99 protein-coding genes and 3 pseudogenes (1 of these 102 only partly in view) are annotated in these 115,343 nt (G+C 64.4%); 48 read left to right on the top strand and 54 right to left on the bottom strand.

Features of this window, described 5'->3' with window-relative positions; all coding sequences use genetic code 11:
• A protein-coding gene (locus HZZ16_RS12520) for an FAD-dependent monooxygenase (protein ID WP_197948753.1) crosses the window boundary here: on the bottom strand, positions 1–226 show its 5' end (the start). Its footprint begins 1,295 nt before the window's first position; the window shows 226 of its 1,521 coding nt (coding positions 1–226); it begins with the start codon at positions 224–226; its stop codon lies off the left edge, out of view.
• A 194-nt stretch (positions 227–420) separates the two neighbouring features.
• Positions 421–636, bottom strand: coding sequence for a hypothetical protein (locus HZZ16_RS12515; RefSeq protein WP_197948752.1), 216 nt, complete (start codon positions 634–636; stop codon positions 421–423).
• A gap of 594 nt (positions 637–1,230) precedes the next feature.
• Between HZZ16_RS12515 and HZZ16_RS12510 the strand changes: the two genes are divergently transcribed.
• The 6 genes and pseudogenes from HZZ16_RS12510 to HZZ16_RS12490 all read left to right on the top strand — a co-directional run bounded on the left by HZZ16_RS12510 (position 1,231) and on the right by HZZ16_RS12490 (position 5,754).
• The gene (locus HZZ16_RS12510; RefSeq protein ID WP_376707566.1) at positions 1,231–1,617 is read left to right on the top strand and encodes a hypothetical protein; all 387 of its coding nucleotides are present in this window, start codon (positions 1,231–1,233) and stop codon (positions 1,615–1,617) included.
• Positions 1,618–1,731: 114 nt separating this feature from the next.
• Positions 1,732–2,187, top strand: a pseudogene (locus tag HZZ16_RS12505) (phage terminase large subunit); the annotation flags it as partial.
• A pseudogene (locus HZZ16_RS38275) lies at positions 2,188–2,379 on the top strand (GNAT family N-acetyltransferase); the annotation flags it as partial.
• Positions 2,380–2,557: 178 nt separating this feature from the next.
• On the top strand, positions 2,558–3,826 hold the full coding sequence (locus HZZ16_RS12500; protein ID WP_197948750.1) for a CaiB/BaiF CoA transferase family protein: 1,269 nt from the start codon (positions 2,558–2,560) through the stop codon (positions 3,824–3,826).
• A gap of 149 nt (positions 3,827–3,975) precedes the next feature.
• Positions 3,976–5,181 (top strand): acyl-CoA dehydrogenase family protein, encoded by a 1,206-nt coding sequence (locus HZZ16_RS12495; RefSeq protein WP_376707565.1) that lies wholly within the window; start codon positions 3,976–3,978, stop codon positions 5,179–5,181.
• A gap of 9 nt (positions 5,182–5,190) precedes the next feature.
• The gene (locus HZZ16_RS12490; protein WP_197948748.1) at positions 5,191–5,754 is read left to right on the top strand and encodes a flavin reductase family protein; all 564 of its coding nucleotides are present in this window, start codon (positions 5,191–5,193) and stop codon (positions 5,752–5,754) included.
• Between the two features lie 7 nt (positions 5,755–5,761).
• Here HZZ16_RS12490 and HZZ16_RS12485 read toward each other — a convergent pair whose 3' ends face one another.
• The gene (locus HZZ16_RS12485) at positions 5,762–6,613 is read right to left on the bottom strand and encodes an NAD(P)-dependent oxidoreductase (RefSeq protein WP_311974128.1); all 852 of its coding nucleotides are present in this window, start codon (positions 6,611–6,613) and stop codon (positions 5,762–5,764) included.
• Positions 6,614–6,838: 225 nt separating this feature from the next.
• On the opposite strand from HZZ16_RS12485, the gene HZZ16_RS12480 reads away from it, so the two are divergent.
• The 6 genes from HZZ16_RS12480 (at position 6,839) to HZZ16_RS12455 (ending at position 13,157) form a co-directional block, all read left to right on the top strand.
• A complete protein-coding gene (locus tag HZZ16_RS12480; RefSeq protein ID WP_197948747.1) occupies positions 6,839–7,822 on the top strand; it encodes an ABC transporter substrate-binding protein in 984 nt (327 codons plus the stop codon).
• Positions 7,823–7,897: 75 nt separating this feature from the next.
• Positions 7,898–9,592, top strand: a complete 1,695-nt coding sequence (gene ilvD / locus HZZ16_RS12475; RefSeq protein ID WP_197948746.1) for a dihydroxy-acid dehydratase — start codon at positions 7,898–7,900, stop codon at positions 9,590–9,592.
• Positions 9,593–9,686: 94 nt separating this feature from the next.
• A complete protein-coding gene (locus HZZ16_RS12470) occupies positions 9,687–10,532 on the top strand; it encodes an ABC transporter ATP-binding protein (protein ID WP_197948745.1) in 846 nt (281 codons plus the stop codon).
• A complete protein-coding gene (locus HZZ16_RS12465; RefSeq protein ID WP_197948744.1) occupies positions 10,529–11,314 on the top strand; it encodes an ABC transporter permease in 786 nt (261 codons plus the stop codon). Before HZZ16_RS12470 ends, HZZ16_RS12465 begins: the two co-directional genes overlap by 4 nt.
• Positions 11,311–12,078 carry an ABC transporter permease gene (locus tag HZZ16_RS12460; protein ID WP_376707564.1) on the top strand — a complete coding sequence of 256 codons (768 nt, stop codon included), beginning with the start codon at positions 11,311–11,313 and terminating at the stop codon, positions 12,076–12,078. The genes HZZ16_RS12465 and HZZ16_RS12460 overlap by 4 nt, the downstream gene beginning before the upstream one ends.
• A 32-nt stretch (positions 12,079–12,110) precedes the next feature.
• Positions 12,111–13,157, top strand: coding sequence for a 2,5-dihydroxypyridine 5,6-dioxygenase NicX family protein (locus HZZ16_RS12455; protein ID WP_197948743.1), 1,047 nt, complete (start codon positions 12,111–12,113; stop codon positions 13,155–13,157).
• On the opposite strand, the gene HZZ16_RS12450 is transcribed toward HZZ16_RS12455, so the two are convergent.
• The 5 genes from HZZ16_RS12450 to HZZ16_RS12430 are packed head-to-tail and all read right to left on the bottom strand — an operon-like array spanning position 13,154 to position 18,890.
• A complete protein-coding gene (locus HZZ16_RS12450) occupies positions 13,154–14,146 on the bottom strand; it encodes a 3-hydroxybutyryl-CoA dehydrogenase (protein WP_197948742.1) in 993 nt (330 codons plus the stop codon). The genes HZZ16_RS12455 and HZZ16_RS12450 overlap by 4 nt on opposite strands.
• Positions 14,147–14,149: 3 nt before the next feature.
• On the bottom strand, positions 14,150–15,238 hold the full coding sequence (locus HZZ16_RS12445) for an NAD/NADP-dependent octopine/nopaline dehydrogenase family protein (RefSeq protein ID WP_197948741.1): 1,089 nt from the start codon (positions 15,236–15,238) through the stop codon (positions 14,150–14,152).
• Complete coding sequence (locus tag HZZ16_RS12440) at positions 15,235–16,770, bottom strand: class I adenylate-forming enzyme family protein (RefSeq protein WP_197948740.1); 1,536 nt, start codon at positions 16,768–16,770, stop codon at positions 15,235–15,237. The genes HZZ16_RS12445 and HZZ16_RS12440 overlap by 4 nt, the downstream gene beginning before the upstream one ends.
• 2 nt (positions 16,771–16,772) lie before the next feature.
• On the bottom strand, positions 16,773–18,062 hold the full coding sequence (locus tag HZZ16_RS12435) for an acyl-CoA dehydrogenase family protein (RefSeq protein ID WP_197948739.1): 1,290 nt from the start codon (positions 18,060–18,062) through the stop codon (positions 16,773–16,775).
• 12 nt (positions 18,063–18,074) lie between these two features.
• The gene (locus tag HZZ16_RS12430) at positions 18,075–18,890 is read right to left on the bottom strand and encodes an alpha/beta fold hydrolase (protein ID WP_197948738.1); all 816 of its coding nucleotides are present in this window, start codon (positions 18,888–18,890) and stop codon (positions 18,075–18,077) included.
• Between the two features lie 193 nt (positions 18,891–19,083).
• Between HZZ16_RS12430 and HZZ16_RS12425 the strand changes: the two genes are divergently transcribed.
• The 4 genes from HZZ16_RS12425 to HZZ16_RS12410 all read left to right on the top strand — a co-directional run bounded on the left by HZZ16_RS12425 (position 19,084) and on the right by HZZ16_RS12410 (position 24,479).
• On the top strand, positions 19,084–19,845 hold the full coding sequence (locus HZZ16_RS12425; protein ID WP_197948737.1) for an SDR family NAD(P)-dependent oxidoreductase: 762 nt from the start codon (positions 19,084–19,086) through the stop codon (positions 19,843–19,845).
• Positions 19,846–19,887: 42 nt separating this feature from the next.
• Positions 19,888–20,724, top strand: coding sequence for an enoyl-CoA hydratase family protein (locus HZZ16_RS12420; RefSeq protein ID WP_197948736.1), 837 nt, complete (start codon positions 19,888–19,890; stop codon positions 20,722–20,724).
• Between the two features lie 101 nt (positions 20,725–20,825).
• Positions 20,826–23,177 (top strand): bifunctional salicylyl-CoA 5-hydroxylase/oxidoreductase, encoded by a 2,352-nt coding sequence (locus tag HZZ16_RS12415; RefSeq protein ID WP_197948735.1) that lies wholly within the window; start codon positions 20,826–20,828, stop codon positions 23,175–23,177.
• Between the two features lie 51 nt (positions 23,178–23,228).
• Positions 23,229–24,479, top strand: coding sequence for a flavin-dependent oxidoreductase (locus tag HZZ16_RS12410; RefSeq protein WP_197948734.1), 1,251 nt, complete (start codon positions 23,229–23,231; stop codon positions 24,477–24,479).
• Positions 24,480–24,696: 217 nt separating this feature from the next.
• Here HZZ16_RS12410 and HZZ16_RS12405 read toward each other — a convergent pair whose 3' ends face one another.
• Both HZZ16_RS12405 and HZZ16_RS12400 read right to left on the bottom strand, forming a co-directional pair.
• Positions 24,697–25,152: a cupin domain-containing protein gene (locus tag HZZ16_RS12405; RefSeq protein ID WP_197948733.1), complete on the bottom strand. Its 456-nt coding sequence runs from the start codon at positions 25,150–25,152 to the stop codon at positions 24,697–24,699.
• A 106-nt stretch (positions 25,153–25,258) separates the two neighbouring features.
• A complete protein-coding gene (locus HZZ16_RS12400; protein WP_197948732.1) occupies positions 25,259–26,434 on the bottom strand; it encodes an ABC transporter substrate-binding protein in 1,176 nt (391 codons plus the stop codon).
• Positions 26,435–26,713: 279 nt separating this feature from the next.
• On the opposite strand from HZZ16_RS12400, the gene HZZ16_RS12395 reads away from it, so the two are divergent.
• From HZZ16_RS12395 to HZZ16_RS12385, 3 genes are all read left to right on the top strand, one after another.
• Complete coding sequence (locus HZZ16_RS12395; protein ID WP_197948731.1) at positions 26,714–27,205, top strand: MarR family winged helix-turn-helix transcriptional regulator; 492 nt, start codon at positions 26,714–26,716, stop codon at positions 27,203–27,205.
• Between the two features lie 146 nt (positions 27,206–27,351).
• Positions 27,352–29,040 carry a benzoate-CoA ligase family protein gene (locus HZZ16_RS12390; protein WP_197948730.1) on the top strand — a complete coding sequence of 563 codons (1,689 nt, stop codon included), beginning with the start codon at positions 27,352–27,354 and terminating at the stop codon, positions 29,038–29,040.
• A gap of 21 nt (positions 29,041–29,061) precedes the next feature.
• The gene (locus HZZ16_RS12385; protein ID WP_197948783.1) at positions 29,062–29,520 is read left to right on the top strand and encodes a RidA family protein; all 459 of its coding nucleotides are present in this window, start codon (positions 29,062–29,064) and stop codon (positions 29,518–29,520) included.
• 111 nt (positions 29,521–29,631) lie between these two features.
• Here the strand turns inward: HZZ16_RS12385 and HZZ16_RS12380 are convergent, their stop codons facing one another.
• The 3 genes from HZZ16_RS12380 to HZZ16_RS12370 are packed head-to-tail and all read right to left on the bottom strand — an operon-like array spanning position 29,632 to position 33,163.
• On the bottom strand, positions 29,632–30,618 hold the full coding sequence (locus HZZ16_RS12380) for a CHAD domain-containing protein (RefSeq protein WP_197948729.1): 987 nt from the start codon (positions 30,616–30,618) through the stop codon (positions 29,632–29,634).
• Positions 30,618–32,156, bottom strand: coding sequence for a bifunctional aminoglycoside phosphotransferase/ATP-binding protein (locus HZZ16_RS12375; protein WP_197948782.1), 1,539 nt, complete (start codon positions 32,154–32,156; stop codon positions 30,618–30,620). Before HZZ16_RS12375 ends, HZZ16_RS12380 begins: the two co-directional genes overlap by 1 nt.
• Positions 32,157–32,179: 23 nt before the next feature.
• Entirely contained in the window at positions 32,180–33,163 is a 984-nt protein-coding gene (locus HZZ16_RS12370; protein WP_197948728.1) for a zinc-dependent alcohol dehydrogenase family protein, read from the bottom strand.
• Positions 33,164–33,339: 176 nt separating this feature from the next.
• Between HZZ16_RS12370 and HZZ16_RS12365 the strand changes: the two genes are divergently transcribed.
• Positions 33,340–34,173 (top strand): universal stress protein, encoded by an 834-nt coding sequence (locus HZZ16_RS12365; RefSeq protein ID WP_197948781.1) that lies wholly within the window; start codon positions 33,340–33,342, stop codon positions 34,171–34,173.
• Positions 34,174–34,236: 63 nt separating this feature from the next.
• Positions 34,237–36,930, top strand: coding sequence for a bifunctional acetate--CoA ligase family protein/GNAT family N-acetyltransferase (locus HZZ16_RS12360; RefSeq protein WP_197948727.1), 2,694 nt, complete (start codon positions 34,237–34,239; stop codon positions 36,928–36,930).
• A 12-nt stretch (positions 36,931–36,942) separates the two neighbouring features.
• On the opposite strand, the pseudogene HZZ16_RS37155 reads toward HZZ16_RS12360, so the two are convergent.
• Positions 36,943–37,233: pseudogene (locus HZZ16_RS37155) on the bottom strand (hypothetical protein).
• A gap of 3 nt (positions 37,234–37,236) precedes the next feature.
• Here HZZ16_RS37155 and HZZ16_RS37150 point away from each other — a divergent pair.
• The 4 genes from HZZ16_RS37150 (at position 37,237) to HZZ16_RS12340 (ending at position 40,700) form a co-directional block, all read left to right on the top strand.
• Positions 37,237–37,383, top strand: a complete 147-nt coding sequence (locus tag HZZ16_RS37150) for a hypothetical protein (protein ID WP_246510085.1) — start codon at positions 37,237–37,239, stop codon at positions 37,381–37,383.
• 303 nt (positions 37,384–37,686) lie between these two features.
• Positions 37,687–38,823: an ABC transporter permease gene (locus HZZ16_RS12350; protein WP_197948725.1), complete on the top strand. Its 1,137-nt coding sequence runs from the start codon at positions 37,687–37,689 to the stop codon at positions 38,821–38,823.
• 2 nt (positions 38,824–38,825) lie between these two features.
• Positions 38,826–39,593, top strand: a complete 768-nt coding sequence (locus HZZ16_RS12345; RefSeq protein WP_197948724.1) for an ABC transporter ATP-binding protein — start codon at positions 38,826–38,828, stop codon at positions 39,591–39,593.
• 3 nt (positions 39,594–39,596) lie between these two features.
• On the top strand, positions 39,597–40,700 hold the full coding sequence (locus HZZ16_RS12340; RefSeq protein WP_197948723.1) for an ABC-type transport auxiliary lipoprotein family protein: 1,104 nt from the start codon (positions 39,597–39,599) through the stop codon (positions 40,698–40,700).
• Between the two features lie 7 nt (positions 40,701–40,707).
• On the opposite strand, the gene HZZ16_RS12335 is transcribed toward HZZ16_RS12340, so the two are convergent.
• Positions 40,708–41,025, bottom strand: coding sequence for a c-type cytochrome (locus HZZ16_RS12335; RefSeq protein WP_197948722.1), 318 nt, complete (start codon positions 41,023–41,025; stop codon positions 40,708–40,710).
• Between the two features lie 151 nt (positions 41,026–41,176).
• Between HZZ16_RS12335 and HZZ16_RS12330 the strand changes: the two genes are divergently transcribed.
• The 8 genes from HZZ16_RS12330 (at position 41,177) to HZZ16_RS12300 (ending at position 49,390) form a co-directional block, all read left to right on the top strand.
• Entirely contained in the window at positions 41,177–41,890 is a 714-nt protein-coding gene (locus HZZ16_RS12330; protein ID WP_197948721.1) for a helix-turn-helix domain-containing protein, read from the top strand.
• 95 nt (positions 41,891–41,985) lie between these two features.
• The gene (locus HZZ16_RS37910) at positions 41,986–42,111 is read left to right on the top strand and encodes a hypothetical protein (RefSeq protein ID WP_283815789.1); all 126 of its coding nucleotides are present in this window, start codon (positions 41,986–41,988) and stop codon (positions 42,109–42,111) included.
• A 292-nt stretch (positions 42,112–42,403) separates the two neighbouring features.
• On the top strand, positions 42,404–43,132 hold the full coding sequence (locus HZZ16_RS12325; protein WP_197948720.1) for a Crp/Fnr family transcriptional regulator: 729 nt from the start codon (positions 42,404–42,406) through the stop codon (positions 43,130–43,132).
• 266 nt (positions 43,133–43,398) lie between these two features.
• Positions 43,399–44,370, top strand: a complete 972-nt coding sequence (locus HZZ16_RS12320; RefSeq protein WP_197948719.1) for a TRAP transporter substrate-binding protein — start codon at positions 43,399–43,401, stop codon at positions 44,368–44,370.
• 63 nt (positions 44,371–44,433) lie between these two features.
• On the top strand, positions 44,434–44,985 hold the full coding sequence (locus HZZ16_RS12315; RefSeq protein ID WP_197948718.1) for a TRAP transporter small permease: 552 nt from the start codon (positions 44,434–44,436) through the stop codon (positions 44,983–44,985).
• Complete coding sequence (locus HZZ16_RS12310; RefSeq protein WP_197948717.1) at positions 44,976–46,268, top strand: TRAP transporter large permease; 1,293 nt, start codon at positions 44,976–44,978, stop codon at positions 46,266–46,268. The genes HZZ16_RS12315 and HZZ16_RS12310 overlap by 10 nt, the downstream gene beginning before the upstream one ends.
• A 22-nt stretch (positions 46,269–46,290) precedes the next feature.
• Entirely contained in the window at positions 46,291–47,097 is an 807-nt protein-coding gene (locus HZZ16_RS12305) for an SDR family NAD(P)-dependent oxidoreductase (protein WP_197948716.1), read from the top strand.
• Between the two features lie 166 nt (positions 47,098–47,263).
• Complete coding sequence (locus HZZ16_RS12300) at positions 47,264–49,390, top strand: molybdopterin oxidoreductase family protein (protein WP_197948715.1); 2,127 nt, start codon at positions 47,264–47,266, stop codon at positions 49,388–49,390.
• Here HZZ16_RS12300 and HZZ16_RS12295 read toward each other — a convergent pair.
• Complete coding sequence (locus tag HZZ16_RS12295; RefSeq protein ID WP_246510083.1) at positions 49,363–50,736, bottom strand: caspase family protein; 1,374 nt, start codon at positions 50,734–50,736, stop codon at positions 49,363–49,365. The genes HZZ16_RS12300 and HZZ16_RS12295 overlap by 28 nt on opposite strands.
• 178 nt (positions 50,737–50,914) lie before the next feature.
• Between HZZ16_RS12295 and HZZ16_RS12290 the strand changes: the two genes are divergently transcribed.
• On the top strand, positions 50,915–51,697 hold the full coding sequence (locus HZZ16_RS12290; RefSeq protein WP_197948713.1) for an enoyl-CoA hydratase/isomerase family protein: 783 nt from the start codon (positions 50,915–50,917) through the stop codon (positions 51,695–51,697).
• A 319-nt stretch (positions 51,698–52,016) separates the two neighbouring features.
• On the opposite strand, the gene HZZ16_RS12285 is transcribed toward HZZ16_RS12290, so the two are convergent.
• The 3 genes from HZZ16_RS12285 to HZZ16_RS12275 all read right to left on the bottom strand — a co-directional run bounded on the left by HZZ16_RS12285 (position 52,017) and on the right by HZZ16_RS12275 (position 56,264).
• Positions 52,017–52,445 carry a GlcG/HbpS family heme-binding protein gene (locus HZZ16_RS12285; protein WP_197948712.1) on the bottom strand — a complete coding sequence of 143 codons (429 nt, stop codon included), beginning with the start codon at positions 52,443–52,445 and terminating at the stop codon, positions 52,017–52,019.
• Positions 52,438–55,413 (bottom strand): FAD-binding and (Fe-S)-binding domain-containing protein, encoded by a 2,976-nt coding sequence (locus HZZ16_RS12280; RefSeq protein ID WP_197948711.1) that lies wholly within the window; start codon positions 55,411–55,413, stop codon positions 52,438–52,440. Before HZZ16_RS12280 ends, HZZ16_RS12285 begins: the two co-directional genes overlap by 8 nt.
• A 104-nt stretch (positions 55,414–55,517) precedes the next feature.
• Entirely contained in the window at positions 55,518–56,264 is a 747-nt protein-coding gene (locus tag HZZ16_RS12275; RefSeq protein WP_197948710.1) for a GntR family transcriptional regulator, read from the bottom strand.
• 132 nt (positions 56,265–56,396) lie between these two features.
• Between HZZ16_RS12275 and HZZ16_RS12270 the strand changes: the two genes are divergently transcribed.
• The 7 genes from HZZ16_RS12270 (at position 56,397) to HZZ16_RS12240 (ending at position 64,170) form a co-directional block, all read left to right on the top strand.
• Entirely contained in the window at positions 56,397–57,599 is a 1,203-nt protein-coding gene (locus tag HZZ16_RS12270; protein ID WP_197948709.1) for a pyridoxal-phosphate-dependent aminotransferase family protein, read from the top strand.
• Positions 57,600–57,732: 133 nt separating this feature from the next.
• Positions 57,733–58,932, top strand: a complete 1,200-nt coding sequence (locus tag HZZ16_RS12265; protein WP_197948708.1) for a pyridoxal-phosphate-dependent aminotransferase family protein — start codon at positions 57,733–57,735, stop codon at positions 58,930–58,932.
• Between the two features lie 41 nt (positions 58,933–58,973).
• The gene (locus HZZ16_RS12260) at positions 58,974–59,771 is read left to right on the top strand and encodes an enoyl-CoA hydratase/isomerase family protein (protein ID WP_197948707.1); all 798 of its coding nucleotides are present in this window, start codon (positions 58,974–58,976) and stop codon (positions 59,769–59,771) included.
• Positions 59,772–59,920: 149 nt separating this feature from the next.
• A complete protein-coding gene (locus HZZ16_RS12255; RefSeq protein ID WP_376707568.1) occupies positions 59,921–60,901 on the top strand; it encodes a Bug family tripartite tricarboxylate transporter substrate binding protein in 981 nt (326 codons plus the stop codon).
• 219 nt (positions 60,902–61,120) lie between these two features.
• Positions 61,121–61,663 (top strand): tripartite tricarboxylate transporter TctB family protein, encoded by a 543-nt coding sequence (locus HZZ16_RS12250; protein ID WP_197948705.1) that lies wholly within the window; start codon positions 61,121–61,123, stop codon positions 61,661–61,663.
• A gap of 13 nt (positions 61,664–61,676) precedes the next feature.
• Positions 61,677–63,203: a tripartite tricarboxylate transporter permease gene (locus HZZ16_RS12245; protein ID WP_197948704.1), complete on the top strand. Its 1,527-nt coding sequence runs from the start codon at positions 61,677–61,679 to the stop codon at positions 63,201–63,203.
• Positions 63,204–63,354: 151 nt separating this feature from the next.
• On the top strand, positions 63,355–64,170 hold the full coding sequence (locus HZZ16_RS12240; RefSeq protein WP_197948703.1) for an outer membrane protein: 816 nt from the start codon (positions 63,355–63,357) through the stop codon (positions 64,168–64,170).
• 66 nt (positions 64,171–64,236) lie between these two features.
• On the opposite strand, the gene HZZ16_RS12235 is transcribed toward HZZ16_RS12240, so the two are convergent.
• Positions 64,237–65,430, bottom strand: coding sequence for a CaiB/BaiF CoA transferase family protein (locus HZZ16_RS12235; RefSeq protein ID WP_197948702.1), 1,194 nt, complete (start codon positions 65,428–65,430; stop codon positions 64,237–64,239).
• Positions 65,431–65,549: 119 nt separating this feature from the next.
• Entirely contained in the window at positions 65,550–65,852 is a 303-nt protein-coding gene (locus HZZ16_RS12230; RefSeq protein ID WP_197948701.1) for a hypothetical protein, read from the bottom strand.
• A 196-nt stretch (positions 65,853–66,048) separates the two neighbouring features.
• Here HZZ16_RS12230 and HZZ16_RS12225 point away from each other — a divergent pair, with 196 nt between their 5' ends.
• A complete protein-coding gene (locus HZZ16_RS12225) occupies positions 66,049–68,997 on the top strand; it encodes a M10 family metallopeptidase C-terminal domain-containing protein (RefSeq protein WP_246510082.1) in 2,949 nt (982 codons plus the stop codon).
• Positions 68,998–69,060: 63 nt separating this feature from the next.
• Here HZZ16_RS12225 and HZZ16_RS12220 read toward each other — a convergent pair whose 3' ends face one another.
• From HZZ16_RS12220 to HZZ16_RS12175, 10 genes are all read right to left on the bottom strand, one after another.
• The gene (locus HZZ16_RS12220) at positions 69,061–70,023 is read right to left on the bottom strand and encodes a UDP-glucuronic acid decarboxylase family protein (protein WP_197948700.1); all 963 of its coding nucleotides are present in this window, start codon (positions 70,021–70,023) and stop codon (positions 69,061–69,063) included.
• Positions 70,024–70,179: 156 nt separating this feature from the next.
• Positions 70,180–70,929, bottom strand: a complete 750-nt coding sequence (locus tag HZZ16_RS12215) for a glycosyltransferase family 2 protein (protein WP_197948699.1) — start codon at positions 70,927–70,929, stop codon at positions 70,180–70,182.
• 11 nt (positions 70,930–70,940) lie between these two features.
• Positions 70,941–72,344 carry a capsular polysaccharide export protein, LipB/KpsS family gene (locus tag HZZ16_RS12210; protein WP_197948698.1) on the bottom strand — a complete coding sequence of 468 codons (1,404 nt, stop codon included), beginning with the start codon at positions 72,342–72,344 and terminating at the stop codon, positions 70,941–70,943.
• 4 nt (positions 72,345–72,348) lie between these two features.
• Positions 72,349–73,737 carry a surface carbohydrate biosynthesis protein gene (locus HZZ16_RS12205; RefSeq protein ID WP_197948697.1) on the bottom strand — a complete coding sequence of 463 codons (1,389 nt, stop codon included), beginning with the start codon at positions 73,735–73,737 and terminating at the stop codon, positions 72,349–72,351.
• Between the two features lie 25 nt (positions 73,738–73,762).
• A complete protein-coding gene (locus HZZ16_RS12200) occupies positions 73,763–74,689 on the bottom strand; it encodes a phytanoyl-CoA dioxygenase family protein (RefSeq protein WP_197948696.1) in 927 nt (308 codons plus the stop codon).
• Between the two features lie 63 nt (positions 74,690–74,752).
• Positions 74,753–76,288: a lipopolysaccharide biosynthesis protein gene (locus HZZ16_RS12195; RefSeq protein WP_197948695.1), complete on the bottom strand. Its 1,536-nt coding sequence runs from the start codon at positions 76,286–76,288 to the stop codon at positions 74,753–74,755.
• A gap of 13 nt (positions 76,289–76,301) precedes the next feature.
• Positions 76,302–77,123 (bottom strand): SDR family oxidoreductase, encoded by an 822-nt coding sequence (locus HZZ16_RS12190; protein WP_197948694.1) that lies wholly within the window; start codon positions 77,121–77,123, stop codon positions 76,302–76,304.
• Between the two features lie 13 nt (positions 77,124–77,136).
• Complete coding sequence (locus HZZ16_RS12185; RefSeq protein ID WP_197948693.1) at positions 77,137–77,838, bottom strand: acylneuraminate cytidylyltransferase family protein; 702 nt, start codon at positions 77,836–77,838, stop codon at positions 77,137–77,139.
• Positions 77,835–78,743, bottom strand: coding sequence for a Gfo/Idh/MocA family protein (locus HZZ16_RS12180; RefSeq protein ID WP_197948692.1), 909 nt, complete (start codon positions 78,741–78,743; stop codon positions 77,835–77,837). The genes HZZ16_RS12185 and HZZ16_RS12180 overlap by 4 nt, the downstream gene beginning before the upstream one ends.
• Complete coding sequence (locus HZZ16_RS12175; RefSeq protein WP_197948691.1) at positions 78,740–79,789, bottom strand: nucleotidyltransferase family protein; 1,050 nt, start codon at positions 79,787–79,789, stop codon at positions 78,740–78,742. The genes HZZ16_RS12180 and HZZ16_RS12175 overlap by 4 nt, the downstream gene beginning before the upstream one ends.
• 199 nt (positions 79,790–79,988) lie before the next feature.
• Here HZZ16_RS12175 and HZZ16_RS12170 point away from each other — a divergent pair, with 199 nt between their 5' ends.
• On the top strand, positions 79,989–80,600 hold the full coding sequence (locus HZZ16_RS12170; RefSeq protein ID WP_197948690.1) for an acetyltransferase: 612 nt from the start codon (positions 79,989–79,991) through the stop codon (positions 80,598–80,600).
• On the opposite strand, the gene neuB is transcribed toward HZZ16_RS12170, so the two are convergent.
• The 14 genes from neuB to HZZ16_RS12100 all read right to left on the bottom strand — a co-directional run bounded on the left by neuB (position 80,597) and on the right by HZZ16_RS12100 (position 97,907).
• A complete protein-coding gene (gene neuB, locus HZZ16_RS12165; RefSeq protein WP_197948689.1) occupies positions 80,597–81,667 on the bottom strand; it encodes an N-acetylneuraminate synthase in 1,071 nt (356 codons plus the stop codon). The genes HZZ16_RS12170 and neuB overlap by 4 nt on opposite strands.
• Positions 81,664–82,842 (bottom strand): UDP-N-acetylglucosamine 2-epimerase, encoded by a 1,179-nt coding sequence (neuC, locus tag HZZ16_RS12160; RefSeq protein ID WP_197948688.1) that lies wholly within the window; start codon positions 82,840–82,842, stop codon positions 81,664–81,666. Before neuC ends, neuB begins: the two co-directional genes overlap by 4 nt.
• Positions 82,835–84,061 carry a LegC family aminotransferase gene (locus HZZ16_RS12155; protein WP_197948687.1) on the bottom strand — a complete coding sequence of 409 codons (1,227 nt, stop codon included), beginning with the start codon at positions 84,059–84,061 and terminating at the stop codon, positions 82,835–82,837. Before HZZ16_RS12155 ends, neuC begins: the two co-directional genes overlap by 8 nt.
• Positions 84,054–85,073: an NAD-dependent 4,6-dehydratase LegB gene (locus HZZ16_RS12150; protein ID WP_197948686.1), complete on the bottom strand. Its 1,020-nt coding sequence runs from the start codon at positions 85,071–85,073 to the stop codon at positions 84,054–84,056. Before HZZ16_RS12150 ends, HZZ16_RS12155 begins: the two co-directional genes overlap by 8 nt.
• A gap of 133 nt (positions 85,074–85,206) precedes the next feature.
• Complete coding sequence (locus HZZ16_RS12145) at positions 85,207–86,430, bottom strand: HAD-IIIA family hydrolase (protein ID WP_210342434.1); 1,224 nt, start codon at positions 86,428–86,430, stop codon at positions 85,207–85,209.
• Between the two features lie 103 nt (positions 86,431–86,533).
• Positions 86,534–89,014, bottom strand: a complete 2,481-nt coding sequence (locus HZZ16_RS12140; RefSeq protein WP_246510080.1) for a hypothetical protein — start codon at positions 89,012–89,014, stop codon at positions 86,534–86,536.
• Between the two features lie 217 nt (positions 89,015–89,231).
• Positions 89,232–90,071 (bottom strand): SDR family oxidoreductase, encoded by an 840-nt coding sequence (locus tag HZZ16_RS12135; protein WP_197948685.1) that lies wholly within the window; start codon positions 90,069–90,071, stop codon positions 89,232–89,234.
• Between the two features lie 13 nt (positions 90,072–90,084).
• The gene (locus HZZ16_RS12130) at positions 90,085–90,846 is read right to left on the bottom strand and encodes an SDR family NAD(P)-dependent oxidoreductase (protein WP_197948684.1); all 762 of its coding nucleotides are present in this window, start codon (positions 90,844–90,846) and stop codon (positions 90,085–90,087) included.
• Complete coding sequence (locus HZZ16_RS12125; protein WP_311974127.1) at positions 90,843–91,691, bottom strand: sugar phosphate isomerase/epimerase family protein; 849 nt, start codon at positions 91,689–91,691, stop codon at positions 90,843–90,845. The genes HZZ16_RS12130 and HZZ16_RS12125 overlap by 4 nt, the downstream gene beginning before the upstream one ends.
• Positions 91,688–92,452: an SDR family oxidoreductase gene (locus HZZ16_RS12120; protein WP_197948683.1), complete on the bottom strand. Its 765-nt coding sequence runs from the start codon at positions 92,450–92,452 to the stop codon at positions 91,688–91,690. Before HZZ16_RS12120 ends, HZZ16_RS12125 begins: the two co-directional genes overlap by 4 nt.
• Positions 92,445–93,134 (bottom strand): acylneuraminate cytidylyltransferase family protein, encoded by a 690-nt coding sequence (locus tag HZZ16_RS12115; protein ID WP_197948682.1) that lies wholly within the window; start codon positions 93,132–93,134, stop codon positions 92,445–92,447. Before HZZ16_RS12115 ends, HZZ16_RS12120 begins: the two co-directional genes overlap by 8 nt.
• Complete coding sequence (locus HZZ16_RS12110) at positions 93,134–95,053, bottom strand: N-acetylneuraminate synthase family protein (RefSeq protein ID WP_246510078.1); 1,920 nt, start codon at positions 95,051–95,053, stop codon at positions 93,134–93,136. Before HZZ16_RS12110 ends, HZZ16_RS12115 begins: the two co-directional genes overlap by 1 nt.
• A gap of 22 nt (positions 95,054–95,075) precedes the next feature.
• On the bottom strand, positions 95,076–96,452 hold the full coding sequence (locus tag HZZ16_RS12105; protein ID WP_197948680.1) for a GHMP family kinase ATP-binding protein: 1,377 nt from the start codon (positions 96,450–96,452) through the stop codon (positions 95,076–95,078).
• Positions 96,453–96,683: 231 nt separating this feature from the next.
• A complete protein-coding gene (locus HZZ16_RS12100) occupies positions 96,684–97,907 on the bottom strand; it encodes a phenylacetate--CoA ligase family protein (RefSeq protein ID WP_197948679.1) in 1,224 nt (407 codons plus the stop codon).
• Between the two features lie 86 nt (positions 97,908–97,993).
• Here HZZ16_RS12100 and HZZ16_RS12095 point away from each other — a divergent pair, with 86 nt between their 5' ends.
• Positions 97,994–99,145 (top strand): AGE family epimerase/isomerase, encoded by a 1,152-nt coding sequence (locus HZZ16_RS12095; RefSeq protein ID WP_197948678.1) that lies wholly within the window; start codon positions 97,994–97,996, stop codon positions 99,143–99,145.
• 12 nt (positions 99,146–99,157) lie between these two features.
• Here the strand turns inward: HZZ16_RS12095 and HZZ16_RS12090 are convergent, their stop codons facing one another.
• The 6 genes from HZZ16_RS12090 to HZZ16_RS12065 all read right to left on the bottom strand — a co-directional run bounded on the left by HZZ16_RS12090 (position 99,158) and on the right by HZZ16_RS12065 (position 106,303).
• Positions 99,158–99,997: an ABC transporter ATP-binding protein gene (locus tag HZZ16_RS12090; protein ID WP_197948677.1), complete on the bottom strand. Its 840-nt coding sequence runs from the start codon at positions 99,995–99,997 to the stop codon at positions 99,158–99,160.
• Positions 99,998–100,141: 144 nt separating this feature from the next.
• A complete protein-coding gene (locus tag HZZ16_RS12085; RefSeq protein ID WP_197948676.1) occupies positions 100,142–101,425 on the bottom strand; it encodes an ABC transporter substrate-binding protein in 1,284 nt (427 codons plus the stop codon).
• Positions 101,426–101,467: 42 nt separating this feature from the next.
• Positions 101,468–102,541 carry a branched-chain amino acid ABC transporter permease gene (locus HZZ16_RS12080; RefSeq protein ID WP_197948675.1) on the bottom strand — a complete coding sequence of 358 codons (1,074 nt, stop codon included), beginning with the start codon at positions 102,539–102,541 and terminating at the stop codon, positions 101,468–101,470.
• A 3-nt stretch (positions 102,542–102,544) separates the two neighbouring features.
• The gene (locus HZZ16_RS12075) at positions 102,545–103,438 is read right to left on the bottom strand and encodes a branched-chain amino acid ABC transporter permease (RefSeq protein WP_197948674.1); all 894 of its coding nucleotides are present in this window, start codon (positions 103,436–103,438) and stop codon (positions 102,545–102,547) included.
• A 115-nt stretch (positions 103,439–103,553) separates the two neighbouring features.
• Complete coding sequence (locus tag HZZ16_RS12070; RefSeq protein WP_197948673.1) at positions 103,554–105,485, bottom strand: long-chain fatty acid--CoA ligase; 1,932 nt, start codon at positions 105,483–105,485, stop codon at positions 103,554–103,556.
• Positions 105,482–106,303 (bottom strand): ABC transporter ATP-binding protein, encoded by an 822-nt coding sequence (locus tag HZZ16_RS12065; RefSeq protein ID WP_197948672.1) that lies wholly within the window; start codon positions 106,301–106,303, stop codon positions 105,482–105,484. The genes HZZ16_RS12070 and HZZ16_RS12065 overlap by 4 nt, the downstream gene beginning before the upstream one ends.
• A 337-nt stretch (positions 106,304–106,640) precedes the next feature.
• Between HZZ16_RS12065 and HZZ16_RS12060 the strand changes: the two genes are divergently transcribed.
• The gene (locus tag HZZ16_RS12060) at positions 106,641–107,315 is read left to right on the top strand and encodes a Crp/Fnr family transcriptional regulator (protein ID WP_197948671.1); all 675 of its coding nucleotides are present in this window, start codon (positions 106,641–106,643) and stop codon (positions 107,313–107,315) included.
• Between the two features lie 8 nt (positions 107,316–107,323).
• Here the strand turns inward: HZZ16_RS12060 and HZZ16_RS12055 are convergent, their stop codons facing one another.
• The gene (locus HZZ16_RS12055; protein ID WP_197948670.1) at positions 107,324–108,586 is read right to left on the bottom strand and encodes an MFS transporter; all 1,263 of its coding nucleotides are present in this window, start codon (positions 108,584–108,586) and stop codon (positions 107,324–107,326) included.
• Positions 108,587–108,924: 338 nt separating this feature from the next.
• On the opposite strand from HZZ16_RS12055, the gene HZZ16_RS12050 reads away from it, so the two are divergent.
• Together HZZ16_RS12050 and HZZ16_RS12045 are read left to right on the top strand one after the other, a co-directional pair.
• Positions 108,925–112,248 carry an adenylate/guanylate cyclase domain-containing protein gene (locus HZZ16_RS12050; protein WP_197948777.1) on the top strand — a complete coding sequence of 1,108 codons (3,324 nt, stop codon included), beginning with the start codon at positions 108,925–108,927 and terminating at the stop codon, positions 112,246–112,248.
• A gap of 21 nt (positions 112,249–112,269) precedes the next feature.
• Positions 112,270–112,950: a redoxin domain-containing protein gene (locus HZZ16_RS12045; RefSeq protein WP_197948669.1), complete on the top strand. Its 681-nt coding sequence runs from the start codon at positions 112,270–112,272 to the stop codon at positions 112,948–112,950.
• On the opposite strand, the gene HZZ16_RS12040 is transcribed toward HZZ16_RS12045, so the two are convergent.
• Entirely contained in the window at positions 112,947–113,807 is an 861-nt protein-coding gene (locus tag HZZ16_RS12040; RefSeq protein WP_197948668.1) for a uroporphyrinogen-III synthase, read from the bottom strand. The two genes, HZZ16_RS12045 and HZZ16_RS12040, sit on opposite strands and share 4 nt — an antisense overlap.
• 142 nt (positions 113,808–113,949) lie before the next feature.
• On the opposite strand from HZZ16_RS12040, the gene purU reads away from it, so the two are divergent.
• Positions 113,950–114,813 (top strand): formyltetrahydrofolate deformylase, encoded by an 864-nt coding sequence (purU, locus tag HZZ16_RS12035; protein WP_197948667.1) that lies wholly within the window; start codon positions 113,950–113,952, stop codon positions 114,811–114,813.
• 82 nt (positions 114,814–114,895) lie between these two features.
• Here purU and HZZ16_RS12030 read toward each other — a convergent pair whose 3' ends face one another.
• A complete protein-coding gene (locus HZZ16_RS12030) occupies positions 114,896–115,183 on the bottom strand; it encodes a hypothetical protein (protein ID WP_197948666.1) in 288 nt (95 codons plus the stop codon).
• Between the last annotated feature and the right edge of the window lie 160 nt (positions 115,184–115,343).

The following is a 115,343-nucleotide window of genomic DNA, read 5'->3' as shown; positions in this document are numbered from 1 at the left end:
CGAGGATCTCGATGCTGCGCGCGTGCAGTCCGCCGGCGCGCGTCTCGGCGATGTCCTGGCTCGCGCGCCGTTCGACGATTGCGACGTCGACATGCGCCAGCGCGAGCTCGGCGGCCAGCATCAGGCCGGTCGGGCCGGCGCCGGCGATGATGACAGCATGATCGGCGCTCGCGCCGGCGCGATGCGCCGCGTGGCCCAGGCGGGACCTTGGAAGCAATACAGGCATGTCGCGACCCCCTCGATGGCGTTGGCTGGGTCACGGCTTCTACGGCAGGGGCGGGGGCTTGAAGCAAGCCCCTTGCGCACCACATATCAAGCTGGGAGGAAGGGCTTGCCCTTTTCCGCGTTGGCCGCGTTGACGCGTCGGGCAAAACACCGGCAGAATGGCATCATCGAGATGTGCGCCGCTGATGCGGCCGCCTAATCGTCCTTCGCCAAATCGCTGGGTTGTGTGGGCAGATCGATGCTGCCGCCTTCGCCATGCGCGAGATTGCGGCCATCATCCTCCGTCTCGTCGGCGTCTTCGACGACCGCTCGCGGCGTGGCGTGTTCCTTGTCGATGCGCGGCTTTGAGAGCGGACGATTTCGCGACGTGTTGCTTGGCGATGTGCCGGGTGAGGGTGTCTTGATGGTCATGACCGGTCGCTCCTGATTGTCCAACGCGGCTTGTGCGAATTCGTTCGTTTGACACGTCGGGCAAAACACTGGCAGAATGGCATCATCGAAAAGAGTATGATCGAGCCCGCGCGGAGCAGTCTGCGGCGGGCTTTTTCCTGTGCGCTTCTCATGTTCGTTTCGCGCGATGCGTATCACGCAAAACACGAGGTTTGACACGTCGGGCAAAACACCGGCATCATGTCATCATCGAGACGAGTTTGGTTCACCCGCGCGGGACAAAATCCGCTGCGGGTTTTTTCGTTCTCGATTTCGGAATCGGACGGCGGCGGCGCATTGCGGCCACGCACTCGCTTGAATAACGCCGATCGGCGCGCCGTCGTCCGAACCTATTGCTGGCCGTGCACGCGCGAACGTGCCGGCCCGCGGCGCCGGGCATTTGCCTGCGCCGCTGCGGTCTCCGGGTTCAACGGAGATAGGGTTCGCGCCCGAAACGATCGCGCCTCGCCGCGCGATCTGCCGCGCATTTTCGTGACAAGGAGAGATGATGACCGCCTACCTGATATCGCTGGCCGTCGCGGGCCTCGTTGCCATCGTGCTGTGGGAGATGTTTTCGTGAGCGAAGACATCATCGCATGTGAGCCCGAGCCTGCGCCAGCCCGCTTGCCCGCGCGTGCGAAGACGTCGCGGGCGCGCAACCTGACCGAAATCCGCTCGCTCGCGCGCAGCCACACCCGAACCGCCATCAGGGTGCTCGTCGGCATCATGCGCAGCGAAGATGCGACGCCGGCGGCGCGCGTCTCGGCCGCCAACGCCATCCTCGATCGCGGCTGGGGCAAGGCCGCACAGCCGGTCGAGAACGGCCAGGACGGAGTGCTGGAATTGATTCACCGGATCGAGCGCATCATCGTGCATCCGCCGAGCTCGACTGGCGGTGATGCCGTCACGACGCTCGAGATGGCGGAGATTCCGACCTGCAATCGCGCCTCGATTGACCATTGACCCGTCGGGCAAAACACTGGCAGAATGGCATCATCGACAGAAGTTGGTATTGCCCGCGCGGATGAAATCCGTCGCGGGTTTTTCGTTTGATGCCTTTGCGAACGAGGGCATCCGGTGTCGATTCTGAAAATTCCGACGGCCAAGATCTTCGAGCCGCTGCTGAAACCTGCGCGCTACAAAGGCGTTTACGGGGGACGCGGCTCGGGTAAATCGCATTTCTTCGGCGAGCTCCTGGTCGAGACCTGCCAGGCCGAGCGCGGCACGCTCGCGGTCTGCATCCGAGAGGCGCAGCGTACGCTGGCGCAATCGTCGAAGCGCTTGATCGAAGGCAAGATCGCAAGCCTCGGGCTCGGACATGGCTTCAAGTTGTTCAGCGACAAGATCGAGACGCCCGGAGGCGGGCTGATCATCTTCCGCGGGCTTCAGGATCACACGGCCGACTCGATCAAATCGCTGGAAGGGTTTCGCATCGCCTGGATCGACGAGGCGCAATCCTTGAGCGCGCGCAGCCTCGCGCTGCTGCGGCCGACGATCCGGGCCAAGGACTCCGAGCTCTGGGCAAGCTGGAACGGCCTTCAGCGCAGATTGATGCGTGTGGTCGAGGCGAGGGCGCGGCGTATGGGATGGGACAGCATCGTCTCCGATACGACCGACAACCCGGTTTCGGCGAACAACTTCATTCAGGCGGGCTATCGGCTGTTCGAGCCCGAGACCCCCTGGGCTTGGGCGCATACGCTCTATTGGCGGAAGTGGCTGCACTGAGCAGGTTTGCCGCCGCACGGAACGCGCTAGGACCCGGCAGCCCCAGGGCTGCCGGGTCCTTTTTGCGTATTGAAGCGATGTCGGCGTGGGACTTGCGAAGTCGGCAGCGCCGGGCTTTAAGTTTGCTCTTGCAGAAAAATTCGGCGGCCATAAGCCGATGTAAGGGAGAGCGCGATCGATGCCCACCAAGCCTCAATTGCCGGTACGTGCCTCGCAAGGGACGGGAGGACCGACCGCGCTCGATGGTCTATTGGTCGTCGATTTCACGCGCGTGGTCGCCGGCCCTGCCTGCACCCAGACGCTCGCCGACTACGGTGCGCGTGTCATCAAGATCGAGAATCCCGATGGCGGCGATGATACGCGCGCCTATGAGCACGCCGAGATCGGAGGCGAGAGCGCCGCCTTTCTCAGCCTGAATCGCAACAAGCGCGGCATCGCGCTCGATCTTGCCGTGCCCGAGGCGCGCGAGATCGCGCTGGAACTGATCCGCAAGGCAGATGTGGTCGTGGAGAATTTTTCGAGCGGGGTCATGAAGAAATTCGGGCTGGACTATGAATCGGTCGCGCCGCTCAACCCGCGGCTGGTCTATTGCTCGATCTCCGCCTACGGACGCAGCGGACCATTTGCCTCGCGGCCAGGCTTCGATCCCATCACGCAGGCGGAAAGCGGCTTCATGTCGCTCAACGGATTTGCCGACGGCCCGGCGGTTCGCACTGGCCCGCCCATCGTCGACATCGCGACGGGGATGTCTGCCTGTAACGCCATCCTGCTGGCGCTACTGGCGCGGGAGCGGCTCGGCCGGGGGCAGCATGTCGAAGTTGCCCTGTTCGACGTCGCGATGGGAATGACCGGTTTCTACGGCATGGCCTATCTCATCAACGGCGAAAACCCCGGCCGTTTCGGCAATTCGCCGAGCGGGTCTCCCACCGTCGGCGTCTACGAGGCTTCTGACGGGCCGCTCTACATGGCCTGCGCCAACGACCGGCTCTATCGCCGGCTTGTGGTCGAGGTGCTGAATCGCCCCGATCTCATCACCGATCCGCGGTTTGCGACGCGTAAAGCTCGTTCGGAGAACAAGGAGCTGCTGCGGGCAGCCATTGCCGAAGTCTTCGCGAGCGATACTCTCGAGAACTGGATGGCGAAGATGAAGCTTGCCAATATTCCGGTCGGCTATCTCAGGACGGTCGAGGAGGGCTTCAATGCCCCTGAGGCTCGCGAGCGCCATCGCTTGAACCGGATTCCGCATCCGACAGCCGAGTGGGTGCCCAACATCGAGCCGCCGATTACGATGAGCCTGACCGGCACGATCGATCCTGTCGCGGCACCCCTGTTGGGCGAGCATACCGAAGACGTCTTGCGAAATATCCTCAGGTACGACGAACGCCGGATCAAGGAATTTGCCCAGAAGGGTGCTTTTGGCTCCGGCAAGACCTCTACGCCGGTGTGAGCCTAAGGAGGTCCCAGGCACAGGGCATTGGCGCAGGGTGGGGATCGATGCGTCGCAATGCGGGCTGCATCGGCTTGATTTGGCGGAGGGGCGGCCGCATAAGTATGTGAAATCGAGGGACACGAATGGCGCCGGATCGAAAGCCGAGCATGAGGCGGTCTACCGGGCCGGAGGCCGGAGAGGGCGCCTATGCGGCCATGATCGCGAAGGCCCGGAGCCTCCTTCCGCGACTACGTGAGCGGGCGGCAAGGACGGAGGAGCTGCGGCATCTGCCCTCGGAAACCGAGACAGATCTTCATGAGGCCGGCCTGTTCCGGATGCTCCAGCCGGCCCGGATTGGTGGCGCTGAGCTCGACTATGTCGCTCTCGTCGATTGCGCTGAGCTGCTCGGGCAGGCGGATGCGTCGGTCGCCTGGAATCTCGCCAATCTGGCGAGCCATCATTGGATGCTCGGCATGTTCGAGCGACGGGCGCAGGATCTGGTCTGGGGCCGCAATCCGGATACTTTGATCGCGTCCTCGTTCATTTTTCCCGCCGGACGCGCCACGCGGGTCAAGGGCGGATACCAGTTGCATGGCAGCTGGCCATTCTCCTCGGGCGTTGCCTCCTGCGAATGGAATATGCTTGCGAGCGTGGTCTATTCCGACGACGATGCCGACGGCATCGAGTATCGAATCTTTCTACTACCGAGCGGCGATTACAAGGTGCTGGACACCTGGAATGTCGCCGGACTGCGCGGGACAGGATCTTGCGACGTCGAGGTCAGGGATGCCTTCGTGGCTGACCATATGACGGTCGCCGTGGGGGACCTCTCAGGTGGCCCGACGCCGGGAAGCGCGGTCAATCCGAATCCTCTGTACACGCTGCCTGTCTTCTCACTATTTCCTTACGTCCTCTCCGGTGTCGCACTGGGGAATGCACAGGCGTGCCTTGACGATTACACGGAGGTCGCACGTCATCGTATTTCGACCTACAACCGCGCCAAGCTGAGCGATTTTCAAAGCACGCAAATCAAGATTGCCGAGGCCTCGGCCAAGATCGACGCTGCGCGCCTGGTCATGCGATCGGTCTGTCTCGATGCAATGGAGGACGCACAGCGCGGCCATATTCCTGACATGGCGACCAAGACCAGATATCGCCGCGACGGATCCTTTTCCGTGAACTTGTGCACGGACGCGGTCTCGATGCTGTTTGCCGCGAGCGGCGCGCGTGGTCTGTTCACGAGCGGCGTGTTGCAGCGGCAGTTCCGCGATGCGCACGCGATCAACTCACATCTCGCGTTCAACTTCGATGCGGCCGGGACCAACTACGGACGGGTGGCGCTCGGCCTACCCTCCGAGAATCTCACGCTGTGAGGCCGGCCGATGAATGACCTGCCGAAGCAGCCTCGCGCTCCGGATCCCGCCAACGAGTTCGCGAGCGACAGCTCGCAGATCGATCCTCGAGACTTTCGCAACGCGCTCGGAACCTATGCAACCGGCGTGACGATCATCACCGCGGCAGCGCCCGACGGCAGGCCGTACGGGCTGACATGCAATTCTTTCGCCTCGGTCTCGCTGAATCCCCCGCTGGTTCTGTGGAGTCTCGTCGTCTATTCCTCGAGTTTGACCGTCTTCCAGAACGCCAGCCATTTCTGCGTCAACGTTCTCGACGCTTCGCAACAGGCGCTTGCGAACAAATTCGCCAAGTCGTCGGACGACAAGTTCACCGGCGTCGACTGGACCCCTGGCCTCGGCAACGCGCCAGTGCTCGCCGAGAGCGTCGCCAACTTTCAATGCCGCTCCGTGAATCGCTATTATGGCGGTGACCACGTGATCTTTCTCGGCGCGGTCGAGGCATATACCTACAATGCGAAGGAGCCGCTGCTCTTTGCGCGAGGGGCGTTCGGTCGCTTCATGGCCGACGATGAGCGCAAGAACTTGCCGTAACGCGCCCCTATACAGCTTTGCACTCTGCCGCCGAAAGTTTGTAAATCTCCAGCGCGTCCGCGTCCGCACCTCGTGCGGCCTTAGCCAGCCTGAAAAGCTGTCCGGCAAGCGCGGCCATCGGCACCGGCGTCGAGGTTGCCTGTGCAACATCGGCCACCGTATCAAGGTCCTTGAGCATCGTGGCGATGTGGCCGAGCGGCGGGGTGTGAATGCCCTTGACCATCCGCGGCACGAACAGCTGGAGTGGGATGGAATCCGCAAAGCCGCCGGCGAGCGCTTCGGGCAGTCGGTTGGCGTCAATTCCGGAGTTCACGGCAAGGCGGGTTGCTTCCGCGAGCACTGCCATCGCGCACCCGACGATCACCTGGTTGCACAGCTTTGTGGTCTGGCCGGCGCCGATCGGGCCCATATGCGTAAACCTGCGCGCCATGGCCAGCACGTAGGGCCGCACCCTCTCGATGTCGCCGGCTGCTCCGCCCGCCATGATGGCGAGCGTGCCTTCCTCGGCGCCCTTGGTGCCCCCGGACACCGGCGCATCGATCCAGCCCGCACCGTTCGCGTCGTTCAATCGCGTTGCGAGGTCGCGCGCCGCATCTGGATGGATTGACGAGAAGTCGACCACAAGCTTGCCCGCGCCAGGGGCGGCTGCCAGACCTTCGGCCCCGAAGATTACCTCCTCCACCGCCGCCGCATCCGTCACGCACATGAAGACGATATCCGAGCTCGCCAGGAGCTCTCGGGGCGTGACCACGTGCTTGGCGCCAGCCTCGACGAGCGGCGCCACCTTGCCCTCTGAGCGATTCCAGACAGCGACCGGATAGCCGGCCTTCAGCAGGCGTCGGGTCATCGGCGTTCCCATGAGTCCCAGGCCGAGATAGCCGAGCTTCTCGGTGCTTGCGGGTTTGCCTTGCTGTCGTCAGCCATAGGTTGCCTCCTTCTGTCGCAGACGCCGCTTTACCATACATTGCCTAACTACCGGCAAGACCGCCCACCCCGCATGGCTTGCCTGATTGTTTGAACCATGAAACATTTGAGGCGGTCGGGTTGGGGGCGCCGGTCGGCGCCGGAGCAGCGGAGTGGCACGATGCGAACCGTTTCGAAGTGGATCCTGGCTTTGGGGGCGGCAGCCGCCGTCAGCGCGGGCGCAAGCCCGTCATGGGGGCAACAGACGATCCGCGTCGGCTGGACCATCCCCGCGGAAGAGTCCAAGTACTGGATGATGCGCAGGCCGGCCGAATTTCCCAATCTCGGCAAGGCCTACAACATCGAATGGACCCAATTCCAGGGCACCGCGCCGATGACGCAGGCCCTGGCGGCCGGTGCACTGGACTGCGCGACGCAGGCGCCGCTCTCGCTCTCCAACGGTGTCGTCGGCGGCAATCTCAAGGCTTATATCGTGGCGCAACACGTTTTCGAGATGCCCGGCGGCTTCTCGGTCTACTGGGCCGTCATGGATGACTCGCCCATCAAGACAATCGCGGATCTCAAGGGCAAGACGGTCGGCATTTCCGTGATCGGTGGCGGCACGCAAGGGCCGTTCAATCTGCTCTTGAAGCAGAATGGCGTCGATCCGGCCAAGGACATCAAGCTGGTCGAGGTCGGCTTTGCCGTCTCCGAGGACGCGCTGCGCCAAGGCCGCGTCGACGCGGTCAACATGAACCAGCCGTTTGCTGCGCGCGCGGAGGCAAAGGGCGGCACAAGGAAGCTGTTCTCGCTCTCCCAGGCCATGCCGAACATCGTGCACATCCTGGAAGCCTGCCGTGCCGATTTCGTCGACAAGAATCCCGAGTTGGTCAAGGCCTATGTCCGCGATATTACCTCGGGCATGAAGAAAGCACTCGCGAACCGCGAGGAGACTCTCAAGGTCGTCAATGAAGTGCTGAAAGCGCCCATCCCGGTGCTCGAGACCTACCTGCTCAAGGACAATGATTTCGGCCGCGACCCAGGCGCAGCGCCGAACTTCCCGGCGATCCAGAAGATGCTGGATATCTATGCGGAGACAGGAATGCTGCCGAAGCTGGATGTCGCACAGTTCAAGCATCCGACGATCGTCGCGCCGCTGCAATAGAAACGGAGCGAATTGCCGAACGTTACATAGTGGCATTCCGGATCATCCGGAACGCTGCATGAAGAAGATGCATAAATGAAGAAGTTGCGATCACGGGTCACCACGGACGGCCTCGACCGAGCGCCGCATCGTGCATTCATGCGCGCCATGGGGCTCGACGACGCTGCGATTGCGAAGCCGATGGTGGGCATCGTCAGCATGAAGGGCGAGCAGACGCCCTGCAACATGACCCACGACTTCCAGGTAGCTGCAGCGAAGACTGGAATCGAGGAGGCCGGCGGTACACCGCGTGAGTTCTCGACGGTTTCGGTGTCCGACGGCATCAGCATGAATCATGAGGGGATGAAGTTCTCCCTGTTCTCGCGGGAGCTGATCGCCGATTCGATCGAAGCCGTGGTCCATGGGCTGGCCTACGACGCGCTGATCGGCTACGGCGGATGCGACAAGACGCTTCCTGGCGTGATCATGGGCATGGTCCGCTGCAACGTGCCCTCCATTTTCATCTATGGCGGCAGCTCGCTGCCGGGCCGCGTGGATGGACGGACGCTGACGGTGCTCGATTCCTATGAGGCGGTCGGCAGCTTCATGACTGGCGAGATCGACGGCGCCACCCTCGAGCGGATCGAGCGCGCGTGTTTGCCCACGATCGGTGCGTGCGCCGGCCAGTTCACCGCGAACACCATGGGAATGGTCTCCGAGGCGATGGGGTTGACCATTCCCAACGTCTCGATGGTGCCCGGTGTTTATGCGGAGCGTGCGCAGATTTCGCGACGCGCCGGCCGACTGATCATGGAGATGCTGGACCGCGGCGGGCCGCTGCCGCGCGATATCGTGACGCGGAAATCCCTGGAGAACGGAGCGGCGATCGTGGCGGCGACGGGCGGCTCGACCAACGCCGCGCTGCACCTGCCGGCGATCGCGAATGAGGCCGGGATTGCATTCAGCATCGATGACGTGGGTGAGGTCTTTGCCAGGACGCCGTTGATCGGCAATCTGCGCCCTGGAGGTAAGTATACGGCGAAGGATGTCTACGATATCGGCGGCGCTGCGGTCATCATTCGCGAGCTGATCCAGAGCGGTCATATCGATGGCGCCTGCTTGTCCATCACCGGCCGCACGCTTGCCGAAGAGTATGGTGCGGCCGACGCGCCCGACGGAGAGGTCGTGTACGCGGCTCGCGCGCCGATCATGCCTGACGGCGGCGTCGCGGTGCTGAAGGGCAACCTCTGTCCCGATGGAGCAGTGATCAAGGTCGCGGGTTTGAAGAGCCAGTTCTTCGAAGGCGTGGCGCGTGTTTTCGAGGATGAAGAAGCCTGCGTCGCTGCTGTTCGTGACCGCAATTACAAGGCAGGCGAGGTGCTCGTGATCCGCAATGAGGGGCCGGTCGGCGGACCCGGCATGCGTGAGATGCTCGGCGTCACCGCGCTGATCTATGGGCAGGGCATGGGTGAAAAAGTGGCGCTGATCACCGATGGCCGGTTCTCCGGCGCGACCCGCGGGATGTGCATCGGCTACGTGTCCCCCGAGGCATTTGTTGGCGGTCCGCTGGCGCTCGTCCGCAATGGTGACCGGATTCGGATTGACGCCGCAAATAGGCGGATGGATATCCTGCTCGAGGAACAGGAGCTCGCCGCGCGGCGACGCGATTGGAAGCCCCGCCCGCCACGCCACCGTGCAGGTGCGCTGGCAAAATACGCGCGGCTGGTTGGGCAGGCGCCGGGCGGAGCCGTGACGCATGAGGGTCCGGCAGAATGGCCGTGGTTCGAATGACGCACCGCACGGGTGCGAAAATGACAGCCTTTCTGGCAGGCTTCTTGCTAAGCTCGTGCCGCTGAATCCTCGTGCGAGTGGGACGGAAGACGGGATGACGGTACTATCCGCGAGATCGAGCGAATGGGTGAGACCGGTGACGCAACAAGGCCCGGCTTCCGCAATCATCGAGATCGACCGCGTCTCGCAGGTCTTTCAGACCTCGGCACGCAAAGATCATGTTGCTCTGTCGGATATCTCGCTGAGGATCGAGGAGAGAGCTTTCGTCTCCATCCTTGGCCCGTCCGGCTGCGGCAAGTCGACACTCCTCTACATCGTCGGCGGCTTCGTCAGTCCAACCAGCGGCGCGGCGAAGATGAAGGGACAGGCGATCAAGGGCCCCGGTCCGGATCGCGGACCGGTTTTCCAGGAGTTTGCGCTGTTTCCCTGGAAGACCGTGCTCGGCAACGTGATGTATGGGCCGCGTCAGCAAGGGATTCGCGCCGCCGAGGCCGAAGCGCAGAGCCGGGCCTTGATCGAGATGGTCGGCCTCAAGGGCTACGAGAACTTCTATCCCAAGGAGCTGTCGGGCGGCATGAAGCAGCGCGTGGCGCTGGCGCGGACGCTTGCCTACCATCCCGAAGTGCTGCTGATGGACGAGCCGTTCGGGGCACTCGACGCTCACACCAGGACGCGCCTGCAGAACGATCTTCTGAATATCTGGGAGCGTGACCGTAAGACGGTGCTGTTCGTCACCCATTCGGTCGATGAAGCCGTCTTCCTCTCGGACAAGGTCGTCATGATGTCGAAATCGCCCGGCCGAATCCGGCAGGTCATCGACATCGACCTGCCGCGCCCCCGCCGCCGTAACGAGCTGTTGCTCGACACGCGTTACCAGAAGTACGTCGTCGATATCGAGCGCATGTTCGACGAGAGCGACGATGGGGGCGTGCCCGCATGACGTCGTCGGCCGGCATGACCAAGCGCGCTGCCCCGGTGCTCGCCTGCATTGGATTGCTGGTGGTGTGGCAGGTCGCGTCACTGGCGCTGAAGAATGACAGCTTTCCGACTGCGATCGGAGCGATCAGAGCGATTCCGGACATCCTTGGCGACAAGGAATCCCTGATCAATATTCTGGCCTCGCTCCGGCGCATGACGATGGGATTTGGCGCGGCCGTGCTGGTGTCGATTCCGCTTGGCCTCTTGATGGGACGTAGCGCCGCAGTTGCGGCCTTCTTCAATCCGCTCCTGATGGTGATCTATCCGGTGCCGAAAGCGGCCTTGATGCCGATCATCATGCTGTGGCTCGGCGTCGGCGACATCACGAAGACGCTCGTGATCTTCCTCGGCGTCAGCCTGCCCGTGATTTATCACAGCTTCGAAGGCGCCAAGGCGGTCGAAGAGAAGATGCTGTGGTCGGGCGCCGCGATGGGGCTGTCGCCGATGCAGCGTCTGGTGCGTATCGTGCTGCCGGCGGCGCTGCCGGAAATTCTGACGGGGTGTCGTACAGGGTTGGTGCTGGCACTGATTACGATGATCACCAGCGAGATGATTGCCCGTCAGTCCGGTGCCGGGAACATCCTATTCAACGCGCTCGACATGGGCCAATACGACACAGTCTTTGCGATGATCATCATCGTGGGGGCGATGGGTATTTGCCTCGACGCGATCTTTGAGCGGGTCCGCGCCAGGCTAGTGCGCTGGTCCGAGCCGCAGTTCGATATGCCGCTGAGCTTCTCATGATGTCGCGCCAGTTCCCCTCTAACCTTGTGCTCGGGATCGCGCCGATCGCGCTGATCATCGCCTTGTGGCAAGGCTTGGTGTCGTTCGGCTTTGCGCCCGCGGTCTTGCTGCCGCCGCCTGGCTTCGTCTTCAGCCGGCTACTTCAACAGTTCGTGACATTGACGTTTCAGCAGGAGATCGCGGCAACGCTGATCCGCTTGTTTGCCGGGTTCGCGATTGCGGTCGTGCTTGGTGTGAGCATCGGTATCGCGGCTGCCGCCAGTCCCGCGATCAACGCCGTGGTTCGGCCGATCGTTCGTGTACTGGCCCCACTGCCCAAGGTTGCGCTCTATCCGGCGCTCCTGCTTTTGCTCGGGTTCGGTCACGGATCGAAGGTCACATTGGTGGCTGCGGACGCGCTCTTTCCCATTTTGCTCTCCACCTATTACGGCGCCTCGACCGTCGAGCAGAAGCTCATCTGGTCGGCCATGGCGGCAGGAACGCCGCGCCATGAAATCCTCTTGAAGGTGGTGCTGCCGGCAGCGATGCCGTCGATCCTGACCGGATGCCGGATCGGCCTCGTCATTTCGTGCATCGTGGTGTTTCTGGCCGAGATGATCACGTCGACGGACGGACTGGGGCACGCACTCGTGACAGCGGCCCGAACCTTTCAGGCCGTGGACATGTTCGTGCCGCTGATCACGATCTCGCTGCTGGGCTTGATCCTGAACGGCCTGCTGGGAGCCGCGCGCTCGTACTTGCTCCGGGGCTTTCCCGAAGCGTAACTAACAAGAATCCTGAAGACCGGGAGAGAACCATGCTGGCTGATCGCATCGAGGCAAAATGGATCGACGCATTCTGCGAGATCTTTGAGCGATGCGCGGTCAAGGCCGGCGATACTGCAGCGATCCTCTCGGAAACCCAGTCGCGCGCGCTGAACGTGCATCTCGCGGAGCTGGCCCTGCTGCGGATGGGGGCGCGGCCGTTTCATGTGGTGATGCCGACACCGCGTAACCGGCATGTCGTTCCGGTCCGCTCAACCGGGGCGAGCGAGGCGATCAAAAAGCTTGGTCCAGTCATCACGGCGCTTCAGCAGGCCGGCTTCGTGGTGGATTGCACCATCGAAGGACTGATGCATGCGGTCGAGACGCCGGAGATCCTCAAAGCCGGCGCGCGGATCCTGGTGATTTCCAACGAACATCCCGAGGCGCTGGAGCGGATGGTGCCGGATTCCGCGCTCGAGAAACGGGTTCGTGCCGCGGCCAAGATGCTGCGCGGAACGAAGCGCATGCGTGTCACCTCGAAGGCCGGCACGGCGCTCGACGTGGACATGGTCGGCGCGTCGACGGTCGGTGTGTGGGGCTGGACCGACAAGCCCGGCACGCTCGCGCATTGGCCCGGCGGCATCGTCGTCAGCTTCCCCAAGAGCGGGACCATCAATGGCACGCTGGTGATGGCGCCGGGCGACATCAACCTGACCTTCAAGCGCTACTTGACCTCGCCGGTGAAGATGACTCTGAAGGACGATTATGTCGTCGAGCTGGAAGGCGAGGGCACGGATGCCGCGATGATGCGCGCCTATCTCGCCGCCTGGGGCGATCGCGAAGCCTATGCCGTGTCGCATGTCGGCTTCGGCATGAATCCCGGTGCGCGCTATGAGGCGCTATCCATGTACGACCAGCGCGACACCAACGGGACCGAGATTCGCGCTGTTTCAGGCAACTTCCTGTTCTCGACCGGCGCGAACGAATTCGCCGGACGCTACACGGCCGGTCACTTCGATCTGCCGATGATGGGCACGACCATCGAGCTCGATGGCGTTCCCGTGGTCCGGGAGGGCGTGCTCCAGGACGTCTTTGGCTAGCTGCGGTCGAGCACCGGGGGGCGCGCCAGTCCGAAGTGCCGGAGCAGGTCGACCATCGCCTGAAGCCGTTTCGCGCGATAGGCGTCGACGTCGAGCCTGGAATAATCGAGAAAGCCTGCGCCCGTGCGCAGGCCGATCCGGCCCTCATGCATGTTGCGTGAAATGACGTCCGGCGCTCGATAGCGTTCGCTGCCGAGCGCGCCTTCCAGATACCTGCTTGCGTAGTAGAGGATGTCGCCGCCGCCCCAGTCGATGAATTCGAGCAGGCCGAGCACGGCGTAGCGGAAGCCGAAGCCGTAGCGGATCGCCTTGTCGATCTCTTCCGCGCTGGCAACGCCTTCTTCGACCATGCGAGCGGCCTCGTTCATCGCCAGCGCCTGGATGCGTGGAACGATGAAGCCCGGTGTGGCGGCACAGACCACCGGCACCTTCCCGATGCCTTCGAGCAGCGTCTTGACTTCGTCGATGACGGCCGGGTCCGTCGCCTTGCCGGGCGAAACCTCGACCAGCGGGATGAGATAGGCCGGGTTGAGCCAGTGCACATTGAGAAAGCGGCGCGGATTCTCGATCGCGCCCGAGAGATCGTCGACGAGGATGGTCGAGGTCGTCGACGCGATTATCGTGTCAGGGCCGATCTGCTTTGACGCCGTCCCCAGCACTTCGCGCTTGAGTTCGACGACTTCGGGAACGCCTTCGAAGACCATGCCGGCTTCGGCCAACGCTGCACCGCTTTCGTTCGCCGGCACCACCGAGACCCGCGCAATCAGCGGATCAACATCCGCCTCGGTCAGCAGCCCCAGCTTTGACAGGCTGGCGAAGGTCTTCCTGACTTCGCCGAGTGCGTCCGCCTCCAGCTTGACGAAGTCCGTCGCGGACCGAGCCTTGACGTCGATCATCGTGACCTTGTGCCCGGCGTAGGCGAAGGCGACGGCGATACCGCGCCCCATGCGTCCGGCCCCGAGACAGGCAATGTTGGCGCGACTGGTCATTGATCAGAATCCATTGCGGAGCAGCGTCTGCAATTCAGTCTTGCTGAGATCTCCGAGTCCCAGCGTCTGGAGCGTTCGGCCGCCTTGCGCAAAATCTTCGCCGCAGACAGCGCCGCCGATCGAGAGAAATGCTTTGGCCAGCGGCGTGGCTACGCCAGCCAGGCCCGCTACGGACACCAGCAGCGACAGCCCGAGCCGCAGATCCTCGCGCATGTAGCGGTGTTCGGTCAGCACGATTCGCTCTCGCCAGTCGCCGGAGTCGGTCAGACGGTCATGCGAACCGCGGCCATACATCCAGATCTCGCCCTCTCTCGCATAATGGTGAGCGAGCGGGAAATGTGGCGCGCCGTAGCCGAGCGCCTCGCGCACCCCGATCCGTTCCGCGTCGAGCGCGTCGGTGACCCGCCGGATCGCGGCTTGCGTGCCTTCCTTGTGAATGTCCCAGCGTTCGAAATGTTCGATCGGGCCGGCATTCATCACGATCAACGGCGGATGGATGATCGGGCCTGCGTTCATCAGTGCACCGGACAGCGCATCTCCGCACGGTTCGATGACGCCCGGGAAAGCGCGTCCGATGATTTCGAGCGCGTGCTGTGCTTGGTCGAGCGGGAACACGCCCACCGGAAGCCGCTTGGCGCGAATGATGATCGCGACCTCGAACGCTCCGTGCTTGCGGGTTAACCAGGGCAGCGTACCGGTCTCGGCAAAGCTCGCCTTGGCATGGTTGCCGGCATCTCGGGCCGCTTGGGCGAAGATCATCGAGCCGAACGTCGCCGGCGGCAGAAACACGACCTGACCGTCCCGCAAATGCGGCGCGAGCGCACGGGCGATATCCGGCTGAGCGAAGGCGGGTGCGGGGCACAGGATCAGCTCCGTGCCGTTGACAGCCTCGGCGATGTCGGTCGTGACCAGCGCGAGCTTCACGTCGTGACGGCCATTGTGATCCTTGACCAGGATGCGCGTTCCCGCGGCGCGCTGCGCCGCGACCTGATCGGGATCGCGGCGCCAAAGCCGCACCTCATGCCCCGACAGCGCAAAATCGCCCGCGGCCGCGAAAGAGCCGTTTCCCCCACCCAGAACTGCGATCTTCAAGATACTTCTCCTTGCGCGCGGGACTGCGCATCAAGTTGCTTCAGCAGGAAATGCTGGACCTTGCCCAGCGCCGTTCGCGGCAGATCGGTGACGAAGACGATCTCGCGCGGAACCTTGTAGCGTGCGAGCTGAGATTGAAGATGCGCCCTCAATTCGTCCGCTTCGAGCCGGCAGCCGGATCTCGCAATGACATAGGCGATCGGCACCTCGTCCCAGCGGGGGTCCGGCCGGCCGATCACCGCGCATTCGCTGACATCTGGATGTTCGAGCAGAACGCGCTCGACCTCGGCCGGGTAGACGTTTTCCCCGCCCGATATGATCAGGTTCTTCTTGCGGTCGCGGACCCAAAAATAGCCGTCGGCATCGCACAGGCCGATATCGCCGGTGCGATACCAGCCGTCGTGTAACGCATCGCGCGTTGCGGCCTCGTTGCCCCAATATTCGAAGAACACGTTGGGGCCGCGCACCGCGATTTCGCCCGGCGTGCCCGCGGGAAGTTCGTCGCCGGCCTGGTCGATCACCTTTGCCTCGCAGCACAGGCCGGCAAGGCCGGTCGATCCCGCGCGCGAAAGATCGCCGCCGAGCCGCGTGTAGACGGCGATCGGGCAGGTTTCGGTCGAGCCATAGACCTGAAGCACGGGCACATCGCGCGCGACGAAACGCTCGATCAGGTGCGGCGGCACGATGGTCGAGCCGGTGGCGACGGCCTTGAGGGATGAGAGATCAGCGGTCGCCCAGGTAGGATGCTCGCTCATCGCCTGGAGAATCGCAGGAACCAGCACCGTGAGCGTCGGTCGTTCCCGTTCAATAGCCGCAAGCGCGGCGTCCGGCGTGAAGCGCGCATGGACCGTGACGGTCGCGCCCAGCTGCAACGCCGGCGTGGTCTGGATGTTGAGGCCGCCGACGTGGAAGAATGGCAGTACGGTCAGCACGTGGTCGTCGGACGTCATGTTGTGCATGTGCTGGCTCATGACGCCGTTCCAGAACAACGCCTCCTGGCGCAGCACCGCGCCCTTTGGTCGTCCCGTCGTGCCTGATGTGTAGACGATGAGCAGCGGGCAGGAGAGGTCGGTGTGTGGATTTCGGCTCGTGCCGTGACCGCGGGCCAGCAAATCTTCGAATGTCGTGCCCCGAGGCGGCGTGAAGTCGAGGCCGACGATGGATGTCCCCACCGCGGTCTTCCCCAGTCCGGCAAGCACTCCGGAAAATGCCTGCTCTAACACCAGGACCTTGGCACCGGCATCTCCGAGAATGAACAGCTGCTCGGCGACGGCCAGCCGCCAATTCAGCGGCACCAGCATCGCGCCGAGCCGCGCGCAGGCGTAGAGCAGAACCAGATAGTCCGGCCGGTTCAGGCTTAGAATCGCGACACGGTCGCCACGGCCGACGCCGAGCTCCCGCTTCAAGGCTGTCGCGGTCCGTTCGATCCGTGCGGCGAATGCCGCGTAAGTCAGCCGCCTGCCCTCGAAGGCAATTGCCGTCTTGTCTGGCGCGAACGCCGCGTTGCGGTCGATCAGGCTACAGAGGTCCACGGTCAGTCGTCCGTTTCGCCGGCCTCGTACAGCGCTTCGCGCCCGATCCGGTCGAGGCAGAGCTCGGCGGTCCAGGGTAGCATCAGCGAGCCGCAGCGGCTGTCGCGATAGATCCGTTCCAGCGGCAGTGACTTGAGCATGGCCTGACCGCCGCAGGTGCGGATCGCGAGCGCGGCGAGCTCATTAGCGCCCTCCATCACCGAATATTGCGCCGCATAGGCGCGGAGCACCTGCTCCTTGCTCGGATTGGCTCGCGCCTCGGTCACGGCCTGGAACCAGATTGCCTTGATCTGCTCCAGCTTGATCTGCATCTGCGCCACCGCGATCTGCTTGGTCGGGTACATGCGGCGCTTGACCGGCGGCATGCCCGAGACTTCGCCGCGCAAGTAGCGCACGGTGAAGTCGTAGGCGGCTTGTGCCAGGCCCATATAGGTCGGCGACAGCGTCAGGAACATATGCGGCCAGCGCATGGCGGCCTGGAAATAGACGCCGCGCGGCATCAGCGCCGAATCTTCCGGAACGAACACATCCTTGAACAGCAGCGTCCGTGAGACCGTGCCGCGCATGCCCAGTGGATCCCAGTCGCCGACGACCGAGACGCCTTCTGATGTGGCTGATATCGCCAGGTAAAGCGTATTGCGGCGCGAGGCCTTCTCGCCTTGCTCGATCTCGGTGCAAAGCACGCCGTAATAATCGGCGTGGCCCGAGAGCGAGGCAAAGATCTTCTTGCCGTTGACGATCCAGCCGCCTTTGACCGGCCTCGCTTCGGTGCCGAAAGCAACGCCGCCGGCAGCGGCAGCTCCGCCTTCGGAGAAGGGCTGCGAATAGATCGCGCCGTCCTCGACGATGCGCTTGTAATGCATCGCGCGCCGCCGCTCGTGCTCGGCGCGCATCTCCGCATCCATGTCCAGATCGTCGGCGAGAGGTCCCGACCACAGCGTCGAGCAGACGTGCATGTTCCAGGTCAGCGCGGTCGCGCCGCAATAGCGGCCGATCTCGGCTGCCGCCAGGGCATAGGTCTGGTAATCGGCGCCGAGGCCGCCGTGCCTCTTGGGCACGGCGATGCCGAGCAGGCCGACGCGATGAAGGTCACGATAATTCTCGGTCGGGAACGTCGCCTCGCGATCATAGGCCGCGGCGCGCGCCGCGAATACGCTCTGGCCGATTTCGCGAGCGCGCGTGACGATATCGGCCTGCTCGTCGCTCAAGCGGAATGCGACAGGGTCGAAGATCGGCGCATCCAGCGCGACCTTATTGGTCGTGCCAATCGTCTTGCTGACTTGCATGGTCATCGCGCTGTCACCTTACGCTTTCGTCGCGAGAGAGTTCAGAAACCGCCCGAGAGCTTCGTCGAAGGCCTCGGGACGTTCGAGATTGGCGAGATGGCCGACGCCAGGCAGTTCGACATATTCAGCCCCTGGAATAAAGGTCGCCGTCTTGGCCATCATAGGCGCGGGCGCGTTGTTGTCCTTTGAGCCGGACAGCAGCAGCGTCGGGACGGAGATATTTCCAAGCGTGCTGCGCTGATCGAAGCCGATGAGAGCCAGCATCATGGCGCGATAGCTCGCCTCGGGCACGCTCCCCATGCATTCGCGGGCAACCTCCATCCCGTTTGGATCGGGATCGTCGCCGACGAGCTCCTTCACTAGCGAAGGCGCCAGCGACTTCATCGTCTCCCCGCGATCGAGCGGTCCTAGTCGCGCTGCGATGAATGATTTCTGCCAGTCGCCGTCCGCCTTTCCGAACGCAGGGCTGGTCTGCGCCAGCACGACTGCGCGTGCCAGCTTGGGGGACTGAACCAGCCACTTCTGAACGATCATGCCGCCGATGGAATGGCCGACCAGAACAGGCCTGCTGACGCCGAGTTGCGCGATGAATTGCTGCAGCGCCTCCGCCAGGGCAGCTATACTGACGCTCGCAAGCGGCGCCGATCCACCATAACCAGGCATGTCCCATGCGATCGCGCGAAAACGGTCGCCGAATGTGGCGAGCTGCCGCCGCCAGGCCCGCGCCGCGCCGCCGATGCCGTGCAGGAAGATCAGCGGTATCGCGCCCGGATCGCCCGCGGCTTCGTAGGCGAAGCGTCCGTCCTTTGTTATCATTGGCTCAGGCTGCGACACGCGACATCCTTCTGCTGGGCCCCTTCGATGCTAACAGGCCTGTTGGGGATGGAAAGCGATAATTTTATACTTAAAGCAATTTTCGGGCCGTCTTCCTCGCGGCAACCCGCCGGCCGATCGCCGCTTTCGTTGCAAAAACTTGAAGGTTAAAATATATCGGAAACGCGATCACGAGAGCCGAGGGAGCCAGTGCATGTCCGGGTTGCCGCATTCGCCGCACGCGCTGGTCACCGGTGGTGGGCGCGGTATCGGCCGGGCGATCGCGTCCACTCTCGTCAGTGCCGGTGCGACCGTGACCGTGCTTGGCCGGAGCGCGGCGGTTCTCGACGAGGCGGTCAATGCAGGCGCCGCGCACTTTGCGGTTGTCGCTGATGTCTCGAACGAGACGTCTCTGAAGGCCGCGATCGCCGGGGCAAGTGCGCGCAAGCCGATCGACATTCTGATTGCCAATGCGGGCAGCGCTGAATCGGCGCCGTTCGCAAAATCGGACAGCGCGCTCTTCAGCCGGATGATGGATGTCAATTTCATGGGCGTCGTGCATGCCGTCCAGGCCGTGCTGCCGGGCATGAAGGATCGTCCCTACGGCCGCATCGTCGCGGTGGCGTCCACCGCAGGGCTCAAGGGCTATGCCTATGTCAGCGCCTATGCAGCGGCCAAGCACGCCGTGATCGGCCTGGTGCGTTCGCTTGCCCTCGAGATGGCCGGAAGCACCGTCACCGTGAATGCGGTGTGCCCCGGCTTCACCGACACCGACCTCGTCGCCGGGAGCATCGACAACATCATGAAGAAGACGGGTCGAACCCGCGAGCAGGCGATTGCCGAGCTCGCGAAGCACAATCCGCAAGGACGCCTGGTCACGCCTCAGCAGGTCGCAGACGCGGTTCTCTGGCTGTGCGGGGACGGCGCGAGCGCGATCACCGGACAGGCGATCGCGGTGGCCGGTGGCGAAGTCTAGCTGCCTGGCACAGGCACGGAACAAGAAAGCCAAGGAGATCCCATGAGCAGACCAGCCAATCCCGTTACCGTGCCGCTCGCGGATTACTCGCCGCAGCACTTCCTGCTCGCCGTGGTCGACGGCGTTGCGACGGTCACGCTCAACCGCCCGGAACGAAAGAATCCGCTGACGTTCGAGAGCTATCGGGAACTTACCGACTTCTTCCGCGCCTGCGCCTTCGACGACGCGGTCAAGTCCATCGTCGTGACGGGTGCCGGCGGCAATTTCTCGTCCGGCGGCGACGTATTCGAGATCATCGGCCCACTGGTGAAGATGGACACCAAGGGCCTGACCGCCTTCACGCGCATGACCGGCGACCTCGTCAAGGCGATGCGGGCCTCTCCGCAACCGATCGTCGCCGCGGTCGAAGGGATCTGCGCCGGGGCCGGAGCGATCATCGCCATGGCATCCGACATGCGCCTTGCGGCGAGCGGAGCCAAGGTGGCATTCCTGTTCAACAAGGTGGGGCTGGCCGGCTGCGACATGGGCGCTTGCGCGATCCTGCCGCGCATCATCGGGCAGTCCCGCGCCTCCGAGCTGCTCTACACCGGCCGGTTCATGACTGCGGAAGAGGGCGAGCGCTGGGGTTTCTTCAGCCGCATCGTCACGCCGGAGCAGGTGCTGCCCCAGGCGCAGGTTCTGGCCAAGCAGGTCGCGGAAGGACCGACCTTCGCCAACACCATGACCAAGCGGATGCTGGCCATGGAATGGGCGATGTCGGTGGAGGAGGCGATCGAAGCGGAGGCCGTGGCGCAAGCGCTGTGCATGACCACGGCGGATTTCGAGCGCGCCTTCGAGGCTTTCGCCAACAAGGTCAAACCGGTCTTCAGGGGCGATTGAGCCGGTTGCAATTATCTGGAGCCAATCCAGCGAGGGGGACTTGCGGGAAATTATTTTAGGCTTAAAATAGTTTCATGGCCGGGTGAAGTGACGAGGCTCCCATGAAAGTCGCGATCATCGGTGGCGGACCTGCGGGTCTCTATGCTGCGATCCTGCTCAAGAAGCAGCGTCCGGGCGCGGACATCACGGTCTATGAGCGCAATCGGGCCGACGACACCTTCGGCTTCGGCGTGGTGTTCTCGGATGCGACTCTTGACAATTTCGAGAAGCACGATCTTCCGAGCTATCGCCGCATCACCCAGGAGTTCGCCTACTGGGACGACATCGCCGTGCACTTCCGCGGCACTGTGCACCGCGTCGGCGGCAACGGTTTCTGCGGCTGTTCGCGGCAGAAGCTGCTTCTGATCCTCCAGGAGCGTGCATGCGAGCTGGGTGTCGCCTTGCGCTTCGAGGCCGATATCGACGACGAATCCCGCTTCGCCGATGCCGATCTCGTCCTGCTCGCCGACGGCATCAACAGCCGTTTCCGCGAGAAATACGTCGATCATTTCCAGCCGGAGGTCGACCTGCGCGCCAACAAGTTCGCCTGGATGGGCTCGACCAGGCCGCTCGACGCCTTCACCTTCATCTTCCAGGAAACGGAGTGGGGGCCATTCATCGCCCATGCCTATCAGTACGAGGCCGGGCACTCGACCTGGATATTCGAGACCGATCCTGAAACGTTCAAGCGCGCGGGGCTGACGGGTCTCGACGAGGCGCAGTCCGCCGCGCGGATGGCCGACATCTTCGGCTGGTTCCTCAATGGGCACAAGCTGCTGACGAACCGCTCGATGTGGCGCAACTTCCCGATGATCCGCAGCAAGCGCTGGGTCAAGGACAACATGGTGCTGCTCGGCGACGCCAAGGCGAGCGCACATTTCTCCATTGGCTCGGGCACCAAGCTCGCGATGGAAGACGCCATCGCGCTGGCCGAAGCCGTGGAGAAGGCGCCCAGCATCAAGGCCGCGCTCGAGATCTATGAGCACGGCCGTCGCGAGGAGGTCGAGAAGACGCAGCATGCCGCCGACGTTTCGCTGGTCTGGTTCGAGCATGTCGACCGCTTCTGGGATTTCGATCCCGTCCAGTTCGCCTTCGGGGTGATGACGCGCTCGAAGGCGATCACCTATGATAATCTGAAGCTCCGCGCACCGGATTTCGTGGCGGAGGTCGACAAGTCGTTTGCGAGGCAGGTGCGCAGCAGCGGCTTCGATGTCGATATCGATCGGCCCATGGTGCCGCTGTTCCAGCCGTTCCGCCTGCGCGAGATGAAGCTCGCCAATCGCGCCGTGATGTCGCCGATGTGCATGTATTCGGCGAAGGAAGGTGTGCCGACAGACTTCCACCTGGTGCATTACGGCTCGCGCGCGATCGGCGGCGCAGGCCTGATCTTCACCGAGATGACGTGCGTCAGCCGAGAGGCCCGGATCACGCCCGGCTGCGCCGGCCTGTGGAACGACGAGCAGGAGGCCGCCTGGCGTCGCATCGTGGAGTTCGTCCACGGCAACTCGGCCGCAAAGATCTGCCTGCAACTGGGTCACGCCGGCCGCAAGGGCGCGACCAAATTGATGTGGGACGGCATGGACCGCCCGCTGGAGCAGGGCGGCTGGGAGGTCTTTTCGGCATCACCGCTGCCCTACTTCCCCGACAGCCAGGTGCCGCGAGAGCTCGACCGCGTCGGCATGAATGCGGTGAGGGACGCTTTCGTCGCGGCGGCCGAGCGCGGCGAGCGCTGCGGCTTCGACATGCTCGAATTGCACTGCGCCCACGGCTATCTGCTCGCCAGCTTCATCTCCCCGCTGACCAACACCCGCACCGACGAGTATGGCGGCTCGCTCGCCAACCGTCTGCGGTTCCCGCTCGAGATATTCGAGGCGCTGCGCGCGGTCTGGCCGTCGCACAAGCCGATGTCGGTGCGCATCTCGGCGACCGATTGGGCTGACGGAGGCATCACCGGCGATGATGCCGTCGCCATCGCACGCGCCTTTGCCGAGGCGGGCGTCGATCTCGTCGATGTCTCGACCGGCCAGACCGTGCGCGATGCGCAGCCGGTCTACGGACGCATGTTCCAGACGCCCTTCTCCGACCAGGTCCGCAACGAGGCGCGCGTCGCCACGATGTGCGTCGGTAACATCACCGCCGCGGACCAGGCCAATACCATTCTGGCCGCCGGTCGGGCCGATCTGGTCGCCCTCGGCCGTCCCCATCTCGTCGATCCCTTCTTCACCATGAAGGCGGCGGCTTGGTACGGGGCAAACGACGCCTTCTGCCCCCCGCAATATCTGCCCGGAAAAGATCAGATTTTCCGCAACAGCGTCCGCGACCGGCAGGATCTCGAGGAGCTGAGAATTAAGGCTAAGCCCAAGACCCGGGCCGAGCTCAAGGCCGAGGCGACAAAGCCGCTTGCGGCGGAGTAACCGCCCGTGCGACGTTAACCCATTGCCTGTGTTTCGAGTGGAGTGAGGGCGATGAAGGCGATTATCGTCGGTGGCGGTATCGGTGGTCTCACAACGGCTTTGATGTTCCGCTCGCGCGGCCTGGATTGCGAGATCTTCGAGCAGGCCGACACCATTCGCGAGCTCGGCGTCGGCATCAACACGCTGCCGCATGCGATGCGGGAGTTGGCTGGGCTCGGCCTGCTGCAAAAGCTCGACGACGTCGCGATCCGCACTGATCAGCTCTATTATCTCAACCGCCATGGTCAGGAGGTCTGGCGCGAAGCTCGCGGCATCGACGCCGGTCACGACGTGCCGCAATTTTCGATCCATCGCGGCCGCCTTCAGGGCGTCATCCATCGCGCCGTCGAGGAGCGGTTGGGGGCAGAGGCGATCCGCACCGGCTGCCGGCTCGGCGCCTTCTCGCAGGACGAGGGCGGCGTCACCGCTTACTTCTTCGATCGCGCCGGCGCCCATGTTCACACCGCGCGCGGCGATATCCTGGTCGGCGCCGACGGCATTCACTCGCGCGTCCGCGAGACGCTGTTCCCGAACGAAGGCCCGCCGTGCTGGAACGGCTTGATGTTGTGGCGCGGTGCGCGCGACTGGCCGCTGTTCCTCACCGGAAAGTCGATGATCGTGGCCGGTGGTCTCAATGCCAAGGTGGTCATCTACCCCATCGCGGAAGGATCGAGCCCGGCGAGCCGCCTGACCAACTGGGCGGTGCTGGTGAAAGTGGGCGAGGGCAACGCGCCGCCGCCGCGGAAAGAAGACTGGTCGCGGCCGGGCCGCCGTGAGGAGCTGATGCCGCATGTGGCGCGCTTCTCGGTGCCCTATATCGACGTGAAGAGCCTGATTTCGGCCACGCCTGAATTCTACGAATATCCGACCTGCGATCGCGATCCCTTGCCCTATTGGTCATCGGGCAGAGTCACGCTGCTCGGCGATGCCGCGCATCCGATGTATCCGGTGGGGTCGAACGGCGCCTCGCAGGCCATTCTCGACGCACGCTGCCTTGCGGATGCGCTGGTGCGCGCCGAACACCCGCGTCAGGCCTTGCTCGAGTACGAGAAGAAGCGTCTGCCTATGACGGCCGAGATCGTCCGCTCCAATCGGCGCGGCGGGCCAGAGGGCGTCATCGATGCCGTCGAGCAGCTTGCGCCCGACGGTTTCGACAATGTCGACAACGTCCTGAGCTATTCCCAGCGCGAAGCCATCGTGCGCGGCTATGCCACCAAGGCGGGCTTCGCCGCGGTGCCGGGATTGGCGGCGGTGCGCGCCTGAAGCGCGCTACAGCATGCTGCGATGAGGCTTAATCGCTGCGACGAAAAAAGTGCACCCCCTCTCCCGCTTGCGGGAGAGGGTCGGGGAGAGGGTGTTTCCGCAATGGGACAATCTCCGAGAGGAGCAAACCCTCAGCCGGCGCTTCGCGCCGACCTCTCCCGCAGGCGGGAGAGGTGAACGAGCGGCGACAATCGATTCAACCCAAAGCCATTCGGCGCTAGCCGCCGGGCGGCGGCGGCAGGAAGTGGATGTTGAACTCGGCGGCCATCGCCACGACGTCCTCCGGCTTCTGCTCCTTCATGTTGTGAAGGCCCCAGAACAGGTCGAACAGCTTGCGGCTCGGCGAGACCCAGAACAGCACCTTGGCGGTCTGCTCCGACTTGTTGAAGATGCCGTGCGGCACGCCCATACCGAGGCGGATCAGGTCGCCTGCACTTGCCTGCGCTTCCGAATTGCCGAGCACGAAATCGAGCTTGCCCTCCAGCATGTAGAGATATTCATCCTGGTCGGGATGAATGTGCGGTGGCACGAAGGTGCCCGGCGGCAGCGTCGCGTGCCAGGAGAAGCTGTTCTCCGCGTAGCTTTTCGGCACGTAGGTCTGGCCGAGGATGTTCCAGGAAATGCCCTGGATTCCTTCATTGGCCCGCGTGATGCCGGTGATTTCGCTCTTCATTGCAGTCCTCCCCTAGCGCGCTGCGCGGCGATTGTTAGGGCATGATCATTTTCGGTAAATTGCTGCGCACTTTGCGCTGACGCAGCCCTTCGGGTCCCGATCATGCTTAGTTCGCCGCCTTGCAATCCTTGGCATAGCGGTCGCCGTAATTCTCGAACACCTTCTGCACGATCTCGGTCTGGAATTTGCCGTCCGGACGCTTGGCGACCTTGGTCAGGTAGAAATCCTGGATCGGATAATTGTTGTTGTTGAACTTGAAGGCCCCGCGGACCGAGGTGAAGTCGGCCTTCTTCAAGGCGGCGCCAACGGCGTCCTTGTTGGAGAGGTCGCCCTTCACGGCCTTGACGGCGCTGTCGATCAGCATTGCGGCATCGTAGGCCTGGGCGGCGTAAGTGCCGGGAACGCTGTTGTAGGCGGCCTCATAGGCGGCAACGAACTTCTTGTTCTGGGGATTGTCGAGATTGGGTGCCCAGTTCGCGCCGCCGAACATGCCGACCGCCGCATCCTGCTGCGCCGGCAGGGTCGATTCGTCGACCGTAAAGGCCGAGAGCACGGGAATAGTGTCGGCGAGCCCCGCCTGGCGGTATTGCTTGACGAGATTGACGCCGAGGCCCCCTGGCATGAACGTGAACAGTGCATCGGGCTTCTGTGAGGAGATCTTGGACAGCTCCGGCTGGAAATCCAACGTGTTCAGCGGCATGTAGGATTCCTCGACGATCTCGCCCTTGTAGTCGAGCTTGAAGCCAGCCACCGAATCCTTGCCGGCCTGATAGTTCGGCACCATCAGGTACATCCGCTTGTAGCCGCGATCCTGCGCGACCTTGCCGAGGATCTCGTGAACCTGATCGTTCTGATACGAGGTCACATAGAAGAACGGGTTGCAATCCTTGCCGGCGAAGGTCGAGGGACCGGCGTTGGGGCTGATCAGGAAGGTCTTCGACTCGGTAATCGGCCGGTGGATGGCCTGGAGGATGTTGGAGAAGATCGGCCCGACCACGAAGTCGACCTTCTCACGCTCCAAAAGGCCCTTGACCTTGGTCACCGCCGCATCCGGTTTCAGCTCATCGTCGACCACGACGACCTCGATGTCGCGGCCACCCATCTTGCTGCCGAGATCCTTCACGGCGAGCGCGAAGCCGTCGCGAACCTGCTGGCCCAGCGCTGCCGCGGGCCCCGACAGGGTCACGATCACACCCAGCTTGATTTTGTCTTGAGCGAGGGCAGGGCTCACTGCGGTGCCGAGTAGCATTGCGGCTGCGGCTAAGGTCATTTTCGTCTTCATGATCTGTCCCTCGTGACGATTGGCTTGCGCTGCAAGCCACGTACTCCAATCCAAAGCTTATGCCGATGACGACGGCCGCGGCAAGCCGAGCGCGGGGCGTCGCATCGTGCGGGCAGCGATGCATGCAAGCTGCGCGCCAATTATTTGAAGCCTAAAGAAATTGATGTGCGGTCGATTGTTGCAGCTTTGGACTTGCGGCCGGCGCGGATTTATTTGAAGCTCAAAACGTTGGGGAATCCGTGCCCGCGCCAATGCCGGCCGTGAGTGAACTGCATCGACATGCTCGATTCCGAGACCAAGGCCGTCGAAACACCGGAGGACCACGCCGAGGAGCTCCGGCTGTGGCTGCGGCTGTTGACCTGCACGACGCTGATCGAGGGCGAGGTGCGCGGCCGGCTACGGCAGCGGTTCGACGTCACGTTGCCGCGTTTCGACCTGATGGCACAGCTCGACAAGGCGCCTGACGGCATGACCCTGTCCGATGTCTCCAAGCGCATGATGGTGTCGAACGGCAATGTGACCGGGCTCGTGGAGCGCCTGGTGGAATCTGGCCATCTCGACCGGCGAACCTCGGATACCGACCGTCGCGTCCAGGTGATCCGGCTGACCAAGCTCGGGCGTGCCGAGTTCCGCAGGATGGCCGCCGAGCACGAGACCTGGATCGCCGATCTCTTCGCCGACCTCTCGCCGAAGGACGTGCGCGAATTGATGCGCCTCCTCGCCAAGACCAAGGCGTCCGCGCAGAAATCGGCCGCCCGCCGCCGGCCGTAGCCGCGCGGGCGCGACAGCCCGCCGCCCTTTTGCCGCATGAAAAAGCACGGGCTGCCCAAAATCCCCTATTGCGCCGAATTGTTTTAAGCCTAAAATGTTTTCCAGATCGTGCTGCCGGGTGCAATCCATGCTGAAAGGAGCGTGCGATGGCCAACGCTGCCAAGATTCAAGTGACGGGCTCGTCTGACGGCAGCGTCGCGACGGCCCATGTCGATACGTTCGCGCGGCAACATCTGCCGCCGCGCGAGCTCTGGCCCGAATTCATCTTCACGCGGCCGGAGCTGCACTATCCGCCGCGACTGAACTGCGTCAGCTATTTCCTCGATCGCTGGGTCGAGCAGGGCCATGGCGATGCCCCTTGCGTCATCAGCCCAGCCGTCAGCTACACCTATCGCGAGCTGCAGACGCTGGTGAACCGCATCGCCAATGTGCTGGTTGGCAAGCTCGGTCTCGTCACCGGCGGGCGTGTGCTGCTGCGCTCGGCCAACAATCCGATGATGGTTGCGGCCTATCTCGCGGTGATCAAGGCCGGCGGAATTTGCGTGGCGACGATGCCGCTGCTGCGCGCCAAGGAGCTGTCCTATCCGATCCAGAAGGCAGAGATCACGCTGGCGCTGTGCGACGGAAAACTCGCCGAGGAGATGGAGAAGGCGAAAGCTACCGCGCCCGGTCTTGAACGGGTCGTCTATTGGGGCAATGGCGCGGCGGATTCGCTCGAATCGCTGATCGCCGATGCCAATCCGGAGTTCAAGGCGGTCGATACCGCCGCCGACGACATCTGCCTGATCGCCTTCACCTCGGGCACGACCGGCGATCCCAAGGGCACCATGCATTTCCACCGCGACATGCTCGCGGTCTGTGATGGCTACGCGCGCAATATTCTGCGGGCCGAGCAAAACGATCGCTTTATCGGCTCCGCGCCGCTCGCCTTCACCTTCGGCTTCGGCGGCGTGCTGTTTCCGATGCATATCGGCGCCTCCTTCGTCGTGCTGGAGAAGACGACGCCGGACGACATTCTGAATGCCATCGAGCAGTACAGGACCACGGTCTGCTTCACGGCGCCGACCGCATACCGCGCCATGCTCGGCAAGCTAGCAGGCCGCGACATTTCTTCGCTCCGCAAATGCGTCTCCGCGGGCGAGACTCTTCCCAAGCCGACATTCGATGCCTGGTTCAAGGCGACCGGGATCAAGCTGATGGACGGCATCGGTTCGACCGAGATGCTGCACATCTTCATCAGCGCGACGGAGGACGAGATCCGCCCCGGTGCCACCGGCAAGCCCGTGCCGGGCTATGAAGCCAAGATCGTCGATGATCAGGGTCGGGATGTGCCGCCCGGAACGATGGGCTTTCTTGCCGTGCGCGGGCCGACCGGCTGCCGTTATCTGGCCGACGAGCGGCAGCGGAAATACGTCCAGAACGGCTGGAACATCACGGGCGACACCTATTTGATGGATAGCGACGGCTATTTCTGGTACCAGTCGCGCTCCGACGACATGATCGTGTCGGCGGGCTACAACATCGCAGGAACTGACGTCGAAGCGGCGCTGCTCACGCATCCGGCGGTCGCCGAGTGCGGTGTGGTCGGTGCGCCGGACGAGGCGCGCGGCATGATCGTGAAGGCTTATGTCATTGCCGCGCCCGGTGTGACGCCTGACGCTCAGCTGGTGGCCGAGTTGCAGGAGCACGTCAAACGCGAGATCGCGCCGTACAAATATCCGCGCGCCATCGAGTTCGTGGCGCAATTGCCGAAGACCGAGACCGGCAAGTTGAAGCGCTTTGCCCTGCGGCAGCTGGCGCAGGCAGTGACGTCCTCAGGCGTCGCCGCGGAATGAAAGAAGGATAGAGAATTGTCTGTGACGACGCCGAAGAGCCCGCAACTCGCTGTGCTGCCGACCGCAGCCGAGGATGGAAAGCGCACCAAGGCGCAGATCCTGCAGCCGTCAGGCTGGCCGTTGCCGAAGGGTTATGCCAACGGCATGGCTGCCGAAGGACGCATCATCGTCACCGGCGGGGTGATCGGCTGGGACGCCGAGGAGCGTCTCGCGGACGGCTTCGTCGCGCAGGTGCGCCAGACCCTGGACAACATCGCCGCGATCCTGGCCGAGGCCGGTGCCCGGCCCGAGCACCTGGTGCGCCTGACCTGGTACGTTGTCGACATGGACGAGTATCTGGCCAATCTGAAGGAGCTCGGCAAGATCTACCGCGACGTCTTCGGAACGCACTATCCAGCGATGGCCCTGGTTCAGGTCGTCCGCCTCGTCGAGAAGGCGGCGCGCGTCGAGATCGAAGCCACCGCCGTCATTCCGAGCTGAACTCTGCCGCGATCAGCTCGCCTTGATCAGTAGGCGCCGGTGTCGACCCAACGAAGAAGGTCGTGCACCGTCTTCACGCCTTCGACGTTCTCCGTCGCGACGATGGCTGGCTTAACCCTCCGGCTCCGATCTCGGCGCGAGATCCGAGGAGCGGAACGGCTTGGCCTTGTCCAGTTTGCGATAGGCCGTCGACGCCTTCCGCAACAGCTTCTTTTCGCGCTTGCGATCGAGGAACCGATTGCTGGCATCGATCCCGGCGCCATTCAACGATGCCGCCAGCACTTGTCCGCGGGCATCGTCGTTCAATTGACCGAGCGACCGTTGTGCCTTGCGCAATTGCTTGAGGATGGATTTCTGTTTCGTCGCCACTCCATCGGCGAACAGATCCGCAAGCGACTCGACCGAGTAGGTCATCCGCTTGTTGAGGAGCCGCAGCTTGTGACGTTTCTCGGCATCGAGCTTCTTCAGCTTCCGGGCCTTCCTGAGCAGCGTTGTCTCCCACTCGGTCAGCCGCTCCGTCGCATGGTCGGCGAGGGTGCAGCGGCGCAACCGGATGGCTTCCTTGCTGCGGCGGGTCGACCAGGGGCCGCTTTCGATCCACGTTGAGGTTTGCTCGACCAGGCGGCGATACCGCGCCGATTGCAGCGCACGCGCCAGCAGCCGATGGCTCTCCGCGCGCTTCTCGTCCCAGCGCTGAAGCTCGGCGACAACGGCGAGCTCGTCGCTACTCTCTGCGACGATCCGCTCGATGGCCACGTCGAGGTCCCGCACCATGCCGAGCTGACCGTTCAGCCATTTCAGTTCGGCCCAGACGTCCGCTCGCACGATATCGTCGACCATCGGCGAGAAGAAGCGGATGGCAGTCCGCAGATGCGTCAGTGCGATCCGGATCTGGTGCAGCGCATCCGGATCGCCGCGGCAAGTGTCGTCGTGCTGAGCGATCACCGCGTCGAGGTGTCGGCGGGCGATGATGCGGAAGGCCGTGTCGCAGGCCATGCCGGGGCTGAGGCGGGCGGGCAGGGCATTGCGCCGAGGCGCCGGCTTGGCGTCCGTGGGCGCTGTCGAGCGCGTGGTGAGTCGCGACTTCCTTGCCCGCATCAGTCTGATTGCCTTGTTTGCCCCTCAGCGATGACGTTCCGGCAGTTCTGAAGCGTCTGCTCTCGTGTCCCAGATGCATCGATGGTCGCCCAGCCGACATGGCCGATATTATAGTGCTCTTGCCGCGCGGCAACCTCCGGCGTGGCGTCCGATGCGTCTCCCCGGCGGCTGCCGATGCGTGCCTGCCGGGTTGCAAGGTCTGCGACCAGGAAGAGCCCATTCAACGTCACGTTGCGCTCGCGCGCCAGCGCCGCGATCGCATCGCGTTCGTCTTCGCGCGCGAATACGCCGTCGACGATCGCCGAATGGCCCTGCGCCAGCACCCGCCGGGCCTGCTGCACCAGCGTGTCGTAGACGCGGGCCGTGACCTCCGGCGTATAGGCTGAAGGCGGCAGGCGGTGGGCGTCCTCGACGGCGAACATCTGCTTGCGGACGAGATCGCTGCGCAGCACGACGGCGCCCGGCTCCGGTGCCACGACCGGCGCGAGCGCGTGCGCCAAGGCGGTCTTTCCGGTGCCGGACAGTCCGCCGACTGCAATCAGACGCGGAGCAGGAGGACGGATCAGCGTCCCGGCCAGGTCGAAGAAACGTCGTGCCAGGTCGAGAATGCCGGGACCGTCGGAACGCGGCCGCTTGAGTCGTGCCAAGGTCACCTGGGCGCGGATCGCCGCCCGGATGGACATGAACAGCGGCAAGGCTGAGAGCGCGTCGAGATTGTCGGCCGGCGTCGCGGCGAGATAGCGGTTCAGCACCACGTTTGCGGCGCTCGGCTGATGGTGCTGCAACAGGTCCATCAGCGTGAATGCGAGATCGTAGAGCACGTCGACCGTCGCCATCTGCGCGTCAAACTCGATCGCGTCGAACAGCACGGGCCGATCACCGATCATGACGATGTTTGCCAGATGCAGATCGCCATGGCAGCGGCGCACGAAGCCTCGGCGGCCGCGCTCTGCGAGCAGGGGACGAATACGCAGATAGGCCGCGTGCGAAGCGTTGCCGAGTTGCTCGATCTCGTCTGCGCTGAAATGGCCGCTGGCCCGCAGACCATTGGTGTTGCCATCGATCAGGGCCGGGATCGAGGAGACCCATGCTTTTCCGTCGGTGCGTGCCGCCGCCGCGTGCGAAGCCGCGATGGCGTCAGCGGCGGCCGAGGCAAGCTTCGAGTCCAGCGGGCCCGCCTCGGCCAGATGATCCAGCGTCCTGCTTTCGTCGAAGCGCGACATGTCGACCGCATATTCGATTGGCCGGCCGGTGCCCTCGACTTTCACCGATCCATCGGGCTCTTCCGTGATTGCGACGACGCCATGATAGATCTGCGGCGCCATGGGCCGGTTGATCCGGATCTCCTCCTCGCAGGCTGCCTTGCGCTGTTCGAGCGTCGAATAGTCGAGGAAGGGAAACCGGACGGCGCGCTTGATCTTCAGCGCGCGCTTTGCCTCCAGGAATACCGAGGCAGCATGCGTGTCGATGCGCCTCACACCGGGATGGTCGGTCAGCATCGCAAAGATGCGCTCCTGGGCGGCCGTGTCATCCTTCATCGAAGCGGACATGGCAAGCACCATCAGGGCGTCAGCACGGCCGCGCCGAGGATCTGGCCATTGCGCAGCATGGCCAGGACCTCGTTGGCCTGATCGAGCGGAAACGCCGTCGTCTCGGTGCGCACGCCGGCTTGCGGCGCCACCTTGAGAAATTCGAGGCCATCCTGCCGGGTCAGATTGGCAACCGAGACCAGCTGCCGTTCCTGCCACAGCAAATCATAGGGAAAGCTGGGAATGTCGCTCATGTGGATGCCGGCGCAGACGACGCGACCACCTTTGCGCACGGCGCGCAACGCCGCCGGGACAAGCTCGCCGGCTGGTGCGTAGATGATCGCGGCGTCGAGTGGCTCGTCGGGCACCTGGTCCGATGACCCCGCCCAGACAGCACCGAGACGGCGTGCAAGGTCTTGTGCAGCGGCATCGCCTGGACGCGTGAATGCATGGACGGAGCGTCCCTGCCAAGCCGCGACTTGCGCAATGATGTGGCCGGCCGCGCCGAAGCCATAGAGACCGAGCCTCTCGGCCGGGCCGGCTAGGACCAGCGAGCGCCAGCCGATCAGCCCCGCGCACAACAGAGGCGCAATCTCCACGTCGCTGCCCGTCTCGCCGAGCGGAAAAGCGTAACGTGCGTCGGCGATGGTGTGGGTCGCGTAGCCGCCATCGCGCGTGTAGCCGGTGAACAGCGGTGCGTCACAGAGGTTTTCCATGCCCTCCCGGCAGAAGCGGCATTGCCCGCAGGTGAAGCCGAGCCAGGGAATGCCGACCCGGTCACCAGGCGCATGTGTCGTCACATTCGCACCGATGAGATCGACCCGGCCGACGATCTCGTGGCCAGGCACGATCGGATAGCGGATGCCGCCCAGCTCGGCGTCGACGAGATGAAGATCGGTCCGGCATACACCGCAGGCACTGATCTTCACCCGGATCTGACCCTCGCCCGGCATCGGGTCGGGCTGCTCCTCCATCTGGAGCCGCGCTCGTGGGGCCGGCAACACCATCGCACGCATGTCTGCCTCCGGGGCGAACCGCTCCGACTGAACTATCCATAGAATGACCGGGTGGCCAGTCCTTGACGTCGGTCAACGCCTGTTCCCGGGTTGATCGGGCGGAGTTTCCTGCGGTCTTGACGAGGATCAAGGGTCTCGACGACAGCCGGCCTATCATGGTGGCTCAGGAGATTCCGATGCCCATCAAGGATGTCTTTCTTCCCCTTGTCGGCCAGCCGCGCGGGCCAGCCCTGGTTGCGATTGAGAAATGCGTTGCCGTGGCCGCCGGTCTCGGGGCCAGGATCACTGCGCTCGCGCTCGTGGAAGATGTTTTCGAGCGACCGAGGGTGATGCTGCCTGACGATCGCGAATTCGCGCAGGCCAGCCTCGAGGCCAGCGAGGCGCAGCAGCTGCTGAATGTCTTCACCCACGCGGCTTCGCGCGCCAACGTCCGCGCCCAGAGCCGGTCGGGCAAGCTGCTCGCGGATCAGATCGGAGCGATCTTGGCCGAGCACGCGCGGTTCAGCGACCTCACGCTGGTTCCCGTGAAGCCGCACGACAGTCGAACCGAGGCCATCGTGGAGGCGTTGTTGTTCGAATCCGGACGGCCGCTTCTGCTCTGCCCCGAACATCGCGCTGACGAGCTCCGGCCTGAGTTCGAGAATGTCATGATTGCCTGGGATCATTCCGCACGAGCGGCGCGTGCGGTCGGTGATGCATTGCCTGTTCTTCAGGCTGCCACCTCGGTTCGTGTGCTGACCGTGGCGGATGACAAGACGGACGCGGTCGTTCAATCCGGAACGGCACTCGTCGGCCATTTGCGGGAACACGGCGTCTTTGCCTCGTTCGAAACCACGAAGGGGGGCGGCAGCTCGACCGGCAAAGTATTGGGAAGCTGGGCAAATTCCCATGGCATCGATGCGATCGTGATGGGCGCCTATCATCATTCGCGCCTGAACGAGATCGTGTGGGGCGGTGTGACAAAGACCGTCATCGGCCAGCCACCGTGCTGGGTTATGATCTCGCACTAGGCGTCTTCTTCCAGCCGGATCGTCAATCATCGGAACCGCTGCCGACGCGGCGCATTTGTTTTCATGTCGACTTACCGTCTGAACAACCTGCTGTCGCCTCGCTCGGTCGCGCTCGTCGGCGCGAGCGCGCGTCCGGCGTCCGTTGGACGTGCGGTTCTGGAGAACATTCGCACGGCTGGATTCAAGGGGCGGTTTGGCCTCGTCAATCCGCGCCACGCCGAGATCGGCGGCCTCGCGGCGGTGAAAAGCCTGGACAGGCTGGACTTCGCGCCCGAGCTCGTCGTCGTCACCGCGCCCGCGGGCGAGATTCCAGGCATCATCGAGCAGGCCGGGCGTCGCGGGTCTGCGGGTGCGCTGATCGTCTCGGCCGGTCTCGGCCAAGGACCGGGATCGCTGCAGGAGGCGACCAGCGCTGCTGCCCGGAAACATGGCATGCGGCTGATCGGGCCGAACTGCCTCGGCATCATGATGCCGGGCGTCAGCCTGAATGCCAGTTTCGCCGCGCACATGCCAAGGGCCGGCAACCTCACGCTGATCTCGCAATCGGGCGCCATCGCCGCCGGCATGGTGGATTGGGCCGCGCAGCGCGGCGTGGGCTTCTCCGGCATCGTCTCGATCGGCGATCAGATCGACGTCGATATTGCCGATCTGCTCGACCATTTCGCGATGGATCACAAGACCCGCGCGATCCTGCTCTACATCGAGGCGATCAAGGACGCGCGCAAGTTCATGTCGGCGGCGCGCGCGGCCGCGCGGGTGAAGCCCGTCGTGGTGGTGAAGTCCGGCCGCATGGCGCAGGGTGCGAAGGCCGCCGCCACGCATACCGGAGCGCTCGCCGGTGCCGACGCCGTCTATGACGCGGCGTTCCGCCGCGCGGGCGTGCTGCGGGTGTCCGATCTGCGCGAGCTGTTCGACTGTGCCGAGACACTCGGCCGGGTCGAATCGCCGACGGGAAAGCGTCTGGCCATCCTGACCAACGGGGGCGGCATCGGCGTCCTCGCGGTCGATCGATTGGTCGAGCTCGGAGGTATTCCGGCGACGATCTCGACTGATGCGCGCAGGAAGCTCGATGCGGCACTGCCGCCGACCTGGTCGGGCGCAAACCCCGTCGACATCGTGGGCGATGCCGATGCAGCGCGCTACGCGGCGGCGCTGGAGGAGCTGCTGACCGATCGCGACAACGACGCGATCCTCGTCCTCAACGTGCAGACGGCGATCGCATCGGCCGCCGATATCGCCAAGACCGTGACGGAGCTCGTGGCTAAGTATCGCGAGCAGCACCGCCGATGGGCAAAACCGGTGCTGGCAGCCTGGGTCGGCGCTGATCAGCACATCATCCAGGCACTCTCCAGCGCTGGCGTGCCGAACTATCCGACCGAGGACGATGCCGTGCGCGGCTTCATGCATCTGGTCCGGCACCGCGAAGTGGTGGAGGAGCTGACCCAGGTGCCTCCCGCGATGCCCGATACGTTCGTTCCGGATGCCAGGGGAGCGAGAGCGATCGTCACCGCCGCGATCGCGGATGGCCGCCAGTGGCTCGAACCCGTCGAGATCAAACACCTGCTCGAAGCCTACGATATCGCGATGGTGCCGACCTACGCGGCAGCCGATGTCGAGCAGGCGGTAACCCATGCAAAGGACATCTTCGCGCAAGGCGGCACCGTCGTGCTGAAGATCATGTCGCGGGACATCACCCACAAATCCGACGTCGGCGGTGTCGTGCTCAATCTGACGACGCCGGAGGCTGTACGTGCGGCGGCCACGGACATTCTTGCGCGAGCGCGGAAGCTGCGGCCCGAGGCCCGCATCGGCGGCGTCATCGTCCAGGCCATGGTCGTCAAGGCAAAGGCGCGCGAACTGATCCTGGGTCTAGCCGACGATCCGACCTTCGGCACGGTGGTGGTTTTCGGCCGCGGCGGCACGGCCGTGGAGATCATCAACGACAAGGCGCTGGCGCTGCCGCCGCTCGACCTGCAACTGGCCCGCGATCTGATCGACCGCACGCGCGTGTCACGGCTGCTGAAGGCCTATCGCGATGTGCCGGCGGTCAAGCAGGACGCGGTCGCCATGGTGCTGGTCAAGCTGGCGCAGATGGCGGCCGACATTCCCGAGATCCGCGAGTTCGACATCAATCCGTTGCTGGCGGACGAAACCGGCGTGACCGCGGTGGATGCCCGCGTCGCGGTCGGGCCGCCGCAGCGGAAGTTCGCCGGCTCCGGCCCGGCCAATTTCGCCGTTCGCGCCTATCCGTCGCAATGGGAGCGGCGCCTCAAGCTCAAGGACGAATGGCGCATCTTCGTGCGGCCCATGCGCCCCGAGGACGAGCCGACCATCCACGAATTCCTGCGTCACGTCACGGCACACGATCTGCGCCTGCGCTTCTTCGCCCCGATGAAGGAGTTCACCCACGAGTTCATCGCACGCCTGACCCAGCTCGACTATGCACGCGCGATGGCGTTCATCGCATTCGAGGAAGCCAGCGGCGAAATGGTCGGCGTGGTCCGGCTCCATTCCGACTCGATCTACGAGACCGGCGAATACGCGATCCTGCTGCGGTCCGACCTCAAGGGCAGGGGGCTCGGCTGGGCCCTCATGCAGCTGATCATCGACTATGCGCGGTCGGAAGGGTTGAAGACCATATCGGGCGACGTGCTGCAGGAGAACACCGTGATGCTCGACATGTGCCGGCAGCTCGGCTTCGAGGTCAAGCCGGACCCGGCCGAGCCTGAAATCTGCGACGTCAGGCTGAAGCTCTGATCGCATCGCGCTTTAGGAGCGCGCCACGGCCGAATTTGCGTCATTGGCGTCCTGGCCGTCGCCCGCAGATTCTTGATGATGACCGCGATCAGCGGCAGCAGCACCGGCACGATCGTGCTGAGCGGATGATGCACCGCGCCCGACACCTGGGCCTGGAGCGCACGCGCCTCGAGCTGGAGCGCTTCGATGGAGGTGGGCGCGCAGGCCGAGGCCGATCAGCAAATGGCGCAGCCTGATGTCGGCGATGATCGTGTCGGTGCGCCACAACACGCGCAGATGTTTGACGACATTCTCGGTATTCACCTAGTGTCTCCTCAGCATGAAGCCGACAACCACGCCCAGCGCGAAGGCGGAGGCGAGCGAGGTGATCGGACGCTCCGCAACGAGGCCCTGGAGCTGCTCCCCCTCCTGTTCGACGGTTTCGCCGAGCTCGGCGAGCCGGCCCTGATCTGACCGGCGAGCGCATCAGTGCGAGCTTTCGAACTCTCGAACATCTCGTCGCCGGCGGTGCTCAACAGGCGGGTGACGTCGACCTTCAGCGCGCGCAATTCCTCGCTCATCCTGTCACTGTCGAACATGGATTTGGTGTCCTCATCAAAATCCAAACGAGCCTAACTCCTGCCCGTGCGATCGCGCTTGACTTGCGTCAAGAGGCGGGCGTGTTCGGGAGGCTTGAGACAGGTCAATCCGGCCGCCACATGCTGGCTTAGAAATACCGGCTGAATGGGGACCGATTGTCCCGATGAGGTGGAAAGCGTGAACCACGAACCGCTGCTGCACGCGACACCGTCCGGCGACGTGCTGAAATTGCGCCCTGAGGGGCCCTGGACCGCCGCGAACGTGATGACGCTCGAGACTTTGTCCCGCTCGGTCGGAGGCGACGTCGATCGCTCACGCGCCGTAACCTTGGACATGTCGGGCATCAGCGCGCTCGATACGCTCGGCGCCTGGGTCCTGGAGAAGCTGTCGCGCAGGGTCGCGTCGTCAGGCAGGTCAGCCGAGTTCGTCGGCCTCGCCGATCATTTCAGCGGGCTTATGGACGAGGTGCGCCAGGTCAACCGCCACACCCCGGCCCCGAGCGCTGCGCCCAATCCCGTTCTGGCGAGGCTGGGCGAACTCGGGAAGTCCGCGGTGGGCGCGCGGGAAGATATCACGATCTTCCTCCAGATGCTCGGCGCCTTGTTCATGGCCATCATCGGCGTACTGCGCCGGCCGCGTTCGCTGCGGCTGACCTCGCTGGTGTATCAGCTCTACCGCATCGGGTGGCAGGCGATCCCCATCGTCACGCTGATCACCTTCCTGATCGGCGCTATCATCGCGCAGCAAGGCTTTTTCCACTTCCGCAGATTCGGCGCGGAATCGTATACGGTCGACATGGTCGGCATCCTGGTGCTGCGCGAGCTCGGCGTGCTGATCGTCGCCATCATGGTGGCGGGACGGTCGGGGAGCGCCTACACCGCCGAGCTCGGCTCCATGAAGATGCGCGAGGAGATCGACGCGCTCTCCACCATGGGGCTCGATCCCGTCGACGTCCTGATCCTGCCGCGCATTGCGGCCCTGGTCATTGCGCTGCCCATCCTCACCTTCATCGGATCGATCGCCGCGCTCTACGGCGGCGGGCTCGTCGCGCAGTTCTATGGCGATATGGGGCCGGCGATCTACATCGCGCGCCTGCACGAGGCCATTTCCGTCACCCATTTCGAGGTCGGCATCCTGAAGGCGCCGTTCATGGCGCTGGTGATCGGGATCGTGGCCTGCAGCGAGGGATTGCGCGTCAAGGGGAGCGCCGAGTCGCTCGGGCGGCAGACCACGACGTCGGTGGTGAAATCGATCTTCCTGGTGATCGTGCTCGACGGGCTGTTCGCGGTCTTCTTTGCCTCGATCGGAATGTGACGATGGACGCATTCCAAGACCAGTTTGCGATCCGCGTCCGTGACCTCGTCGTCGGCTTCGGTCGTCAGACTGTTCTCGACCACCTGTCGCTCGACGTCCGCCGCGGCGAGATCCTCGGGCTGGTCGGGGCCTCGGGCGGCGGCAAGTCGGTCCTGATGCGGACCATCATCGGTCTCATCCCACGCCGGAGCGGGACCATCGAGGTCATGGGACAAGCCGCCGGAGGCGACGGCCGCGGCGCAGCGACGGCATGGGGCATCCTGTTTCAGCAGGGCGCGCTGTTCTCCTCGCTGACCGTGCGCCAGAACGTCCAGTTTCCCTTGCGCGAGAATCTCGTCCTGTCGCAGGAGTTGATGGACGAGATCGCGATCGCCAAGCTTGAAATGGTCGGCTTGCGCGCCGAGGACGCCGACAAATATCCGGCGGAGCTGTCCGGCGGCATGACCAAGCGCGTGGCACTGGCGCGCGCGCTCGCACTCGATCCGCCGATCCTGTTCCTGGACGAGCCGACCTCGGGCCTCGACCCGATCGCCGCCGGCGAGTTCGACGCGCTGATCAAGACACTGCAAAAGACCCTGGAGCTCACCGTGTTCATGGTGACCCATGACCTTGCGAGCCTGACCACGGTCTGCGACCGCGTCGCCGCGCTCGCCGACGGCAAGATCGTGGCGATCGGCCCGATGCGCGAATTGCTGCAATCCGAGCATCCCTGGGTGCGCGCTTATTTCCACGGCAAGCGCTCGCAGATGCTGCAACACGAGATGAGATGAGAGATGGAAACCCGCGCTCCCTATGTGCTGATCGGCAGTTTCGTGCTGGCCGCGATCGTCGCGGTGTTCGGCTTCGTCTATTGGCTGAACAACACCGGCGGCATCGGGCCGCGTACCAGCTACCACGTGCAATTCCAGAGCCCGGTGCCCGGCCTCCTGGTCGGCGCCGGCGTGCTGTTCAACGGCATTCGGGTCGGAGAGGTCACCCAGCTCGGGCTCGCGCCTGATAACCCGCGCTTCGTCAATGCCACGATCTCGGTTGCCACGGCGACGCCGGTGCGTGCCGACACCAAGGTCGGTCTCGAATTCCAGGGCCTGACCGGCATTCCCGTGGTGACATTGGAGGGCGGCGTGATCGTCGCCAAGTCCGGCGAGCTGCCGACCTTGATCGCGGAGGCCGGCGCAGGCCAGAGCATGACGCAGGCGGCGCGCGACGCGCTGCGGCGGGTCGACACGGTGCTTCAGGACAATTCCGGCCCGCTGAAGGACACCATTGCCAATTTCAAGACCTTCTCCGACGGGCTCGCACGCAACACCGGCAAGATTGATGGTATCCTGGCGGGCCTCGAGAAGATGACCGGCGGCGGCACGCCCGCGCAGAAGATCACCTACGACCTGCGCCCGCCGCAGAATGTCGCGCCGGCCGGCAAGATGCTATCCGCCTCACTGGCCATTCCCGAGCCGACCGCCGTGGCGATGCTACAGACCCAGCGCATGCTTTTCGCGTCTGGCGGGAACAGGCCGGGCTTTGGGGACTTCCTCTGGGCTGACAGCATTCCGAAACTGGTGCAGGCGCGCCTGATCGACAGTTTCGAGAACTACGACATCGCCCACGCCCCGCTGCGCACGACGGACCTCGGGCAGGCGGATTACCAGCTCCTGATCGACATCCGGCACTTTCGGATCGCCACGGAAGGGGAGGCTCGGGCCGAGATCGGATTGTCGGCGCGGATCGTCGACAAGAACGGCAAGGTGATCGCATCGCGGCTCATCGAGACCAGCGAAAAGCTCGACAAGGTCGAACCGGCCGCTTCAGTCGCCGCCTTCGATGCGGCCTTCGCGCGCATCGTGAAGGAGCTGATCGGATGGACCGTGCAGGCGGTATAAGGGGCGACTATTCCAGCGTCTTCAGGTAGGATAGCAGGTCGTGAATCTGGTCCGGGCTGAGCTCGAAGGCCGGCATGTCGGCATGTCCGGTGTAGATCCCCTCGGCCAGCGCCTCGCCAAGGCTGTTGATCGGATAGCGCCGATGCAGGTTGCGTAGCGGGGGCGCGATCTCCAGCGGGCTTTTGGAGGCGCGGTCGATCGCGTGACAGCGTGCGCAATTGGCTCGGGCAAGAGCCTTGCCGCGTTGTTCGGCGGTCGGAGCCGCTAGCGCAGGCGTGATCAGAAGCAGCCCAATCAGGCCGTGACGCAGTGCGCTTTGCAGCATGGAATCATCCCGTCGAACCCCAGGAGCAGAATAAGAGGGGGATGCCAGCCGAATTTGATCTGAGTCAATCGGCTGCGGCACGGTGCAGTAAAATGCAGCCGCGCGGTGGACTCGGCCTGACGTCGGGAGCGGCCGGCGCGGGGAGCGGTGGATGAAGCCTTCCGTGGTCACGAGTGAGCTGAACGGACATTTTTGCGACGATTGTGCCGTTCGCGGAGCGGCGGTCTGCTCGTCGCTGGATGCAGCCGAACTCCGGGAGTTCGAGCATCTCGGCCGCCGCGTCCATTTTGATTCGGGCGAGACCGTGTTTTCCGAGGAGGACATCACGACCTCGTTCTACAACGTCCTCGAAGGCGTCATGCGGCTATACAAGCTGCTGCCTGACGGCCGGCGGCAGATCGTCGGCTTTGCCTTGCCCGGTGATTTCCTCGGGATGAATCTGTCCGGCCGGCACAATTTTTCGGCCGACGCGATCGGCGTGGTGAACGTGTGCCAATTCCCAAAAGGGCCTTTCGGCCGTTTCATCGAAGACCGGCCGCAATTGCTCAGGCGCATCAACGAACTGGCCATTCGCGAGTTGAGCCAGGCTCGCGACCATATGGTCCTGCTCGGCCGCCGCTCGGCCGACGAGAAGGTCGCGACCTTTCTGCTCGGCTGGCGTGAGCGGTTGGTCGCGCTCAAGGGTCCGTCTGACATGGTCGCCCTTCCGATGAGCCGCCAGGACATTGCCGATTATCTCGGCCTGACCATCGAGACCGTCAGCCGCACCTTCACCAAACTGGAGCGTCTGGGCGTGATCGAGATCATTCACGGCGGCATCAGCCTGCTCGATCCGGCCCGCGTCGAGGCCATGGCCGCAGCCTGACCTCATCTCCGCGACGCTCTCGGCAATTTGATCCCGATCAATGACGGCGGCCATGCCCCGCAAAATAATGCCGGAGACAAATCCGGGAGGGGATGATGCCTGCTGACGCGTTGCTGGTGACCGTTGTTGTCGTCGCGATCTTTGTCGTGTTCGACGCAGTTCTGGCCTGGGCTGACCGGCAAACCAGCGCCGGCCCGCTCGATCCGGATTCCAGGCACTGAAGCCTTCTGCAGGTCCAAGTCCAGGTCTAGGTCCGAGTCCGGCGCGCCAGGGCCGATATTCGCCCAGGCGGGCGCTGGGCCCTCGGCAGCGTCTCGACGCAATCGCGGTTTGCGTAATTCACAACTCTGCGTCGAGGAAGACGCATCGCCGCAGCTTTCGGCTTCTGACTTCCCCGTTATCGGCCTTTTCGTGGCATTTGCCTCAAATCGCGCGCGTGCTTTCCGGTTGAAATGACTGGTAACGTTGACTACGCAGGAACTCAGTGCCTCGTAGTCTTAGGAGCCCCGCGGCGTGCCTCAGGACAAGACCGGCGATCCCCGACAACAGGCGGGCAACAAACTATCGGTCCTGCGCAAGCACCCGATCTTCGCGGATCTGGAGCCGGAGGCGCTCGATCAACTCTGCCGCTATGCCAAGCATACCACCGTCAAGCGTGGCGCGACGATCGCCGCCAAGGGCGATCCCGGCAACAATCTCTTCGCGGTGATCGCGGGGACAGTCAAGATTTCCTCCTCATCGCCTGATGGGCGGAACGCCATACTCAATCTGATCGGCCCGGGAGAAATCTTTGGCGAGATCGCCGTGCTCGACGGCGCGCCCAGGTCGGCGGATGCGACCGCCAACACCAATTGCGAGCTCTACGTCATCGATCGCCGGGACTTCCTGCCGTTCGTGAAGAGCCAGCCGGCGCTGGCGATGAAGTTCATCGAGCTGCTGTGCGCGCGTCTGCGCTGGACCAGTCAGCAGGTCGAGCAGGTGATCCTGCAGAATCTGCCGGGCCGGCTTGCCAGTGCGCTGCTCGGTCTCACCGAGGAGCGCAAGCTGGATTCCGGCAGCGGCACGCTCGCCATCACGCAGCAGGAGATCAGCGAGATGGTCGGGATGACGCGCGAGAGCATCAACAAGCAATTGCGCGCCTGGGCCGGTCGCAACTGGGTCCGCCTCGAGCACGGCGCCATCGTCGTGCTGGATACGGACGCGCTGCGCGAGCTCGCCGAGAGCGGCCTCGGCGGCGAGTGACGCGCGCTTCCGATCGGAGGCGTCACGTCACGGGCCAGCGACGTCGAGCCAGCCCGCCATACCCACCATAGTGCGAATTGCGCCAGAAATCGATCGATGCAAGTCTGGCATCGATCGATGCCGGATTTGGCTTGGACAGAGAATGCCGCCCGCCCTAGGGACGACATTGGCGCTTGACTTCACACCTGAAGCGGAGCGACCCAAGGCGGCCTGCAGCCGGGCCGACAACGATACAATCAATCCAACAACCCAGGAGGAAAGCCCAAATGAAGACGCTCACCGGTATCATCACAGCCGTTGCACTGGCGGTCTCAGCGCCCCTGGCCACCGCACGCGATTTCCGCTCAGCCGACGTTCACCCCGCCGATTATCCCACCGTCGAGGCGGTCAAGTTCATGGGCCAGCAGCTCGCGGCGGCGAGCGGCGGCAAGCTTGGCGTGAAGGTGTTTCCGAACGGCGCCCTGGGTTCGGAGAAGGACACGATCGAGCAACTCAAGATCGGCGCGCTCGACATGATGCGGATCAACGCATCGCCACTGAACAATTTCGTGCCCGAGACCATCGCCTTGTGCCTGCCCTTCGTCTTCCGGGATACGCAGCACATGCGCACCGTCCTCGACGGTCCGATCGGCGATGAGATCTTGGCAGCCATGGAGCCCGCGGGCCTGGTCGGCCTTGCCTATTACGACAGCGGCGCGCGCTCGGTCTATACCGTCAAGGGACCGGTCAAATCGCTGGCCGATCTGAAGGGCCTGAAGATCCGCGTCCAGCAATCCGACCTGTGGGTCGGCATGATCCAGAGCCTCGGGGCCAACCCGACGCCGATGCCCTATGGCGAGGTCTACACCGCGCTCAAGACCGGCCTCGTCGACGCTGCCGAGAACAACTGGCCGTCCTACGAATCCTCCCGTCACTTCGAAGCCGCCAAGTTCTACAACATCACCGAGCACTCCCTCGCGCCCGAAGTTCTCGTGATCTCGAAAAAGGTCTGGGACACGCTGAGCAAGGAGGATCAGGCGATGGTGCGCAAGGCCGCCAAGGAATCGGTGCCCGTCATGCGCAAGCTCTGGGACGCGCGCGAGCAGGCCGCCCGCAAGACCGTCGAGGCCGCTGGCGTTCAGGTGGTCACGATCGCCAACAAGGCGGAGTTCGTCGATGCGATGAAGCCGGTCTACCAGAAGTTCGCCGGTGACGAGAAGCTGCAGAGCCTCGTCAAGCGCATCCAGGACACGAAATAAGACAATTCGGGAACGGGTCCGGTGTCGCCGCGAGGCGGCACCGGCCACCTAAGGAGGCGCGGGATGACAGACCCACACGTCGCAAGTCACGAGCAGGGGGCCGTAGCGGCACGCCCGTCCACGGGCTTGCTGTCGCGGGTCAATGCCCCCATTGCGCGCCTTGGCATGTACCTGTCGGTGACCGGCCTGCTCGTCATCGTCGCCATCGTCTTCTACCAGGTGTTCGGACGTTACGTGCTCAACTCCAGCCCGACCTGGACGGAGAATTTGGCGCTGGTCCTGATCCTCTACGTCACGCTGATCGGCGCCGCCGTGGGCGTACGCGATGCCGGCCATATCGGCATGGACAGCCTGCTGGTCATGCTCCCCGATCACGCGCGCGAGAAGATCGAGATCGTGATCCACGTTCTGGTCGCAATGTTCGGTCTCGCCATGGCCTATAACGGCTGGATCCTCGGCGCCTCGGTCGGCACCGTGAAGATCCCCAATCTCGGCCTGCCCGAGGTGATCCGCTACGTGCCGCTGATCGCCTCCGGCATCCTGATCGTTTCGTTTTCCATCGAGCACATCATTGCTCTCTTGCGCGGCGAAGAGGTCGTCCCGTCATGGAACTGATCATCCTCGGCGCCACCTTTTTCGGCTTTCTGATCCTCGGCGTACCGGTCGCGTTCGCGATCGGCCTGTCGGCGATCTGCACCATTCTCTACGAAGGCCTGCCGGTCGCCGTCATCTTCCAGCAGATGATGTCGGGGATGAACATCTTCTCCTTCCTCGCCATTCCGTTCTTCGTCTTCAGCGGTGAGCTGATGCTGCATGGCGGTGTCGCCGACAAGATCGTGCAGCTCGCCAAGAACCTCGTCGGGCACATCCGCGGCGGGCTCGGCATGTCGAACGTGGTCGCCTGCACGCTGTTCGGCGGCGTCTCGGGCTCGCCCGTCGCCGACGTGTCGGCGATGGGCGCGGTGATGATTCCGATGATGAAGAAGGAAGGGTTCGACACCGACTACGCCGTCAACGTCACCACCCACGCCTCGCTGGTGGGCGCCTTGATGCCGACCAGCCACAACATGATCATCTATGCGCTGGCGGCCGGCGGCAAGGTCTCGATCGGCGCGCTGATCGCGGCCGGCCTCCTGCCGGCGCTGGTGCTGATGGTCTGCATGCTGGTTGCCGCCTACGCGGTCGCGGTGAAGCGCGGTTATCCGGCCGGCAAATTCCCGGGCTGGGCCGAGGTGGTCCGCTCGCTGGCAGCCGCGCTGCCGGGGCTCTTGATCGTCGGCATCATCCTGGCCGGCATCCTGTCAGGCGTCTTCACGGCAACCGAATCGGCGGCCATCGCCGTCACCTACACGATCCTGCTGACGTTCCTCATCTACCGCACCATGACTTGGGGCAACTTCCTGCGCGCCGCCGCCAAAGCGGTGAAGACGACGGGAGTGGTGCTGCTGCTGATCGGCGTCTCCACCATGTTCCAGTACCTGATGGGACTTTACGAGGTGGCGGATCTCGCCGGCGGGATGATGAGCAAGGTGTCGACGCAGCCCTGGGTGATCTTCCTGCTCATCAACGTCATTCTGTTCGTGCTCGGCACGTTCATGGACATGGCGGCGACCATCCTGATCTGCACCCCGATCTTTCTGCCGATCGCGATGAAGGCGGGCATGGACCCGGTGCAGTTCGGCATGCTGATGCTGATCAACTGCGCCCTCGGGCTCAACACGCCGCCGGTCGGAACGACGCAATTCGTCGGCTGCGCCATCGGCGGCATCTCGGTCGGCGCGGTGATGCGCACCATCCTGCCGTTCTATGCCGCGCTGATCGCAGCACTGATGTTCGTGACCTACGTCCCTGCATTCTCGCTGTGGCTGCCGCGCCTCTTGATGGGCTACAAGGGCTAGCAGCACCAGGGAGACTTTGTCAGTGACGGACTATCGCAAGCTCTTCGATCTCACCGGCAAGACCGCGCTCGTTCTCGGCGCCGCATCCGGCATCGGCAGGTCGTCGGCCGAAGCGCTTGCGGATCTCGGCGCCCATGTGTTCTGCGCCGATCGTGCGCTCGACGCAGCGGAGGCGACAGCCGCCGGCATTCGCGACAAGGGCGGCTGGGCGGAAGCAGCTGGCTGCGACGCGGCAAGCGCCGCGGACGTCAATGCGCTCGCCCAAACCGTGATGCAGAAGTTTCCGCGGCTCGACATCGCCGTGACGACGCCCGGGCTCAACATCCGCAAGACCATCCTCGACTACACCGAGGAGGATCTCGACCGCGTCCTCACCCTCAACGTCAAGGGCACGGTCTGGTTCTTCCAGGCCTTCGGCCGCATCATGGTCGCGCAGAAGGGCGGCAGCATCATCGCCTGCTCCTCGGTCCGCGCGGTGACCATCGAGCCCGGCCTCGGCGTCTACGGTTCGACCAAGGCGGCGATCGGCCTGTTGGTGAAGGGCTTTGCATCCGAGGTCGGCCACGCCGGCGTGCGCGTCAATGCGATCGCACCGAGCATCGCCGAGACCGCGCTGACCGGCCCGTTCAAGCAGCGCCCCGACATCTACAATCTCTACGCCGGCCACACCGTGTTCAACCGCTGGAGCAGCGCAGACGAGGTCGCGACCGCCGTCGCCTATCTCGCCTCGGATGCCGCGAGCTATGTCAGCGGCAGCACGCTGTTCGTCGACGGCGGCTGGACCGCCGTCGACGGCCCGCCGACCGGTCTCACCCAGTTGCACAAGTAGCGAAAGGCGCAGCTCGGGTTGCGCTTGCGCGTAGCGCGGCTCACTGGGCCGGCCTCCTTCGCAACCGCAGCAGGAAGCTCCGGCGCGCGCGGCTTGAGCAAATCGCATGGGGCTTGCCGGATAAATGCGCTCGGCTGGCCGGTATTTTGGTGTTACGAACTGGGACATGAACCAGCACGCCAAGATCGGAACGAAGATCGAGATCCGCCATTCGACCTGTCCGCATGATTGCCCATCGGCCTGCGCCCTCGATGTCGAGGTGGTCGAAGGCCGCAGCATCGGTCGCGTCCGCGGTTCGAAGAAGCAGACCTACACCGCCGGCGTCGTCTGCGCCAAGGTCGCCCGCTACGCCGAGCGCATCCACCATCCCGGGCGGCTGATCTATCCACTGCGCCGCACCGGCCCCAAAGGTTCAGGTCAGTTCGCGCGGATCTCCTGGGACGAGGCGCTGGACGAGGTCGGGCATCGCTTCAACCAGGCGGAGCGCGAGTTCGGCGCGGAGTCGATCTGGCCCTATTACTACGCGGGCACGATGGGCCTCGTGATGCGCGACGGGCTCAACCGCCTCACGCATGTGAAGAAATATTCGCGCTTCTATCAGACCATCTGCGCCAATGTCGCGCGTATCGGCTTTGCGATCGGCACCGGCAAGATCGCCGGCGTCGATCCGCGCGAGATGGCGCGGTCCGATCTGGTCGTGATCTGGGGCACCAATCCCGTCAACACCCAGGTCAACGTGATGACGCACGCCTCGCGCGCCCGCAAGGAGCGCGGCGCGAAAATCGCGGCGGTCGATATCTACGACAACGACACCATGAAGCAGGCCGACATCAGGATCATCCTGCGGCCCGGCACCGACGGGGCGTTCGCGTGCGGCGTCATGCATGTCCTGTTCCGCGACGGCTATGCCGATCGCGCCTACATGGACAAATACACCGATTGCCCGGCCGAGCTCGAGGCGCATCTGAAGACGCGCACGCCGGAATGGGCGTCGGCGATCACAGGCGTTTCGGTGGCGGAAATCGAAGCCTTCGCGAAAGCGGTTGGCGAAACCAAGCGCACCTTCTTCCGCTTTGGCTACGGCTTTACGCGCAGCCGCAACGGCGCGACGCAGATGCACGCCGCAAACTGCATTCCCGCGGTGACCGGCGCCTGGCAGTATGAAGGCGGCGGCGCCTTCTTCAACAATTACGCGCTGTGGCACTTCAACGAATCCATCATCGAGGGCCACGATGCCATCGACAAGTCGACCCGCGCGCTCGACCAGTCGCAGATCGGACGTATCCTCACTGGGGACACCGAAGCTCTGCAGGGCAAGGGCCCGGTCAAGGCGCTGCTGATCCAGAACACCAATCCGATGACGGTCGCGCCGGAGCAGGCGCTGGTCCGGCGGGGCTTTGCGCGCGAGGATCTGTTCGTGGCGGTGCACGAGCAGTTCATGACCGAGACGGCCCAGATGGCCGACATCGTGCTGCCGGCGACCATGTTCATGGAGCATGACGACCTCTATTACGGCGGCGGCCACCAGCACATCTCGGTCGGGCCGAAGCTGATCGACCCGCCGGGCGAATGCCGCTCCAACCACGAGGTGTTGCAGGCGCTGGCGCCGCGGCTGGGCGCCAGCCATCCGGGCTTCGAGATGAGCCCGCGCGAATTGATCGACGCCACCTTGAAGCTGAGCAATCACGGCGACATCGCCGGCCTCGAAGCCGACATCTGGCGCGATCTGCAGCCGGATTTCCGCACCTCGCATTATCTCGACGGCTTCGCCCACGCCGACGGCAAGTTCCATTTTAAAGCCGATTGGGCGCATCCGCCGTTCGGCGTGACCATGGGCGACTACGACAAGATGCCGGGCCTGCCGGATCATTGGGCGGTGATCGAGCACGCGGACCAGGCCCATCCGTTCCGGCTTGCGACCAGCCCCTCGCGCAGCTTCCTCAATACTACCTTCAACGAGACGCCATCCTCGCAGGCGCGCGAGGGCCGGGCCAGCGTGATGATCCACCCGCTCGACGCCGCCGCGCTCGACATCGCCGATGGCGATGCGGTGACGCTCGGCAACGGCCGCGGCGAGACCACGCTGATCGCGACGCTGTTCGAGGGCGTGCGGCGCGGCGTCCTGATCGCCGAATCCGTTCATCCCAACAGCAACCATATCGGCGGCCGCGGCATCAACATGCTGACGGGCGCGGACACCATCGCGCCGATCGGCGGCGCGGCGTTCCACGACAACAAGGTCTGGATCAGGAAGGCGGCCTCAGCTCAGGGCGCGCACTCCGTGACGCCGTAACTTACGAATTCCTTCGCGATGTTCGGGTTCATCGACTTGGCCTGCGCGATGTCGGTGGCGCCGTCGCCGCCGCTTCTGCGCGCAGCGATGCCGCGGCCGAACAGCGAGGACGAGGAGCGCGGATTGCGCTGGATCGCGTCGGTATAATCCTTGATTGCCTCGGCGGTGCGCCCGAGCTTGAGGTTGACGAGCCCGCGGCTGTCGAGTGCATCGCTCAAGCCCGGGTTCATCTGGAGCGCCAGATTGCAGTCGGCGAGCGCGCCTTGCAGGTCGCCGGTCGCAGTCCGGGTCCAGCAGCGGTTGTTCAAGGCTTCGGCGTCCCTGGGCGCGCGGCGGAGCACCGCGTCGAAATCCTGCATCGCGAGCGCATAGGCGCGCTTGATCGCGTAGACCTGGCCGCGCTTGTAGCGCGAGATGACATCGTTGGCGTTCGCTGTGATCTTGCGGCTGAGATCGGCGATGACAGGATCTCGTGCCAGCTCGTCCGCATTCGGGGCGGGCTCCGCCTGGGGTGCCTCGCAGACCGGCTTTTGCGGCTCGACTGTCTGCGGCTCCGGCTTGGTCGGAGCCGCGTCGTCCCGCGGACGCGTCGCCGGGCTTGCGAACGAGAACTCCGTCGTCAGCGAGGAGGACACCCAGGGCACCTGCTCGCGGTTGGTGGCGGCAACGACGCCGTTCTTGGTGTTGGTCAGGGCCTGGTCGGCGCTGATATTCGGTGCGCGCATTTCGCGCAGCAGTTCGGCGACGAACAGGCTGCGATCCGTCTTGCCGCTCGCCGTGACCGCGCCGAGCGCGGCGGAGTAGAGCACCAGCGTATTGCTCGGTGCGATCGCCGGTGCAAGGCCGGCCGAATAGCGGCGGAAGCGTCGCTCGAACGGGTTGCGGCGGGAGGCGTCGATCAGCGCGATCTTGATCGCGGCACCGCGCGTGTTCATCTCGGCAAGGATGGTGTCGAGGCTGAAGCCGTCGCGCGAGACGTCCGGCTCGGTCCAGATCTGGGCGTCGACCGGCAGCAGATAGGTCTGACGGTTGGATTGGATGGCAAAGCCGTCGAAGAAGATCAGCGCCACCGTGCCGCGCTCGATGCGGCCGTAGAAGCGGCCCAGCGCCTGCCGCATGGCATCGCCGGTGAGATTGCTCTGCCTGTCGACGACGAAGCCGCTGCGCCGCAATTCCTCGGCGAGGTCCTGGGCATCGTTGGCGACCTCGCTGAGCACGAACTCATTGTCGGGATATTTCGCGTTGCCGATCACCAGCGCGATTCGTGCGGCGTCGGCCGCAGGGCATGCGGCGCCGCCGCTCAGCACGACCAGTCCTGCCAGCAACAACATGAATGCGGCGCGCATGAAATGGCTCATCGGTGATCAAATCTCCGGTCAGGATAGCGCGCGCAAGGTCCAATTCAATCGCGAAGCGAAGTTGCGCCCACACGCTATGCCGGCGCGACCCTGCAGATTGCCCTTGCGCGCGCCGCCGGTCCTGCCGCAAATGGCTGCAAAACAGGACCAAGCAAGCGAGCATGCCATGACCGACACCACAGCAATCATTACCGAGAAGCGCGGGCAGGCGTTCTGGATCACCATCAACCGTCCGGAGAAACGCAACGCGCTGAACGGCGAGGTCATCGCCGGCATCACAAGGGCCTATCGCGACGCGCATGACGACAAGGACGTCCGCGTCATCGTGCTGACTGGCGCGGGCGACAAGGCGTTCTGCGCGGGCGCCGACTTGCAGAATTCCGGCGCGGCTTTCGCGATGGATCATTCCAAACCAAATGTCGACTATGCCGATCTGTTACGTTTGTCACAGAACGCCACCAAGCCGGCGATTGCGCGCCTCAACGGCGTCTGCATGGCCGGCGGCATGGGCCTGTTGTGCATGACCGACATGGCGGTTGCGGCCGATCACGTCGTCTTCGGCTTGCCGGAGGTGAAGGTCGGCGTGTTCCCGATGCAGGTGCTGAGCCTATTGCAGCGCATCGCTCCGCCCCGTCTCGTCAACGAATGGGCGCTCACGGGCGAGCCGTTCGACGCCAGGGCCGCGCAGGCCGCGGGGCTGCTTAACTACGTCGTGCCTGCCGCCGAACTCGATGCCAAGGTCGACTGGCTGATCGGCCGCATCGTTGACAAATCCCCGACCGCGATCCGCCGCGGCAAATACGCCATGCGCGCGATCGCCTCGATGTCGTTCGACGAGAGCATCGCCTACACCGAAAGCCAGATCGCGCTGCTCGCGATGACCGAGGACGCCAAGGAAGGCCTGAAAGCGTTCAGCGAGAAGAGGAAGCCGGTCTGGACGGGGAGGTAGAGGATGGAGCGCAGCTCTCGTGTCCCGGACGCGCTGCAGCGCGTGAGCGCTGCTGCGCAGAGCCGGGACCCGGAAGCGCCAGGGGGAACATTCGGTGACATGGGCCCCGGCTCTGCAGCGCACCGCAAGGGGCGCTGCGCTGCGTCCGGGGCACGAGAGTGGGTTTACCAGCTCAGTCCGATTTTCAACGAGAATGTAGCTGCATCCTCCGCCGTCATTCCGGGGCGCGCGCAGCGCGAACTCGGAATCCATCGTGCAGCTCGCGATATGGAGAAATGAACCCGGGCTCGCGCCAAGTGGCGCGCCCCGGAATGACGAGCTACCCCGCGTTCGCCTTCAGCCCAGCCGCCTGGATGCCCGCCACCGCGCAGGCCTCATCATTGTCCGAGGTGTCGCCGGAGACGCCGACAGCGCCGAGCAGGGTCGCGCCGTCCATGATCAGCACGCCGCCGGGGACCGGCACCAGTGCGCCCTTGGCGATTGTGTTCACCGCATCGATGAAATAGGCCTGCTCCTGCGCGCGTTGGAACAGGGCGCGCGAGCCCATGCCCATGGCGAGCGCGCCGTAGGCTTTGCCATGCGCGATTTCGGCGCGCATCAGGCTGGTCCCGTCCTGCGCGGCCGCGAGCTTGAGCACGCCGCGCGCGTCCAGGACGGTGACGACCAACGGCTTCAGCTTGAGCTCGCCGGCCTTCGCGAAGGCGGCGTCGAGGATTTTCCGGGCGGTGTCGAGGGTGAGGTCAGCCATGGCTGGTTTCCTTTGCAGCTGGAGAAGTGGCATTGGATTTGGCGCGATCGAGGCTCATGGCGAGCACGCGCGCGACGTGAAGCGCCTCGCGCTGGGCGCCGTCATGAATTTGGTGCCGGCAGGAGGTGCCGTCAGCGACGACCAGCGTATTCCGATCAGCCTTCCGCACGGCCGGCAGCAGCGACAGCTCGGCCATTTCGATCGAGGCATCATACGTGTCCGCACCGTAGCCGAACGCGCCGGCCATGCCGCAGCAGCTCGACTCGATGGTCTCGACCTCAAGGCCCGGGACGAGGCGCAGCACCTGCTCGACCGGCTTGAAGACGCCGAAGGATTTTTGGTGGCAATGGCCGTGCACCATGGCCTTGTCGGCGATGATGCCGAGCGGCAGTTGCAGCCTTCCGACCTCGGTCTCGCGCACCAGAAACTCCTCGAAGGTCAGCGCATGGGCGCCGACCGCCTTGGCCTCGTCGTCTTTGCGCAGCGAAGCGAGCTCGTCACGCAGCGTCAGGAGGCAGCTTGGCTCGAGGCCGACGATCGGCACGCCGCGCGCCGCGTAGGACGCGAAAGCCGAGACCAGCCGGTCGAGCTCGATCTTGGCTTCGTCGACGAGGCCGGCTGAAAGGAAGGTGCGGCCGCAGCACAGCGGGCGGCTGCCGCTCGCAGGTTTCGGCAGATGCACGCGATAGCCGCCGGCCGTGAGCACGCGCAGCGCCGCGTCCAGGTTCTCGCGCTCATAGATGCGGTTGAAGGTGTCGGCGAATAGCACGACCTCGCGGCCGGCCTCCGGGCCAACGCTCTCGGCGGGCGGCGCGAACACATCGCTGCGGAAGGCGGGGAGCGCCCGGCGCGCGCTGATGCCGGCAAAGCGCTCGAACAGCCTTCGCAACAGTGGGCTGTCGTTGCGCCAATTCGCCAGCGGCGCGAGGCGCGAAGCAAGGCCGGCATAGCGTGGCAGATAGCCGACCAGCCGGTCGCGCAATGTCAGGCCGTGCGAGGCGGCGCGGGCGGCGAGCACCTCGATTTTCATCTTGGCCATGTCGACACCGGTCGGGCATTCGTGGCGGCAGGCCTTGCAGGAGACGCAGAGTTTGAGCGTCTCCATCATCTCGTCCGACGACAGCGCATCGGGGCCGAGCTGGCCGGAGATCGCAAGCCGCAGCGTGTTGGCACGTCCGCGGGTGACGTCCTTCTCGTTGCGCGTGGCGCGGTAGGACGGGCACATCGCGCCGCCCTCCAGCTTGCGACAGGCGCCGTTGTTGTTGCACATCTCGACCGCGCCCTGGAAGCCGCCGCCGGCGCCGGGATAAGCGGACCAGTCGAGCTTCGTCTTCAGCTCGCCGACCCGATAGTCGGGCTTGAAGCGGAACAGCGAGCGGTCGTCCATCCTGGGCGCATCGACGATCTTGCCCGGATTGAGCACGCCGCCGGGGTCGAAGCGCTGCTTCACCTCCCTGAAGTCGGCGACGAGGCGCTCGCCGAACATGCTCTCGTGGAATTCGGAGCGCACCAGCCCGTCGCCATGCTCGCCCGAATGCGAGCCCTTGTACTCGCGCACCAGCGCAAAAGCCTCTTCGGCGATGGCCCGCATCGCCTTGACGTCCTTCTCCAGCTTCAGGTTCAGCACCGGCCGCACATGCAAGCAGCCTTCGGAGGCGTGCGCGTACATCGTGCCACTGGTGCCGTGTTTGGCGAACACTTCGTTCAGCCGCGCGGTGTAGTCGGCGAGGTGCGGCAGCGGCACGGCGCAGTCCTCGACGAAGGAAACAGGCTTGCCTTCCTGCTTCATCGACATCATGACGTTGAGGCCGGCCGCGCGGAAGTCGGCGATGCCGCTCTGCAGCGCTGGTTCGGTGATTTCGACCACGCCGCCCCATTTGCGCGTGTCGTTGTTCCAGCCGAAGCCGAGATCAGCCATCAACTCGCTGAGCTGCTTGAGACGCACCAGATTGTCGGCTTGGTCCTCTTCGGCGAATTCGACCACCAGCACGGCGTCCGGATCGCCCTTGATCGCCGCGGAGATGACGGGTGCGAACATCGCGATGTCGCGGCCGAGCGCGATCATGGTGCGGTCGACCAGCTCGACCGCGATCGGCTTGAGCTTGACGAGGTGCTGGGCCGCGTCCATTGCCTCGTAGAAGCTGCCGAAATGGCAGACGCCGAGCACCTTGTTGCGGATCACGGGCCACAGCTTCAGCTCGACCCTGGTGGTGAAGGCGAGGGTGCCTTCCGAGCCGACCAATAGATGCGCCATGTTGTTCGGCGCATTGCGCGGCACCAGCGCATCGAGATTGTAGCCGCCGACGCGCCGCTGCACTTTCGGGAAGCGCGCGGCGATCTCGTCGGCCTCCCGGGTGCCGAGATCGAGCATATCGCGGAACAGCGCGCGGGTGCTGTCGCCCGCCTCGAGATCGGACAGATCGCGTGCGACCTCGCCGAAGCGGCTGATCGTGCCGTCAGCCAGCGAGGCTTCCATCGACAGCGTGTTGTCGCGCATGGTGCCATAGCGAAGCGAGCGGCCGCCGCAGGAATTGTTGCCGGCCATGCCGCCGATGGTGGCCCGGGAGGCCGTGGAGACGTCGACCGGAAACCACAGGCCGTGCTTCTTGAGCTGACGGTTGAGGTCGTCGAGCACGATGCCGGGCTCCACGACGCAGGTGCGGCCTTCGACATCGAGCGACAGGATCCGGGTGAGGTGCTTGGAGAGATCGACCACGAGGCCGTCATTGACGGTCTGGCCGCATTGCGAGGTGCCACCGCCGCGCGGGGTGACCTTCAGCCCCTCGTCGCGCGCGATCGCCAGCGCCCGCAAGGCCTCGTCCATGGTCTTGGGGACCACCACGCCTGCCGGCATGATCTGGTAGAACGAGGCGTCGGTGGCGTAGCGGCCGCGGCTGAAGCCGTCGAACAGGACGTCGCCGGTCAATTCCGACCGCAGGCGCCGTTCGAGCGAGGAGGCGTTCGTCATCCCTGATCCCGGACTGACCCAGCGAGGCTCAGCCTTGCTGAGTTATTCATTGTGATTCCTGACCGACTGTATTGTGAATGCAAAATGAGCGAGCCACGACGCCCTCAAGGCGATGCCGGCACGCTCTCTTGGGGCTCGGTCAAGTGCTCGATCGCCGCAGTTCGCTTGTTGCGCAGATGCTGGAATAGGATGTCGCTGAGCTCGCTGCCGGCGCGGCGGCGCAGCGCATCGAGGATGGCCTCGTGCTCGCGCATGGCTTCTGCCCAGCGCTGCCGCCTGCGGGCGAAATTGGCGGAATAGCGGACGCGGCGAATGCGGCCGGCAAAATTCGCGTAGGCTGTCTTCAGCGTCTCGTTGCGCGCGGCCGCGACGATGCTCTCGTGGATGCGCTGGTTGGCCTGGAAATAGCCGTGCATGTCGCGATGCAGGTAATAGCCGTACATCTCGTAATGCAGCTGTTCGATCGCCGTGATTTCCGCATCCGTGATGGCTTCGCAGGCGAGGCGTCCGGCCAGGCTTTCCAGGCCCGCCATCACGTCGAACAGTTCTTCGAGGTCGCGCTGGCTGAGCTGGCGCACCCGCGCGCCACGGTTGGGCAACAGCTCGATCAGGCCCTCGGCGGCGAGCACCTTGAGCGCCTCGCGCAGCGGCGTGCGGGAGATGCCGAGCATCTCGCAGAGCTGCCGCTCGGGAACGCGCGCGCCTTCGGGAATATTGCCTTCGACCACGTAGTCGCGCAGCCGCAGCAGGATCTCGCCATGCAGCGAGGCCTCGTGACGGTTTTCCTGGCGGTCGCCGTTGCTGGCGGGCGGGGTGATCGGAACCCCGGTGTCGGGAATCGTGGATTTCATTTGCAGCACGGTAGTTTGTCCGATTGCTCGCGTCGACGCTCGCAATCGAATACCAGATTTCGATTGAATGGACAAAAAATGAATGCAAAATAGCGGTAGAGCCGGCCGTAACCCGCCGAAAGGGAGCTTTTCATGCCTCAGGGACGCCATTTCCTGCAGATTCCGGGCCCGAGCCCGGTCCCCGAGCGCGTCCTGCGCGCGATGGACATGCCTGTCATCGACCACCGCAGCGCCGAATTCGGCGAGCTCGGCCGGACGGTGCTCGAAGGCAGCCAGAAGGTCTTCCAGACCAAAGGGCCGGTGGTGATCTTCCCCTCGTCGGGGACCGGCGCCTGGGAGGCCGCGATCGTCAACACGCTGTCGCCGGGCGACAAGGTGCTGATGGTCGAGACCGGCCACTTCGCCACGATGTGGCGGCAGATGGCCGCCCGCTTCGGCATCGAGGTCGATTTCGTCCCGGGCGACTGGCGCCGCGGCGCCGATCCCGCGGTGATCGAGGGCAAGCTCGCCGAGGACACCGCGCGCACCATCAAGGCCGTGATGGTCGTGCACAACGAGACCTCGACCGGTGCGACCAGCCGAATCGCCGAGATCCGCGCCGCGATCGACCGCGCCTCCCATCCGGCGCTCTTGATGGTCGACACCATCTCCTCGCTCGGCTCGGTCGACTATCGTCACGACGAGTGGAAGGTCGATGTCAGCGTCAGCTGCTCGCAAAAGGGTTTCATGCTGCCGCCCGGCCTCGGCTTCAACGCGATCTCGGACAAGGCCTTGGCTGCGTCCAGGACCAACAAGATGCCGCGCTCCTATTTCGACTGGGAGGAGATGCTCAAGCCCAACGCCAAGGGCTTCTTCCCCTATACGCCCGCGACCAATCTGCTTTACGGGCTGCGCGAGGCGATCGCGATGCTGCTCGAGGAGGGGCTCGACAATGTCTTTGCACGGCATCAGCGCTTGGCGGCTGCGACGCGCGCCGCCGTCAATCATTGGGGTCTCGAAGTGCTCTGCCAGGAGCCCTCAGAGTTCTCGCCGGTGCTGACGGCCGTCCTGATGCCCCCGGGGCATGATGCCGATCAGTTCCGGCAAGTCGTGCTCGACAATTACAACATGTCGCTCGGCTCGGGCCTGTCGAAGGTCGCCGGCAAGGTCTTCCGCATCGGCCATCTCGGCGAATGCAATGCGCTGACGCTGCTCGGCGCGCTCACCGGCGTGGAGATGGGCTTGTCGGTGGCCGGCGTGCCGCACCGCTCCGGCGGTGTGGACGTTGCGATGAAGCTGCTGGAGCAGCGCCCGCAGGGCAATGCCGCGCCGCATCTGAAGATCGTGGGTACGTGAAGGTGTGGTCGCGGCGGGACGGCTGGGCAGGCCGGCCCACCATGCACGAACGGCCCTTTGGAGGAGGGGACAAGCCGGTCAAATGGTGCTATTCGGCGCCCACCAAACCAAGGCAAGACCGGGAAGGACGCCGATGACCGTGCACACTGGAAGGCATTTCTTACAGATTCCAGGACCGACCAACGTGCCCGATCGGGTGCTGCGGGCGATGGACATGCCGACTTTGGATCATCGCGGTCCGGAGTTCGCCGAGCTCGGTTTTGCTGTCCTTGCCGCAATGCAGCGCGTGTTCCGCACCAAGCAGCCCGTGATCATCTTCCCCTCGTCCGGCACCGGCGCCTGGGAAGCGGCGATGGTCAACGTGTTCGCGCCCGGCGACAAGGTCTTGATGTGCGAGACCGGCCAGTTTGCCGTGCTCTGGCGCGGCATCGCCGATAAATTCAAGCTCGATGTCGACTTCATCCCGAGCGATTGGCGCCATGGCGCCGATCTTGCCGAGATCGAGAAGCGTCTTGCCGCCGACAAGCAGCACGCCATCAAGGCGGTCTGCGTCGTGCACAACGAGACCTCGACCGGCTGCGTGACGCCGCCTTTGGAGGTACGCAAGATCCTCGACCGCACAAAACATCCGGCGCTGCTGATGGTCGACACCATCTCCGGCCTCGGTTCGATGGAATATGAGCACGACGCCTGGGGCATCGACGTTTCGGTCGCGGGCTCGCAGAAGGGCCTGATGCTGCCGCCGGGCCTCGGCTTCAACGCTGTCTCGGAGAAGGCGCTTGCGGTGGCGAAGGTTAACCCCGGCATGCGCTCCTACTGGGACTGGCAGGAGGTCATCAGCTTCAACAAGCTCGGCACCTTCCCCTACACGCCCGCGACGAACCTGCTCTACGGCCTGCGCGAGGCGGTGAAGATGCTGGAGGAGGAGGGGCTGGAGAACGTCTGGTCCCGCCACAAGCGCCACAGCGCGGCGACACGCGCCGCGGTCAAGGTCTGGGGCCTGGAGACGCAATGTGCCGATCCCGCCGCGCATTCTCCGGCGCTGACCGGCGTGCGCGTGCCCGAGGGCTTTGATGCGGACGCCTTCCGCAAGGTGGTGCTGGAGAACTTCGACATGTCGCTCGGCACCGGCCTGAACAAGGTCAAGGGCAAGGTGTTCCGCATCGGCCATATCGGCCATTTCAACGATCTGATGCTGATGGGCACGCTCGCCGGCGTCGAGATGGGTCTCGATCTTGCAAAGATCCCGCACCGGAGCGGCGGCGTGCTCGCGGCCATGGACGTCCTCAAGGGACGCGACGTGGTGCCGATGACCAAGGCTCAGGTTGCTTGAAGGCAGCCTGACTGAACTTTAACGAAGAAAGTGAGCGCGCGATGAACGCACCGACGGCTGCCAACGAAGACCTGCTCTACTCCGTCACGGACGGCATCGCGCGGATCACCTTCAACCGCCCGCAGGCGCGCAACGCCATGACCTTCGCCATGTATGACCGCATGGCGGAGATCTGCCAGGAGATCAACACCGACCGTTCGATCAAAGCGCTGATCCTGACCGGCGCGGGCGACAAGGCGTTTGCCTCCGGCACCGACATCTCGCAATTCCGCGCCTTCAAGACCGCGCAGGATGCGCTCGACTACGAGGCGCGCATCGATCGCGTGCTCGGCACGCTCGAGCAGTGCCGCGTGCCGGTGATCGCGGCGATCGCCGGCGCCTGCACCGGCGGCGGCGCGGGGATCGCGGCCTGTTGCGATCTTCGCATCGGCACCGAGACGACGCGGATCGGCTTTCCGATCGCGCGCACGCTCGGCAACTGCCTGTCGATGTCGAACATCAGCCGCGTCGTCGCGCTGGTCGGTCCCGCCCGCACCAAGGATCTGATCTTCAGGGCGCGCCTCGTCGAGGCGCCGGAGGCGCTGGCGCTCGGCCTGCTCAACGAGGTCGTGCCTGATGTGGAGACGCTGCAGCGCCGTGCCGACGAGACAGCAAAGCTCGTCGCCAGCCACGCGCCGCTGACGCTGGAAGTGACCAAGGAAGCGGTGCGCCGCATCCGCCGCACGCTTTCGCGGGAGGAAGGCGAGGACCTGATCCTGAAAGCCTATATGAGCGAAGATTTCCGCGAGGGCATGGATGCCTTCCTCAACAAGCGGGCGCCGGTCTGGAAGGGCAAATAAGTCTCACCGGCTTTCGGATTCGTCAGTCGAAAGTCATATGCGTGCAATTGCCCGTCTGCTTGAACTCCTCAGGATTAGTCCGCACTATGCAGGGATAGAATTTTCCGCACCTACAACTCAAAAAACATCAGGGGACGAAACTCGTGCGAATTCCAGTGAAAGCCGTCGGCGCTGCGACGGCGCTGTTGTTGAGCACGCCGGCTCTCGCCGGCTGGGAGCCGACGAAACCGGTGGAGATCGTGGTGGCGGCGGGCGCGGGTGGCGCCTCCGACCAGATGGCCCGGATGATGCAGGCCGCGATCCAGAAGAACAATCTGATGAAGCAGCCGATGGTGGTCTCGCTCAAGGGCGGCGCCTCGGGCGCGGAAGCGCTGATGTACATGAAGTCCAGCGAGGGCGATCCCAACAAGGTGCTGATCGCCTATTCGCTGATCTACATGTTGCCGCTGTCGGCGAAGATCCCGTTCAACTGGCGCGAACTGACGCCGGTCTCCGTGGTTGCGCTCGACCAGTTCGTGCTGTGGGACAACAGTGCAGGCCCCAAGACGGTGAAGGAATTCGTCGCGGCCGCGAAGGCGGCGAGCGCGCCGTTCAAGATGGGCGGCACCGGCTCCAAGCGCGAGGACCACGTGCTCACCGTGTTCCTGGAGCAGAAGACCGGCGCGAAATTCTCCTATCTGCCCTACAAGTCCGGCGGCGAGGCCGCGACGCAGCTGGTCGGCAACCACATCGAGGCCAACGTCAACAACCCATCCGAAAATCTCGAAGTCTGGCGCGCCGGCCAGGTGCGTCCGCTCTGCGTGTTCGACAGGGAGCGCATTTCCTACACGACCAAGGTGACCGACACGCAGTCCTGGGCCGACATCCCGACCTGCAAGGAGGAGGGCGTCGACGTGCAATATCTGATGCTGCGCGCGATGTTCCTGCCCGGCAAGGTCACGCCGGAGCAGCAGGCGTTCTACGTCGATCTGTTCCACAAGGTGACGCAGACCGCGGAGTATAAGGACTACATGGAGAAGCAGGCCTTGAAGCCGATCTTCCTCACCGGCAAGGACATGGTGCAGTTCCTCGAGGAGGACGATGCGTTGAACAAGTCGCTGATGACGGAAGCCGGTTTCGTCGCGAAGTAGCTCTCTCTTCTCCCTCTCCCCGTTCTTACGGGGAGAGGGCGGGGGTGAGGGGCTCTCTCCACGAGTTGAGCTTGAGGAGAGAGCCCTCACCCGGCGCTTTGCCATAGCCGAAGCTTCGCTTCGGCGTTCTAGGAAACGGCCGCGGATGCGGCCTCTGCCTCTGCCTCTCCCCGTAAGAACGGGGAGAGGTGCATAATCCCCAGCCGCGCATCTGAGTCCATGTCCCAAACCGATATCGAAATCGTCGTCGAGGATCCCACCGCGCCCGAAGACGATTCCCCTTCCGTCGTTTCTTCCGGCACGATCGAGATCGTCGTCTGCCTGCTGCTGCTCGCGCTCGCAATCACGCTCGGCTACGACAATTGGCGCACCGGCGCGTCGTGGGATGCGACCGGGCCGGAGCCCGGCTATTTCCCGTTCTATCTGTCGGTCATTCTCGCCGGCGGCAGCCTCTACGGTCTGATCGCCGCGCTGCTGGCGCGGCGCGCCTCGTCCGGAACCTTCGTCACGCGTGCGCAAGGCCGCCGCGTGCTGGCGGTGTTCGTGCCGACGCTGCTGTTCTGTCTGACGACGCAGTTCCTCGGCCTCTATGTCGCGAGCTTTCTCCTGATCGCGGGCTTCATGCGGCTCGTCGGCCGGATCGCGCTGTGGAAGTCGCTGCTCACTGCATTCGCGTTCACGGCAATCATGTTCGTCACCTTCGACGTCGCCTTCGACGTCATCATGCCGAAGGGGCCGCTCGAAGCGGCCCTCGGCCGCTAGGCGGGCCCGCGCGATGGAAGCTCTCGGTCTCCTGCTCCACGGCTTTGCCGTCCTGCTGACATGGAAGACGCTCCTGCTGATGATGGTCGGGCTGGTGCTCGGCATCTTCGTCGGCGTGCTGCCCGGGCTCGGCGGCCCCAACGGCGTGGCGATCCTGTTGCCGCTGACCTTCACGATGGACCCGACTTCGGCCATCGTGATGCTGTCCTGCATCTATTGGGGCGCATTGTTCGGCGGTGCCATCACCTCGATCCTGTTTAATATCCCGGGCGAAGCCTGGTCCGTCGCGACCACTTTCGACGGCTATCCGATGGCGCAGCAGGGCAGGGCGGCGGAGGCGCTGACTGCGGCGTTCACCTCCTCCTTCGTGGGCTCGCTGGTCGCGGTGCTCCTGATCACCTTTCTCGCGCCGATGATCTCGTCCTTTGCGCTGAAATTCGGCCCGCCCGAGTTCTTTGCGGTGTATCTTCTCACCTTCTGCTCCTTCGTCGGCCTCGGGCGCGAGGCCAAGCACAAGACCGTCATCTCGATGTCGCTGGGCCTGCTGCTGGCCGGCATCGGCATGGATACGGTGTCCGGCAATCTGCGCATGACCTTCGGCTCGCCGGAGCTCTTGCGCGGCATCAACTTCCTGGTGGCCGTCATCGGCCTGTTCGGCATCAGCGAGATCCTGCTGACGATGGAGGAGCGCCTTGCGCTGCGCGGACATGCGGCCGGCATCTCGCTGCGCGTCGTGCTCGGCGTCTGGAAGGATCTGCCGAAATACTGGGTGACGCTGCTGCGCTCCTCCTTCATCGGCTGCTGGCTCGGCATCACCCCGGGCGGTGCGATCGCGGCGTCCTTCATGGGCTACAATCTGGCAAAACGCTTCGCCAAGGAGCCCGACAGCTTCGGCAAGGGCCGCATCGAGGGCGTGTTCGCGCCGGAGACGGCGGCGCATGCCTCCGGCACCTCGGCGCTGCTGCCGATGCTGGCGCTCGGCATTCCCGGCTCGGGCACGGCCGCGATCCTGCTCGGCGGCCTGATGGTGTGGGGCCTCAATCCGGGGCCGCTGCTGTTCGTCGAGCACAAGGATTTCGTCTGGGGCCTGATCGCCTCGATGTATCTCGGCAACGTCGTCGGCCTCGTGCTGGTGCTGACGACAGTGCCGATCTTCGCCTCGATCCTGCGCGTGCCGTTCGCGGCGGTGGCGCCGATGATCGTGGTGTCCTGTGCGATCGGCGCCTATGCCATCCAGAACGCGATGTTCGACGTCTGGCTGATGCTGGGCTTTGGCGTGGTCGGCTATGTCTTCAAGAAGATCGGCATTCCCCTTGCGCCGTTCACCCTTGCGCTCGTGCTCGGCAACCGCGCCGAGGATGCCTTCCGCCTGTCAATGATCGGCTCCGGCGGCACCCTGAAGGTGTTCTGGTCGAACGGCCTGGTCGGCTCGATCACGACATTGGCGATTCTGCTGCTGTTCTGGCCGGTGATCGACGGCCTGCTCGGCGGTATCGGCAGGAAGGCGGCGGGGCAAAACGGCGACGCAACGAAAGGTTGAATTATATCAGTGTCTTAGTTTCAATGTGTCGTCACAGTCCGGTCGGTGACGCCTTGTGATTGTTTCCAGATGTTGCTGTTGCGCGACAGCCCGGGCCGGGCTTCGCGCTTATGCTTCCCGTAGATTTATTTCCTTTTCACGGGGCATTGCAATGAAGCAGGTTGTGATGGGAATTGTGGCGGCATCGCTGGTCGCGAGCAGCGCACTGGCCGCTGATCTGGCATCGAAGCCGTACGTGAAGGCTCCCGCCACGGTCGATCCGATCTGGAGCTGGACCGGCTTCTACGCCGGCGCCAATGGGGGCTATAGCTGGGGCCGGTCGAATGCCTCAGTCCTGCCGACCTCACCGCTTGGGGTGAACATCCGACAGAACGTTGATGGAGGACTTGGCGGCGTTCAGGTCGGCTACAACTGGCAGGTCGATCCAAAATGGGTTTTGGGTGTTGAAGCCGATATTCAGGGCACCGGCGAGCGTGGACGTTCGATCGATCCGCTTCTGGCGGTCAGGATCGGTTCGCTTGGACTTTCCGGCTCTGCCAACAGCAGCACAGATTTCCCGTGGTTTGCGACCTTCCGCGGTCGGGCCGGGTTTTTGGCTGATCCGAGCCTGCTGCTTTATGCGACGGGTGGTTTGGCTGTTGGAGAGGTCAAGTTCGGTACTCAGGCAACGCTGACCGCACAGCTGTTCGATGGAAACAGCAACACGCCCATCGGTGGGCCCGTTACAGTCGTCGGTGCGGCGGTTTCGGAGAGCAAGACTCGCTGGGGTTGGACCGCAGGCGCAGGCGTTGAGAAGAAGTTCAACCGCAACTGGTCAGCCAAGCTCGAATATCTCTACATAGACTTGGGGTCGGCCACCTATTTCGGCGGGACCGTCAATGCGACCAGCGTCTCGTTCCACGATCATGTGCTGCGAGCTGGCTTTAACTACGCTTTCAACCCGGTCCCGGCGGTCGCGAAGTACTGAAATCAGGAGGCGACAACGAGAAGCAAAGCCCGGCCTCGCGCTGGGCTTTAGCGTTTCCGGCGGGGATCACACCACCTTGGCGTCCCTGAGCCCCGCAATCTCGTCGGCGCCGAAGCCGAACTCTTTCAGCACCTCGTCGGTTTGCTCGCCGAATTCCGGCGGCCGCGCCACCATCCTGCTCGGCGTGCGCGACAGCGTCACGGGCTGACCGACCAGGCGGATATGCCGGCCTTCATCGTTCGGCACGTCCTGCGCAATGCCGAGATGCTTGACCTGCGCATCCTCGAACATCTGGTCGATGGCGTAGATCGGCCCGCAGGGCACGCCGGCCTCATTGAGCTCGCGGACCCAGGTCTCGGTCGACTTCGTCACAGTGCGCTTCTCGATCTCGGCGTTGAGCGCATCGCGGTTCTTGGAGCGGGCAGGGGCGGTCGCGTAGTCGGGATGGGCATAGAGCTCCGGCGCGCCGATCGCCTGCGCACAGCGCTCCCAGATCCGCCCGCCCGTGGTGGCGATGTTGATATAGCCGTCGGAAGTTTTGAACACGCCGGTCGGAATGCTGGTCGGATGGTTGTTGCCAGCCTGCTTGGCGACCTCCTTCTCCATCAGCCAGCGCGCAGCCTGGAAGTCGAGCATGAAGATCTGCGCCTGCAGCAGTGAGGTCTGCACCCACTGGCCTTTGCCCGAGACCTCGCGCTCGAGCAGGGCAGTGAGGATACCCATCGCGCAAAACAGGCCGGCACTGAGGTCGGCGACCGGAATACCGACCCGCATCGGGCCCTCGCCCGGCGCGCCGGTGATCGACATCAGCCCGCCCATGCCTTGCGCGATCTGATCGAAGCCGGGCCGCTTGTGGTAAGGGCCGTCCTGGCCGAAACCGGAGATGCTGCCATAGACGATGCGCGGGTTGATCGCGGCGAGGCTGTCGTAGTCGATGCCGAGCTTCTTCTTCACGTCCGGCCGGAAATTCTCGACCACGACGTCGGCCCTGGCGGCGAGGCGCTTGAACACCGCGAGCCCGCGCTCGTCCTTCAGGTTCAGCGTCATCGCCCGCTTGTTGCGGTGCAAATTCTGAAAGTCGGAACCGCGCCGAGGCCCGCCCGGCTGCTCGCCGCCGGCATCCTCGGTCAGCGCGTCGATCTTGACGACGTTGGCGCCCCAGTCGGCGAGCTGCCGTACGCAGGTCGGCCCGGAGCGGACACGGGTCAGATCGAGCACGGTGAAGCGCGACAGGGCTTCCGAGGCATGCGGAAAGGGCATCGTGAAAGGCTCCGGGACAGATTGCGGGCCTACCATAGTGCCCAGAGATCATGCGACAAGCCGGCCCGACGCCGGTCCCGCCTGCCGAAATGCCTTGCCTGAGGGCGGCGTCCGCGAGATCAGCGCGGCAGACGCTTCAATTCGGCGCGCGCCTGCGCGGCGAGGGGATCATCGCCATGGCGCGCAATGAAGAGCTCAAGCGCCTCCCGCGTTCCCTTCCGGCGGGCAGCTTCATATTCCTCTGCCACCGCAGCGGCAGGATCTCGCGCCATCGGCATGGAGGGCGCGCGCCCTGCCTTACTGCTGTCCTCTGCCATGGCCTTCTCTATCATCACAGGCAGTCCTCCGAGACGTTGATGGAACAGTCCAGCAAACGCAATCAAGGCGCCAAACAGCCCGGCTGGCAGTGTGCGCATTTTCATGAATCCTGCAAATCACGGGTGTTCCGGGAACCAAATCCTATGCTCGCGTTCCGTACGACTACGGGATTTAATGGCTAACACGGCGTTATGGTAGCAGTGCAAACGCCGCTGCCCCATTTAAACCAAACGTTTAACTCTCTAGCTAGAATCATGTGCCCCGCGGCGACTCACACGACGCGTTGCTTTGGAGAATCAATTGGCTACCGCTGTTAATGTCAGTGCCACCAACAACGCCGAGATCGACGGCCTGCTGTCGGGCTACAAATGGTCGGGCACGATCACCTACAGCTTTCCCGACGCGCCGAACGACTATTCCAATCCCTATTACGGCGGCAGCAGCGAGCCGACCACGTCGGGCTTTGTGTCGGCACCCGCGCAGATCCAGACGGCGATCAACTATGCGATCGGATTGATCCTCGGCTATACCAACGCCGACATCCAATATGCGGGCACGAACGGCGCGGACATCATGATCGCGCAGTCGCCTGCGGCCAATCCGACTGCCTACGCCTACTATCCCGGCAATTATGCGTCCGGCGGCGACATCTGGTTTGGCACTCAATACAATTTCTCGCTGGCCAAGCTCGGCAATTATTACTTCACCACCGCGCTGCACGAACTCGGCCACGCCTTCGGCCTCAAGCACAGCCAGGAGGCCGGCGGCCCCGGCAACGTCGCGGTGCCGAGCGCGCATGACGCCAGCGAATACACCGTCATGAGCTATCGCAGCTATGTCGGCGGTTCGACGACGAGCGGCTACACCAACGAAGCGTACGGATATTCGCAGACCTACATGGCCAACGATATCCTGGCGCTCCAGACCATGTACGGTGCGGACTTTACGACCCAGAGCAGCAACACCGTCTACACCTGGAATCCGACCACGGGGCAGCAGTTCATCAATGGCGTCGGCCAGCTCGCACCGGGCGGAGGCGTCGGCGGCTCGGCCAATCGCATCTACGAGACTGTCTGGGACGGCGGCGGCATCGATACCTACGACCTGTCGAACTATACGACGAACCTGAGCATCAACCTCAATCCCGGTGCCTCGTCGGTGTTCTCCTCCGTGCAGCTGGCCTATCTCGGCGACGGCCACTACGCATCGGGCAACGTTTACAACGCCTATCTTTATAATGGCGACGCGCGCTCCTACATCGACAACGCCACCGGCGGGTCCGGCAACGACACGATCATCGGCAACGCCATCGCCAACACGCTGAATGGCGCCGGCGGCAACGACACGATCACCGGCGGTGCGGGCAACGACACCATTAACGGCGGCTCAGGCACGGATACCGCAATATATTCGGGCAGTCGGGCCAACTACACGGTTTCCTACAACGCGACGACACAGACTTTCACCCTGGTCGACTTGCGCAGCGGCTCGCCTGACGGCACCGACACCGTCGCCGGCGTCGAATATTTTCAGTTTGGGGATGGCACGGTGGCCAGCTCCACCCTCGTTACGAGAACGATCGAGGCGTTCGGGTCGACCAGCGTGGTGGTGTCCGGCGGCAACTACTATCTGAACAATATCTCCACCGGCGCCGGCCCAACGCTGAAATACCAAGGCAATGTGGTGAACACGGCCAATTACACCACGTGGTCCGTGATTGCGGCCGAGCAGGTGTCGGGTGGCGGCTACGACGTGGTCTGGAAGGATTCGTCGAACGGACATTACTCGGTCTGGAGCACCAACAGCAGCGGCAATTTCCTGACGACGCTGGCCGCGGCTCCGGAAGTGCTGGGGACCGATCCGTCCCTGCAAGCACTGGAGCCGACGCTCCAGCAGGATCTCAACGGCGATGGCACGATTGGTATTCCCGCAGGCAGCCTTGTCACGATCGAGGCGTTGGGATCGACCAGCGTGGTGGTGTCCGGCGGCAACTACTATCTGAACAATATCTCCACCGGCGCCGGCCCAACGCTGAAATACCAAGGCAATGTGGTGAACACGGCCAATTACACCACGTGGTCCGTGATTGCGGCCGAGCAGGTGTCGGGTGGCGGCTACGACGTGGTCTGGAAAAACTCGGCCAACGGGCACTATTCGGTCTGGAGCACCAACAGCAGCGGCAATTTCCTGACGACGCTGGCCGCGGCTCCGGAAGTGCTGGGCAGCGATCCGTCCCTGCAAGCACTGGAGCCGACGCTCCAGCAGGATCTCAATGGCGATGGCACGATCGGAGTGCCGATGGCCAGCCCCGTCACGATCGAGGCGTTCGGATCGACCAGCGTGGTGGTGTCCGGCGGCAACTACTATCTGAACAACATCTCCACCGGCGCCGGCCCAACGCTGAAATACCAAGGCAATGTGGTGAACACGGCCAATTACACGACGTGGTCCGTCATCGCGGCCGAGCAGGTGTCGGGTGGCGGCTACGACGTGGTCTGGAAAAACTCGGCCAACGGGCACTATTCGGTCTGGAGCACCAACAGCAGCGGCAATTTCCTGACGACGCTGGCCGCGGCTCCCGAAGTCCTGGGGAGCGATCCGTCCCTGAAAGCGCTGGAGCCGACGCTGCAGCAGGATCTCAATGGCGATGGCTCGATCGGGGTTCCGGTTGCCAGCCCCGTCACGATCGAGGCGTTGGGAGCGACCAGCGTCGTGGTGTCCGGCGGCAATTACTATCTGAACAACATCTCGACCGGCACCGGACCTACGCTGAAATACCTAGGCAGTGAGGTGAACACGGCCAATTACACCACGTGGTCCGTCATTGCGGCCGAGCAGGTGTCCGGTGGCGGCTACGACGTGGTCTGGAAGGACTCGTCGAACGGACATTACTCGGTTTGGAGCACGGACGGCACCGGCAACTTCCAGACCACCCTTGCCGCGGCTCCGGAAGTGCTCGGGTCCGATCCGTCTCTGAAAGCGCTGGAGCCGACGCTCCAGCAGGATCTCAACGGCGACGGCACCGTCGGCGCTGCGCCGTTCGCAGACAGCTTCGCGTTCGACTTCACCCAGCACGCAACCTCATTGACTGCTCCGTCCGAGCCCCCTGACTTTGTGCCCGCGCCGGCCGATCCCCGGACCGCGCCGGAGCACTGGACTCAAGCGGCGGGGAGTCACGACACGGCTCTGACTGACATCCTGATGGATATGCTCCACAACGTGCACGGCTCCGGTTTCCTGCTGGGCTGACGACGTGAGCGGTGCGCGCTCATTGCCGAAGCTCGCCGCGGAGGTTGAACCCTGCGAGCGGGATCAGGCGATTTCGAGCGAGTGCTTGAAGTAGGCGATCGTCTCCTTCAGCCCGTCTTCGAGCGCAACCTTCGGCTCCCAGTTCAGCACTGCCTTCGCCTTGGCGAGGTCGGGCTGGCGCTGACGCGGGTCGTCCTGCGGCAGCGGCTTGAACTCGAGCTTGGAGCGCGAGCCGGTGAGCTTGATGACCTTCTCGGCGAGCTCGCGGATCGTGAACTCGGAATTGTTGCCGAGATTGATCGGGCCGGTGACGTCTTCCGCGGTCACCATCAACCGCATGATGGCCTCGACGAGGTCGTCGACATAGCAGAACGAGCGGGTCTGGCCGCCGTCGCCGAACACGGTGATCGGCTCGCCCTTCAGCGCCTGGACGATGAAGGACGACACCACGCGGCCGTCATTTGGTTGCATGCGCGGGCCGTAGGTGTTGAAGATGCGCGCGACCTTGATCGGCAGGCTATGCTGGCGCCAATAATCGAAGAACAACGTCTCGGCGCAGCGCTTGCCCTCGTCGTAGCAGGAACGGATGCCGATCGGGTTGACGTTACCCCAATAATCCTCGGTCTGCGGATGGATCAGCGGATCGCCATAGACCTCGCTGGTCGAAGCCTGGAAGATGCGCGCCTTGAGCCGCTTGGCGAGGCCCAGCATGTTGATGGCACCGTGCACCGAGGTCTTGGTGGTCTGCACGGGATCGCGCTGGTAGTGGATCGGTGAGGCCGGACAGGCCAGGTTGAAGATCGCGTCGACCTCGATGTAGAGCGGGAAGGTGACGTCGTGCCGGACTGCCTCGAACAGCGGATTTGCGATCAGATGGGCGATGTTGCGTCGGCTGCCGGTGAAATAATTGTCCGCGGACACCACCTCGGCACCGGCATCCAGCAGCCGCTCGCACAGGTGCGAACCGATGAACCCGGCGCCTCCGGTCACGAGGATGCGGCTTTTCCTGTAGTTTTCAAACGGCATGATCGGTTCCAGATTGTATGCGGCGGGGCAGGCTGAGTGGTATCGGCAACGGCCGGACTCGCCAATAGCCAAGTGGACTTGGGCTGAGGTGTTAAATTACCTCTATTGTGCATGGGGTTGTTTTGGCATTTTTTTCAGTCGGGTCCCGCCACAAGTCTAGAACTCCCGCCGCTTCAGCCAGGCCCGAGCCCCCCAATGGGCAAAGCACCAGGCTGATCGGGCCAGGGAGAGCTGCTCGATATTGCGGTAGATCTGCCAGACCCATTTGGCCGAGCGCAGCGGGCGACTGGAGACCGAGGAGCCTCTGACCCGGTAGCGGGCCAGATCCTCGTTGAGGCCGTATGCGGTATGGCCGCGCTTGAGGATCGAGAGCCACAGGCAGAAATCGTCGTAGCCCTCGTTCTTCATCGCGACGGGACCTGCGATCTCGCGGTCGACCATCGCGGTCAGCGTCGCGATCGCGGTGTTCTTCAGGAGCTGCCCATAGGTGAGCGAGGCCGGCACCTCGATCAGCCGTCCGGTGACGGTGTTGGTCTCGTTGATGCGGCGGAAGGCGGTGTAGCTGAGGGCGGCTTGCCTTGCCTTTGCGAAGGCGAGCTGTCGCTCGAGCTTCTCGGGCAGCCACAGATCGTCGCTGTCGAGGAAGGCGAGATAGCGGCCCTGCGCCTGGTCGATCGCGGCCTGACGCGCCAGCGCCGGCCCGCCGTTCTTCGCCTGCCGGATCAGCTTGACGCGCGGATCGCGCTCGCCGATGCCGGCGATGATCTGCGGGGTCTTGTCTGTCGAGCAGTCGTCGGCGATCAAGAGCTCCCAATCTGTGAATGTCTGGCTCTGCACCGAGCGGATCGTCTCCTCAATCAGGCCTTCGACGTTCCAGGACGGAGTGATGATCGAAACGAGCGGCATGACGGGTCCGTTCAGTTCGCGCGGGCAGGCGCGGCGATCGCGGCGCGCAAGGAGGCCGCAAACGTGTCGAGCAGCTTGGTGTCGCTGACATAGAGCTCGCCCGGATAAGACCGTCGCCAGGCCGACTCGAAATAGGGCGCGCCCTTGGCGGGATCGAACGGCCCGGCGGCGAGCGCCTCGCGCAACCGTGCGGGTACATCGGCCAGACGATCGACCGCATAGACCAGCGGACAGGAGCGGTAGAATGCGTCGCCCATCACCACCACCGGCTTGCCGAGCAGCAGCGCTTCGGCGCCCGACTTGCTGTTGACGGAGACGACGGCAGCAGCGCGATCGAGCACGGTGTAATTGTTGGTCTGCGGCGGCAATAGCACGAAATTGTCGAACCGCCGCGCGAGCTCGAACAGGCGGGTGGCCGAGATTGCACCGATCTGGGCAGGATGCTCCTTCACCACGAGCACATGCGAATCCGGGATCGTGCGCAGCAGGAAGTCGACGGTCGCGACCTGGTCGAGATAGTCCGGCGAGCGCAGCGTCAGCGCCATGTCTGCCGGAACGTGGAACGGATAGTAGACGAAGGGCGTTTCGGGAAGCGGTTGATAGAGCTTGCGCAGCCGCGTCGCGTTCAGCGCCATCGCAGCATGCACCTGAGCATGACGCAGATTGTGCCCGAACTCCTGGTGCTTGCCGAGGGCGAACTGGTCCCAGAGCTTCTCGACGAGACGATTGGCGTTGCGCAAATTGACGACCTTCTTGAAGGCTGCCGAATAGTGATGCTGGTCCTTCTTGGGAATGACGATCGCGCGCTGCGTCAACGTGTCGTCGAGATAGGCGCGGACCTCGGGCGACACGGGTTCGGCGGGGTCCGCCATCATATCGGGAGCGGCAAGGCTGTCCGGCGTGAAGTACATGCGGCCGCGAAAGAACGACGGCTCAATGAACCAGTTGCGGATGTTGCGGCGCTTTGCGGCGTAGAAGCTCGCGATCACCGAAAGAAAGCCGCCGAGTTCCTGGACCAGCTCGGCGCGCTTGCCTTGCCGCTCCAGCCGGTCGAGCAGCGTCTCCATCGCGTTCGCGTAAATCATGAAGCGGCGGCGCAAGGCGGCAGTATCGCGGATGCCGAAGGTGAAGCGCTCATGGCTGAACAGGAAGTTGGTTCCGGCCAGTCCGTAAGATGCGACGCGCGTATCGAACGCGCCGCGATCGTCGGGCGAGAAGCCGGCCTTGAGGCCTTCACGATACATGTTCGTAACCGGGACCCCCTCGGCCGCCGACATCTCGGCGCTGCGATCGTCGAAGGCAAGCAACTCCACGTCATGGCCTGCCGCGCGCAAGCGTTGCGCCACCGGAATCCAGAACCGCGTCTGGTATTCGGCAAGCGTGGTGATGAGAATGGTCGTTGCAGATGCTGTCATGGCTCTACTGGGCGTGTTCGATCGCAATGCTCGCGAGCGGCAAGCCCGTCATCGCGCAATGCGCGCGCCTTGCCGTGAGCTGCGACGGGCTCGCCTGATCATGAGCGGCGATGCGCTGAAGCAGGGGCTGGACGATCGATGGTGCGATCCGCTTGTCGCGACGGGCGGGATTGAACTGGCTGCGCAGCCGCTCGGTGACGGCCGAGCCGAGCGCCGCGCTGGCGGCGCCCTTGATGATCTGGCCGATGCTCGGCTTGTCGCGCGTGCCTTTCATGGTGGCAAGCAGCGATACGTAGGGCCGCCGCGAGATCGCTGCGCGCGTCAGGACGTCGGCGACGCGTTCGGCGGCTTTCCCGTCGTTCAGATGAAAGAAGGCCTCGATATCGGCGGCGTGAACGCGGGCGAAATCGAAGGCCTCGGTCTCGTGCTCGATGTGGTCGATGGCGCTGAGCAGCTCGTCGAACGAGGCAACCGGCCGGCTCACGCGTGCGGGCAGCGCGGCATGGCCGGCCGTCGCCGGCGTGTTCAGATACTCGAGTTGGAGCGGGAGCTTGCCGAGCAGGACCGACTCCACGGCCGTTCCGCAATTGAGATGAATGACGGCGGCCGCATTGCGGATGCGGTCGAGCACGCTGCCGGTGCCGTCGATCAGGACGTTGGCGTGGCGCGAGAGCGCGTTGCGATAGACGTCCTCGCTCTCGAAGGGATGCGGACGCACGAGAATGTTGCGGTCGGGCCTTGCGGCGGCGAGCCGGTCGAGCTCGGCAAGATAGTTCGCGAAGACCTGCTTCAGGTCTGCGATGAAGCGATCGACATAGGTGCCGTCCCAGCCGGCCCGCACCATTGCTTCGCGCTCGCCGCCCGGCTTGCCGGTGAAGCGTGAATTGACCAGCGGAAAGTTGGCGTTGACGAGCAGGTAGCCGCGCGGCTCGCCGTCGAGCAGCGCGCGCCAGCGTGGGGCCGCAAAGTCGAAGCGCGGGCATCCGGTGAGGTGAAGCTGCTCCGGTTTCATGGTTCCGGCGGCGAGAAAGGCGTCGCGCAGCCGGCTGCCCCAGAAGAAATAGCCCGTCAGGATATCCGCGTAGCCGCTGCCCTTGATGTGGGCCGCCATTGCCGGGGGCGAATTGCCGCCCTTCTCAGCGAGCACGCCGCCCTCGGTATCAAGAACGTAAAGCGCAAGGCCCGCCTTGGCGAAACTGCGCATCAGGTCGAGATTGACCGGTCGCGCATAGTTGGCGACCAGCGCATCGAGCCCGAGCCGCGGCACGTCGACCGCCTGTTCGTACATCGGCACAAGCACGACCGAGACGCCGCGCCGCGCGAGTTGATAAGCGAGCATGACTGCCCCAGGCAGGTCACGCTTGGGGTGATCGACCACCAGGCCTATGCGCAAGATGTGAGCTCCCGGCAGATCCGCGTCAGAGCCGCATCACGGTGCGCTCGAGCTCCGTCAGGGCGCCGACCGCGCGGAAGCGCGGCGGCGGTTCGGGAAAGATGCGCGGCTGCTGGATGTAGGTTGCCGTGTACAGCAGGCGGCTGTGATCCGACTGGATCCGGCTTCCCATGTGCAGGCAGCGCGCAGTGTTGACGATGAAGGACGACAGGCGAGGCGCGATCATTTCCTTGACCGCGTCCGGACCGGTCTTGGCGAACACCTGAGCGTCGCTCATATGGCTCTTCAGCGAGTTGCGGAACGCCTTCGACGGCCCGGCCGGAATGAAGGTAAACGGACCGTCCGCGCTGTCCCGAACATCGGTCAGGTAGATGAAGAGCTTGCAGACGCGCTTGTCGTCGTGATCGAGATGCCAGAGCTGGGAGTAGCTGAGCGCCTGGTTTGGCGTCGGCTGCGACAGCGTCAGCAGCACGTCGGAGAGCTGTGGCAGATCGTGCATGAAGTCGCCGATGATGCGCAGCGCGGCCGGCTGCAGGGCGTAGCGCACGAACGGATGGTCGGTCGCGAAGGCACCGTTGACGAGGTCCTCGTCAAGCAGGCTGACCCAGAACGATTTATGGCCGAGCTGCTGCTTGCCGGAGAGCTCGTTCAGCCGGGTCACCTTATCGTCCGCAACGGCGGCAACGGCTTCTGCGAGGCCGCGGTCCATGAGCGCGGATACGTCGACGTAGCCGTCACGGTCGAGCTTCCGGCTCGCCTCGCTCCATTCCGCTTTCGACGGAAGCTGATCGAGCAGGGCGGCACGCCGGGCCCGAGCGCCCGGCTGCAGGCCTGTCAGGACCGCCTTGGTGATCCAGCCGAGATCCGTCCTGTTGAAGTGCCACAGGAGGCGGCGAAACTGGTTGATCTTCTGCTTTTTCGGCGTTTTCACGCCGGCATCGATGGTGGTCATCTGGGATAGCCCGATCGCAGGAAAGCAGGCCTCTTTAACCTCAGGGCCGATCCTTTTGCTACCCTAAAGTGTCGCCGGGGAGACACCCTTTCGACCGAAATAGGTCCGGCCAAGCGCGGCAATCAGGCCGCGCTGTTCCTCGGTCAGGACCAGAAAATATTGGGCCGTCCATGTGGCGGCGCAAAACGCAGCCATAAGCCCCGCCAGCGCGACGATCCCGGCGTCGGGCACGAAATACTGGATGGCAGCGAGAGGAAGCGCTGCGAGCAGGAGGATGGCCCAATGGGCCAGCATGGCAGACCAGAACCGCTTCGCATCCAGTTCGAGCTCCCTGACGAAGGTCATGAGCTGCCAGGGTACGATCGCGGAGGTTCCGATGGCCTGCCCGAGGATGAAGGCCCGCTCCGCGAGAAGGTGGACGGCCGCAAGGGTGACCGCCGCCCAGATCACCAGATGGATCATCATCAGCCTGTTCAGCCGCCGCTGAACTTTGGTGCGCGTCATGAACAATGTGTTGCCGAAGATGACGTATTGAAAGCACATCGTTACCACGAACATCCAGCCCATCCAGTGGGCGTAAGGGACGATCTGCGGTCCGATCCAGAGATGCATGATCGCGGGCGACATCACCGCGGCCGCGACGAAGGGCGGCACCGTCACGATCGGCAGCATCACGATCCCGGCTTCGCCAAAGCGGTTGAATTGGAGGTGGCTGTTTCGCTGATCGAGGCGGCTGACCACCGGGAGCATTGCCGAGATGAGCAAACTCGCCACCACCTTGGCTAGTCGCGGGATTCTCACCAGGGTGTCGTAGATACCGACACTCTGTGGGCCGATAAAGGTGCCGATGAGAAATGGCTGGATCGGCGCGATAATGCCGCCGATCAACTTGCCCTGCATCACCAGGATGCAGCGCGTCATCACCTCGCGGCCGACCGCCGCCGCAGGAACCGTCAACCTGATCCGCGTACGACTGAGTGCGGCGACCGAGGCGCCGAGCAGGATCAGCGCGCGCAAGACGCCGCTGGCAAGGAAATAGTAGGTCACCATCTCGTACGGTTGCCCGGATCGGGCAGCGTAGATGGTGGCGGCGACGTAGAGCAAAGTCGTCAGAAACTCGCAAAGCCGCAACAGCCCGTAGCGCTCGAAGCCTTTGACGACGCCTTCCCACACCAGGGCTGGGAACAGCAGGAGGTTGCTGGCAGCCGTCGCGAGCAGCATGTTGGTGAAGCTTGCAGCATGCGTCGGCTCGACCTTGAACTGGGTGACGATCAGCGGCGCAGTGAGCCATATCGCAAGGCTCAGCGCGATTCCCAGCAGCAACGAGATCACGGAGAGCAGCAGGATCTGACCGCCTGCCAGGCGCCAGTCGCGGTGCTCCCTGGCGCGAGCGACCACCTGGGTCGTCACCTCGGGCAGGCCGAAGTCGACGACTCCGATCAGTCCGGAGGGCAGCAAGAGGCGGGTGAGAACGATGAGACCGAACTCGGCAACGCCCCAGGTCCTGATGATGATCGGAATGACGATGATGCCGAGGATGGCGACGAGGCCGAAGACGATCGCCGACACGACGGTATTCTGAACGAGGCGCTTCAGCATGGCATGGCTCGGCTTACCATGCGCTCAGGCCGCCATCGACGGCGATGTTCTGGCCGGTTACGTAGGAGGCCGCATCCGACACCAGGAACAGCATCGCACCCACCATCTCGTCGGCACGGGCCATGCGGCCGAGCGGGATGCGGGCACCGTAACCTTGCTTGAACGTCTCGTTCTGCCCGCTCTCCACGCCGCCCGGAGTCAGCGTGTTGACCCGAACACCCTTCGCCGCCCAATAAGTCGCAAGGTGCTTGGTCAGGCCGATGACCCCGGCCTTGGACGCCGTATAGACCGCCGGCGTGTTGATGGCGCGGCCGAGATATTCGGAGCCCTCGTAGATGCGCTGGTCGGGCGCCAGCAATCCGTAGATCGAGGCGGTCTGCACGATGGCGCCGTAGCTGCGCTCGGCCATCCGGCCGCCGAACACCTGCGCGACGGTGAACATGCCGTCGAGATTGACCGACATGATCTCGCGCCAAGTATCCTGCGAGAAAGTCTCGACCGGGGCGAAGAAGGCGTCCACGTCGCGGGTCTTGCTGGCGGCGTTGTTGAGCAGGATCGAGACCGCTCCGAGGTCGGATTCGATCGCATCGGCCGTCTTGCGCACCACATCGGGCTTGGTGATGTCGCAACCGTAACCCCTGGCCCGGACGGCATGGCGTGAGGCGACGTCGGCCGCTGCCGCCTCGGTCGTGGCCTGATCGAGATCTACGATCGCGACATTGGCGCCGAACTCGGCAAGTCCCTCGGCAAATCGGCGTCCGAGAATGCCGCACCCGCCGGTGACGACGGCCGTACGCCCGGTCAGATCGAACAGAGCCTTGAAGCTCGTGGTCATCGCTTGCGCCTCCTCAGGCCGGCAGTCGTTGGCGGAGCAATAGTTCAACCAACGCAAAGTCGAGATCCGAATCGATGTCGATCGAACGCTCTTCCGGCATCTCGAACAGGCGCGTATCCGGATAGAACACCGCGGGGTGCTCCAGGAACGGTGCGACGCGCCAGACATAGATCGACGCGTTCATGTCGAAGCAGCGCGGGGCATCCTGCCGTCGGGTGATCGGCGGATTGGCGGATTTCGAGAGGCCCACGCTGCCGTCGGTGCGCTGCTCGACGAGGTTGAAATACGGCGAGCGCCGCGCCGGCGCACCGGTGATGACATTGCGCGCGCCGCTCTCGCGCAGCAACGCCACCGCACCGGTGATGTCCGAGGCCAGCCTGAGCGGGGAAGTGACATCGAGATCGACGAAAATCTCCGGTGTCGTACCCATTTGCGCGATGGCCTGCTCGAGACAGTGCCGGATCGCCGGCAGCTTCGGCGCGGTGTCGGTCGCCATCTCATCGGGGCGCTTGACCGCGATATCGGCGCCGGCCTTCACCGCCGCATCGAGCAAGGCGTCCGAATCGCTGCTGAACGCGATCGCGTCGAACAGGCCTGTCTCGCGCGCCTGCTCGATGCTCCACGCGAGCACGGGCCTGCCCAGGAGATCGCGCGCGTTCTTGCCGACGACACCTTTCGAGCCGCCTCGCGCGCAGATGGTACAGACAAGGCTCATGGCGACACCCAGGTCTTGCTGCGCAGCGCGCGCTCGCTGGCGTCGATCAGATGCATGACGCCGAGGGCCTCCGGCAGCGTGCAGGCCGGACTGGCACCACGCATCGCCGCGACATGCATGTCGCGGTAGGTCTGGTCGCGCTCGCTGGGAATCTCCCTTGCCTTGCCGTTGACGACGAGGCGGCCGCCGACGAGATCGGCCTCGATGGTGTCGTCGTCGACATTGACGCGAATACGGCGGACGCCCTGACGGTCGAGATAGTCCATGTGGACGTGGACGGACGGCGCCCGCTGCATATCGAGCAGCAGGTCGAGATGGTCCTCGACGTCGATGTCGCGCGCGCCGGAGGCGCCGCCAAGCGCCGCGACGCGATGCCATGGCCCGAACAGCCAGAGCAGATAGTCCAGTTCGTGGCTGAGATCCCGCAGCACCCCGCCGCCGGCATCAGCCGTGGCGGAGGCGGTGTTGCGGTGATCGCGGCCCGGTCGCCAATCCCTGATGTCCTGGCCGACATAGGCGCCGACCGTGATCACCTCGCGCCCGCGCAGTGTGTCCGCCAGCGCCGTCATCACTGGATGAAAGCGCAGATTGTATCCGACGCTGACATGGGCAAACGGATATTTCGGGGGCGGTGCCGGCGTTGCGAAAAGCGGCTTCTCGACGAGGACATTGCCCTGGAAGCCGGTTTGCGCCAGCTCTTGCAGATTGTCCGCATGGTGCGCCGTCTCGGTGGCAATCACGACGTAGTCCGGACGCGCCGCCGCGACGGCCTGCGCGATCGAACCGTAGTCGCCACCTTCGCGCCGGCTGACCGTTGCGACCCGAAGATCGAGCTCGCGCAGGACGCGCGCATGCCTTGTGCCGATCGAGCCGAGGCCAACCACGACGGCTGTTGTCGAGGTCACGGGAAAACCTCGTGAAACTCCGCATGCGCCTGCTCGAAATCCTCCAGCCGGCCGATGTCGAGCCAGTACTCGCGAATTGGATAGACCGCGACGCGTCCCTTGTCGGCGATCACGCGCTCGAGCACGGTCGGCATATCGATGCTGACGCCCGGCGTGACGTGGCGGAAGACCGACCTGCCGATCACATAAATGCCGGCACTGACGAACCAGCTCTCCGTCGGCTTCTCCCGAATGGTCTGGAGAAATCCGTCGGTGGTGGACACCACCCCATAGGGGACGTGCACCTTGTGCTCGCGGACAGCCATCGTCGCTTCCGCCGGCGCTCCGTTGTGGAAGTCGAGAAGCGCTCCGTAGTTGATCGTGGTGAGGATGTCGCCGTTGGTGACGATCATCGGTAGATCCGGCGGTGTCGCAAACAGCCCGAGCGCACCGGCGGTACCGAGGCGTTCGGTCTCGTGCACGTACTGGATGTTGGCGCCGAAGGCGGCGCCATCGGCAAAGTAATCCTTGATCGTCTGGGCCTTGTAGTTCACCGAGATGAAGATGTTGCCAAAGCCCTGCTGCACGACGTTGCGTACGATCGTCTCGAGCAGCGGGCGGCCGCCGACATTGAGCATCGGCTTCGGCACGTCGCGCGTCAGCGCGCCCAGGCGCTCGCCGAGGCCGCCGGCCATGATCAGCACCGGATTCTGATACTGGCGCGGCTCGAGCAACTCATCGAGCGTCTCGACCACGACGAGATGGCCGCCATCGTCGACGAGCGGGAGCTGCTTGATCGACCTATGCCGCATCAAATGCAGGCGATCCTCACGGGGCAGGGTCGCGGGGGCCGACACCGGCGTCCGGTTCATGATGTCGGTCGCAAGCCCGGTGAGGGCGATGCCGCGCAGCAGTCCGCGTCTGACGTCGCCGTCGGTGACCACGCCGAGCAGGCGGTTCTGGTCGTCGAGTACCAGCGCAATCTGAATGCTGCCGCTCTCGATCGCGGCAATGGCCTCGCCCACGGTGGCCTGGGTTCCGACCACGGCTTTGCGCCAGGATTTCATGGCAATTCCGCCTCGTATACGCCAGATTTGGGCGCGGCCCACGGCTGAGCCTGCTATTACGCGGCTGCGAGAGGCGGCGTCAACCCCGCCGGGCAGCCCTGGCTTGTCCTTGTTAATTCACATGTTTTCAGGCCAGGTCGGTCGGTTTGAAGTGCCCAGGCCCGGCCGCTAAGATCGGTGCGGCTTTGGGGGAATCGTGATGGACGATCTGATCATCATCGGCGGCGGCGAACATGCCTTCATGGTCTACGAGGCAGCGCTCCTTTCGGGCCAGTTCAACGTCGTCGGTTTCCTCGATCGCCAGCCGGGAACATTGGGTGATGCGCGCTATCTCGGAACCGATGATGTTGCGCCGAACTATCCGGATGCCGCCTTCGTGGTCGGGATCGGAACGATGCAGGCGGGGCCTGCGCGCCGGCAGATGATCGGCCGGCTGCAGCTGGCGCGCTGGGCGTCCGTCATCCATCCGCGCGCGTTCGTCTCGCCGTCGGCCACGATCGGTCCGGGCAGCGTCATCATGCCGGGCGCGATCGTCAATGCGCGAAGCATGATCGGTCATCACTGCATCATCAATTCGGGGGCGATCGTCGAGCACGACGTGCGGGTCGGGCACTACACCCATCTGTCTCCGGGAACGGTGGTCGGCGGCGGCGCGGAGATCGGCGACAATTGCTTTGTCGGGCTCGGTAGCCGTGTTCGCGATCACATTTCCATCGGGAACGATACGTTGGTCGCGATGGGCTCTGTCGTCACGGGCTCATGGCCGCCCGGGTCAGTGCTGCGCGGGGTTCCCGCCAAGCCTCGCCGCTAGACCGGATCGTCCGGCTCAAGCGCCCGCGGCGCCGCGGTTCCGATCAGGGACCAGTACTCGATCGGCGGCCGCCCCGTGCCAGGCCGCTTGGCGGTGATGTCGGCCGGGCCGATGATCTCGCCGGCCTTCAGTGCGCGTGCCGCCACGATGCTCTTGCGTGCCACCGGCACATTCCCGACCTCAGACTCCCTCGGCGCCTTCACGCCGTCGCCGAGTGCGGCCTCGACATTGCGGATGGCGCCGACCATGCGCTTGAAATCGTCCGGTTCAAGCGAGGCCGCGTGGTCGGGACCAGGCGCGCTGCGATCCAGCGTGAGGTGCTTCTCGATGACGGCCGCCCCGAGCGCGACCGCGGCGACCGAAACCTCGAAACCGTCAGTGTGATCGGAATAGCCGACCGGAAGCTGGAACGCTGACCGCATCGTCGCCATCGCAGCGAGGTTCACATCGGCGATGGGGCAGGGATATTCGGTCGTGCAATGGAGCAGGCTGACGTGCCGCGCCAGCGCGGCGCGCGCCGCCGAATCGCGCCACGCCGCGCGGAAAGATGCGAGGCCCGCGACATCGTTGCGCTGCGCGTAGCCGTGCGCCAATACGCCAAGGGCTTCCTCGATCTCGCTGAGCGTCGCCATGCCGGTCGAGAGGATCAGCGTCGCACCAGCCCGCGCTGCGGCGTGCAGCAGCGGGGCATTGGTGAGATCGCCCGATCCGATCTTGATGCGCGGCAGTTTGAGCGACAGCAGAAAAGCGAGCGAAGCGTCGTCGAACGGTGTCGACAGAAACTCGATGCCGCGCTCCTCGGCGCGCGCGATCAGCGTGTGATGCGCAGCCTGGGGCAGCTCGAGACGTTCCAGCATGGCGAGCTGGCTTTCGGCGGCGTCCGTTGTGCGCTGCTGGTAGTCGGCCTTCTTCGCCGCCCCGCCCGCCAGCGCCTTCGCGTTGAAAGTCTGGAACTTGACGATGTCAGCACCGGCATCGGCTGCCGCATCGACCAGGGCCAGTGCCTTGTCCAGGCTGCCATCGTGATTGACCCCGGCCTCCGCGATGATCAGCGTGTGCCCCGTCATGGCCGCGCTCCGCTTGCGGGAGCTTCGTAGAAGCCCTTCTTTAGCAGCTGGCCGAAATCCGGGATGGCTGCAATGATGTCGGCAAAGCGACGGCTGGAAGCGCCGTCGCCATAGGGATTGACGGTGTCCTTGCGACCGCGTTGAAGCGCTTGCGAGATCGCCGCAGCGATCGCGCCGCGTTCCGGCGTGGCGTGAAACACTGAGTCCGCGCGTTCGCGCCCTTTCTGTCGGTCGCCGATATCCACCGTCGGAACACCGAATGAGGGCGCTTCGAGGATGCCGCTCGACGAATTGCCGATCACGACCTGCACCTGGCTCATCAGGCTGAGATAGCGGAGCTGCCCGAGCGAGGCGACCGCGATCGTGTTCGGCCGGCTTGCCGCGAAGGCCTTGGTCCGGTCGTTCAGCGCGCGCCCTTCGGCATCGGCATTGGCGAGCGTGAAGATGAGGCGAAAGCCGGGGTCGAGCGTCGACAGCGCCGCGAACAGCTCGTCCAGCTCGGCCACCGAGCGTCCGGCCTCGACCGTCACCGGATGGAAGGTCACGAGCGCATTGCGTTCGCCGAGCGGCATCCCGATCGCGCTGCCGATATCGTCGCGGTTCATCAGATTGAGATGCTTGATGGCATCGATGCCGACCGAGCCGATGGTATGGATACGGGTTGGGTGCTCGCCAAGCTGCATCAAGCGCCGCGTCGATTCCCGATTGCTGGTGAAATGCAGATGCGACATCTTGCTGATGGCGTGGCGGACAGATTCATCGACCGCGCCTTCGGTGACGTCGCCGCCGAACAGATGCGCCATCGGCAGCCGCATGAACATCGCCGCCTGTGCCGCCGCGAACATCTCGAAGCGGTCGCCGAGCACGACGACGAGATCCGGTTGCAGCCGCGTGAACGCGTCGGCAAACCCAATCACGCCGAGCCCGACCGATTTTGCAACGCCCGTGCCGGTGTCGCTGGCAAGCAGCGTCTCGACGCGCTCGTCGACCGCGAAGCCCTCGTCGCGGATGGCGTTGAAGGTGTAGCCGAACTCGGGCGCGAGATGCATACCGGTGGCGATGAGTTGGAGCCTCAGGCCCGATGTCTCGCGGATCGCGCGCATCGGCCAGACCAGCAGACCGAAATCGGCCCGGCTGCCGGTGACGAAGCAGATCTTTCGCGCGCCGCTATTCATCGCGGGCTCTGATGCTGGCGCTGCTCGGCAGGTTGATCAGCCGGCGTTCGATCGACTCGGCGGTGGCGAGATCGCCGCGCGGGCTGTCCGAGAACATCGGCAGGCGGTGCATCAGAGTCCAGGCCGGCCGCGCGCCGAAGCCGGCTTCGTTCAGCGCCGTCAGCACGTCGTCCCGCCGCCCGGCATGGGCCTCGTCGAGCAGGATCGCATTCAGCCAGTAATTGCTCGTGGTGCCCTCGGGCTCGCGCGAGAAGCATACGCCTGGAACGTCCGCAAAGACGCGCTCATAGGCCGCAGCCAGCCGGCGCTTGCTCGCCAGGAAACCGTCGAGCTGCTCGAGCTGGGCGCAGCCGAGCGCGGCGTTCAGGTTGGGCAGGCGGTAGTTGAAGCCGATCTCGTCGTGCACGAAGGCCCATTTGTGCGGCAGCTTCGCGGTGGTGGTGAGATGCTTGGCGCGGCGTCCGAGCTCCTCGTCGTTGGTGAGGATGGCGCCGCCGCCGCCTGTCGTGACGATCTTGTTGCCGTTGAAGCTCAGCGCCGCGAGCCGCGCCTGCGATCCGACGGCGTGGCCCTTGTAGGTCGAGCCCAAGGATTCCGCGGCGTCCTCCACCAGCGCGATGCCCCAGTCGCGCGCGATCGCGGCGATCTCGTCGAGCTCGACCGGATGCCCGAACGTGTGCATCGGCGAGATCGCGGCGATGCGGCGCCCGGTCTCGCGATTGACCGCGCCCTTCGGCATTCGCTCGGCAATGCTCTCGAGCCGCGCGGCGAGAGCGCGCGGATCCATGCCGAGCGTGACGACGGAGCTATCGACGAAATGCGGCACCGCCCCGCAATAGGCGATCGCGTTCGTGGTCGCAATGAAGGTCAGTGCCGGCGAGATGACCTCGTCGCCGGGTTCGACGCCGGCGAGGCGGAAGCAGGCGTGCAGCGCCGCGGTGCCGTTGACGACGGCGACCGCGCGCCTGGCGCCCGTTACCTCCTCCAGCATCCGCTCGAAGCGGTCGACGAACGGGCCGACCGAGGAGACGAAAGTGCTCTTGATGCACTCTTCGAGATAGGCGACCTCGTTGCCGGCGAACACCGGTTCGTGCAGGCCGAGAATGCCGTTGGGTGTGCCTGCGGCGCGCCGGACGGCATCGACCACGGTCTTCGGATCGAACGCGCGCGTGGAGACGTCGGATCTGGTCGCGGTCGTTCCCACAATTGCCTCAGACATTGTAGACGTCCGCCTTGTAGCGGCTGAGATTGACGGGATTGGTGAACCAGTTCACCGTCTTCACGATGCCCTGGCGCATGCCTTCGATCCCGCCGAATTCCGGGGCCCAGCCGAGCTGCTGGCGCGCCTTGGAATTGTCGGCCCAGAGCCGCTCGACCTCACTGTTCGCCGGGCGCAGCCGCGCCTCATCGGTCTCGATGTCGATCGTGGTCCCCATGACGTCGGCGATCATCTGCGCGGTGGCGCCGACCGAGATCTCGAAGCCGCTGCCGAGATTGATGGTCTGGCCGACGGTCTGCTCGGCCGGTGCGGTGAGTCCCGCGATCAGGCCGCGCGCCGTGTCGGTGACAAAGGAGAAGTCACGGGTCGGGCTGACGGCGCCGAGACGAATCCTGCGCTTGCCAGTCGCGATCTGGCTGATGATCGTGGGGATCACCGCACGCGCCGATTGCCGCGGTCCATAGGTGTTGAACGGCCTGATCACGACGACCGGCATGTCGAACGAGGCGTGGAACGATAGCGCCATCTGGTCGGAGGCGATCTTCGAGGCCGAGTAGGGCGACTGGCCGACCAGCGGATGGCTCTCCTTGATCGGAACGGTCTGCGCCGTGCCATAGACCTCGCTGGTCGAGGTCTGCACGAAGCGCCGCACGCCGGCCATGCGCGCGGCCTGGAGCACGTTCACGGTGCCGCGCACATTGGTCTCGACATAGGAATCGGGCGCGACATAGGAGAAGGGGATTGCGATCAGCGCCGCCAGGTGCAACACGTCGGTACAGCCGCTGGCGGCCGCGATCATGAAATGCGGATCGCGGATGTCGCCGGCGACCACCTCCACGGACTTCATGATGTCGGCGGGAACGGTGTCCAGCCAGCCCCAGGAGTTGAAGGAGTTGTAATAGACGATCGCCTTGACGCGGGCCCCGGCTTTCACCAGCTCCTCGACGACATGCGAACCGATGAAGCCGTCGCTGCCGGTAACGAGGACGCGGGCGTCCCTCAGATCTGCCATGCCGGACCCCAAAAGGCGATTAAGCCAGTCTTCGCAACAAGATGGCGCTATAGCATACTGGCGGTTTGGCGCAACAGAGCAGCGCCCGGAAGCTGCCAAATGTCCGGGGATGCAGCAGTTTTTGGAAGGCCGCCTATGCCTCACCCGCCAGCTTGAGGCGCCCTCTCACGAACGCCTCGAGATTGCCGCCTTCGAACAAATGGCCGGGCAGGCCGGCAGCGCGCGCGGCCTCGATGTCGCTGGGCTTGTCGCCGATCACCATGCTTCGCGTCATGTCGACCGGAAAGCGCTGCGTGAGCTCGGTGATCATCCCTGGCGCCGGCTTCCGCCGGTCGCTGATGCGGCAATAGCGTGCGACAGTTCCGTCGGGGTGATCGGGGCAATATTCGAAGGCATCGATATGCGCACCGATCAGCGCCATCTGGTCCGCCATCCAGCGATGCAGCGCGACCACGTGATGCTCCTCGTAGTAGCCGCGAGCGACGCCGGATTGGTTGGTGATGACGAAGGCGAAGTAACCGGCGTCATTGACCGCCTTCACGGCCTCGCGCGCGCCTTCGATCCATTCGAACTTGTGGGTCTCGAAGGTGTATCCTGAATCATGGTTGAGCACGCCGTCCCGGTCGAAAAACACCGCCGGCCGCCGCAGCTTGTCTCGCAATTCGCGGTCGGCGCGCGCGAAATCATCAGGGATGCCGATGTCGATGAAATAGCCGCGATAGGCCGTGCCGCGCAGCTCACCGGCTCTCGCCAGGCCGGGAAATACGTCCTGCTCCAGCGAGGCGGGAAGCTTCGCAATGTCTGCGAGAACAGACTTGTCGATGACATAGATGCCGGCATTGACCGGGCCCGTGGCGCCCGCACCGGGGGCGATGAAATCACGTACGACGTCACCGTCGAGCACAACGCGCCCGTAGCGATCCCCGACGACCCCGTCACGCAATGCCAGGTGAACGCGCCCATGATGCGCGCGGGCCATCAGATCGAGCAGATTGAAGTCGAACAGGGAATCTCCGTTGAGTAGAACGAAACGATCGTGCAGCAGATCGCGCGCGTTCACGAGCGCGCCGCCGGTGCCGAGTGGCTCGGTCTCGCGCGACACGAGGATTCGCACGCCTCCTCTGGCGACCGCGGCGTAGTGCGTCTCGACGATCTCCGCCTTGTGGCCGGCAAGCAGCAGAATTTCATCGAACACGCCATAACGCACGAGCTCGTCGATCAGCGTGTCGAGAAACGGCCGCCTGCTAATGTCAAGCATCGGCTTGGGAACCAGCTTAGTGCGCTCGCCCAGCCGTGTGCCCAGTCCACCGACCAGAATAACGGCCTGTCTCAATATGGAAGCGGTATTTCGTGACATGGGTCAGCTGTCGGTGAAAGTAGAGGTATCCTCAAAATCCATACCCCGCCCCCGATCTCTGCACCAGATGCGGGATCGTCGTCGTGGCAAAGACCACTGGACGTCAGTGCCGGCACGGAATGCGAACGACCGCGGTCTGCGTGTTGGCAAACAGCAGCTGGAACGGCCCTGCACGAAGCGATCCGATGAGCCTGGAATCCAGTGGCTCCGCCGGCGGGAAATAGGGGAGGCGCTCGCCGGCACCGAGATGAACCCATGCGATAGTACGGGGATTGATCACGGCAACAAGCTGCCAGCTGGATTCGTCCTTCTCCAGCGCATCCACGATCGATTTTCGATCCGCTGGCGGCTGATCCTGGATTCGCGGGGCCGTCGCTGGCTCCGAGGGGCGGACAGGGCGCAAAATTCCAGCCAGGATGTCGGCCCTGACCATCTGAAAATATGTCTCCTGGTTGATGTCCTGCAGGAGCGGCCGGATCGTGGTGCAAGCCTCGGCAAGCCGCTGCGCTCCGTCGCCGTCGCCCGGCCTAACGATCGCGGAAACGACGCTGCGGATCCGCTTGGCGGTAGCCTCGTTCAAGGTGTCCAAATTTGAGAACAGGTAGACAGCCGGTTCGCCGGTGATGGATTGGACCAAGCCGAGCGTATAGGGGTCGGACAGCAGGATACTATTTCTCAGATTGCGGTGCTGCCAGTAAGCTGCTTCGAGATCGTTGGCATTGAAGTGCGAGATGGTCTTGGCGCCTTCGGGAAGAGCTCCATAGCTGTAGCTCTTCGTCATGCCAGCCAGTCCGGCGCGGTCCAGAGCGATACCCAATCCGAAGATGAGGGCAAGTGCGCAGACATGAATTCGTGTCGACCGGATGAACGTCACCGGCACGAGCACGAGAAGCAGAACTGCGCCCGCGATCTCAGTCGAGCGGAGGAAGTCCTGGTAACGCGCGGACGGCAGATCGGGTCGCCAGCTGAAAGTGTAGACAGCAAATACGAGGCCGAAAGCGAGCAGGGCAATCGTGATTGCCACAGAAACTCGCCGCCGATGGGAAGCGGAAGTGGGGTCAACCAGCAACTGGCAGAATGCTTCGGTCGCCGTGACCGTGAGCAGCGCCAGGATGATCATGGTGGTTCGGTACAGGAAAGGAAAGCCCGACAACACGACCACGGCGAGCCCGCAGCCGATTGCCCAGGACCATAGCAGCTTCGATATGCGTTCGGCCTGAACAGGGTTGGAAGGCGCGTCCGAGCAAGCGGTGGAGCGATCGATCCACCACCAAGCCATCGCCAGCCCGATGCAGATGGCAAACAGCGGGCCGATGGCCCGGCCCAGTTCGATCACCGCCACTTCCGGGCCGGCGCCAAGGGACAGTTCATCGCCACTTTGAATTGCTCGTCCCAGCACCAGCCGAGTGATGTGGGAGAATATTTCGTTGGCGTTTGTTGACGGCAAATAGTTGAGGCGCATCGCCAGGACGCAGGCGACGACTCCGCCGATGATCAACGGTAGTATGACGGACAGGGCGCGCAGCAGGCTGAGGCTCTGCGCCGGCCGGCGTGACATCCCGTGCAAGACGAGCAGGTAGCCCAGCCAGGCGACGAGGGCTGCTGGAATGAACAGGTAGGAGCCGCGATGCGCCAGCAGCAGCGTCAGAGGCCAGACCCAGCCGACGAAAAGGACGTCTTTGCGCCGGCCGACGCCGGGAAGCCTGAACAGGAACAGTCCGGTCGCCAGAACCCCAAGCAACAGCGCATTGTTGTTGAGCGCGAAGGCAATCAACAGCGCGATCACCGTTTCCGGGATCAGCAACGTGGCCGATTTCGCGCGGAGCGCCTGTTTCCCCTCGTGCCTGGTCCTGCCGAGGAGGACGCCGAGAAAGACGACGCTCCCAGCCAGCGCCAGGCTGCCATTGGTCAGCAGCCCGATGCCGTTTCCGACCGCCCCGAGGAAGAACGCGACCCATTTGCGCGTTGGTTCGGAATAGACGCCCTCCGCGAAAGCATAGAAGGCCAGCAGGAAGAACAGGATCGAGGCAAAGCGATAGGTCCACCCGAACTGCATCAGATCGAGGCCTAAGGTGCCTGCCAATGCGCCCGCCAGCGCAGAGCGAAGATCGACATAGGATTGCGCCGCATAGGGATTGATGATGCCGCTGTCGGCGTATTCCCGCGCCGTCTTCATCCAGTGCACGTCGGCGCCGATATCCGAATAAGGAAACTGGGAAAACGCGCCGAACGTCCACCACCACGTCATGATGGCGATCGGCAGCGACAGCAAGCACCACAGCGCGATCCGTCCGGCGTCCTCGGGGCGCGGGCGCCAGAGCGCCCAAGTCCACACCAGTCCGAAGGCGGATACCGCAATCACGATTGCCAGGTGAAGGCGGATGTCGCGGACCAGACCGGAGCACACCCCAAGGAGGATGCCCACAGCGGATGCGCCGATCGCATAGCCCAGGAAGGCAAGCTGAGCCTTGGTCAGCCCGCTCGTCTTGATCAACTCCCGCGGCGCGATCGCAAGGATGGAAAAACCGGTGCCCAGCTGGATCAGGAAGAATACGAACGTCAGAAGCAGTGTATTCATCCACATCGCAACATCTCTAGAATTCTCCCTGAGCCGGACGGATGTATGTCAGGGGCTGGCCTCGGGACAACAAATGACTGCCGGTCACTTCGAGGCACTGCGCAATGCCGGGTTCTTGAAAGGGCATGGCGCGGTTCCATTCGGTTGAAGCCCCACATCCACGATTATAAGCTGTAGTATTTAGGATTTTCAGCTTCGAGGCGCTAAAGTCAAGCTGCCGTGGCTACCACACGCTTCTACCGCCATCCATCACCAGGTTCTGCCCGGTCATGTAGCTCGAGGCATCCGAGCACAGGAACTGCACCGCGGCGCGGTACTCGTCGACGTCGGCCATGCGGCCCATCGGGATCAGGCGCGTCAGCCGTTCGACAAATGCCGGATCTTGATTGTTGAAGACCCCGCCCGGCGAGATCGCGTTGACGCGGACGCCGTGATCGGCCCAATACGTCGCCAGATATTTCGTCAGCCCGATCAACCCGTGCTTGATCACCGAGTAGGTCACCGGCTTCACCGGCTGCTCCTCCTCGCGTGTCACTTGCGGCTGGCGGTAGAGCCGCTGGTCCGGCGCGATCACTCCGAGATCGGAGGCGATGTTGAGGATCACGCCGCGGCCACGCGCTGCCATCGCGCTGCCGAACACCTGCGCGCACAGCATCGCGCCGGTGAGGCCCACGGCGATCTCGGTCTGCCATTGCGGCACCGGAAACGCCTCGAAGCGGGAGGAATGCATCACGCCGGGCGCGGAGGTCACCTTGGGATCGATTGCCGCGTTGTTGACGAGGATGTCGATGGAGATGCCGCGGCCGGAAAGTTGCTCGTGCGCAGCGCGCACCGAATCGAGTGTGGTGACGTCGATCGCAAGCGCGATCAGGTCGGCGGACGGCGCAGTCTGCTTGAGCGCGGCAACGGCGGCTTCGGCCTGCGCAAGCCCGACGTCGGTAACGACGACGCGCGCGCCCGCCTCGGAGAGCGCGGCGACATGCTGCCGGCCGAGCAGGCCGCCTGCACCGGTCACGAGAGCGGTACGGCCGATCAGGTCATAGCGTGAGGACGGGCTTGCCATCGGGAGCTCCTGTTCAGCTGCGCAATTGGCCGCCGTCGGCGACCACGACGCTGCCGGTAATGAACGCCGCACGCGGCGAGGCGAGGAACGCGACGAGGTCGGCGACCTCTTCCGGCTTGCCGAGCCGACGCAGTGCCACCTCGCGAACAAGCATGTCCTCGACCGCGGCCTTGTTCTCGGCGAGCTTGCGCGCCCAGGTACCGTCGGCGGCGAGGATGTTGCCGGGCGCAACCGCATTGATGCGGATGCCCTCGAGCGCGAGCGGGCGCGCCAGCCCGCGCACGGTGGCGTTCAGCGCGGCCTTCGCGGCATAGTAGGTGACGGGGGCGCCCAGCGCCGCCATGCCGGCGATCGAGGAGATGCAGACGATCGACCGGTCGCCGTTGCCGCGCGCCATCAGCGGCCGTGCGGCCTCGATCATGTTGGTCGTGGTAAAGAGATTGAGGTCCATCACCCGCGACCATTCCGCCGCATTTTCCTGCCCGGGCGGCACGGAAGCGCCGCTGCCGACGTTGCAGACGAGAACGTCGAGGCGGCCCCACTGCCGTTCGACTTCGTGCAGCAGCCTCGCTGCGGCGGCCGGATCAGTGACATCGGCCACGTGTACCGACGTGCTGCCGCCGACCGTACCTCGCGCGGCATCGAGCGCATCTGCGCCGCGCGCCGCCAGCGCGACTCTGGCGCCTTCTGCGGCGAGTGTCGTCGCGATCGCGAGCCCGATCCCACGGCTGGCGCCGGTGACGAGCGCGACGCGGTCATCCAACTCGAGCTTCATCGCGCGGCATCCTCGATCCAGCGAACCGTCATGTCGCGATATTTCGCCAGCACGCCGGCGTGATCGCCATCGCTGGCCCGCGCGGTTTGCAGGATGTATTGTCCCCTGTAGCCGGAGCGCTCGATCAGCCGGATCGTCTTGGCGAGATCAGCGTTGCCGGTGCCGAGCGGCACGGTGGTGCCGCCGCGCACGCGGTCCTTCACATGGACGTTGAGAATGCGGGGCGCGTAGGCCTCGATCTCCTCGGCGCTGTCATAGCCCAGCGAAGCGCTGTTGCCGCTGTCGTAGTTGATGCCGAAGACATCCGCCGGAAACGCCTCCATGAAGCGGGCGAGGTCGCGCGGCGGCAGATCGGACTCGAAGACGATCTTGACGTTCTGCCTCACGAGCTGCTCGCGGCGGGCGACCAGCACCCGCTTGAGCGTGTCGCTCTCGCTCTCGCGCTCGATCTTGCCGTTGTCGACCAGCGGGACCACGATGAACTCGATGTCGATGCGGCTGCAGGCGGCAATCAGGAGATCGAGATCGTTGACGAGAGCATCGCGCACGACCGCATCGACCTTCCAGAACGGCGCTTGCATGAAGCAATCGCCGGTCAGGCTCGGGATGCGCACGCCATTCTCGGGCGCCAGCGTCAGGATTTCCTGTTGTCCCGGCTCGGTCATCAGCGGGTTTTCGCGCAGGCGCTCCTGGTCGATGGTCCATTCCATCCGTGTCAGGCCGAGCGCCTTGGCGCGGGGAAATTCCTCGCGCCATTCGTTCCACGGGAACGCCTGGATCTTGCCGTCGACTGGGGCCGACAGGCGTCCCTGCATGAAGCCGATGCGTTCGAGCGTTGCGGTCACGATGTGCTATCCGAACTGATGGCGAGGCCCTTGGCGATCCAGCCGCCGTCAACGAAGATTTCCTGGCCGGTCACATAGGCGGAGGCTTCAGAGGCCAGAAAGACGGTGGCTCCCACCATGTCGGCGGGCTGCCCCCAGCGGCCGAGCATGGTGTGGCGGCGCCGATCCTCGTGCATGACGGGATCGGCATAGCTCTTCGCGGTCATCTCGGTCGCGACGTAGCCCGGCGCAAGTGCGTTGACGCGGATGCCGTCCGGTGCGTAGTCGGCCGCGAGAGCGCGCGTCAGCCCGGCAAGACCCGCCTTTGCCGCGACGTAGCCGGGATTGCCGGGGAAGCCGCGCACAGAATTGATGCTGGTGACGTTGACGATCGCCGCCGAGCCCGCGTTCTTCAGGAGCGGATAGGCGGCGAGGATGGTGGCGTAGACGCCGGTGAGATCGGTTGCGACCGTGGCGCGGAAGCGTGCGAGTTCGCTTTCGCCGCTTTGGGCCGGAAGACTGATGCCGGCGGCATTCACGAGTGCGTCGATGCGATCGCCTTTTGCCGCGATGCTGCGGAATGCGCCTTCGATCGCGCCATCGTCCGAGAGATCGCAGGCAATGGCGCTGACGCCCTGCGGCGCGGTTCCGGACCGGCTGAGGCCGAACACGGTGGCTCCGGCATCCTTGAGGCCGCTCGCGATCGCCGCGCCAATGCCGCGCGAGGCGCCGGTGACCACCGCGATCTTGCCTGCGAGCGAGAAGGCGCTGAGATCAGGCATAACCGTAACTGCGCATGATGGCGGCGCAAAGCTTGACGTCCTCGGGCCGGTCGATCTGGAACATCTTGTGACGATCCATGACGTGGAAGCCGATCTTGCCGCCGAGACGATTGTTCTGCTCGCGCAGGAGGGATGGGATCAGGACGTAGAACGAGCCGTTCTCGAGGTAGCGCTTCTCGATCTGCTGGCGCATGCGGCGGTTGCGATAATCGTAATTGATCGGCTCCGGGCCGTTCGCGCCGATCCGCCAATTGAAGTAGTCCTCGACCTCGCAGACCGACAGCAGGCTGTCGAGATGGTCGCGATCGAAGGTGGCCAGTGCGTTCTCGATGTCGCTGGGCTCGCGGATCGGCGATGTCGCCTGAAGCGCGACCACGCGTTCGAACCGGCCCATTTGCGCCTCGGTCGCATCGAGGGCATGCAGCCAGGCGGATTCGGAGGAGGCGAGGTCGCCCGAAATGTCGTCCGGACGCTGCACGCCGACGGCGCCGGCGGCCTCGGCCGCAGCGAGGATCGCGTCGCTGTCCGAAGAGACCGCCACGACGTCGACGCCGCGAGCCGCGCGGGCCTGTTCCACGGTCCAGGCGATCAGTGGCCTGCCGCAGAGATCGAGCAGGTTCTTGTGCGGGATGCCCTTGGAGCCGCCGCGCGCGGCGATCACGGCCAGCGTCTTGCGCGCCATCAGATGTGTCCCTCCAGACGCTCGAGCGCGATCCAGAAGCCTTCGCCCATGTTCTTGTGGCCCTGCCATATCTCAGGAATGAACGACGCCGCCGGTGCATGCTTGCGCAGCACCTGTCCGATCTCGTCGAAATCGATCTCGCCTTCGCCGATCTGGAGACCTTCGCCGTCGAGGCCCTTGGCGTCGCCGAAATGCAGATGCGCGGTGTGCGGCCCGAGCTGGGCGAGGCCTTGCGCGAAGTTGAAGCCGAAATGATTGGCGGCGAGCTTGGTGTGGGAGATATCGACGCACATGCGCAAACCATGCTTGGCGCAGAACGCGGCCGATTCCTCGGGGAAGATGAAGATGTTTTGGTGTCGCTGGCCGCCGAAATGCCAGGGGAACGGCGCCATGGTCTGCGGCGTCAGCTCGACGCCTTCCATGTCGAGCTCGGTCAGGCTCTGCGCGAAGATGCGATAGCGCTCGGCTTTCTCCTCCGGCGGCAGCGGCTCGTCCATAGTGAAGCCGCCGATATTGGCGACGATGGGCGGACGCTTGGTCTTGGGGAAGAACTTCTTCAGGCCGCGGGTGATGTCGATCACCGCCTGGGTCTGCTCCAGCGAGTAGCGCCGAAGCGCCTCGTCGGGCGTTGCGAGGTCCATTAGCTTGGAGCCGGCAAACAGCTCCGGTGCATGTACGACGAAACCGAGATCATAGGTGCCCGACAGATAGGCTGCCGGATCGCGCTCCATGTCGCTGTAGCTGAGATGAAATTCGATGATGTCGGGCTCGCAGATCTCCAGGAAGCGCTCGGTATCGTGATAGCGCACCGGCACGCCCCAGGGGCGGTCGAACCGATAGCGCCGCGCCTTCGCGGCGCCTTCATTGAGGTCGCTCTGGAAGAAATAGTCGTCGGCCGCCATCGTTCGCGTCAGCTTGCGGCCGAGCAGCGCCGGCATCTTCAGCGGCGATAAGCCCTGTCCCGGACTCTTCACGGCGATGTCGCTTTCGGAGATCACGGTGGCGACCGACAGGTCGCGCGCGGCCACCAGGCTCTTGGCGAGGTTTTCGCGGTTGATCAGCTCACCCTGGCTCAGCGCGCGCTCGGCGAGCTTCTCGCCGCGGGCCGCTTCCACCTCGCGAATGCCGGAGACGAGCGCCTTGAATTCCTCCGGCTCGAGGCTTGCGGCATGGTCCGGACCTTCCATCTCGCGATCGAGCGTGATGTGGCGTTCGATGACGACGGCGCCGAGCGCGACGGCGGCCGTCGAGACGGCAATGCCCCGCTCGTGGCCGGAATAGCCGACGATCGGATGGATCTCGCGCAGCGTTTCCATGAAACGCAAATGAATGTTGTGGAGCGCGGCCGGATACGTGCTCTGGCAATGCAGCAGCACGTAGCTGGCATTGCGGTCGTCGAGGAACTTCGCCGCGGCCTTGATCTCGTCCGTCGTGCTCATTCCGGTCGAGACGATCAGCGTCTTTCCGGTGGCGGTGAGGCGGGCGAGCAGCGGCAGGTTGGTCAGGTCGGCCGAGGCGACCTTGTAGGCCTCTACGCCGAAGCCTTCGAGCACGGCGACGCTCTTCGGGTCCCAGGGCGTGCAGAGGTACTCGATGCCCTTGGCTGCGCAGTACTCGGCGATCTTCTTCTGCTGTGCGGTCGGCAGCTCGAAGCGGCGCAGAAGATCGAGCGTATATTCGACGGCGAGGTCGTCGTCCTTCCCGGACAGGCTCGAGGCGCGATAGACCTCGTCGAGCTTGCGCATCTGGAATTTGGCGCAATCGGCGCCAGCGGCGACCGCGGCGTCCACCAGCGCAATGGCGCGGTCGAAATCGCCATTATGGTTGTTGCCGATCTCTGCGATGACGTAGCAGGGTTCGCCATCGCCCAGAAGACGGTTGCCGATGCGGACCGGAGCAGGCTGTTTGGGCGATGTCATCAACATTCTCGTCTCATATGCGTCAGGCTAGCTGGGCGGGAACACGCGATTTCCACGTCCGCAGCCCGTTCTCCTCGAACATGATGCGCGAACAGCTGTGCCCCTGCTGTTCCAGCGCCGCGATCAGCTGGTAGCGTTCGAACGGGCGGACGAAGAACATGAAGTAACCGCCGCCGCCCGCGCCAAGCAACTTGCCGCCGACCGCGCCATGCTGCTTGGCGAAATCGTAGATCGCGTCGATCGCGTCCGACGAGATCTTGGAGCTCAGCTTCCGCTTGGCGTGCCAGGCCTCGTCGATCAGCCGGCCGCATTCCAGCAGTTGGCCGCGCAGCAGATGCCGCCTGATGTCGCGCGTCACTTCCTTCTGCTTGGCAGCGGCGGCCACCGCGTCGCTTGTCTCGTGCTGAGCCTTCTGGTCGCGGTGAATGGCGCCGGAATCGCGCCCCGCGCCGACGTAACAGAGCACCAGGCTCTCCTCGAGCTCGGCGATGATGTTGGGGTCGAGACGCAGCGGCACGATGGTGTTCTGGTCGGAGAAGAACTCCATGTGATTGAATCCGCCGAACACGGTGGCGTACTGATCCTGCCAGCCGCCGGGGATGTTAAGCATCAGCCGCTCGGCCTGGAACGCCATCTCCGCGATCTCGTGGCGGTCCCACTGGTCGCTGCGAAATTCATTGAAGCAGCCGATGATCGCCGACGAGACCACCGCGGAGCCGCCGAGGCCGGAGCCGACCGGAAAGTCGGCGGACACTTCGAGCTCGAAGCCGTAAGTCGGCTTGATCAGGCGCACGACCGACTTGATCAGTGCGAGATCTCCGCCCGTTCCGAGCTCTGCGAGATTGTCGGCCTCGACCGTGCGGCGGAAGTCGTGCGAGTAGATCCGGATGCTGGGATCGCTCCGGCGCCGCAGCGTCGCGTGAGCGTACATCTTGATCGTGGCGCTGATGACCGCGCCCCCGTCATTCGCCACGAAGTAATGCGTCAGGTCGGTGCCGCCGCCGGAGAAGCTGATCCGCACCGGCGAGCGGGCGCGCGCGAACACTTCGCTCTCTTCCGACAGGTTGAACAGCTCGCGGCTAAACACGTCGACCAGCCGGCCCTCGCCATCGAGGATCGGCACCACGTGGACGCGCTGGTCGAGCAGCTTGAGGATCTGCTCGCGTGGCCCACCGGTCGGCGCCCAGACGAAGTTGCGATTGATGCAGGATACAACCCGGTCCTGGATCGTGATGCCGGTCAGCATGCGCCTGCGGATGTCGCCGTCCGTCACCGCGCCGACGATTCGCCCAGTTGCGTCCTGCGCGAACAGGATGCCGAGCATGTTCGCGTTCAGGCGCCGGAAGGCTTCCTCAATGGTCTCGGTCTCGGCGATGGTGACGAGTGTTCGGTCAAGCACGTTTTGGGGTCCAGAAAGGGCCGATTCCGGCCATATCGCAGCAGGGTCTGGTAATACGGGAGCGGCAGGGACGATGCAAGGTTCCTGCGCCCTGCGGTATCGCAGTCATGGCCCGAAGACCAGGCTCTACGCTCGTCATCTTCGTCATGCCGAGAGCTCGTTCCGCGCTCCGGCTTCGCGGAGGGATATGCTCGGCCTCGGCAACGACCTGCTGTCGAAATTGAGCTGAAGCTAGCGCTCGTCCGCGATGACCTTGCCGTCATTCGGCAGCGTGCCCGGACGGACCAGCTCGACGGCTCCTCCGAGCTTCGTCACGGCGCGCAAGCTGGCCGCAATCTCGTCGCGAAGCGAGTCGCTAGCAGTCGCGGCTTCCGCTCTCAACGTCATGGCATCGGTCTCGCCTTGACGTGTGACGACGAGACGAAGTCTTCCGAGCCCGGCGTGGCGCTTGCCGATCTCGGCGATCTGCTCGGGCCGGACGAACATGCCCTTGATCTTGGTGGTCTGGTCGGCGCGGCCCATCCAGCCCTTGATGCGCATGTTGGTACGCCCGCACGGGCTCGTGCCGGGCAAGGCCGCCGTGAGGTCGCCGAGCGCGAGCCGGATCCAGGGATGGTGCGGGTCCAGCGACGTCACGACGATCTCGCCGACGTCGCCCGGCGCGACCGGATCCCCTGTGCCGGGCTTGACGATCTCCAGGATCAGGTCCTCGTTCACGACCATGCCTTCGCGTGCCTCGGTCTCGAAGGCGATGAGGCCGAGATCGGCGGTGCCGAAGGCTTGGTAGGCGTCGATGCCGCGCCCCTTGATCTCGGCCTGCAGCGAGGGCGGGAACGCAGCGCCCGAGACCAGCGCGCGCTTGATCGAGGAAACGTCACGGCCCGAGCTTGCCGCGGCATCGAGCAGGATCTTCAAAAAATCCGGCGTGCCGCTGTAGCCCACAGGTCGGTAGGCCTCGATCAGCTCGAATTGCTGTTCTGTGTTGCCGGGGCCGGCCGGAATCACCGCGCAGCCGAGCGCGCGCGCCGACGCGTCGAAGATGAAACCGCCGGGGGTGAGATGATAGCTGAAGGTATTGAGGACGATGTCGTCGGGGCGGAACCCGGCTGCGAACAGCGCCCTTGCGCCGCGCCAGGGGTCGGCCTGTCGCCCTTCCGGCTCGAAGATCGGGCCTGGCGAGGTGAAGAGGCGGGCGAACGAGCCAGGCGCCCCCGCCACGAAGCCTCCGAAGGGCGCAGAGGCCTTATGCAGGGCGGGCAGTTCCGACTTGCGCAACACCGGCAGATCCGCCAGAGCCGCCCTGGAGGTCACGGCGGCGGGATCGAAGCCTTTGAGCCGCTCGGCATACGCCGGGGCGGCCATCGCGGCTCGCAGGACGTCCGGGAGACGGGCGAACAGGTCGGCCTCGCGCGCGGCTTGCTCACGCGTCTCGCGGGCGTCGTAATGGGCGGTCATGGCTGTTCTTTCCGTGTTGGCATCCGTTGCGCGCCGCCACCGGCATGGCTATCAGACCGCCATTGGCGAGGCTTGAAAGGGATCCGATGGCGGACGAAGGAATCATTGCGGCGGACAAGGCGTCGAACGTCGTTGCGCGCCTGAAGCGCCGTATGATCGACGAGGCGCTGCCGCTGTGGTCGACAATCGGCTGGGATCACGCCGCAGGCGGCTTCATCGACAGGCTGCATCGCGATGGCGCAGCGGATGCGGCCGCGCCCCGGCGCGTGTTCGTGCAAGCCCGCCAGATCTGGTGCTACGCCAAGGCGGCCCAGATGGGCTGGTATCCCGAGGGGCGCATGATTGCGCTGAAGGGGCTGGAGCACCTGCTGGCCAAAGCGAAGGCGCCCGATGGCCGACCCGGCTATGTGCACCGGCTGACGCCGGACGGGTCGGTGCTGGATGCCCGGCGCGATGCCTATGACCACGCCTTCATCCTGTTTGCGCTCGCCGGCGTCTATGCGCTCGACCAGGATGCGCAGGTCCGCGCCGAGATCGATGCGCTGCTCGCCTTCCTCGACGCCCACCTGCGCTCGCCGCATGGCGGCGTTCACGAAGGTCTTCCGGTCTCGCTGCCGCGCCGGCAGAACCCGCAGATGCATCTGTTCGAGGCGATGATCGCGTGCTTCGATGCGACCCACGATCTGTCGTTCCAGAACCGTGCCGGAGAATTCTTCGCACTGTTCCTCGCCAATCTCTACGACAAGCAGAAGCACGTCTTGTCGGAGTATTTCGAGGAGGATTGGTCGAAGATCGAGCCGGTCAGCGTCGAGCCGGGCCACCAGGCGGAATGGGTCTGGCTGCTCAAGGGTTTTGAACGCATTACAGGTTGCCCGACCGGCCAGCGGCGTGCGGAACTGCTGGAGACCTCGCTGCGCTATCGTGACGAGGCGACGGGCTGCCTCGTCGACGAGGGCGACGCAAGCGGCAACATCCGCCGCAGCACGCGCCGGCTGTGGCCGCAAACAGAGATCGCCAAGGCGTGGATCGCGCAGGCCGAATCCGGCGAGGCGGGAGCGGCGGACGAGGCGCGCGCGGCGCTGGCACGGCTCGAACGGCATTATCTCAGCCATCCGGTCAAGGGCGGCTGGTACGACCAGTTCGATCGCGACGGCAAATCGCTGATCGACACCATTCCTGCGTCGTCGTTCTATCATGTTCTCTGCGCGGTCACGGAAGCCGAGCAGGTGCTCGGCTAGGCTCCTTGTGGATCACAGCCAGCGCTTGCGCCGCTTGAAGCTCTTGAGGTTCTTGAAGCTCTTGCGCTGGTCACCGGCGCCGCCGAGGTAAAATTCCTTGACGTCCTCGTTGTCGCGCAATTCGTCGGCGCTGCCGTCGAGCACGACCTTGCCCTGTTCCATGATATAGCCGTGGCTCGCCACGGAGAGCGCAGCGCGTGCGTTCTGCTCGACCAGGAGAATGGTGACGCCGAGATCGCGGTTGATCTTCTGGATGATCGAGAACACCTCTTTCACCAGCAGCGGCGACAGGCCCATCGAAGGCTCGTCCATCAGGATCATCTTCGGGCGCGCCATCAGCGCGCGGCCGATCGCGAGCATCTGCTGCTCTCCGCCGGAAAGATAACCGGCAAGGCCGGTGCGCTCCTTCAAGCGCGGGAAATAGTTGAAGACCATGTCGAGGTCGGCATCGACCTCGCGGTCCCGGCGAGTGAAGGCGCCGAGCTTGAGATTCTCGAGCGACGTCATGTCGGCGACGATGCGCCGGCCCTCCATCACCTGGAAGATGCCGCGGCGGACGATCTTGTCGGGATCGATGCCGTTGATCCGCTCGCCATCGAACAGGATCTCGCCGCGCGTCACCTCGCCATCCTCGGTCTTGAGCAGCCCCGAGATCGCCTTGAGCGTCGTCGACTTGCCGGCGCCGTTGGCCCCGAGCAGCGCCACGATCGCGCCCTTGGGCACGTCGAGGCTGAGGCCGCGCAGCACCAGGATGACGTCGTCATAGACGACCTCGATGTTGCGCACCGCGAGGAGGGGCGGTGCGGGGACGATGCTTGGCGAGGGACGAACGGCTTCTGCGGTCTCGGTCATAATTTGTTACTCCGCTGTCGTCGCCCGGCTTGACCGGGCGACCCAGTATTCCAGAGACGCCGGAGATTCCTCGAGAAGCCGCGGCGTACTGGATCCCCCGCCTTCGCGGGGGATGACGGTTGTGTGAGGGGCGAAAGCGGGGGCTCACCACCCCAGCCATTCCGGCTTGCGCGGCAGTTCGATGGTCTTGACCTTCTCGAGCTTGATCGTGCCCTTGGCCATGAGGTCGTTGAGATCGCCATCGGTCGCACCTGAGACCTTGGTGCGATAGAGGTCGACCTTCAGCGTGCCGCGGTGGTCCTTGTCGGTCCAGGTCGAGGGATTGCAGACGCCTTCCATCCCGGCCGGCACCCAGTCCTTCTTCTGGTAGAAGCCCTTGGCGACGTTCTCCCCGGTGGCGCCGCCGTTCTTGGCGGCCCAATCGAGCGCTTCTCTGGTGTAGAACGCGCTACAGACGCCTGCGATATAGTGCACCGGGCGATAGGCCTTGCCGCTCGCATCCGACATTTTCGAGATTTCCATCACCGTCTTCATGCCTGGCGCGTTGCCGCCCCAGGTCACGGCCGTGCGCAGCGGGAAGACGACACCGTCGGCGGCGTCAGCCGCGGTCTTGGCCGCGTTCTCGTCCATGCCCCAGACATTGCCGAGGAACTGCACGTCCACGCCGGCGGCCTTACAGGCCTTGAGCACGGAGATGTTCGAGGCTGCGGTGTTGCCGAGATAGGCGTAGTTCGCGCCGGAGCTCTTCAGGCTGAGGCATTGCGCGGAGTAATCGCCTGGCGTCAGCGCGAACACGATCGGCGGCAGCACTTCGAAGCCGAGCTCATTGGCGATCGCCTCGCCTGCGGCCTTCGGCGCGTTCGGATACGGATGATTGCCGCCCATATGGACGAATTTCGGCTTGCCGCTCTTGCCCTTGGCCTTCCAGTCTTCCGCCGCCCAGGTCACCAATGCCCGCATCGCGTCCGAATAGCTCGGTCCGTAGAAGAAATTATAAGGCGCGGGCTTGGCCTTGCCGCTCACGCCTTCCGGATCGGTCAGCGCCGCCGCGTAGGAGGCCGAGATATAGGGAATCTTGTCCTGCGCGACAAAGCCGGTCAGCGCTTCGGTGTCGGCGGTACCCCAGCCCATGATCGCGGCAACCTTGCCATCCGGCGCCGACCACTTCTTGTAGAGCGCGATCGCGCGCGGAACCTGATAGCCGTAGTCGTTGCTATCGAGGTTGACCTGCTTGCCGCCGATGCCGCCGTTCTTGTTGATCCAGGCAAATGTGTCGGCAACGGCTTGGCCGTAGGGCGTGCCGACGTCCGAAGTCGCACCGGAATAATCGGCGAGATGGCCGACGGCGATTTGGGCCTGCGCACTGGCCGCAAAACCGGCGATCGCAAACGCGAGCGCCGCGGTGCTCAAAAGCGATTTGGTCTTCATGGGTCGGTTCCTCCTGTTATTGCTTAAGTGAAGTTTCCGTGCTCAATGCGAGAACGGGTAGAGTTTCCAGTACGCCTTGATCTGCCGCCAGCGATGCGCGAGCCCGTCAGGCTCGAACATCAGGAACGCGATGATGATCACTCCGATCGCGATCTCGCGCAGGAAGGTGATGTTGGTGTTGAGCGACAGCGCCTTGTCAATCGCGCCGCCCTTCAAATGCAGGCTGATCCATTCCATCGACTCCGGCAGGAGCACCACGAAGGCGGTGCCCATCAGCGTGCCCATGATCGAGCCGGTGCCGCCGATGATGATCATGGCAAGGAACAGGATCGAGCGCTCGATCCCGAAACCTTCCTGGGAGACGACGAGCTGATAGTGCGCATAGAGCGCGCCCGCGATGCCGGCGAAGAAGGCGGCGAGACCGAACGACAATGTGCGGTACTTGGTGAGGTTGATGCCCATGATCTCCGCGGAGAGATAGTGGTCGCGGATCGCCACCAGCGCGCGGCCGTCGCGCGTGCGCATCAGATTGGTGACGAGGATGTAGCTCAGGAGCACATAGGCCAGCACGACGTAGAAATACTGCCGGTCGCCCCGCAGCGTGTAACCGAAGACCGAGAACGGCTCGGCGCTTGCCGGCACCGAGCCGCCGGAGAACCATTCGGCGCGGGAGAAGAAGTCGAGCAGGATGTATTGCGCGGCCAGCGTCGCGATGACGAGATAGAGTCCTTTCAGCCGCGCTGCGGGAATGCCGAAGATCAGTCCGACCAGCGCCGTCACGAGTCCCGCGAGCGGGATCGCGAAGAACACCGGGATCGGCGCATTGTTGGAGATGTAGGCCGAAGTGAAGGCGCCGAGCAGGAAGAAGGCCGCGTGTCCGATCGAGATCTGGCCGGTGAAGCCGACCAGGATGTTGAGGCCGAGCGCCGCGATCGAGAAGATGCCGATCTGAATCAATATGCTGAGCCAGTAGCCGCTGAAGAATTGCGGCGCGAGGCAGAGCAGCGCGACGCCTGCTATCGCGAAGTTGCGGCTGGTGGTGGTCGGGAAGATCGTGGTGTCCGCTGCGTAAGAGGTGCGGAAATCACCAGCGGGGATGAGGGCAGGGCCGGCCATGGGTCAGATCCGCTCGATGTCGTGGGTGCCGAACAGGCCGTAGGGCTTGATCATCAGCACGATGATGAGGACGTAGAACGGCGCGATCTCGTAGAGATTGCCCCAGTGCAGATATTGGCTGTCGACATATTGGGCGACATTCTCCAGCAGCCCGATGATGATGCCGCCCAGCACGGCGCCGCCGACGGAGTCGAGTCCGCCGAGGATCGCCGCCGGGAACACCTTGATGCCGTAGGCAGCAAGGCCCGAGGACACGCCATTGACCACGGCCACGACGACGCCCGCGACCGCCGAGACGGTCGCCGAGATCGCCCAGGCCATCGCGAACACGCTCTTGACGGAAATGCCGAGCGACTGCGCCACCTGTTGGTTGAACGCGGTGGCGCGCATCGCAAGGCCGTACTTCGACGCGCGGAAGAACCAGGCCATGCCGATCATCATGGCGACCGACACCACGAGGCTCATGACGTAGACGGTCTGGATCTGCAGTCCGAACAGGTTGACCGACTGGCTTTCGAACACGCGCGGGAACGGCTGCGGATTGACGCCGAACATCCATTTTAGCGTCGCCTGCAGCACGGTGGAGAGGCCGATCGTCACCATGATAACGGAAATGATCGGCTCGCCGATCATCGGCCGCAGGATCAGCACCTGCACCGCAATGCCGAACACGAACATGAACACCAGCGTGATCGGCATGCCGATCCAGAACGGCACCTGGTATTTCGCCAGTAACGCCCAGCACACCCAGGCGCCGACCAGCAGCAGCTCGCCTTGCGCAAAGTTGACGACCTGCGTCGCCTTGTAGATCAGCACGAACGACATCGCGACCACGCCATAGAGCGTGCCGACCACGAGGCCATTGACCAGGAGCTGGATGAGGAAGGCGGTGTTCATATCGGGTGACTCAGCTCGTCATTGCCGGGCTTGATCCGGCAATCCATCGAGGAAGGAAGACTGTTCGGAAGAGGATGGATGCGCGGGTCAAGCCCGCGCATGACGACTATCTGTATCACTCCGCAGCCTCCGCCATGTGCCCGTGCCCGCCGAGGTCCACCACGCGCAGCGTCGTTCGCACCCGCTGCGTGGTGCCGTCCTGGAAGCGGATCACGGTGTCGACGGGGATGTCGGAATCGCCGCGGTAAATGGCGTCGATGATGCCGGCGTATTTCTCGTTGATGACGCCGCGGCGAACCTTTCGCGTCCGGGTGAGCTCGCCGTCGTCGGCGTCAAGCTCCTTGTAGAGCAGCAGGAAGCGCGAGATGCGCTGGGCCGGCGGCAGCGTGGCGTTGACGGTCTCGACCTCCTTCTGCAGCAGCGCGTAGACCTCCGGCCGTGAGGCGAGGTCGCTATAGGTCGTGAAGGAGAGGCGGTTCTTCTCCGCCCATTTCGAGATGATGGAGTAGCGGATGCAGATCATTGCCGCGAGCGCGTCGCGGCCGGCGCCGAGCACCACGGCTTCGGCGATATAGGGCGAGAATTTCAGCTTGTTCTCGATGAACTGCGGCGAGAAGCGCTCGCCGCGGGAGGTCTCGGCGAGATCTTTGATGCGGTCGATGACGACCAGCTGGTTGTCTTCATTGAAATAGCCGGCATCGCCGGAGCACAGCCAGCCGTCCTTGAGGTCGGCGACGCTGGCCTCGGGATTCTTGTAGTAGCCGAGGAACATGTTGGGGTGCCGCACGACGATCTCGCCGACGCCGTGGACGTCGGCATTGTCGATGCGGATCTCGACGCTGTCGGCCATCGGCACGCCGGTGGTATCAGGGTCGACCTTGCCCTCGGGGTGCAGCGTGTAGGCCCCGAGCAGCTCGGTCTGGCCGTAGAGCGTGCGCAGCGGCACGCCCATGGCCTGGAAGAACTTGAAGGTGTCAGGCCCGAGCGCTGCGCCGCCGGTCGCGGCCGAGCGCAACCGGGTGAAGCCGAGGCGGTCGCGCAGCGCGCGGAACAGGATCGCGTCGGCAAAGCCCGAGCGCCTCCCCTGTTCGAGTGCGGCAAGGCCCGACTTCATGCCGATGTCGAACAGGCGCTGCTTGAAGGGCGTTGCGTCCATCACCTTGGCACGGACGTCGGCGGCAATGGATTCCCAGACGCGCGGCGCGAACAGCACGAAGGTCGGTGCGATCTCGCGCAGATCGTTCATCATCGTGTCGGGCTCTTCGACGAAGTTGATCTTCATCCGGCACAGCAGACCTTTGCCGAGCACGTAGACCTGTTCCATGATCCAGGGCAGCGGCAGCACCGAGACATATTCGTCACCGGGACCCTTGGGGTCGAAGGCGAGATAGGTCGCGCAATGGCCGAGCACGCGTCCGGCGGCGAGCATCGCGAGCTTCGGATGCGAGGTGGTGCCGGACGTGGTGCAGAGGATCGCGACGTCCTCGCCCTTGGTGGCATCGACCAATCTGTCGTAGAGCTCCGGCTCGCGTCTGGCGCGGGCACGGCCGAGCTCGGCAAACCTCTCCGCCGACATCAGGCGCGGGTCGTCGTATTTCCGCATCCCGCGCGGATCGGAATAGATGATGTGCTTCAGCTTCGGCACGCGCTCGGCAAGGGTAAGCAGCTTGTCGACCTGCTCCTCGTCCTCAGCGAAGACCAGCTGCGCCTCGCCGTAATTGAGGAGATAGGAAGCCTCCTCATCCAGGACGTCGCGATAGAGCCCAAGGCTGAGGCCGCCAATGGCATGTGTTGCAATTTCTGCCGCGACCCAGTCCGGCCGGTTGTCGCCGATAAGGCCGATGACATCACCGCGGCCCAGGCCGAGCTCGATGAGGCCGAGCGCGAAATCACGCGCGCGGGCCTGATAGTCGTTCCAGGTGAAGATGCGCCAGAGCCCGAGATCCTTCTCGCGCAGCGCGATTTCGTTGCCGTGCTCCCTGGCATTGAGCCGGAGCATCTTCGGATAGGTGTCGGCCTGCGCGACGCGGCCCGCATAATCCATCATGCCGCGCTCTCCTGCGCGTGAGAGGCATCATCGGGATCGACCAGCACCTCGTCCTCTTCGCCGAGATAAGCGCGCCTGACGTGTGGATCGGCGAGCACGGTCGCCGGATCGCCCTCGGCGATCTTCTTGCCGAAATCCAGCACCATGACGCGGTGGGAGATGTCCATCACCACGCCCATATCGTGCTCGATCATCACCACCGTCATCCCGAACTCCTCGTTGAGATCGACGATGTAGCGGGCCATGTCCTCCTTCTCCTCGAAATTCATGCCGGCCATGGGCTCGTCGAGGAGGATCAGGCGCGGCTCGAGCGCCATGGCACGGGCGAGCTCCACGCGCTTGCGCAGGCCGTAGGAGAGGGTGCCGGCGGTGGCCTTGCGCACCGACTGCAGATCGAGGAAGTCGATGATCTCTTCCACCTTGCGGCGGTGCTCGAGCTCCTCCTTGCGGGCGCCGGTGAGCCAGTACAGCGAGCCCGTGAGGAAATTGTTCTTCAGCAGGTGATGGCGACCGACCATGACGTTGTCGAGCACGCTCATGTGGTGGAACAGCGCAAGATTCTGGAAGGTGCGGCCGATGCCGAGCGAGGCGCGGGCATTCGGCGTCAGGCCGGTGATATCGCGGCCCTGATAGAACAGCTGGCCTTCGGTCGGCTTGTAGCGGCCGGAAATACAGTTCACGATCGAGGTCTTGCCGGCGCCGTTGGGGCCGATGATCGAGAACAGCTCGCCTTCCCTGATGGCGAAGCTGACGTCGGTCAGCGCACGGACGCCGCCGAATCGCAAGGACACGCCGCGCACTTCGAGACTGGTAGCCACCAAACGAATCCCTCCCGGTCATGGCGCTTGATTGGCGCTCTTCGTCCGTTCCTGTCGGGCAATCCTAGTACGGTCGTGCCGGCCAGACCATGCAGCTATTGGTCTCGACCGGACCGGCGCCGCCTTCGTTCCCGTGAGGGATCAAAAGCCGCGTCGCCCGAGGTGGTCCTCAATAGGGGAAATCGCTATTTTGAAATGTCTCCGGCCTGACAATTCTGCGACAAAGTTTGTCGGGCCGAGCGGGTCTTCATCTTTCGTCGGATGGATGGCCGAAGCGGTTCTGTTGCAGTGCAACAGGAGCATGGGGTGACAGAACGGTGCGGCTGGCTTCGAGATCATGATTTCAGAGGATCATCTGAAGCGCATTGCCGCCTGGTCGCGCGAGCTCACACCAGCCGAGATCGAGGTCGCGCGCGCCGGAATCACGGAGCGGTCCTACGGCACCGGCGAGAGCGTGTTCATGCGCGGCGATATTTTTGCCTATTGGGCCGGCATGGTGGGCGGCCTTGCCCGTATGGGCGGGGTCTCGCGCGACGGCAAGGAGACCAGCCTTGCCGGGCTGACGGCGGGGGCCTGGTTCGGCGAAGGGAGCGTGCTCAAGAACGAGCCGCGCCGCTATGACGTGGTCGCGCTGCGCGACAGCCGCGTCGCGCTGATGGAACGCAGCGCCTTCATGTGGCTGTTCGAGAACAGCGTAGGTTTCAACCGCTTCCTGGTGCGCCAGCTCAACGAGCGGCTCGGCCAGTTCATCGGCATGCTCGAGGTCAACCGCACGCTCGATGCCACCGCGCGCCTCGCCCGCAGCATCGCCTCGCTGTTCAACCCGATCCTCTATCCGGAATCGACCGCGCATCTGGAGATCACCCAGGAGGAGATCGGCGCGCTCTCCGGCATGTCCCGCCAGAACGCCAACCGCGCGCTGAACCGCCTGGAGAAAGAAGGGCTGCTGCGACTGGAATATGGCGGGGTCACGATCCTCGATATCGAGCGGCTGCGCGGGTATGGGGATTAGAAGTCTCGTCATCGTGCGTTGGCGGGCGCATGCACCGGCCATAGGTCGGTACGCCAACGGATCGCAATGGCGAGCATCGCGACGAATCCTGCGACGGCATAGAGCGAGCCCGTCGCGGAATAGCCGATGACGTCGATCAGGCTGCCGGCCGCGAGCAGTCCGATGGGCAAGCCGTAGATCACCATCATGCGCACGCCCATGACGCGGCCGCGCAGATGTGGGCTCGCGGTGCGCATCAGGATGACGGCAGCCGAGATCATCGACATGCTCTGGGCGATGCCGGCGAGGACGAGGCAGCCTATCGCCACCGGCATCGCCCGGACCTCCACGAATACCAGCAGCATGGCGTACCAGGCCAACGTTGCCCCGATCAGAAGCCGCGCGATGCGCACGCCACTGACCAGGCTGAGCGTGATGGAGCCGATCAGCGAGCCGACGGCGAAGCTCGCCGAGAGATAACCGAGGCCGGTCTGGTCGGTATGAAAGATCTCCCGCGCGATGTAGGGCAACAATCCGCCCGTGAAGGGAAACGCGGTAAGATTGGCCAGGAAAGCGACGCACAGCGCCGCGCGCATTCCCGGGCCGTTCCAGGCATAGACGATCCCCTCTTTGAGGTCGCCAAACAGCCGCGAAACGGCATGGCTGTTCGCGGGAAGATCGCTCGTCGTGACGGTCCTTTTCGGCCGGGTCAGGCAGAGCATGAGCAGCGCTGCCGTGAAATAAAGGCAGGCGATCGCCACATAGACGAGGCCGATACCGAGGACGGCGAACAGCCCGGCGCCCGTCAACGCTCCGGCAATGCGCGCGCTGTCCTGAGTCGTGCGTGCAACGCTGATGGCGCCTACCAGCTGCTCGGCCGGCATGATATCGGCCAGCAGCGCGCCGCGAACGCCGAGATCGGAGGGGCGGATCAGGCCCATGATCGTGACGATCATCATGACGCTCAGCGGCGACAGATGACCGCTCAGCGCCAGGACCATGATGGTCGACGACAGCGCCGTATAGGCAAGGCGCATCGCGACCAGGAGATCGCGATGACCCATGCGGTCGCCGATCATGCCGAACACGGGCGCGACCAATGTTCCGACGAACTGGAGTGAAGCGAGCACGGTGAGCAGCAGCACCGAGCCGGTCTCGACCAGGATGTACCAGCCGAGCACCAGCGTCTCGACCTCGAACGCCCAGGAGGTGAGCAGGTCGGACGGCCACTGGAAGCGATAGTTGCGGATGCGGAATGGCGCGAGCGCGGAAGGTCGTACGGCTGTGCTCAAGATGCGATGACGGGTTTCACGGCGATTCCCTGCCCTTCTTATTCGTTCTTCTGTTCGTGAGCGTAGTACCGGCGACGCGCGTGTCAATTGACGCTACGGCAAGCCGCCATGCTTGCCGACAATTTGCGCTGCGCCATGAATCGCGTCGCGCTGCGGGCGGCGTTCGATCGGCCGGTGCACCCGCAGCATTGCTTCGCGGTCCAATCCGCGACGAAGGGGTAGACCAGTCTCAGCCGCTTGCTCTTCGGGTGTGTCGAGCCCATTCTGGTCCGCATCCTGGGCCCATGAGGTCGGGCCCAGCGGATAGCCCCATCGCGGCTCTCGCGAGGTATTGGGCCATGAACTGCTCGGGTTGCGGTTTCGAGGTTCAGAGCGGCTTTGCCTTCTGTCCGCACTGCGGCACGAAGCAGCCGAGCCCGTGCCCTGGTTGCGGTTTTCCATGCGCATCTGATTTCGCGTATTGCCCGAAATGCGGCACTCTCGTCGCTGCGGCAGCCAAAGGCGGCGGGCAGGCAGCGGTGCGGACGGACTCGACGGCCGTCCCATCGAGCTCCTCTTCGCCACCGCTCGTGCTCACGCCCGAGGCGCAACACGCATTTCGACCGCCGTCGGACAAAATCGATAGCGAAGCGAACCGCCGCACTGTCACCGTGCTTTTTGCCGACCTCAGCGGCTTCACGGCGATGAGCGAGCGGCTCGACCCCGAGGTCATGCAGACGCTTCAGAACGAATTGTTCGCGGAGCTGACGGCCGCGGTGCAGAGCTTTGGCGGCTTCGTGGACAAATTCATCGGCGATGCGCTGCTCGCACTGTTTGGTGCGCCAGCCGCGCACGAGGACGACCCGGAGCGCGCGGTTCGCGCAGCCCTCGACATGATCATCCGGTCGGCGCGACTTAGCGAGCGCGCGAAGGCCTATGCTGGTTCGCCGCTGCTGCTCCATGTCGGCATCAACACCGGGCACGTCGTTGCGGGCGGGCTGGGCGTGGGCGTTGCCAAATCCTATTCGGTCACCGGCGACACCGTGAATACCGCCCAGCGACTGCAGTCGATGGCGCCTCCGGGCGAGGTGCTGGTCGGACCGTTGACCTACCGTCTGACGCGGCATGCGTTCGCCTATGATTCGCTTGGCGAGGTCTCACTCAAGGGCAAGATGGGCAGCGTTCTGGTCCATCGTCTGAAGGGACCGCTCGAGACGCCCCGTGCGGCACGAGGCCTCGACACGCTGGGCCTCGATGCGCCGCTGATCGGACGCGACGCCGAACTTGCGCGCGTGATCGGCAGTCTCGATCGCGCGTGCAGCGGCGCGGCTCAGCTGGTGCGGCTGGTCGGCGAGGCCGGCATCGGGAAGACGCGCCTGGTGAGCGAATTCGTCACCCGCATCGGCGAAGAGGATCGCTTCGCAGGCGTGGCGATCCGGCAGGCGGTCTGCTCGCCGCTCGGCGAACAATCCTACGGCACACTGGCCGCCGTGCTGCGCAGCGCCTATGGTATCGCACACAAGGCCGGCGCCGCGGAGGCGGAGGCGAGAGTTGCCGAAGCGCTGTCGGAGCTTGGCCTCGCGACTGACGAGGCTGACCGCCTGATGCCTCTCTATCTGCACGTTCTTGGCCACGGCGACCGCGACGCCGTGCTCAGGCACGTCGAGCCCGAACAGCTCCGTCGGCAGATCTTTTTCGCGATCCGCACCGTCTTCGAACGCCGGCTCGCGCAGTCGCCGCTGCTGATCATCGTCGAGGATCTGCATTGGGCCGATGCGGTGTCGCTCGAAGCTTTGCGGTTCCTGATGGAGCGGCTGGAGCGGTCGCGGCTGATGCTGCTGTTCACACATCGGCCGATGCTTGAGCTGGACCAGTTCGGTTCGAGCCGGATCAGTCACACCACTCTTCGACTGGCTCCGCTTGGCGACGCTGACGGACGAAGGCTGCTCGCGGCGTACTTCAGTCACGGCCTGCGTGAATCGCCGGGACATTTGTTCAGCCGTATCCTCGAGCGTGCCGGCGGCAATCCGCTTTTCCTCGAGGAGATCATCCGTGGCCTCATCGAAGCCGGCGCCCTCGTACGTGACGGTGCGCAGTGGCGGATGACGTCGGACGAAGCCGCCGCCGAAATTCCGGCGAGCATTCAGGCGTTGTTGCTGGCGCGCCTGGATCGGTTGCCGCATCAGGTGAGGCACCTGGCTCAGGAAGCCGCGGTGATTGGCCCGCGCTTCGATGCGGCCGTTCTCGGTGCGGCGGCAACCGAGCCGGCAAGGGTCGAGGCGGGGCTCGAACTTCTGTGCGACGCCGAGATCGTCGAGGAGGTCGCAGGCTCGAATTCGATTTCGCTGCGGACCTACCGCTTCACGCAGACCATGCTTCAGGACGTGATCTATCAGAACCTGCTTCTGCAGCGCCGGATCGAGCTCCACGGACGGATCGGCGTCGCGCTGGAGCGGCTCCACGGCAACGAGCCCGAGCGGCTCGAAGATCTCGTCCTGCTTGGACACCATTTCAGTCTCAGCGCAAGCAAGCCGAAAGGCGCGCGCTATCTGCGCGCCGCCGGCGATCGCGCACGCGCGAGCTATGCCAACGACGATGCCATCCGCTTCTATCAGCAGTCTCTCGCCGTTCTGCTCGCCGGCGGCGATCGGGACCCGGAACGCCTAGTCCTCTATGAACGGATTGCGGACCTCTGTCGCGTGGCTGGCCGCCGAAGCATGGCCGAGGAGCACTACCGCCGCGCCCTCGAGGAGCATCGCACGGCCCGGGATCGAATCGGCGAAGCGCGAATTCTTCGCAAGCTCGGCCACTTGTTGTGGGACGCCGGCAAGCGCACCAGCGCGGAGTCGCATTATGCTGAGGCGGCCGAGCGGCTTGGCGGGACGGACGCGCCCATCGAGTGGGCCCACCTCCTGCAGGAGCGCGGCCGTCTCGCGTTTCGTGTGGGGGATCACGTCGCGGCCGCGAGGTGGGCAGACGAGGCGCTCGGCTTCGCGCGGTCCGCGCCGGCGAACGGGGACGAGCAGGCCGGGGCCGAGGCGGCGCGCGCCATTGCGGAGGCCCTCAACACCAAGGGGGTTGCGCTGGCGCGGCTTGGGCGACACCAGGAGGCGGTGCGCGAGGTGGAGCAAAGTGTCGCGGCAGCCGAAGCCGCCGGCCTCCTCAACGTGGCGTGTCGCGGCTACACCAACCTTGGCGTGCTCTACACGATCGTCGACCCGGCGAAAGCGATGGAGGTTTGCAGACGCGGGCTCGATGTCGCGCACCGTATCGGCGACCTCGGCTTCCAGGCGCGCCTGCTGGCCAATTTTGCTGTCGCCTGTTGCACCTTCACGGACAGATGCACCGAGGAAGGGGTGCCGGCCGCCGAGAAGGCGATCGAGATCGACCGTGCGCTCGATCAGCGCGAGCATCTTCCGGTTCCCCTGATCGTGCTCGGGCAGATCCATCAATGCCACTTCCGCCCTGACCTCGCAGCGCGCTGCTACGACGAGGCCATCGAGGTCGCGACCGAGACCGGGGAGCCGCAGCAGCTGTTTCCGTGTTATGATGGTCTTGCGACACTGAACCTTGATCGAGGCGACATGCCCGAGGCCGAGCGGTATTTCGCGTTGGCCCATGATGTCTGCGCCCGGCACGACCTCGATCCCGCAGGGCTGATCGTATTGCCATTTCTTGACTAGCCAATGTGAGGGAGTTCAACCATGTCAGACCGTCACGTCGATGCACCACTTCAGCCAGGCGATCGCGCACCGAACATCGTGCTGGACGCCATCACGCGCGAAGGAAAGATCGCGCTCGAGGATTATCGCGGGCATAGTCCGATACTGGTCGGCCTGTTTCGTGGCCTGCACTGCCCGTTTTGCCGGCGCCATATCGCCGCGCAGGCACAGCTCGACGGTGAGTTGCGCGGGAAGGGCATCGAAAGTCTCACGGTCGTCAATACGCCGATCGACCGGGCGCGGCTCTACTTCCGCTATCATCCCTTGCCCAATTTGCTTGCCGCGTCCGACCCCGACCGGATCTCGCATCGCGCGTTCGGCCTGCCCACCATCGAGTTCACGGAGAACGAAACCGAGTGGCCGCGCAAGGTGGGTATGGACGTTGTCATGAGCATGAATGTCGACATGCCCGGCGAACTGCCTCGCCCGATGAATCGGCCGGCGGCCGCCGAGTACCTCAACAACAAGGACGGTTACGAGATGACCGAAGCCGATCAGCGCATGGCGGCGGCCGGCACGGGCCAGCTGTTCGGCCAGTTCCTGCTCGATCGGGAAGGGATCGTGCGCTGGACGTTTACCGAGGTCCCTGACGGCGGCCAGCGCATGTTCGGAGCGCCGAGCCCACAGGAACTGATGTCGGCCGCGTCGCAGGTGGCGAGCTAGTTGTCGCCGTCCGGCGACGAGCCTGCCGCGTGCGGCCGTTTCTCCGCGAGGGCTAGCGCCATGGCCGAGATCAGTGGACGCATGAAATAGGCTTCGTCGGCGGGCGAGACATCGGTACGCAAGCCATGCGCTGCGAGTTCGCCGGAAACCGCTGGACCGACCGATGCGATCAGTGTGCGTTCGAGGCCTGAGCGCAGCTTCGTCTCGCTGCCATGCGCCTTGGCAGCCTCGATCAGCCGGCGGACCTGGCCGAGATTGGTCAGGGCGATCGAGTCGATGCGTCCCTCTGCCATGTCGTCAATGGCGGCGACGATGTTGGCATCGGCGGCCTTGGAATCGTAGACGTAGGGCAGCACGGTATCGACGGCGGCGCCTTGCTCGGCCAGCGCGCCGATCAGCGCGCTGTGGTCCTTGTCGGGATAGAGCTGGAGACCTAGGCGCCGCCCCTTCAGGTCGAGCCCGGCCAACATCTCGATCACGCCTTCGGTCGTCGGCTTATCGGTGGTCTGTTGCGCCTCGAGGCCGATCTCGCGCAGTGCCTTGCCCGGCTTCGGGCCGCGGGTGAATTTGCGCGCCTTGGCGAGCGCCGCGACAAGGCCGGCGTCGAGCCCGCGGGCACGGGCGAGCTTCATGATGCGACGCAAGCCTTCGCCGGTCATCAGCACGAGATCGTCGAAGGGATTGTCGATGGCGCGGCGGATCCAGGCCTCGACCGGAGCCGGGTCCGGTGCATCATGGATGGTGAACATCGGGCATTGCACGACCTCGGCGCCTTGCTCGGCCAGAAGCTTGGAGAACTGCGCCTCCTCGCGCGTTTCCAGGATCAGGATGCGGTAGCCGTTCAAGCGGTCGGCCATGAGGATGCTCCGATGAAAATTCGCAATTGTCCGTTCATCCTGACTCCGCGGTCGGGATTGGCGCAAGGGCGGGGTCGGTGCTAGAGCAGGGCGCAAATCGCAGGAATGTTCCGCTGCACAAACCTTCATCAAGAGCCGAGCCTTGCCCGACCATCAATATGTCCTGACCCTGTCCTGCCCGGATCGCCCCGGCATCGTCTCGGCGGTGTCGACGTTTCTTGCTCATAACGGACAGAACATCCTCGACGCCCAGCAGTTCGACGACGTCGAGACCAAGAAGTTCTTCATGCGGGTGGTGTTCACAGCGGCCGATCTTGCCGTGGAGCTGTCGGCGCTGCAGACCGGCTTTGCCGCGATCGCCGAGCGTTTCGGCATGGAATGGCAGATGCGTGACCGCGCCGCGCATCGCAAAGTGATGCTGCTGGTGTCGAAGTCCGATCATTGCCTGGTCGACATCCTCTACCGCTGGCGCACCGGCGAATTGCCGATGGTTCCGACCGCGATCGTCTCCAACCATCCGCGCGAGGTCTATGCCGGGCTCGATTTCGGCGGCATCCCGTTCCACCATTTGCCCGTCACCAAGGAGACCAAGCGCGAGCAAGAGGCGCAGATCATGGACCTCGTCGGCAAGACGACGACCGATCTGGTGGTGCTCGCCCGCTACATGCAGATCCTGTCCGACGATCTCTCGGCAAAGCTGTCGGGGCGCTGCATCAACATCCACCACTCGTTTCTGCCGGGCTTCAAGGGCGCCAAGCCCTATCACCAGGCTCATGAGCGCGGCGTCAAGCTGATCGGCGCCACCGCGCATTACGTCACGCGCGACCTCGACGAGGGCCCGATCATCGACCAGGACGTCGAGCGCATCAGCCATCGCGACACGCCGGAAGATCTGGTCCGCAAAGGCCGCGACATCGAGCGCCGCGTGCTGGCTCGGGCCATCCGCTACCATCTCGACGACCGCGTGATCCTCAACGGCCGCAAGACCGTGGTGTTCGTGGATTAGACGGAGCGCGCGAAGCGCGAATCCGGAATCTCGAGATTCCGGGTTCGATGCTGACGCATCGCCCCGGAATGACGGCGGCGTCTCAACGCACCGCGTTTCCCGAATTTGTCCCCGTCGCGCCCTTCTGGGCCTGTTCTTCCTTCTCGCGATCGGCCGCCGGCATCAGCCGCTTGCGCTCGCGTTCCTTCATGTAGGCGTCGTATTGCGGCGAGCCGGGTCGCGGCGGCGCATCAGCGGGCAGGCCGCCGGCCCATTGCGGGACGTAGTCGCCCATGCCGCCGGAGAGCTTTTCATTGATCGTCCCGCAGCCTGCAAGATTGGGAGCGAGCAGGGCCAGTGCGGCGGCGATCGAAAGCGAACGGGAGCGCATGAATATCTCTGGTCGTGCCCCGATTGGGGCGCAGATGGTGGAGCGCCGGATAGGCGTCGGCGGCAAACCATAGCTCTCAATATGTAAAATTGGCCTATTCGAGGGTGGACGAAGCTGTATACAAGAAAGGTATTATAATAGTCATATTTTGAGCTTGATG

Source organism: Bradyrhizobium glycinis (genome assembly GCF_016031655.1).
Classification (GTDB): Bacteria; Pseudomonadota; Alphaproteobacteria; order Rhizobiales; family Xanthobacteraceae; genus Bradyrhizobium; species Bradyrhizobium glycinis.
Note: the sequence above shows the minus strand (reverse complement) of the source record. Positions and strands in the feature narration are given on the sequence as shown.

Coding starts and splice junctions, on each gene's coding strand:
- HZZ16_RS12150 (WP_197948686.1), bottom strand. CDS start 85,073: ATGGCAGATCTGAGGGACGCCCGCGTCCTCGTTACCGGCAGCGACGGC.
- HZZ16_RS12330 (WP_197948721.1), top strand. CDS start 41,177: ATGAAGCCTTCCGTGGTCACGAGTGAGCTGAACGGACATTTTTGCGAC.
- HZZ16_RS12275 (WP_197948710.1), bottom strand. CDS start 56,264: ATGAAATCCACGATTCCCGACACCGGGGTTCCGATCACCCCGCCCGCC.
- HZZ16_RS12380 (WP_197948729.1), bottom strand. CDS start 30,618: ATGCGGGCAAGGAAGTCGCGACTCACCACGCGCTCGACAGCGCCCACG.
- HZZ16_RS12495 (WP_376707565.1), top strand. CDS start 3,976: ATGAGGCGGTCTACCGGGCCGGAGGCCGGAGAGGGCGCCTATGCGGCC.
- HZZ16_RS12240 (WP_197948703.1), top strand. CDS start 63,355: ATGAAGCAGGTTGTGATGGGAATTGTGGCGGCATCGCTGGTCGCGAGC.
- HZZ16_RS12045 (WP_197948669.1), top strand. CDS start 112,270: ATGTCAGACCGTCACGTCGATGCACCACTTCAGCCAGGCGATCGCGCA.
- HZZ16_RS12365 (WP_197948781.1), top strand. CDS start 33,340: ATGCCCATCAAGGATGTCTTTCTTCCCCTTGTCGGCCAGCCGCGCGGG.
- HZZ16_RS12375 (WP_197948782.1), bottom strand. CDS start 32,156: ATGAAGGATGACACGGCCGCCCAGGAGCGCATCTTTGCGATGCTGACC.
- HZZ16_RS12170 (WP_197948690.1), top strand. CDS start 79,989: ATGGACGATCTGATCATCATCGGCGGCGGCGAACATGCCTTCATGGTC.
- HZZ16_RS12280 (WP_197948711.1), bottom strand. CDS start 55,413: ATGACGAACGCCTCCTCGCTCGAACGGCGCCTGCGGTCGGAATTGACC.
- HZZ16_RS12250 (WP_197948705.1), top strand. CDS start 61,121: ATGTCCCAAACCGATATCGAAATCGTCGTCGAGGATCCCACCGCGCCC.
- HZZ16_RS12360 (WP_197948727.1), top strand. CDS start 34,237: ATGTCGACTTACCGTCTGAACAACCTGCTGTCGCCTCGCTCGGTCGCG.
- HZZ16_RS12390 (WP_197948730.1), top strand. CDS start 27,352: ATGGCCAACGCTGCCAAGATTCAAGTGACGGGCTCGTCTGACGGCAGC.
- HZZ16_RS12410 (WP_197948734.1), top strand. CDS start 23,229: ATGAAGGCGATTATCGTCGGTGGCGGTATCGGTGGTCTCACAACGGCT.
- HZZ16_RS12185 (WP_197948693.1), bottom strand. CDS start 77,838: ATGAGCCTTGTCTGTACCATCTGCGCGCGAGGCGGCTCGAAAGGTGTC.
- HZZ16_RS12095 (WP_197948678.1), top strand. CDS start 97,994: ATGGCGGACGAAGGAATCATTGCGGCGGACAAGGCGTCGAACGTCGTT.
- HZZ16_RS12190 (WP_197948694.1), bottom strand. CDS start 77,123: ATGACCACGAGCTTCAAGGCTCTGTTCGATCTGACCGGGCGTACGGCC.
- HZZ16_RS12145 (WP_210342434.1), bottom strand. CDS start 86,430: ATGTCACGAAATACCGCTTCCATATTGAGACAGGCCGTTATTCTGGTC.
- HZZ16_RS12270 (WP_197948709.1), top strand. CDS start 56,397: ATGCCTCAGGGACGCCATTTCCTGCAGATTCCGGGCCCGAGCCCGGTC.
- HZZ16_RS12080 (WP_197948675.1), bottom strand. CDS start 102,541: ATGGCCGGCCCTGCCCTCATCCCCGCTGGTGATTTCCGCACCTCTTAC.
- HZZ16_RS12435 (WP_197948739.1), bottom strand. CDS start 18,062: ATGACCATGCAAGTCAGCAAGACGATTGGCACGACCAATAAGGTCGCG.
- HZZ16_RS12030 (WP_197948666.1), bottom strand. CDS start 115,183: ATGCGCTCCCGTTCGCTTTCGATCGCCGCCGCACTGGCCCTGCTCGCT.
- HZZ16_RS12450 (WP_197948742.1), bottom strand. CDS start 14,146: ATGACCAGTCGCGCCAACATTGCCTGTCTCGGGGCCGGACGCATGGGG.
- HZZ16_RS12220 (WP_197948700.1), bottom strand. CDS start 70,023: ATGCCGTTTGAAAACTACAGGAAAAGCCGCATCCTCGTGACCGGAGGC.
- neuC (WP_197948688.1), bottom strand. CDS start 82,842: ATGAATAGCGGCGCGCGAAAGATCTGCTTCGTCACCGGCAGCCGGGCC.
- HZZ16_RS12345 (WP_197948724.1), top strand. CDS start 38,826: ATGGACGCATTCCAAGACCAGTTTGCGATCCGCGTCCGTGACCTCGTC.
- HZZ16_RS12235 (WP_197948702.1), bottom strand. CDS start 65,430: ATGCCCTTTCCGCATGCCTCGGAAGCCCTGTCGCGCTTCACCGTGCTC.
- HZZ16_RS12315 (WP_197948718.1), top strand. CDS start 44,434: ATGACAGACCCACACGTCGCAAGTCACGAGCAGGGGGCCGTAGCGGCA.
- HZZ16_RS12295 (WP_246510083.1), bottom strand. CDS start 50,736: ATGCGCGCCGCATTCATGTTGTTGCTGGCAGGACTGGTCGTGCTGAGC.
- HZZ16_RS12135 (WP_197948685.1), bottom strand. CDS start 90,071: ATGGCAAGCCCGTCCTCACGCTATGACCTGATCGGCCGTACCGCTCTC.
- HZZ16_RS12195 (WP_197948695.1), bottom strand. CDS start 76,288: ATGCTGAAGCGCCTCGTTCAGAATACCGTCGTGTCGGCGATCGTCTTC.
- HZZ16_RS12130 (WP_197948684.1), bottom strand. CDS start 90,846: ATGAAGCTCGAGTTGGATGACCGCGTCGCGCTCGTCACCGGCGCCAGC.
- HZZ16_RS12090 (WP_197948677.1), bottom strand. CDS start 99,997: ATGACCGAGACCGCAGAAGCCGTTCGTCCCTCGCCAAGCATCGTCCCC.
- HZZ16_RS12405 (WP_197948733.1), bottom strand. CDS start 25,152: ATGAAGAGCGAAATCACCGGCATCACGCGGGCCAATGAAGGAATCCAG.
- HZZ16_RS12175 (WP_197948691.1), bottom strand. CDS start 79,789: ATGAAATCCTGGCGCAAAGCCGTGGTCGGAACCCAGGCCACCGTGGGC.
- HZZ16_RS12455 (WP_197948743.1), top strand. CDS start 12,111: ATGCTGGCTGATCGCATCGAGGCAAAATGGATCGACGCATTCTGCGAG.
- HZZ16_RS12155 (WP_197948687.1), bottom strand. CDS start 84,061: ATGTCTGAGGCAATTGTGGGAACGACCGCGACCAGATCCGACGTCTCC.
- HZZ16_RS12470 (WP_197948745.1), top strand. CDS start 9,687: ATGACGGTACTATCCGCGAGATCGAGCGAATGGGTGAGACCGGTGACG.
- HZZ16_RS12425 (WP_197948737.1), top strand. CDS start 19,084: ATGTCCGGGTTGCCGCATTCGCCGCACGCGCTGGTCACCGGTGGTGGG.
- HZZ16_RS12290 (WP_197948713.1), top strand. CDS start 50,915: ATGACCGACACCACAGCAATCATTACCGAGAAGCGCGGGCAGGCGTTC.
- HZZ16_RS12370 (WP_197948728.1), bottom strand. CDS start 33,163: ATGCGTGCGATGGTGTTGCCGGCCCCACGAGCGCGGCTCCAGATGGAG.
- HZZ16_RS12040 (WP_197948668.1), bottom strand. CDS start 113,807: ATGGCCGACCGCTTGAACGGCTACCGCATCCTGATCCTGGAAACGCGC.
- ilvD (WP_197948746.1), top strand. CDS start 7,898: ATGAAGAAGTTGCGATCACGGGTCACCACGGACGGCCTCGACCGAGCG.
- HZZ16_RS12060 (WP_197948671.1), top strand. CDS start 106,641: ATGATTTCAGAGGATCATCTGAAGCGCATTGCCGCCTGGTCGCGCGAG.
- HZZ16_RS12400 (WP_197948732.1), bottom strand. CDS start 26,434: ATGAAGACGAAAATGACCTTAGCCGCAGCCGCAATGCTACTCGGCACC.
- HZZ16_RS37910 (WP_283815789.1), top strand. CDS start 41,986: ATGCCTGCTGACGCGTTGCTGGTGACCGTTGTTGTCGTCGCGATCTTT.
- HZZ16_RS12230 (WP_197948701.1), bottom strand. CDS start 65,852: ATGAAAATGCGCACACTGCCAGCCGGGCTGTTTGGCGCCTTGATTGCG.
- HZZ16_RS12460 (WP_376707564.1), top strand. CDS start 11,311: ATGATGTCGCGCCAGTTCCCCTCTAACCTTGTGCTCGGGATCGCGCCG.
- HZZ16_RS12215 (WP_197948699.1), bottom strand. CDS start 70,929: ATGCCGCTCGTTTCGATCATCACTCCGTCCTGGAACGTCGAAGGCCTG.
- HZZ16_RS12085 (WP_197948676.1), bottom strand. CDS start 101,425: ATGAAGACCAAATCGCTTTTGAGCACCGCGGCGCTCGCGTTTGCGATC.
- HZZ16_RS12260 (WP_197948707.1), top strand. CDS start 58,974: ATGAACGCACCGACGGCTGCCAACGAAGACCTGCTCTACTCCGTCACG.
- HZZ16_RS12245 (WP_197948704.1), top strand. CDS start 61,677: ATGGAAGCTCTCGGTCTCCTGCTCCACGGCTTTGCCGTCCTGCTGACA.
- HZZ16_RS12415 (WP_197948735.1), top strand. CDS start 20,826: ATGAAAGTCGCGATCATCGGTGGCGGACCTGCGGGTCTCTATGCTGCG.
- HZZ16_RS12480 (WP_197948747.1), top strand. CDS start 6,839: ATGCGAACCGTTTCGAAGTGGATCCTGGCTTTGGGGGCGGCAGCCGCC.
- HZZ16_RS12115 (WP_197948682.1), bottom strand. CDS start 93,134: ATGGCGCGCAAGACGCTGGCCGTGATCGCCGCGCGCGGCGGCTCCAAG.
- HZZ16_RS12320 (WP_197948719.1), top strand. CDS start 43,399: ATGAAGACGCTCACCGGTATCATCACAGCCGTTGCACTGGCGGTCTCA.
- HZZ16_RS12140 (WP_246510080.1), bottom strand. CDS start 89,014: ATGTGGATGAATACACTGCTTCTGACGTTCGTATTCTTCCTGATCCAG.
- HZZ16_RS12200 (WP_197948696.1), bottom strand. CDS start 74,689: ATGACCACCATCGATGCCGGCGTGAAAACGCCGAAAAAGCAGAAGATC.
- HZZ16_RS12340 (WP_197948723.1), top strand. CDS start 39,597: ATGGAAACCCGCGCTCCCTATGTGCTGATCGGCAGTTTCGTGCTGGCC.
- HZZ16_RS12265 (WP_197948708.1), top strand. CDS start 57,733: ATGACCGTGCACACTGGAAGGCATTTCTTACAGATTCCAGGACCGACC.
- HZZ16_RS12485 (WP_311974128.1), bottom strand. CDS start 6,613: ATGGGAACGCCGATGACCCGACGCCTGCTGAAGGCCGGCTATCCGGTC.
- HZZ16_RS12515 (WP_197948752.1), bottom strand. CDS start 636: ATGACCATCAAGACACCCTCACCCGGCACATCGCCAAGCAACACGTCG.
- HZZ16_RS12300 (WP_197948715.1), top strand. CDS start 47,264: ATGAACCAGCACGCCAAGATCGGAACGAAGATCGAGATCCGCCATTCG.
- HZZ16_RS12070 (WP_197948673.1), bottom strand. CDS start 105,485: ATGATGGATTATGCGGGCCGCGTCGCGCAGGCCGACACCTATCCGAAG.
- HZZ16_RS12310 (WP_197948717.1), top strand. CDS start 44,976: ATGGAACTGATCATCCTCGGCGCCACCTTTTTCGGCTTTCTGATCCTC.
- neuB (WP_197948689.1), bottom strand. CDS start 81,667: ATGACGGGGCACACGCTGATCATCGCGGAGGCCGGGGTCAATCACGAT.
- HZZ16_RS12395 (WP_197948731.1), top strand. CDS start 26,714: ATGCTCGATTCCGAGACCAAGGCCGTCGAAACACCGGAGGACCACGCC.
- HZZ16_RS12490 (WP_197948748.1), top strand. CDS start 5,191: ATGAATGACCTGCCGAAGCAGCCTCGCGCTCCGGATCCCGCCAACGAG.
- HZZ16_RS12335 (WP_197948722.1), bottom strand. CDS start 41,025: ATGCTGCAAAGCGCACTGCGTCACGGCCTGATTGGGCTGCTTCTGATC.
- HZZ16_RS12500 (WP_197948750.1), top strand. CDS start 2,558: ATGCCCACCAAGCCTCAATTGCCGGTACGTGCCTCGCAAGGGACGGGA.
- HZZ16_RS12110 (WP_246510078.1), bottom strand. CDS start 95,053: ATGACATCGCCCAAACAGCCTGCTCCGGTCCGCATCGGCAACCGTCTT.
- HZZ16_RS12075 (WP_197948674.1), bottom strand. CDS start 103,438: ATGAACACCGCCTTCCTCATCCAGCTCCTGGTCAATGGCCTCGTGGTC.
- HZZ16_RS12210 (WP_197948698.1), bottom strand. CDS start 72,344: ATGACAGCATCTGCAACGACCATTCTCATCACCACGCTTGCCGAATAC.
- HZZ16_RS12465 (WP_197948744.1), top strand. CDS start 10,529: ATGACGTCGTCGGCCGGCATGACCAAGCGCGCTGCCCCGGTGCTCGCC.
- HZZ16_RS12285 (WP_197948712.1), bottom strand. CDS start 52,445: ATGGCTGACCTCACCCTCGACACCGCCCGGAAAATCCTCGACGCCGCC.
- HZZ16_RS12120 (WP_197948683.1), bottom strand. CDS start 92,452: ATGCCTGATCTCAGCGCCTTCTCGCTCGCAGGCAAGATCGCGGTGGTC.
- HZZ16_RS12050 (WP_197948777.1), top strand. CDS start 108,925: ATGAACTGCTCGGGTTGCGGTTTCGAGGTTCAGAGCGGCTTTGCCTTC.
- HZZ16_RS12100 (WP_197948679.1), bottom strand. CDS start 97,907: ATGACCGCCCATTACGACGCCCGCGAGACGCGTGAGCAAGCCGCGCGC.
- HZZ16_RS12420 (WP_197948736.1), top strand. CDS start 19,888: ATGAGCAGACCAGCCAATCCCGTTACCGTGCCGCTCGCGGATTACTCG.